General features: G+C 73.5%; 98 protein-coding genes and 1 pseudogene (1 of these 99 only partly in view). 37 read left to right on the top strand and 62 right to left on the bottom strand.

What is annotated here, in order from left to right; all coding sequences use genetic code 11:
* A protein-coding gene (locus AC4MBH_RS17185) for a lamin tail domain-containing metallophosphoesterase family protein (RefSeq protein WP_491796328.1) crosses the window boundary here: on the top strand, positions 1-2,517 show its 3' portion. The gene continues 1,542 nt to the left of window position 1, outside the view; only the last 2,517 of its 4,059 coding nucleotides appear in the window; the start codon falls outside the window, past its left edge; its stop codon occupies positions 2,515-2,517.
* 335 nt (positions 2,518-2,852) lie between these two features.
* On the opposite strand, the gene AC4MBH_RS17180 is transcribed toward AC4MBH_RS17185, so the two are convergent.
* Positions 2,853-4,760, bottom strand: coding sequence for a chorismate-binding protein (locus AC4MBH_RS17180; protein WP_491796326.1), 1,908 nt, complete (start codon positions 4,758-4,760; stop codon positions 2,853-2,855).
* A 440-nt stretch (positions 4,761-5,200) separates the two neighbouring features.
* Between AC4MBH_RS17180 and AC4MBH_RS17175 the strand changes: the two genes are divergently transcribed.
* Entirely contained in the window at positions 5,201-5,713 is a 513-nt protein-coding gene (locus AC4MBH_RS17175; RefSeq protein ID WP_491796324.1) for an NfeD C-terminal domain-containing protein, read from the top strand.
* A gap of 52 nt (positions 5,714-5,765) precedes the next feature.
* Positions 5,766-7,277, top strand: coding sequence for a flotillin family protein (locus tag AC4MBH_RS17170; RefSeq protein ID WP_491796323.1), 1,512 nt, complete (start codon positions 5,766-5,768; stop codon positions 7,275-7,277).
* A gap of 122 nt (positions 7,278-7,399) precedes the next feature.
* Here the strand turns inward: AC4MBH_RS17170 and AC4MBH_RS17165 are convergent, their stop codons facing one another.
* On the bottom strand, positions 7,400-9,583 hold the full coding sequence (locus AC4MBH_RS17165) for a HelD family protein (protein ID WP_491796321.1): 2,184 nt from the start codon (positions 9,581-9,583) through the stop codon (positions 7,400-7,402).
* Between the two features lie 99 nt (positions 9,584-9,682).
* A complete protein-coding gene (locus AC4MBH_RS17160) occupies positions 9,683-10,447 on the bottom strand; it encodes an enoyl-CoA hydratase family protein (RefSeq protein WP_491796319.1) in 765 nt (254 codons plus the stop codon).
* 60 nt (positions 10,448-10,507) lie between these two features.
* Here AC4MBH_RS17160 and AC4MBH_RS17155 point away from each other — a divergent pair, with 60 nt between their 5' ends.
* The 5 genes from AC4MBH_RS17155 to AC4MBH_RS17135 all read left to right on the top strand — a co-directional run bounded on the left by AC4MBH_RS17155 (position 10,508) and on the right by AC4MBH_RS17135 (position 15,431).
* Positions 10,508-12,166, top strand: coding sequence for a molybdopterin-dependent oxidoreductase (locus tag AC4MBH_RS17155; protein WP_491796317.1), 1,659 nt, complete (start codon positions 10,508-10,510; stop codon positions 12,164-12,166).
* A gap of 106 nt (positions 12,167-12,272) precedes the next feature.
* Complete coding sequence (locus tag AC4MBH_RS17150) at positions 12,273-12,986, top strand: fasciclin domain-containing protein (protein WP_491796315.1); 714 nt, start codon at positions 12,273-12,275, stop codon at positions 12,984-12,986.
* Positions 12,987-13,034: 48 nt separating this feature from the next.
* Positions 13,035-13,637: an ECF RNA polymerase sigma factor SigK gene (gene sigK / locus AC4MBH_RS17145; RefSeq protein WP_491796313.1), complete on the top strand. Its 603-nt coding sequence runs from the start codon at positions 13,035-13,037 to the stop codon at positions 13,635-13,637.
* A complete protein-coding gene (locus tag AC4MBH_RS17140; protein ID WP_491796311.1) occupies positions 13,634-14,356 on the top strand; it encodes an anti-sigma factor in 723 nt (240 codons plus the stop codon). Before sigK ends, AC4MBH_RS17140 begins: the two co-directional genes overlap by 4 nt.
* 292 nt (positions 14,357-14,648) lie before the next feature.
* Positions 14,649-15,431 (top strand): tyrosine-protein phosphatase, encoded by a 783-nt coding sequence (locus AC4MBH_RS17135; RefSeq protein WP_491796310.1) that lies wholly within the window; start codon positions 14,649-14,651, stop codon positions 15,429-15,431.
* 52 nt (positions 15,432-15,483) lie between these two features.
* On the opposite strand, the gene AC4MBH_RS17130 is transcribed toward AC4MBH_RS17135, so the two are convergent.
* The 8 genes from AC4MBH_RS17130 to AC4MBH_RS17095 form a co-directional block, all read right to left on the bottom strand.
* Positions 15,484-16,584: a YihY/virulence factor BrkB family protein gene (locus tag AC4MBH_RS17130; RefSeq protein WP_491796308.1), complete on the bottom strand. Its 1,101-nt coding sequence runs from the start codon at positions 16,582-16,584 to the stop codon at positions 15,484-15,486.
* 52 nt (positions 16,585-16,636) lie between these two features.
* Positions 16,637-17,797, bottom strand: a complete 1,161-nt coding sequence (locus tag AC4MBH_RS17125) for an acyl-CoA dehydrogenase family protein (protein ID WP_491796306.1) — start codon at positions 17,795-17,797, stop codon at positions 16,637-16,639.
* Positions 17,794-19,677, bottom strand: a complete 1,884-nt coding sequence (locus AC4MBH_RS17120; RefSeq protein ID WP_491796304.1) for an acetyl/propionyl/methylcrotonyl-CoA carboxylase subunit alpha — start codon at positions 19,675-19,677, stop codon at positions 17,794-17,796. The genes AC4MBH_RS17125 and AC4MBH_RS17120 overlap by 4 nt, the downstream gene beginning before the upstream one ends.
* A gap of 223 nt (positions 19,678-19,900) precedes the next feature.
* Positions 19,901-21,457 (bottom strand): acyl-CoA carboxylase subunit beta, encoded by a 1,557-nt coding sequence (locus tag AC4MBH_RS17115; protein WP_491796500.1) that lies wholly within the window; start codon positions 21,455-21,457, stop codon positions 19,901-19,903.
* Between the two features lie 20 nt (positions 21,458-21,477).
* Positions 21,478-22,596, bottom strand: coding sequence for an acyl-CoA dehydrogenase family protein (locus AC4MBH_RS17110; protein WP_491796302.1), 1,119 nt, complete (start codon positions 22,594-22,596; stop codon positions 21,478-21,480).
* Positions 22,596-24,329, bottom strand: coding sequence for an acyclic terpene utilization AtuA family protein (locus AC4MBH_RS17105; RefSeq protein ID WP_491796300.1), 1,734 nt, complete (start codon positions 24,327-24,329; stop codon positions 22,596-22,598). The genes AC4MBH_RS17110 and AC4MBH_RS17105 overlap by 1 nt, the downstream gene beginning before the upstream one ends.
* The gene (locus AC4MBH_RS17100; protein ID WP_491796298.1) at positions 24,326-25,120 is read right to left on the bottom strand and encodes a TIGR03084 family metal-binding protein; all 795 of its coding nucleotides are present in this window, start codon (positions 25,118-25,120) and stop codon (positions 24,326-24,328) included. The genes AC4MBH_RS17105 and AC4MBH_RS17100 overlap by 4 nt, the downstream gene beginning before the upstream one ends.
* Complete coding sequence (locus AC4MBH_RS17095) at positions 25,117-25,740, bottom strand: TetR/AcrR family transcriptional regulator (protein ID WP_491796296.1); 624 nt, start codon at positions 25,738-25,740, stop codon at positions 25,117-25,119. Before AC4MBH_RS17095 ends, AC4MBH_RS17100 begins: the two co-directional genes overlap by 4 nt.
* An 89-nt stretch (positions 25,741-25,829) precedes the next feature.
* Here AC4MBH_RS17095 and AC4MBH_RS17090 point away from each other — a divergent pair, with 89 nt between their 5' ends.
* Entirely contained in the window at positions 25,830-27,182 is a 1,353-nt protein-coding gene (locus AC4MBH_RS17090; RefSeq protein WP_491796294.1) for a hypothetical protein, read from the top strand.
* 9 nt (positions 27,183-27,191) lie between these two features.
* Here the strand turns inward: AC4MBH_RS17090 and AC4MBH_RS17085 are convergent, their stop codons facing one another.
* The 5 genes from AC4MBH_RS17085 to AC4MBH_RS17065 are packed head-to-tail and all read right to left on the bottom strand — an operon-like array spanning position 27,192 to position 31,967.
* On the bottom strand, positions 27,192-28,064 hold the full coding sequence (locus tag AC4MBH_RS17085; RefSeq protein ID WP_491796292.1) for an FkbM family methyltransferase: 873 nt from the start codon (positions 28,062-28,064) through the stop codon (positions 27,192-27,194).
* Positions 28,065-28,078: 14 nt separating this feature from the next.
* Positions 28,079-28,951: an endonuclease/exonuclease/phosphatase family protein gene (locus AC4MBH_RS17080; protein WP_491796291.1), complete on the bottom strand. Its 873-nt coding sequence runs from the start codon at positions 28,949-28,951 to the stop codon at positions 28,079-28,081.
* A gap of 30 nt (positions 28,952-28,981) precedes the next feature.
* Positions 28,982-29,647: a histidine phosphatase family protein gene (locus AC4MBH_RS17075; RefSeq protein ID WP_491796289.1), complete on the bottom strand. Its 666-nt coding sequence runs from the start codon at positions 29,645-29,647 to the stop codon at positions 28,982-28,984.
* A complete protein-coding gene (locus AC4MBH_RS17070; RefSeq protein WP_491796287.1) occupies positions 29,647-30,726 on the bottom strand; it encodes a phosphotransferase family protein in 1,080 nt (359 codons plus the stop codon). Before AC4MBH_RS17070 ends, AC4MBH_RS17075 begins: the two co-directional genes overlap by 1 nt.
* Entirely contained in the window at positions 30,723-31,967 is a 1,245-nt protein-coding gene (locus tag AC4MBH_RS17065; RefSeq protein ID WP_491796285.1) for an acyl-CoA dehydrogenase family protein, read from the bottom strand. The genes AC4MBH_RS17070 and AC4MBH_RS17065 overlap by 4 nt, the downstream gene beginning before the upstream one ends.
* Positions 31,968-32,003: 36 nt before the next feature.
* On the opposite strand from AC4MBH_RS17065, the gene AC4MBH_RS17060 reads away from it, so the two are divergent.
* Entirely contained in the window at positions 32,004-32,549 is a 546-nt protein-coding gene (locus AC4MBH_RS17060) for a hypothetical protein (RefSeq protein ID WP_491796283.1), read from the top strand.
* A 79-nt stretch (positions 32,550-32,628) separates the two neighbouring features.
* On the opposite strand, the gene AC4MBH_RS17055 is transcribed toward AC4MBH_RS17060, so the two are convergent.
* The 11 genes from AC4MBH_RS17055 to AC4MBH_RS17005 form a co-directional block, all read right to left on the bottom strand.
* Positions 32,629-34,176 carry a hypothetical protein gene (locus AC4MBH_RS17055; protein ID WP_491796281.1) on the bottom strand — a complete coding sequence of 516 codons (1,548 nt, stop codon included), beginning with the start codon at positions 34,174-34,176 and terminating at the stop codon, positions 32,629-32,631.
* Positions 34,151-34,864, bottom strand: a complete 714-nt coding sequence (locus tag AC4MBH_RS17050; protein ID WP_491796280.1) for an ABC transporter ATP-binding protein — start codon at positions 34,862-34,864, stop codon at positions 34,151-34,153. Before AC4MBH_RS17050 ends, AC4MBH_RS17055 begins: the two co-directional genes overlap by 26 nt.
* A 293-nt stretch (positions 34,865-35,157) precedes the next feature.
* Positions 35,158-36,681, bottom strand: coding sequence for a CoA-acylating methylmalonate-semialdehyde dehydrogenase (locus AC4MBH_RS17045; protein WP_491796278.1), 1,524 nt, complete (start codon positions 36,679-36,681; stop codon positions 35,158-35,160).
* Complete coding sequence (locus AC4MBH_RS17040) at positions 36,681-38,033, bottom strand: aspartate aminotransferase family protein (protein WP_491796277.1); 1,353 nt, start codon at positions 38,031-38,033, stop codon at positions 36,681-36,683. The genes AC4MBH_RS17045 and AC4MBH_RS17040 overlap by 1 nt, the downstream gene beginning before the upstream one ends.
* A gap of 142 nt (positions 38,034-38,175) precedes the next feature.
* Entirely contained in the window at positions 38,176-39,333 is a 1,158-nt protein-coding gene (locus AC4MBH_RS17035) for an ABC transporter substrate-binding protein (protein WP_491796275.1), read from the bottom strand.
* A gap of 91 nt (positions 39,334-39,424) precedes the next feature.
* Positions 39,425-40,204 (bottom strand): ABC transporter permease, encoded by a 780-nt coding sequence (locus AC4MBH_RS17030; protein WP_491796273.1) that lies wholly within the window; start codon positions 40,202-40,204, stop codon positions 39,425-39,427.
* Positions 40,201-41,106: an ABC transporter ATP-binding protein gene (locus AC4MBH_RS17025; protein WP_491796271.1), complete on the bottom strand. Its 906-nt coding sequence runs from the start codon at positions 41,104-41,106 to the stop codon at positions 40,201-40,203. Before AC4MBH_RS17025 ends, AC4MBH_RS17030 begins: the two co-directional genes overlap by 4 nt.
* Positions 41,103-42,041, bottom strand: coding sequence for an ABC transporter permease (locus AC4MBH_RS17020; protein WP_491796270.1), 939 nt, complete (start codon positions 42,039-42,041; stop codon positions 41,103-41,105). The genes AC4MBH_RS17025 and AC4MBH_RS17020 overlap by 4 nt, the downstream gene beginning before the upstream one ends.
* Positions 42,042-43,097 (bottom strand): TIGR03842 family LLM class F420-dependent oxidoreductase, encoded by a 1,056-nt coding sequence (locus AC4MBH_RS17015; protein ID WP_491796269.1) that lies wholly within the window; start codon positions 43,095-43,097, stop codon positions 42,042-42,044.
* Positions 43,098-43,129: 32 nt separating this feature from the next.
* Entirely contained in the window at positions 43,130-44,569 is a 1,440-nt protein-coding gene (gene hydA, locus AC4MBH_RS17010; protein ID WP_491796267.1) for a dihydropyrimidinase, read from the bottom strand.
* A 127-nt stretch (positions 44,570-44,696) separates the two neighbouring features.
* Entirely contained in the window at positions 44,697-45,536 is an 840-nt protein-coding gene (locus AC4MBH_RS17005) for a nitrilase-related carbon-nitrogen hydrolase (protein WP_491796499.1), read from the bottom strand.
* A gap of 91 nt (positions 45,537-45,627) precedes the next feature.
* On the opposite strand from AC4MBH_RS17005, the gene AC4MBH_RS17000 reads away from it, so the two are divergent.
* Entirely contained in the window at positions 45,628-46,950 is a 1,323-nt protein-coding gene (locus AC4MBH_RS17000) for an aminotransferase class I/II-fold pyridoxal phosphate-dependent enzyme (RefSeq protein WP_491796265.1), read from the top strand.
* Between the two features lie 67 nt (positions 46,951-47,017).
* On the opposite strand, the gene AC4MBH_RS16995 is transcribed toward AC4MBH_RS17000, so the two are convergent.
* A complete protein-coding gene (locus AC4MBH_RS16995; protein WP_491796263.1) occupies positions 47,018-49,228 on the bottom strand; it encodes a 3-hydroxyacyl-CoA dehydrogenase NAD-binding domain-containing protein in 2,211 nt (736 codons plus the stop codon).
* 110 nt (positions 49,229-49,338) lie between these two features.
* Positions 49,339-50,550: an acetyl-CoA C-acetyltransferase gene (locus AC4MBH_RS16990; RefSeq protein ID WP_491796261.1), complete on the bottom strand. Its 1,212-nt coding sequence runs from the start codon at positions 50,548-50,550 to the stop codon at positions 49,339-49,341.
* A 128-nt stretch (positions 50,551-50,678) separates the two neighbouring features.
* On the opposite strand from AC4MBH_RS16990, the gene AC4MBH_RS16985 reads away from it, so the two are divergent.
* On the top strand, positions 50,679-51,374 hold the full coding sequence (locus AC4MBH_RS16985; protein ID WP_491796259.1) for a MerR family transcriptional regulator: 696 nt from the start codon (positions 50,679-50,681) through the stop codon (positions 51,372-51,374).
* A gap of 94 nt (positions 51,375-51,468) precedes the next feature.
* Here the strand turns inward: AC4MBH_RS16985 and AC4MBH_RS16980 are convergent, their stop codons facing one another.
* The gene (locus AC4MBH_RS16980) at positions 51,469-52,947 is read right to left on the bottom strand and encodes a DEAD/DEAH box helicase (RefSeq protein WP_491796257.1); all 1,479 of its coding nucleotides are present in this window, start codon (positions 52,945-52,947) and stop codon (positions 51,469-51,471) included.
* Between the two features lie 244 nt (positions 52,948-53,191).
* Between AC4MBH_RS16980 and AC4MBH_RS16975 the strand changes: the two genes are divergently transcribed.
* Positions 53,192-54,121: an NAD(P)H-binding protein gene (locus tag AC4MBH_RS16975; RefSeq protein ID WP_491796256.1), complete on the top strand. Its 930-nt coding sequence runs from the start codon at positions 53,192-53,194 to the stop codon at positions 54,119-54,121.
* 20 nt (positions 54,122-54,141) lie between these two features.
* Here AC4MBH_RS16975 and AC4MBH_RS16970 read toward each other — a convergent pair whose 3' ends face one another.
* The 7 genes from AC4MBH_RS16970 to AC4MBH_RS16940 form a co-directional block, all read right to left on the bottom strand.
* Positions 54,142-54,831, bottom strand: a complete 690-nt coding sequence (locus tag AC4MBH_RS16970) for a CPBP family intramembrane glutamic endopeptidase (protein WP_491796254.1) — start codon at positions 54,829-54,831, stop codon at positions 54,142-54,144.
* Positions 54,832-54,930: 99 nt separating this feature from the next.
* Positions 54,931-55,125: a CsbD family protein gene (locus AC4MBH_RS16965; RefSeq protein ID WP_491796252.1), complete on the bottom strand. Its 195-nt coding sequence runs from the start codon at positions 55,123-55,125 to the stop codon at positions 54,931-54,933.
* Positions 55,126-55,212: 87 nt separating this feature from the next.
* Positions 55,213-56,664 carry a flavin-containing monooxygenase gene (locus AC4MBH_RS16960; RefSeq protein WP_491796250.1) on the bottom strand — a complete coding sequence of 484 codons (1,452 nt, stop codon included), beginning with the start codon at positions 56,662-56,664 and terminating at the stop codon, positions 55,213-55,215.
* A gap of 73 nt (positions 56,665-56,737) precedes the next feature.
* The gene (locus tag AC4MBH_RS16955; protein WP_491796249.1) at positions 56,738-57,490 is read right to left on the bottom strand and encodes an amino acid ABC transporter ATP-binding protein; all 753 of its coding nucleotides are present in this window, start codon (positions 57,488-57,490) and stop codon (positions 56,738-56,740) included.
* Positions 57,487-58,368, bottom strand: coding sequence for an amino acid ABC transporter permease (locus AC4MBH_RS16950; RefSeq protein WP_491796247.1), 882 nt, complete (start codon positions 58,366-58,368; stop codon positions 57,487-57,489). Before AC4MBH_RS16950 ends, AC4MBH_RS16955 begins: the two co-directional genes overlap by 4 nt.
* Positions 58,369-58,384: 16 nt before the next feature.
* Entirely contained in the window at positions 58,385-59,263 is an 879-nt protein-coding gene (locus AC4MBH_RS16945; protein ID WP_491796245.1) for an ABC transporter substrate-binding protein, read from the bottom strand.
* A gap of 44 nt (positions 59,264-59,307) precedes the next feature.
* A complete protein-coding gene (locus tag AC4MBH_RS16940) occupies positions 59,308-60,480 on the bottom strand; it encodes a CaiB/BaiF CoA transferase family protein (RefSeq protein ID WP_491796243.1) in 1,173 nt (390 codons plus the stop codon).
* Positions 60,481-60,623: 143 nt separating this feature from the next.
* On the opposite strand from AC4MBH_RS16940, the gene AC4MBH_RS16935 reads away from it, so the two are divergent.
* Positions 60,624-61,784 (top strand): MalY/PatB family protein, encoded by a 1,161-nt coding sequence (locus AC4MBH_RS16935; protein WP_491796241.1) that lies wholly within the window; start codon positions 60,624-60,626, stop codon positions 61,782-61,784.
* Positions 61,785-61,794: 10 nt separating this feature from the next.
* Positions 61,795-63,108, top strand: a complete 1,314-nt coding sequence (locus tag AC4MBH_RS16930) for a UDP-glucose dehydrogenase family protein (RefSeq protein WP_491796240.1) — start codon at positions 61,795-61,797, stop codon at positions 63,106-63,108.
* A 169-nt stretch (positions 63,109-63,277) separates the two neighbouring features.
* Here AC4MBH_RS16930 and AC4MBH_RS16925 read toward each other — a convergent pair whose 3' ends face one another.
* From AC4MBH_RS16925 to AC4MBH_RS16905, 5 genes are read right to left on the bottom strand one after another with little or no spacing between them, the layout of a single operon-like run.
* Complete coding sequence (locus AC4MBH_RS16925; RefSeq protein WP_491796238.1) at positions 63,278-64,822, bottom strand: glycosyltransferase family 2 protein; 1,545 nt, start codon at positions 64,820-64,822, stop codon at positions 63,278-63,280.
* Positions 64,815-65,762 (bottom strand): hypothetical protein, encoded by a 948-nt coding sequence (locus tag AC4MBH_RS16920; protein WP_491796236.1) that lies wholly within the window; start codon positions 65,760-65,762, stop codon positions 64,815-64,817. The genes AC4MBH_RS16925 and AC4MBH_RS16920 overlap by 8 nt, the downstream gene beginning before the upstream one ends.
* Positions 65,762-66,826 carry a sulfotransferase family protein gene (locus AC4MBH_RS16915; protein WP_491796234.1) on the bottom strand — a complete coding sequence of 355 codons (1,065 nt, stop codon included), beginning with the start codon at positions 66,824-66,826 and terminating at the stop codon, positions 65,762-65,764. Before AC4MBH_RS16915 ends, AC4MBH_RS16920 begins: the two co-directional genes overlap by 1 nt.
* A gap of 10 nt (positions 66,827-66,836) precedes the next feature.
* Positions 66,837-68,327: a glycosyltransferase family 2 protein gene (locus tag AC4MBH_RS16910; RefSeq protein WP_491796232.1), complete on the bottom strand. Its 1,491-nt coding sequence runs from the start codon at positions 68,325-68,327 to the stop codon at positions 66,837-66,839.
* Positions 68,324-70,003 (bottom strand): glycosyltransferase family 2 protein, encoded by a 1,680-nt coding sequence (locus AC4MBH_RS16905; RefSeq protein ID WP_491796230.1) that lies wholly within the window; start codon positions 70,001-70,003, stop codon positions 68,324-68,326. The genes AC4MBH_RS16910 and AC4MBH_RS16905 overlap by 4 nt, the downstream gene beginning before the upstream one ends.
* A gap of 18 nt (positions 70,004-70,021) precedes the next feature.
* Between AC4MBH_RS16905 and AC4MBH_RS16900 the strand changes: the two genes are divergently transcribed.
* Genes AC4MBH_RS16900 through AC4MBH_RS16890 form a run of 3 tightly spaced genes read left to right on the top strand, consistent with a single transcriptional unit; the run spans position 70,022 to position 73,235 of the window.
* Positions 70,022-71,821: a glycosyltransferase family protein gene (locus AC4MBH_RS16900; RefSeq protein WP_491796228.1), complete on the top strand. Its 1,800-nt coding sequence runs from the start codon at positions 70,022-70,024 to the stop codon at positions 71,819-71,821.
* Positions 71,818-72,531 (top strand): class I SAM-dependent methyltransferase, encoded by a 714-nt coding sequence (locus AC4MBH_RS16895; RefSeq protein ID WP_491796226.1) that lies wholly within the window; start codon positions 71,818-71,820, stop codon positions 72,529-72,531. Before AC4MBH_RS16900 ends, AC4MBH_RS16895 begins: the two co-directional genes overlap by 4 nt.
* A gap of 14 nt (positions 72,532-72,545) precedes the next feature.
* Positions 72,546-73,235, top strand: coding sequence for a sulfotransferase (locus AC4MBH_RS16890; RefSeq protein ID WP_491796224.1), 690 nt, complete (start codon positions 72,546-72,548; stop codon positions 73,233-73,235).
* On the opposite strand, the gene AC4MBH_RS16885 is transcribed toward AC4MBH_RS16890, so the two are convergent.
* Positions 73,232-74,599: a GH1 family beta-glucosidase gene (locus AC4MBH_RS16885; RefSeq protein WP_491796223.1), complete on the bottom strand. Its 1,368-nt coding sequence runs from the start codon at positions 74,597-74,599 to the stop codon at positions 73,232-73,234. The two genes, AC4MBH_RS16890 and AC4MBH_RS16885, sit on opposite strands and share 4 nt — an antisense overlap.
* A gap of 73 nt (positions 74,600-74,672) precedes the next feature.
* On the opposite strand from AC4MBH_RS16885, the gene AC4MBH_RS16880 reads away from it, so the two are divergent.
* Entirely contained in the window at positions 74,673-75,263 is a 591-nt protein-coding gene (locus AC4MBH_RS16880; protein WP_491796221.1) for a pirin family protein, read from the top strand.
* A 21-nt stretch (positions 75,264-75,284) separates the two neighbouring features.
* Here AC4MBH_RS16880 and AC4MBH_RS16875 read toward each other — a convergent pair whose 3' ends face one another.
* On the bottom strand, positions 75,285-76,202 hold the full coding sequence (locus AC4MBH_RS16875) for a diacylglycerol/lipid kinase family protein (RefSeq protein WP_491796219.1): 918 nt from the start codon (positions 76,200-76,202) through the stop codon (positions 75,285-75,287).
* The gene (locus AC4MBH_RS16870; RefSeq protein ID WP_491796217.1) at positions 76,199-77,782 is read right to left on the bottom strand and encodes an FAD-binding oxidoreductase; all 1,584 of its coding nucleotides are present in this window, start codon (positions 77,780-77,782) and stop codon (positions 76,199-76,201) included. The genes AC4MBH_RS16875 and AC4MBH_RS16870 overlap by 4 nt, the downstream gene beginning before the upstream one ends.
* 17 nt (positions 77,783-77,799) lie before the next feature.
* Here AC4MBH_RS16870 and AC4MBH_RS16865 point away from each other — a divergent pair, with 17 nt between their 5' ends.
* The 5 genes from AC4MBH_RS16865 to AC4MBH_RS16845 all read left to right on the top strand — a co-directional run bounded on the left by AC4MBH_RS16865 (position 77,800) and on the right by AC4MBH_RS16845 (position 82,724).
* Positions 77,800-78,375 (top strand): TetR/AcrR family transcriptional regulator, encoded by a 576-nt coding sequence (locus AC4MBH_RS16865; protein WP_491796216.1) that lies wholly within the window; start codon positions 77,800-77,802, stop codon positions 78,373-78,375.
* Complete coding sequence (locus AC4MBH_RS16860) at positions 78,372-79,925, top strand: glycerol-3-phosphate dehydrogenase/oxidase (RefSeq protein WP_491796214.1); 1,554 nt, start codon at positions 78,372-78,374, stop codon at positions 79,923-79,925. Before AC4MBH_RS16865 ends, AC4MBH_RS16860 begins: the two co-directional genes overlap by 4 nt.
* A 101-nt stretch (positions 79,926-80,026) precedes the next feature.
* A complete protein-coding gene (locus AC4MBH_RS16855) occupies positions 80,027-81,055 on the top strand; it encodes a sigma-70 family RNA polymerase sigma factor (RefSeq protein WP_491796212.1) in 1,029 nt (342 codons plus the stop codon).
* Positions 81,056-81,077: 22 nt separating this feature from the next.
* Positions 81,078-81,632, top strand: coding sequence for a TIGR03086 family metal-binding protein (locus AC4MBH_RS16850; RefSeq protein ID WP_491796211.1), 555 nt, complete (start codon positions 81,078-81,080; stop codon positions 81,630-81,632).
* A gap of 132 nt (positions 81,633-81,764) precedes the next feature.
* Positions 81,765-82,724: a helix-turn-helix transcriptional regulator gene (locus tag AC4MBH_RS16845; protein ID WP_491796209.1), complete on the top strand. Its 960-nt coding sequence runs from the start codon at positions 81,765-81,767 to the stop codon at positions 82,722-82,724.
* Between the two features lie 28 nt (positions 82,725-82,752).
* On the opposite strand, the gene AC4MBH_RS16840 is transcribed toward AC4MBH_RS16845, so the two are convergent.
* From AC4MBH_RS16840 to AC4MBH_RS16805, 8 genes are all read right to left on the bottom strand, one after another.
* Positions 82,753-83,064 carry a DUF1232 domain-containing protein gene (locus tag AC4MBH_RS16840; protein ID WP_491796207.1) on the bottom strand — a complete coding sequence of 104 codons (312 nt, stop codon included), beginning with the start codon at positions 83,062-83,064 and terminating at the stop codon, positions 82,753-82,755.
* A gap of 68 nt (positions 83,065-83,132) precedes the next feature.
* On the bottom strand, positions 83,133-83,735 hold the full coding sequence (locus AC4MBH_RS16835; protein ID WP_491796205.1) for a hypothetical protein: 603 nt from the start codon (positions 83,733-83,735) through the stop codon (positions 83,133-83,135).
* Positions 83,736-83,922: 187 nt separating this feature from the next.
* A complete protein-coding gene (locus tag AC4MBH_RS16830; RefSeq protein ID WP_491796203.1) occupies positions 83,923-84,861 on the bottom strand; it encodes a hypothetical protein in 939 nt (312 codons plus the stop codon).
* Positions 84,862-84,990: 129 nt separating this feature from the next.
* Complete coding sequence (locus tag AC4MBH_RS16825; RefSeq protein WP_491796201.1) at positions 84,991-86,457, bottom strand: NAD-dependent succinate-semialdehyde dehydrogenase; 1,467 nt, start codon at positions 86,455-86,457, stop codon at positions 84,991-84,993.
* 168 nt (positions 86,458-86,625) lie between these two features.
* Entirely contained in the window at positions 86,626-89,385 is a 2,760-nt protein-coding gene (locus tag AC4MBH_RS16820) for an AAA family ATPase (protein ID WP_491796200.1), read from the bottom strand.
* A gap of 72 nt (positions 89,386-89,457) precedes the next feature.
* Positions 89,458-91,365: a penicillin-binding transpeptidase domain-containing protein gene (locus AC4MBH_RS16815; RefSeq protein ID WP_491796199.1), complete on the bottom strand. Its 1,908-nt coding sequence runs from the start codon at positions 91,363-91,365 to the stop codon at positions 89,458-89,460.
* A 32-nt stretch (positions 91,366-91,397) separates the two neighbouring features.
* Positions 91,398-92,225: an SGNH/GDSL hydrolase family protein gene (locus AC4MBH_RS16810; protein ID WP_491796198.1), complete on the bottom strand. Its 828-nt coding sequence runs from the start codon at positions 92,223-92,225 to the stop codon at positions 91,398-91,400.
* A 91-nt stretch (positions 92,226-92,316) separates the two neighbouring features.
* The gene (locus AC4MBH_RS16805) at positions 92,317-92,769 is read right to left on the bottom strand and encodes a MerR family transcriptional regulator (RefSeq protein WP_491796197.1); all 453 of its coding nucleotides are present in this window, start codon (positions 92,767-92,769) and stop codon (positions 92,317-92,319) included.
* Positions 92,770-92,826: 57 nt separating this feature from the next.
* Here AC4MBH_RS16805 and AC4MBH_RS16800 point away from each other — a divergent pair, with 57 nt between their 5' ends.
* Positions 92,827-93,753 (top strand): NAD(P)/FAD-dependent oxidoreductase, encoded by a 927-nt coding sequence (locus AC4MBH_RS16800; RefSeq protein WP_491796195.1) that lies wholly within the window; start codon positions 92,827-92,829, stop codon positions 93,751-93,753.
* A gap of 53 nt (positions 93,754-93,806) precedes the next feature.
* Here AC4MBH_RS16800 and AC4MBH_RS16795 read toward each other — a convergent pair whose 3' ends face one another.
* The 3 genes from AC4MBH_RS16795 to AC4MBH_RS16785 form a co-directional block, all read right to left on the bottom strand.
* On the bottom strand, positions 93,807-95,597 hold the full coding sequence (locus tag AC4MBH_RS16795; RefSeq protein ID WP_491796194.1) for a DEAD/DEAH box helicase: 1,791 nt from the start codon (positions 95,595-95,597) through the stop codon (positions 93,807-93,809).
* A gap of 76 nt (positions 95,598-95,673) precedes the next feature.
* Complete coding sequence (gene glmS, locus AC4MBH_RS16790; protein WP_491796192.1) at positions 95,674-97,497, bottom strand: glutamine--fructose-6-phosphate transaminase (isomerizing); 1,824 nt, start codon at positions 97,495-97,497, stop codon at positions 95,674-95,676.
* 47 nt (positions 97,498-97,544) lie between these two features.
* Complete coding sequence (locus AC4MBH_RS16785; protein ID WP_491796190.1) at positions 97,545-97,808, bottom strand: hypothetical protein; 264 nt, start codon at positions 97,806-97,808, stop codon at positions 97,545-97,547.
* Positions 97,809-98,071: 263 nt separating this feature from the next.
* On the opposite strand from AC4MBH_RS16785, the gene AC4MBH_RS16780 reads away from it, so the two are divergent.
* From AC4MBH_RS16780 to AC4MBH_RS16765, 4 genes are all read left to right on the top strand, one after another.
* Complete coding sequence (locus AC4MBH_RS16780) at positions 98,072-98,203, top strand: hypothetical protein (protein WP_491796189.1); 132 nt, start codon at positions 98,072-98,074, stop codon at positions 98,201-98,203.
* Between the two features lie 136 nt (positions 98,204-98,339).
* Positions 98,340-98,906, top strand: coding sequence for a YceI family protein (locus AC4MBH_RS16775; RefSeq protein ID WP_491796188.1), 567 nt, complete (start codon positions 98,340-98,342; stop codon positions 98,904-98,906).
* 80 nt (positions 98,907-98,986) lie between these two features.
* A complete protein-coding gene (locus AC4MBH_RS16770; protein WP_491796186.1) occupies positions 98,987-99,919 on the top strand; it encodes a GNAT family N-acetyltransferase in 933 nt (310 codons plus the stop codon).
* A gap of 10 nt (positions 99,920-99,929) precedes the next feature.
* Positions 99,930-100,994, top strand: a complete 1,065-nt coding sequence (locus tag AC4MBH_RS16765; RefSeq protein WP_491796184.1) for a serine/threonine-protein kinase — start codon at positions 99,930-99,932, stop codon at positions 100,992-100,994.
* Here AC4MBH_RS16765 and AC4MBH_RS16760 read toward each other — a convergent pair.
* Complete coding sequence (locus AC4MBH_RS16760; RefSeq protein WP_491796183.1) at positions 100,972-102,309, bottom strand: hypothetical protein; 1,338 nt, start codon at positions 102,307-102,309, stop codon at positions 100,972-100,974. The two genes, AC4MBH_RS16765 and AC4MBH_RS16760, sit on opposite strands and share 23 nt — an antisense overlap.
* A gap of 109 nt (positions 102,310-102,418) precedes the next feature.
* On the opposite strand from AC4MBH_RS16760, the gene AC4MBH_RS16755 reads away from it, so the two are divergent.
* Complete coding sequence (locus tag AC4MBH_RS16755; protein ID WP_491796181.1) at positions 102,419-103,954, top strand: lysyl oxidase family protein; 1,536 nt, start codon at positions 102,419-102,421, stop codon at positions 103,952-103,954.
* Positions 103,955-104,063: 109 nt separating this feature from the next.
* Positions 104,064-104,297, top strand: a complete 234-nt coding sequence (locus AC4MBH_RS16750; RefSeq protein ID WP_491796180.1) for a hypothetical protein — start codon at positions 104,064-104,066, stop codon at positions 104,295-104,297.
* On the opposite strand, the gene AC4MBH_RS16745 is transcribed toward AC4MBH_RS16750, so the two are convergent.
* From AC4MBH_RS16745 to AC4MBH_RS16730, 4 genes are all read right to left on the bottom strand, one after another.
* Positions 104,294-104,941, bottom strand: coding sequence for a hypothetical protein (locus AC4MBH_RS16745; protein WP_491796178.1), 648 nt, complete (start codon positions 104,939-104,941; stop codon positions 104,294-104,296). The genes AC4MBH_RS16750 and AC4MBH_RS16745 overlap by 4 nt on opposite strands.
* A gap of 35 nt (positions 104,942-104,976) precedes the next feature.
* Positions 104,977-106,191, bottom strand: coding sequence for an acyl-CoA dehydrogenase family protein (locus AC4MBH_RS16740; RefSeq protein ID WP_491796176.1), 1,215 nt, complete (start codon positions 106,189-106,191; stop codon positions 104,977-104,979).
* 66 nt (positions 106,192-106,257) lie between these two features.
* On the bottom strand, positions 106,258-106,665 hold the full coding sequence (locus tag AC4MBH_RS16735) for a DUF1707 SHOCT-like domain-containing protein (protein ID WP_491796174.1): 408 nt from the start codon (positions 106,663-106,665) through the stop codon (positions 106,258-106,260).
* Positions 106,662-107,378 (bottom strand): PadR family transcriptional regulator, encoded by a 717-nt coding sequence (locus AC4MBH_RS16730; RefSeq protein ID WP_491796172.1) that lies wholly within the window; start codon positions 107,376-107,378, stop codon positions 106,662-106,664. The genes AC4MBH_RS16735 and AC4MBH_RS16730 overlap by 4 nt, the downstream gene beginning before the upstream one ends.
* Before the next feature lie 190 nt (positions 107,379-107,568).
* On the opposite strand from AC4MBH_RS16730, the gene AC4MBH_RS16725 reads away from it, so the two are divergent.
* Both AC4MBH_RS16725 and AC4MBH_RS16720 read left to right on the top strand, forming a co-directional pair.
* Positions 107,569-109,047, top strand: coding sequence for an ATP-binding protein (locus tag AC4MBH_RS16725; protein WP_491796170.1), 1,479 nt, complete (start codon positions 107,569-107,571; stop codon positions 109,045-109,047).
* A gap of 361 nt (positions 109,048-109,408) precedes the next feature.
* The gene (locus AC4MBH_RS16720; protein WP_491796168.1) at positions 109,409-109,840 is read left to right on the top strand and encodes a hypothetical protein; all 432 of its coding nucleotides are present in this window, start codon (positions 109,409-109,411) and stop codon (positions 109,838-109,840) included.
* 466 nt (positions 109,841-110,306) lie between these two features.
* Here AC4MBH_RS16720 and AC4MBH_RS16715 read toward each other — a convergent pair whose 3' ends face one another.
* Entirely contained in the window at positions 110,307-111,125 is an 819-nt protein-coding gene (locus tag AC4MBH_RS16715; RefSeq protein ID WP_491796166.1) for an SHOCT domain-containing protein, read from the bottom strand.
* A 79-nt stretch (positions 111,126-111,204) separates the two neighbouring features.
* Between AC4MBH_RS16715 and AC4MBH_RS16710 the strand changes: the two are divergent.
* From AC4MBH_RS16710 to AC4MBH_RS16695, 4 genes and pseudogenes are all read left to right on the top strand, one after another.
* Positions 111,205-111,402: pseudogene (locus AC4MBH_RS16710) on the top strand (ATP-binding protein); the annotation flags it as partial.
* A gap of 80 nt (positions 111,403-111,482) precedes the next feature.
* On the top strand, positions 111,483-112,349 hold the full coding sequence (locus tag AC4MBH_RS16705; RefSeq protein ID WP_491796164.1) for a hypothetical protein: 867 nt from the start codon (positions 111,483-111,485) through the stop codon (positions 112,347-112,349).
* The gene (locus AC4MBH_RS16700) at positions 112,346-112,696 is read left to right on the top strand and encodes a GntR family transcriptional regulator (RefSeq protein WP_491796163.1); all 351 of its coding nucleotides are present in this window, start codon (positions 112,346-112,348) and stop codon (positions 112,694-112,696) included. Before AC4MBH_RS16705 ends, AC4MBH_RS16700 begins: the two co-directional genes overlap by 4 nt.
* Before the next feature lie 83 nt (positions 112,697-112,779).
* Entirely contained in the window at positions 112,780-114,015 is a 1,236-nt protein-coding gene (locus AC4MBH_RS16695; protein ID WP_491795293.1) for an HNH endonuclease signature motif containing protein, read from the top strand.

Raw genomic sequence — 114,015 nt, 5'->3', positions numbered from 1 at the left:
GGGTCCGAGATCCGCGGGTTCGGCAAGTACGACCGCGGCGAGTCCTACCAGCGCGCCCGCACCACCGGCGACAACGAGGAGGACTTCATGACCACGCCGGGCCGCACGCCCGGCGTCCTCGCCGACGTCGCGTGGGTCGACCCGACCGAGCCGCTCCCGGGCGAGCTCGACCCCGTCTCGCTGCCCGAGGCCACCACCCCCGGCACGCCGGCCCTCGAGCGCCGCACCACCGGCACCGACTACGCCGCCGTCGTCACCACCGACGACGCCGACGGCGGGCAGCTCGACGTCTCGGTGCGCTCGGCGACCGCGGTGCCCACCGACGGCACCCGGCTCTACGTCGGCGCCACCGGCCGCCAGGTCCCCCAGCGGCTGACGATCGTCGGCGAGCGCCGGGTCACCACCGTGCCGGCGCTGACCACCGAGGCGCGCGGGACGGCGTACCCCTTCCAGCGCTACGCCGTCCCGGTCGCGAGCGCCGCCGACCTCGACTTCACCTGGACCGGCACCACCACCGGCCGCAACGACGTGCAGGCCTACGCCTGGGACGGCACCACCTGGGACCTGCTGACCCACGGCACCGCCAGCGCCGACGGCGACCTGGCGCTGGTCGCCCCGGCCACCGCCGCTCACGTCGTCGACGGCGTGCTCAACGTGCTCGTCATCGACGGCCCGCGGGTCGAGGGCGGTGCGGTCGAGGAGATCGGCGTGACCGACCAGCAGTTCCTCGACCCGGCGCAGTACGACTTCATGTTCAACCACATGACCGACACCCAGTTCCTCTCCGAGGGCTTCCGGGAGAGCTACCGCAAGATGGTCAGCTGGACCGTCGCCAACGCCGACGCCCGCAAGATCGCCTACGCCACCAACACCGGCGACATCATCGAGAACTGGATCGGCGGCAACGCCGACGAGGTGCGGGCCCGCAAGGAGTTCGCGGCCGCGAAGAGGATCCAGACGATGCTCAACGACGCCGACGTGCCCAACGGCGTCCTGCCCGGCAACCACGACAACCTGTGGGGCCGCGACAACCGGCTCTACAACGAGTACTTCGGCCCGTCGATGTACGCCGACGAGTCCTGGTGGGGCGACTCGTGGCGGCCGGGCGACAACTCCGCGCACTACGACTTCGTCACCGCCGGCGAGACCGAGTTCCTGATGCTCTCGCTGCCCTACCGCCCCACCCAGGCGCAGATCGACTGGGCGGGCGAGGTCGCGGCGGCGTACCCGCAGCACAACGTGGTCCTGCTGACCCACAGCTACCTCAACACCGCCGGCGACATCGAGAACCGCCTCGGCCGCTACACCGCCCGTGGCGAGGAGCTGTGGACCGACCTGGTCGCGCCCAACGACAACATCTTCCTGGTGCTCGGCGGGCACTACCACGGCGTCGCCACCAAGTACGGCGACCCGGTGACGGGCGAGCAGTCCGACGCGATCGAGCTCAGCAAGGACACCGTCGCGGTGCGCAACGTCGGCGCGGCCGGCCGCACCGTGGTGCAGATGCTCGCCGACTACCAGGGCTACCGCTCCACCCAGCCGCAGCCGCGCGCCGACACCCTCGACCGCGACACCGGCTTCATGCGGCTGCTGCAGATGGACCTCGACGCCGAGCTGATGGCGGTCAACTCCTACTCGCCGCACCTCGGCTCCTACGAGGCCTGGCGCTACGACGAGCCCGGCTTCCGCGGCGACCAGGCGCGCTACACCGCCGGCGACGACGAGTTCGTCGCCAAGATCGACCTGCTCGGCGAGCGGGCGGTCACGACCACGGCGTGGGGCCTGACGACCCGCTCGACCGAGGTCGGCACGGCGACGGTCGCGGCCGGTGCGCCGGCCACGGTGCCGGTGCCGGGCGCCGCCGACGGCGACCTGCTGCACGCGGTGGTGACCGACGCGTCCGGCCACGTCGTGCGCTCCGGGCTGACGACGGTCTCGCTCGCCCCCGAGCCGCAGACGCCGACCACGACGTCGCTCGAGTCGACCCGGACGTCCCAGCGGTACGGCGCCGCCACCGATGACCGGGCCCTGCTGCTGGTCGACGTGACCGGCGGCGCCGGCGAGGTCGAGGTGCGCGCGGGCGACCAGGTGCTGGCCACCGTGCCGGTGACCGACGGCCGGGCGCGCTACCGCCTGCCGGCCACCCTGCCCGTCGGCACCCACCGGCTCACCGCGGTGCTCGTGCCGGAGTCGGAGACGGTCGCCCCGTCGACCTCGGCGCCGGTGACGGTGACCGTGCTCAAGGCGGTGGCCACGACCAGCGCCACGCTGGTCTCGGCCGGCCGCGCCGTGGCGGTCCGCGTGGCCGCACCCGGCGTCGTCCCGACCGGGCGGGTGACGGTGCGGATCACCGGCCCCGGCCGCGACCGGACCGTGACCGGCACGCTGCGCAACGGCACCGCGCGCCTCACCCTGCCGCGCCTGGGCCGCGGTCAGCACCGCCTCGTGGCGTCGTACGCCGGCAGCGCGACGGTCACCGCCGACGCCGCCCCGGCGCTGGTGCTCCGCCGCCGCTGACCACCACCGGTGCGGGCGTCGCGACAGCGGCGCCCGCACCCCCCACGCTGGTCGAGCCCGGGCGAGCGCCAGCGAGCCCGGGTCGAGATCCGGCGAGGTGACCGCCCTGCGGGGGTCTCGACTCGCGGAGACTTCGTCCCCGCGGCTCGACCACCGTCGGTGGTCGGTCGTCGTACGAGGACCACTAGCGTTGACCGCCCGTCGTACGACGGCCCATGACGCTGGTCGAGCCGGGCGAGCGCCAGCGAGCCCGAGTCGAGACCCGGCGAGGTGCGCACCCTGCGGGGGTCCCGACTCGCGGAGACTTCGTCCCCGCGGCTCGACGACCGTCGGCGTCAGTCGTCGAGGAGCAGGTCGCTGACCAGGTCGTGGAGCAGGTCGTAGCCGCGCTCGGTGAGGATCGACTCGGCGTGGAACTGGATGCCGCGGTAGTGCGGGCCCCGCAGGTGGTGCACGTCGCCGGTGGGGCCGTCGGTGTCGACCGTGACCCCCTCGGGCAGCACCTCGCCGTCGCCGACGCGGCCCACGAACGTGTTGTAGAAGCCGACCCGCTCGGTGCGGCCGTCGTAGTCGACCGGTGACTGGGTGCCCTGGAAGACGATGTCCTTGTAGGCCAGCGGGACCCCGAGCCGCTCGCACAGCGCCTGGTGGCCCAGGCACACCGCGAGGAAGGTCTGGCCGCTCTCGAGCAGCTCGTCGACCGCGGCCCGCACCCGCGAGATCTTCAGGTCGTCGGCGTCGCGCGGGTCGCCCGGCCCCGGACCGACGATCACCAGGTCGTGACCGTCGAGGGCGCCGGGCACGTAGTCCTCGTGGCGCACGACCGTCGACGTCAGCCCGAGGACGCCGAGCACGTGGCGCAGCATGTTCACGAAGTCGTCCTCGTTGTCGAGGATCACCACGCTCCGGCCGGCCAGCCGCGGGTCGGGCGTCGCGCCGGCCTGGTCGGTGAGCCAGAACCGGCTCAGCCGCCGGTTGCGGGCGTTGAGGGTGAGCAGCACGTCCTCGTCGTTGACCAGCTCGGCGATGTCGACGTCGGGCACCGGCGCCGGCGGCACCAGCCCGAACGCCGAGAGGATCCCGCCGGCCTTGGCGTGCGTCTCGGCCACCTCGTACGCCGGGTCGGAGTCGCGCACCAGCGTCGCGCCGGCGGTCACGGTGAGCCGTCCGTCGGGCTTGACGTCGGCGGTGCGGATGACGATCGGGCTGTCGACGACCGGCCCGCCCTCGGCGTCGCGGCCGAGGATGGCCAGCGCGGCGCCGTAGTAGCCGCGACCCTCGGTCTCGTACTGCTTGATCAGCCGGCACGCGTTCTCGACGGGGCTGCCGGTCACCGTGGCGGCGTACATCGTGTCGCGCAGGACCTCGCGCGGGTCGCGGTCGGTGCGGCCGGCCAGGAGGTACTCGGTGTGCACCAGGCGGCTCATCGGCTTGAGGAACGGCCCGAGCACCTGCCCGCCCTCGTGGCAGATGTCGCACATCATCTTCAGCTCCTCGTCGACGACCATGAAGAGCTCGTAGATCTCCTTCTCGTCGTGGAGGAAGTCGAGGAGCTGCTGGCGCGCGTCGCCGTCGCCGGGGATCCGGAACGTGCCGGAGATGGGGTTCATCCGGACGTCGCCGCCGTGCACGCTGACGTGCCGCTCGGGGCTGGCGCCGATCAGGTAGCGGTCGCCGGTGAAGAACACGTAGGTCCAGTAGGCGCCGCGCTCACGCTCGAGCAGCCGCCGGAAGACGGTGAGCGCCGTGGCGGCGCCGAAGTCGGCGACGGTGGCGCGGTAGTGCCGGCCCACGACGAGGTTGGCGCCCTCCCCCTGGCCGATCTCGTCCTCGATGATCGAGCCGACGAGCTTGGCGTACTCGTCGTCGTCGGTCTCGAACCCGCCGCGGTCGGCGAACTCGACCGGCACCTCCTCGATCGCCTCGACCACCTCGGCGACCGAGAACTCCCGCTCGGTCTCGATGTCGACGACCACCAGCGGCGTGCCGTCGTCGTGCGCCTCGAACCCGCGCTCGGCCACCTGCCGGAACGGGATCGCGACCAGCCGGTCGGCGATGTGCCCGTCGCTCGGCGCCCCCTCCTCCAGCGGGACGTCGAGGATCGAGGCCACCTCGGTACGCCGCCCCCCGACCAACCCGACCGTGTCCCGCTCCCCGGCCCGCGTGGAGCGCCGGATGATCGCCCACGCCTCGTGCCCCTGGAGCGCGGCGATGGCGTCCCGGGCGGCGAGGGGTTCAGTCATGCGCGCAGCCTAGTTGCGCGTGGTCCTCAGGCTCGCGGTGGTTTCGAGACGGTTGCTAGCGCAACCTCCTCAACCACCGTTGGTGCCAGACGGTGGTCGAGCCGGGCGAGCGCCAGCGAGCCCGAGTCGAGACCCGGCGAGGTGCCCGCCCTGCGGGGGTCTCGACTCGCAGAGACTTCGTCCCCGCGGCTCGACCACCGTCGGTGATCGGCCGTCGTACGACGCCCCCCACGGTGGTCGAGCCGGGCGAGCGCCAGCGAGCCCGAGTCGAGACCCGGCGAGGTGCCCGCCCTGCCGGGCTGTCGATTCGCTCGACCACCGTCGTACGACGCACCGTCGGTGACCCACGCTGGTCGAGGAAGGCCGCGTAGCGGCCTGTCTCGAGACCACCCGGCCGTAAATGGGGCGACGGGACCGGCACCACCGGAGTAACATCGGTCATGGCCCTCTTCCTCGTCCTCGGCGTCGTCGGACTGCTCGTCCTCGCCGTCGCCCTCGTCACGGGTGACCTGCTCGAGGGGGTCCTCGACGGACTGGCCGGCGACTGGTTCTCCACCGAGGTGGTCGGCGCGTTCATCTCCGCGCTCGGGTTCGCCGGCGCGATCGCCGTCCAGGCCGGCGCCTCCGACGGCGTCGCGGTCGGGGTGGGCGTCGGGGCCGGGGTGGTCTTCGGCGCCGGCGCCGCCGCGCTGACCCGGCTCGTCCGGGGCGGCGCCACCGACGACGCCCCAGGGGCCGACGACGTCGTCGGCCGCGACGGCCGGGTGCTCACGGCCGTGCCCGACGCCGGGTTCGGCGCGGTGGAGGTCTGGGTAGGAGGCCACACGTTGCGGTTCAACGCCCGCGCCGACCTGCCGCTCGAACCCGGGACCCGGGTGCACGTCACCGGGGTCCTGTCACCCACCGCCGTCACCGTCTCGCCGACGTGGAGCTCGCTCCCGCCCGGCGGCTGAGCCCTCCCGCACGACCCGCACCACCACCACACCACACCGAAGGAGCCAAACCATGTTCGACTCCGCTCTGGGCCCCGTGATCGGGCTCGTCGTCCTCGTCCTGCTGATCGTGCTGCTGGTCACCAGCCGCTACAAGGTCGCCGGCCCCAACCAGGCCTTCATCATCACCGGGCGCAAGGGCAAGGCCGTGCTCAACCCCGAGACGGGACAGCTGAGCACCGACCTCTCCGGGCAGAAGGTGGTCCTCGGTGGCGGGGTGTTCGTGATCCCGTTCGTGCAGAAGCAGGCGACCCTCGACCTGTCGAGCCGCCGGATCTCGGTGCAGATCCGGGGGGCCGTCTCCGGCCAGGGCATCAAGCTCAACGTCGAGGGCGTCGCCATCGTCAAGGTCGGTGGCAACGCCGACCAGATCCGGCTGGCCGCCCAGCGCTTCCTCAGCCAGCAGCAGGACGTCGAGGCGTTCACCCAGGAGGTGCTCGCCGGCGCGCTGCGCTCGATCGTCGGCGGGCTGACGGTCGAGCAGATCATCCGCGACCGGGCGGCGTTCGCCCAGCGGGTGGCCGACGAGTCCGAGAACTCCCTCACCGGCCAGGGGCTGATCCTCGACACCTTCCAGATCCAGGACGTCACCGACGACGGCAGCTACCTCGCCGACCTCGGCCGCCCCGAGGCGGCCCGGGTCAGCCAGACCGCGCGGATCGCCGAGGCCAACGCGCGCCAGGCCGCCGAGCAGGCCCAGATCGCCGCCGAGCAGGAGATCGCGGTCGCCCAGCGGACGTTGGCGCTCAAGCAGGCCGAGATCAAGGCCGAGACCGACGCGGCGTCGGCGCAGGCCGCGGCGTCCGGCCCGCTGGCCCAGGCCGACCGCGACCAGGCGATCCTCACCGAGCAGGAGAAGGTCGCGGTGCGCCAGGCCTCCCTCACCGAGCGCCAGCTCGAGACCGAGGTCCGCAAGCCCGCCGACGCGGCGCGCTACAAGCTCGAGCAGGAGGCCGAGGCCAACCGCAACGCCGAGATCGCGGGCGCCGAGGCCCGCAAGGCCGCGACGATCGCGGCCGCCCAGGCCAAGGCGGAGGAGGCGCGGCTCAGCGGTGAGGCCGAGAAATCCCGGCGTACGGCGCTCGCCGAGGCCGAGGCGATCGAGGGTGCCCGCCGCGGTGAGGCCGAGAAGGCCCGCCGCGTCGCCGAGGCCGACGCCACCCGGGCCGAGGGCGAGGCGCAGGCCGCCTCGACGCTGGCGATCGGTCAGGCCGAGGCCGAGGCGATGGAGAAGCGGGCCGAGGCGTTCGCGAGCTACAACGACGCCGCGGTGCTGCAGATGCTGATCGAGGTCCTGCCGCAGGTCGCCCGCGAGGTGGCGGCCCCGATGGCCGCGATCGACCAGCTGACCGTCGTCTCCACCGACGGCGCCGGCGCGCTGCCGCGTCAGGTCACCGACAACGTCGTCCAGACGCTGTCGATGCTCAAGACCACGACCGGCCTCGACCTCGACGAGCTGATCAAGCGGGGCGTGGAGGGCACGGCCGCCAAGCTCGCGCCGTCCGACGGCGCGGCTGTGAAGTAGGGACCGCGCACGGGCGTGGTCTCGAGACAGGCGCTAGCGCGCCTTCCTCGACCACCGTCTGTCGACCGACGGTGGTCGAGGAGGTCGGCCACGACCGTCTCGAGACCACGCGGCCGGAGGTGTCAGCTGACCGTCGTCAGCAGCTGGGTGGCGCGGGTGAGGACGACGTAGAGGGTGGAGCGGCCGGTGGCCGACTCGTCCTCGATCTCCTGGGGACGGACCACCACGATGGCGTCGAACTCCAGGCCCTTGGTGTCGAGGCCGGTGAGGACGACGACGCGGTCCTCGCCGGACGGTGAGACCGAGGAGTCGATGGCGGCGCGGGCGCTGGGTGCGTCGGCGGCCAGCTCGGACCACGACGCCAGCCAGGCGTTGACCTCCGAGCGGCGCGCGACCGGGACGACGATCCCCACCGTGCCGCCGACCTGCTCGGCCACGGCCGCCACCTCGGCGCGCACCCCGGCCTCGAGGTCGGTCACCGGGCCGACGACCTTCGGCTCGACGCCCGTGGAGCGGACGGCGGTGGGGAGGTCGGCATCGAGGCCGACCCGCTCGGCGTACGCCGCGGCGAAGGCGTAGATCTCCGCCGAGTTGCGGTAGTTGGTCGAGAGGTGGAAGGCGTGCTGGGCCTTGCCGGCCAACGCCTCGGCGCGGGCGGCGGCGGACTCGGCCGGGACCGGCCACGACGACTGCGCCGGGTCGCCGACGATCGTCCACGAGGCGGTGCGGCCGCGGCGGCCGACCATCCGCCACTGCATCGGCGTGAGGTCCTGGGCCTCGTCGATGAGCACGTGGGCGTAGCCGTCGTCCTCGATCGAGTGGGTGGGCGGCGCCCAGGCGCGGCCGGTCGGGGCGTACTCGCGGTCGGACGCCGTGATCAGCTCCTGGATGTTGACCGCGCCCTCGATGACCGCGTGCGGGTCGTCGCGCTCGTCGTCGGTGCGGGCCGGTACGTCGCCCAGGGCGTAGCGCAGCTCGTCGAGCAGCGGCACGTCCTCGACGGCCAGGTCGTTGGCGCCGCCGGTCCACGACTTGAGCAGCAGCCGCTGCTCCTCGGCGGTCACGACGTCGTCGCCGACCCGGGTCAGCAGCTCGGGGTCGCGCAGCCACGCCAGCACGTCGGGCGCCGTGAGCGGCGGCCACCAGCCGGCCACGAAGTCGAGGAACCCGTCGTCGCCGAGCAGGTCGTCGTCGAACGCCTCGCGACCGCGCTCGCGACCGCGCTCGCTGCGCACCTGGCGCCACAGGGCGTCGAGCAGCGCCCGACCCACCCGTGGCAGCTGCTGGTTGCGGCGTCCCTGCGACATCAGCTGACGGCGCAGCCGGCCGAGCACGCCGCGGTCGAGCACGAGGGTGTTGTCGTACCAGTACTTGCGGAAGCCCTGCGGGCTGCCGGGCGCCTGCTGCCGCGCCGTACGACGCATCAGCTCGGCCATCCGCGCCGAGCCCTTGACGTCGGCGACCGCCGGCTCGTCGTGGCGGGTCGCGCGGACGCCGTCGACCACCTCGCCGAGCGAGCGCAGGGCGACGGCGGTCTCGCCCAGGGAGGGCAGCACCCGCTCGATGTAGCGCATGAAGACCCCGCTGGGCCCGACGACGAGCACGCCGCCGGACTCGTAGCGACGCCGCTCGGTGTAGAGCAGGTAGGCCGCGCGGTGCAGCGCCACGACCGTCTTGCCGACGCCGGGACCGCCGCTGATCGAGGTGACGCCCTTGCTGGGCGCACGGATCGCCTTGTCCTGCTCGGCCTGGATGGTGGCCACGATCGAGTGCATCGTGCGGTCGCGCGCCCGGGACAGCTGGGCCATCAGGGCGCCCTCGCCGAGGATCGGCAGGTCGTCGGTGTTGCCCTCGGCGTCGAGCAGCTCGTCCTCGACGCTGACCACGGCGGTGCCCTGCGAGCGCAGCACGCGGCGGCGTACGACGGACTGCGGCTCGGCCGCCGTCGCCTGGTAGAACACCGCGGCCGCGGGGGCGCGCCAGTCGATCAGCAGGGAGTCACGGTTCTCGTCGCGCAGGCCGATGCGGCCGACGTAGCGGGGTTCGCGGTCGAGCTCGGGCCGCAGGTCGAGCCGACCGAAGACGAGACCCTCGTGGGCGGCGTCGAGCTGGGCGAGGCGCTTGGCGGCCTGGAAGACCATGGCGTCGCGCTCGACGAGGCCACCCTCGTGCCCGAGGCGGCCGCGGTCGTGGCCCTCGCGGGCGAGCTGCTCGGCTGCCCGCCCGGCGTCCTCGAGCTGCCGGTGCACCCGGTCGACGAACGCCTGCTCGCGCTCGATCTCCTGCTCGACGAGCTCTTCTGTCACGCGCGTTCCCTCACTGCCCTCACTGCCCCGTTGAACGGCAGTCGTCCAGTCTACAAAGGGATCGGACCGGAGGGTGATTCCCTGCCGATCAGGCGCGGTTCACCTCTTCCGGCCCAGGAACGCCGCCATCGCCTCGCGGGCGGCGTCGGAGCCGAACAGCCGGGCGGAGAGCTCGGCCATCTCCTCGGCACGGGCGTCGATGCGGTCGAGCAGGTCGCGGGCGAGCAGCGCCTTGGTCTCGCGCAGGCCCTGGGGCGCGCCGGTCGCGAGCTCGGCGCACAGCTCGGCGGCGGCGGCGTCGAGGTCGGCCGCCGGCACGGCGCGGGTGACCAGCCCCATCGGCACCGCCTCGGCGCCGGAGAAGACCGCCCCGCTCAGGCACGTGTACGCCGCGGCCCGCGACGTCAGCCGCGGCAGCACGGTCAGCGAGATCACCGCGGGGGCGAGGCCCAGCTTGACCTCGGTGAGCGCGAACGTCGCCTCCTCGGCGGCGAGCACGATGTCGCACGCCGCGACGATCCCGATGCCGCCGGCCCGCACCGGCCCGCGGACCACGGCCACCACCGGCTTGGACATGGCCACGACGGTGCGCTGGAGCCCCACGATCGCCTGGGTGCCCACCGACATCCCGTCGGCCGAGGCCTCCGACAGGTCGGCTCCGGAGCAGAAGACCCGGTCGGCGGAGGTGACGACCACGACGCGCACGTCGGGGTCGGCCTCGACCCGCTCGAGGCGGTCGGCCAGCTCGGTGACCAGCTGGCGCGAGAGCGCGTTGCGGTTGTGCGGTGAGTCGAGGGTGATGGTGGCGACCGGGCCCGCCACGGAGAGGTGGACGAGCTCGGCTGGGGGTGTGACGTCGGCCATGTCCCGATCCTGCCGCACCCGATCCGCCATCCGCCGGGCGTCCCGCGACGAACACCACCCATGGCACCGAGACCTCTGCACGCGATCGGCCGGTTCGTCCGGTTCGCCTGGCTCCACGCCCTCTTCGGGGTGCTCGCGACCCTGGTCGGCATGGCGGTGGGCCACCTGGTGGCCTCGCTGCTCAACCCCGACTCCTCCCCCGTGCTCGCCGTGGGCTCGGCGATCATCGAGCTCACCCCGCAACCGGTCTCGAGCTGGGCGATCAAGGAGTTCGGCAACGCCGACAAGCCGATCCTGATCGGGTCGGTGTTCGCCGGCGTCCTGGTCCTGGCCGCCGTCGCCGGCGTGATCGCCCGGCGCGTCTTCGCCGTCGGTGCGGCGATCCTGGTCGCGCTGGTCGTCGTCGCCGCCCTCGCGGTGCTGACCCGCCCCGCCGTCGAGGACCTCGACGTCGTGCCCAGCATCGTCACCGCGCTCGCTGCGGTGGCCGCGCTGTGGTGGCTCCACCGCACGGCACTGGGGCTGCCCCTGAACCCCCGCGCCAGGTCGACCGTCGAGGTCGCCAAGGCCGAGGGTGCGGCCACCTCCGACGACGACACGGTGGTCATCGCCCCCGGCGGCGCGACCGCCGTCGGTCACGCCCAGCCCCGGCCCACCCGCCGCGGTGTGCTCGTCGTCTCCGGCGTCCTGACCGCCACCGCGGTCGCGTTCGGCGGCGCCGGCCGCTGGATCACCGGCTTCCGCGCCCGGGCCGAGGACATCACGCTCCCCGCACCGGCCGCCGGCGAGGCCGCCGCCGCCCTGCCCGCCGACCTCAGCAAGGACATCAAGGGGATGACCCCGCTGCGGGTGTCCAACGCCGACTTCTACCGGGTCGACACCCGCCTCGACACCCCCGTCGTGTCCTCCGACGACTGGACGCTCACCATCGACGGCGACGTCGAGAACGCCTTCGAGATCACCTTCGACGAGCTCCTCGAGATGCCGATGGTCGAGCGCGACATCACCCTGACCTGCGTCTCCAACAGTGTCGGCGGCAAATACGTCGGCGGCGCGCGCTGGCTCGGCGTACCCCTCAAGACGCTCATCGACCGGGCCAATCCCGGCGGCGACGTCGACCAGATGCTGGCGACCGACTTCGACGGCATGACGATCAGCACGCCGTACGACCTGCTCACCGACGGCCGCGAGGCGCTGCTGTGCGTCGGGATGAACGGCGAGCAGCTGCCCCGCGAGCACGGGTTCCCCGTGCGGGTGGTGATCCCCGGCCTCTACGGGTTCATCAGCGCCACCAAGTGGGTCACCAAGCTGACCTTCACCACCTACGCCGAGCGTGAGGCCTACTGGACCGAGCGCAAGTGGGACACCAAGGCGCCGATCAAGCCGTCGGCACGCATCGACACGCCGCGCTCCTCGGCCCCGATCAAGCTCGACGACCTCGTCATCGGCGGGGTGGCGTGGGCCCAGAACGACAAGGGCGTCGCCAAGGTCCAGGTGAGCATCGACGGCGGGCAGTGGACCGACGCCAAGACCGGCCCGTCGGTCAACAACGTCTACTGGCGCCAGTGGTACGTCGAGCCGCCCCAGCTCGAGCCCGGCTCCCACAACGTCTCCGCGCGGGTCGTCGACGGCGACGGCGACGTCCAGACCGACGTCCGCGCCAACCCCTTCCCCGGGGGCTCCAGCGGCATCCACACGCTGCTGTTCACCGTGGAGTGACGCGGACCACTCCCACCGCGGCGATCCGCACCCATCCGCACCCATCCGCAGGTCCCGCAGCACCGAACACCACATGTCAGACCCACTACCGGAAGGCACCACCTCCATGAAGCTCCAGACCATCCGCCGCGGCACCGCCGCCGCCGCGGTCCTGACCCTGTCCCTCACGCTCGCCGCCTGCGGCGAGGAGGACGAGCCCAGCAACAGCAGCGGTGGCGACAGCAGCGCCTCGGCCGACACCGAGGAGTCGGCTCCGGCTCCCGAGGACTCCGAGATGCCCACCGAGGACGCGGCGATGACCGAGCCCTTCGGCCCCGCCTGCGGCGACCTGCCCCAGGGCACCGAGCCGGGCTCGCTGGACGCCATGGTCTCCGACCCGGTCGGCACCGCGGCCAGCACCAACCCGCTGCTCACCACCCTGGTCAGCGCCGTCGGCGCCGTCCCCGGCCTGGTCGACACCCTGAACGACGAGTCGGCCACCTACACGGTCTTCGCGCCGGCCAACCCGGCCTTCGACAAGATCCCGCCGGCCGACCTGCAGGGCCTGATCGACGGCGCTGCCGAGGCCAACAGCCCCCTCGCCACGGTGCTCACCCACCACGTGCTGGCCGAGCGCATCGAGCCCGACGCCATCACCGGCACCGAGCTGATGCCGCTGGCCGGCGACCCGCTCACCGTGACCGGCGACCCCGCCGGTGACCCCGACAACGTCGTCGTCACCGACGGCGTCGCCGAGGCCAAGGTGCTGTGCGGTGGCATCCAGACCGCCAACGCCACCGTCTACGTCATCGACACGGTGCTCACGCAGCCGCTCGGCTGACGCAGGGCCCCGTAGACCGACGTTGCACACGCACGGCAAGATCAGCGCATGACCAGGCTGACGCCCGAGCCCGCCGGCACCCCACGTGGGGTGCCGGCGGCCACGGCCGACGTGCTGGCCGACCTGCTCCGGCGCTCCGCCAGGGGTGACCAGCAGGCCTTCGCCGAGCTGTACGACGCCACCTCCTCGCGGGTCTACGGGCTCGCGGTCCGGGTCGTCCGCGACCCGGCCCAGGCCGAGGAGGTCACCCAGGAGGCGTTCCTGGAGGTCTGGAAGACCTCCAGCCGCTTCGACCAGGAGCGCGGCAGCGCGCTCTCGTGGCTGATGACCATCTGCCACCGCAAGGCGGTCGACCGGGTCCGGTCGGCCGAGGCATCCACCCGGCGCGACACGACGTACCACCAGCAGAGCGCCACGATCGACCACGACGTCACCGCCGACGCCGCCCAGGCCTCCATGGAGGCCCAGCGCGTGCGCGGCGCGCTGAAGGGGCTCACCGACGTCCAGCGCGAGGCCATCGAGCTCGCCTACTTCGGTGGTTACACCCACACCGAGGTGGCCGGCATCCTCGACCTCCCCGTCGGCACCGCCAAGACCCGCATCCGAGACGGCCTGATCCGCCTACGCGACAAGATAGGAGTGCAGACATGAGCATGGACATCCACGCACTGTCTGGCGCGTACGCCGTCGACGCCGTCGACGAGTTCGAGCGGGCCCAGTTCGAGCGCCACCTGGCCGGCTGCGACTCCTGCCGCGCCGAGGTCGACTCGTTGCGCGCCACCGCCGGACTGCTCACCGAGACCACCAGCCAGGCACCCCCGGCCCACCTGCGCGAGTCGGTGCTCGCCGGCATCGCCGCCGTGCGTCCCCTGCCGCCGGTCGTGGTCGCCGCAGCCGAGCGGGGGCGGTCGACGCGTCGCCGATTTCCGGCTCTGGTCGCGGCAGCTGTGGCACTGATCGCAGTTGGCGTGGCCGGTTCCACCGTCTGGCACGAGGGCAACGACGACCCCGCGGCCGACTACGCCATCCCGGCCCCGGCCGAGCGCGTCCTCGAGGCGCCCGACGCCGAGACGTACGCCGCCTCGCTCGACGACGGCGCCCGCCTGGAGGTCGTGCACTCGGCCGACCTCGACAGCGCGGTACTGCGTGCCGACGGGCTGCCGGCCCTGCCCGAGGGGCAGGTCTACCAGCTCTGGCTCGACCTGGAGGGTCACATGACCCCGGCCGGGTTCCTCGACGACCCCGACGTGCCCACGGTCCTGCACGGCGACGCCGCGTCGGCCACCACCGCCAACATCACCATCGAGGACGCCGACGGCGCCGAGCAGCCCGACCTCGACAACTTCGTCGGCGCCGTCGAGCTGGCCTGACGCCGACGGCCACGGGCCGCCACCGGCAGCCCGCGAGCGGGGGACGTCCGGCCCGAGCCGGCGTCCTCCCTCGGCCCGGGTGCGCTCCCGGGCTCCGGGACAGCGGGTGGCCCGCGACGTCCGCACGGGTGCGGCGAGCGGGACTCCCTCCCGTGGCGACTCTCCCCAGTGCCGCCGGCGAGCAGCCTAGGGAATCGGGTCGGTCGACCGCCACCGCCCGGCCGGGCTGGTCCGATGTGACTAGTCGGCGTCCCCCGGCGCTGGGGTGGCCCGACCGTCCTACCCTGGCCTGGTGAGTGACGAGGACCGCCTGGGCGACGAGCTCCTCCGACTCGCGTCGGCCGACAACTTCCGTGATGTCACGGGTCCCGGCTACGAGACCGCCGACGGCGTACGGCTGCGATCTGGGGTGTTCTGGCGCTCCAACGAGCTGCAGCTGCTCGGCGAGGACGCCGCCACGCTGTCCTCGCTCGGCATCAGCGCGATCTTCGACCTGCGCAGCGGCCACGAGGTGGAGGCGCACCCCGACGTCGAGGTGCCCGGTGCCACCTGGCAGCACGTCGAGGTCGTCGGCATCCCGCCCGGCGCGGGCGCCGAGCTGCCGGATGCGGCGGCGGCGTACGAGACGATGCTCTCGATCTACCGCCGGTTCGTCACCGACGTCCGGGCGCGCCGGTCCTTCGGGACGCTGCTCGCCTCGATGGCCAGCTCGACGACCCCGCAGCTGTTCCACTGCACCGCCGGCAAGGACCGCACCGGCTGGGCCGCAGCGCTCGTGCTGCGGGTCGCGGGCGTGCCCGACGACGTCGTCGCGGCCGACTACCTGCTCACCAACGAGCGATCGGCCGGCACGCGGGAGAAGTACCTGGGCCTGGTGGCCGCCCACCTCGGCCCCGACAAGGTCCCGACGTTCGAGCCGACCATGGTCGCCGACCTCGCCTACCTGCGCGCCGCCGACGAGCAGGCCGTGGCGTCGTACGGCTCGATCGAGGGCTACCTGCGGCACGGCCTCGGGCTGGGCGACGACCTGCTCGCCGCGCTCCGCGCCCGGTTGGTCACCCCGCCGCCGGGATAGCTCGACTCCTGGTCGACCTCCAGGACGCCCTCGAGGTCGACCAGGAGTCGAGCTATCCCCGGGGGTCGGGTTCGGGGGTGGGTTCGGGGGTGGGTTCGGGGGTGGGTTCGGGCTCTGGTTCCGGCTCGGGGGCGGCGGCGGTCTTCGAGCCGGGCTCGAGGACGATCTCGTGGGTGCCGCCGTCGCGGCCGTCGAAGCGGACCACGACGGTCTCGAAGCCCTTGTGCCGCTGCATCTGGGCGTACATCGCGTAGGCGCGGCGGTCGGCCTCGGTGAGGTCGACGGCGTCGGTGAACGGCGTCAGCAGCGCGCGCGGCCACAGCCGGCGCGCGAGGACGACGTTGACCTCGATGCCGAGGATCGCCATCACCGAGGCGATGTAGATCAGGCCGACCAGCCCCAGGACGAAGGCGAAGGTCTGGTTGAGCGAGGACGCCCCGGTGATCACCTTGGTGACGTAGACCGTGCCGAGCCACTGCAGCACCTGCCAGGACACCGCCACCGTCAGGGCCCCCGGGATCGCGGTGCGCACCCCGTGGCTGCGGGCGGCGGCGACGCGGAACAGGATGGTGAGCACCGCGCCGACGACGATCACCGTGCCGATCTGGACGAGCCAGCCCAGCGTGGAGTCCATCCGGTCGCCGAACGCCTCGGTGTTGCGCCCGACGGCCGAGAAGATCGAGATGCCCACGACGCCGATGCCGGCGAAGATGAGCAGGACCAGGCTGCGCACGCGCGCGAACACGGGGTTGGGCCGGCTGTTGCGCGGGACGGCCCAGACGACCGCCATCAGGTTCTGGATGGCCTGGCCGAGGCCGACGGCGCCGTACAGCGCGGCCAGCCCGCCGACGATCACGGCGCTGGTCGAGCCCTGCAGGCCCTGCGGCCGGCCGAGCTCGTCGCCGACGATCGGGAAGGTCCGCAGGGCCGAGTCGAGCACCTGCTCCTGGAGCTCTGGGTTGCCCTGCAGCAGGAAGCCCAGGATCGAGGAGGCGAGCAGCAGCAGCGGGAAGATCGCGACGAAGGCGTAGTAGGTCACCGCCGCCGCGAGCACGTTGCCCTGGTCGTCGAAGAACTTGTAGACCACCGCGATCGGGAAGCCGAGCACGGTGTGGCGACGCTGGGCGCGGTCAACCCCGCCGACGGCACCCATGCTGTGAGGCTACCGATCACCCCTTCGGTGCCGGGGAGGCGCTGCCCCGGCGTCAGTAGGACTTGGGGAGCCCCAGCGAGTGCATGGCCACGAAGTTGAGGATCATCTCGCGGCTCACCGGCGCGATCCGCGAGACGCGGCTGGCCACCAGCAGCCCCGCCATCCCGTACTCCTGGCTCGCGCCGTTGCCGCCGTGGGTCTGCACGGCGCGGTCGACGACGTCGCAGGCGGCCTCGGCGGCGGCGTACTTGGCCATGTTGGCGGCCGGGCCGGCGGCGGTCTCGTCGCCGGCGTCGTAGAGGGCGGCCGCCTTCTGGGTCATCAGCCGCGCCATCTCGATCTCGATGTGGCTCTGGGCCAGCGGGTGCGCGATGGCCTGGTGGCTGCCGATCGGCACGTCGAAGACCGTGCGCTCCTTGGCGTACGCCGTCGCCTTCTCCAGCGCGTAGCGGGCCATGCCGAGGCTGAACGACGCCGCCATGATCCGCTCGGGGTTGAGCCCGGCGAACAGCTGCACGAGACCACCGTTCTCGTCGCCCACCAGCGCGTCGGCCGGCAGCCGGACGTCGTCGATGAACACCTGGAACTGCTTCTCCGGGGAGACCATCTCGACCGGGATGTGGTGGTAGGTGAGGCCGGGGCTGTCGGTCGGGACGACGAGCAGGACCGGCTTGACCTTGCCGGTCCGGGCGTCCTCGGTGCGGGCGACGACGAGCACGTTGTCGGACTCGTCGACGCCGGAGATCCAGATCTTCTGGCCGCTGAGCACCCAGCTGTCGCCGTCGCGGCGCGCGGTGGTGGTGATGTTGTGGGTGTTGGTGCCGGCGTCGGGCTCGGTGATCGCGAACGCCATCGTGCTGGTGCCGTCGCACAGGCCGGGGAGCCAGCGCCGCTTCTGGTCCTCGGTGCCGTACTTGCTGATCACGGTGCCGCAGATCGCGGGGCTGACGACCATCAGCAGCAGCGGGCAGCCCTGCGCGGCTAGCTCCTCGCAGACCGCGGCGATGTCGCCGATGCCGCCGCCCCCGCCGCCGTACTCCTCGGGGATGTTGATGCCGAGGTAGCCGTGGCGGCCGATCTCGAGCCACAGCTCGGTGGTCTTCTCGCCGGCGCGGGCCTTCTGGGTGAACCACTCGCGGCCGTACTTGCTCGCCATCTTGGCGACCTGGACGCGGAGCTCCTGGCGCTCGTCGGGCTCGGTGAACGTGCTCATTCGTGCTCCTCCACTACGGCGAGGACCTCGCCGGCCGCGACCTGCGACCCGGGGTGTGCCTCGATCTGGGTGACCACGCCGTCGGTCGGCGCGGTCACGGTGTGCTGCATCTTCATCGCCTCGAGCACCAGCACGACCTCGCCCCGGAGCACGCGCTGGCCGGCCTCGACCGCCACCGCGACGACCGTGCCGGGCATCGGCGCGAGCAGGCTGCCGCTCGCCACCGCGTCGGCGGGGTCGACGAACCGGGGGGTGCGCCGCAGGGCGACGTGCCCGCCCGGCCAGTCGACGTCGTACGAACCGGCGGTCCCGGCGACCACCTCGTACGACGTCCGGACGCCGCCGACCTCGAGGGTGACCCGGCTCGGGCCGGCGTCGACGACCGTCACGCCGTCGACGGAGTAGCCGTCGCGGCTGCCGTACCACTCCACGACGGTGCCGTCGTCGAACGCCGTGCGCTGCGGCTGGCTGACGACGTTGCGCCAGGCGACCGGCGCGCCGCGCTGGACGGTGCGGGCCGTGCGAGTCTGCTCGGCGACCGCGATCGCCGCGGCGACGTCGGGGCGGCCGGTGCGCGCGGGTCGCGCGAGCGGCTCGTCGAGGAACGCCGTGCTCACCTCGCCGGCGAGGAACCGCGGGTCGCGCAGCACGGCGACGAGCTGGTCACGGTTGGTGGTGAGGCCGTGGATGCGCGCGCGGCGGAGGACGCCGGCGAGCCGGCGGGCGGCCCCGGCCCGGGTGGGCGCCCAGGCGACGACCTTGGCCAGCATGGCGTCGTAGTGGGTCGAGACCTCGCTGCCGGAGACGAACCCGGTGTCGACCCGGATGCCGTCCTCGACCGGGATCTCGAACGCCGTGAGCCGGCCGCTCTGCGGCTGGTAGCCGGCGTCGGGGTCCTCGGCGTAGAGGCGGACCTCGATGGCGTGGCCGGTGGGCTCGCCGGCCGGGGTGGGGGCCCGCCCCTCCGCCACCGCGAGCTGCTCGGCGACCAGGTCGAGGCCGTGGGTGAGCTCGGTGACCGGGTGCTCGACCTGGAGCCGGGTGTTCATCTCCAGGAACCAGAACCGGTCGGCGGCCTCGTCGTAGAGGAACTCGACGGTGCCGGCGCCGAGGTAGCCGATGGCGGCGGCCGCGGCGCGGGCCGCCTCGTGCAGGGCGGCGCGGGTGGCGTCGGGGAGCCGCGGCGCGGGCGCCTCCTCGACCACCTTCTGGTGGCGCCGCTGCAGCGAGCAGTCGCGCTCGCCGTGGACCTGGACGCCGTCGGGGTGCCCGACGACCTGCACCTCGACGTGCCGGCCACGCTCGACGTACGGCTCGACGAACACGGTGCCGTCGCCGAACGCCGACGCCGCCTCGGCGGTGGCCTTCTCGACCTCGCCCGGCAGGTCGGCCAGGCTCCGGACGATCCGCATGCCGCGGCCACCGCCCCCGGCGCTGGCCTTGACGATGAGCGGGAGGTCGGCCTCGGTCGGCTCGGCGGGTGCCGTCAGGACCGGCACCCCGGCCCGCTCCATCAGCAGCTTGGCCTCGATCTTGGAGCCCATCGCCTCGATGGACTCCGGCGCCGGCCCCACCCAGGTGATCCCGGCGGCCTGGACCGCCCGGGCGAAGTCGGCGTTCTCGGAGAGGAACCCGTAACCCGGGTGGATCGCGTCGGCTCCGGCGCGGGTGGCCGCCTCGATGACGAGGTCGGCGCGCAGGTAGGTCTGCGCCGGGCTGGTGCCGGGCAGGTGCACGGCATGGTCGGCCTCGGCGACGTAGGGCAGCCCGGCGTCGGCGTCGGAGTGGACCGCCACGGTCTCGATCCCGAGGGTGCGGCAGGTGCGGAACACGCGGCTGGCGATCTCGGCCCGGTTGGCGACCAGGAGTCGGGTGATCATCGGTGGGCTCCTGGGTTGCTGTTGCCGCGCGATCGCGCGGGAACGACAGATTTCGTGGGCTCGGAACTGTCAATGCCGTTCGATCGCGCGGGAACGGCAGATCTCACGGGCCCGGAACTGCCAATGCCGTTCGATCGCGCGGGAACGACAGATCTGACGGGCCCGGAACTGTCAATGCCGTTCGATCGCGCGGGAACGACAGGTCGCACCGCTGCTCTCTCGATCACGGCCGGAACACCCCGAACCGGTCGGTGCCGGCGTAGGGCCGGTTCTCGATCACCGAGAGGCAGATGCCGAGCACGGTGCGGGTGTCGCGGGGGTCGATGACGCCGTCGTCGTAGAGCATCCCGGAGAGGAAGTGCGGCAGCGACTGCTCCTCGACCTGGGCCTCGACGAGGTCCTTGATGCCACCGAAGCCCGCGGCGTCGAAGGCCTCGCCCTTGGACTCCGCCGACTGCCGCGCCACGATCTCCAGGACGCCGGCCAGCTGGGCCGGGCCCATCACCGCCGACTTGGCGCTGGGCCAGGTGAAGAGGAAGCGGGGGTCGTAGGCGCGGCCGTTCATGCCGTAGTTGCCGGCGCCGTAGGACGCCCCCATGATCACCGTCAGGTGCGGCACGGTGGAGTTGCTGATCGCGTTGATCATCATCGCGCCGTGCTTGATGATGCCGCCCTGCTCGTAGTCCTTGCCGACCATGTAGCCGGTGGTGTTGTGCAGGAACAGCAGCGGGGTGTCGGTCTGGTTGGCCAGCTGCACGAACTGCGTGGCCTTCTGCGCGTCCTCGCTGAACAGCACCCCCTGGGCGTTGGCGAGGATGCCCACCGGGCGGCCGTGGATGCGACCCCAGCCGGTGACCAGCGAGGTGCCGTAGAGCGGCTTGAACTCGTCGAGGACCGCGCCGTTGGCGGCGGAGACGCCGTCGCAGAGGTGGGCGATCACGGCGCGCGGGTCGAACGGCACCTTGAGGTCGCTCGGGACCAGGTCGAGCAGGTCGTCGGGGTCGACGGCGGGCTCGGCGTACGACGCGGGGGCGGGCTCGGCGGTCGCCTTGCGCCAGTTGAGCCGGGCCACGATCCGGCGTCCGATCCGGATGGCGTCGTGCTCGTCGTCGGCGAGGTGGTCGGCCAGGCCGGAGGTGCGGGCGTGCATCTCGGCTCCGCCGAGCGACTCGTCGTCGGACTCCTCGCCGGTGGCCATCTTGACCAGCGGCGGGCCGCCCAGGAACACCTTGGCGCGCTCCCGGACCATCACGGTGTGGTCGCTCATGCCGGGCACGTAGGCGCCGCCGGCGGTGGAGTTGCCGAAGACCAGCGCGATCGTCGGGACCTTGGCGGCGCTGGAGCGGGTGAGGTCGCGGAACAGCTTGCCGCCGGGGATGAAGATCTCCTTCTGCGTCGGCAGGTCGGCGCCGCCGGACTCGACCAGCGAGATCGTCGGGAGCCCGTTCTCCTCGGCGATCTGGGCGGCCCGGAAGATCTTCTTGACCGTCCAGGGGTTGCTGGCGCCGCCCTTCACCGAGGGGTCGTTGGCGGTGATCATGCACTCCACGCCCTCGACGACACCGATGCCGGTGACCACCGACGCACCGACGGTGAAGTCCGACCCCCAGCCCGCCAACGGCGAGAGCTCGAGGAACGCCGAGCCCTCGTCGACGAGCAGCTCGATCCGCTCGCGCGGCATCAGCTTGCCGCGGTCGTGGTGGCGCTGCACGCTGCGCTCGCCGCCGCCGGCGACCGCCTTGGCGTGCTCGGCGTCGAGCGCGGCGAGCTTGTCGAGCATCGCGGTCCGGTTGTCGGCGCTCACGAGGCGTAGCCCAGCAGCTTGGCGCTCAGGTCGGTGAGCACCTCGGTGGCCCCACCGCCGATCGGGAGGATCCGGGCGTCGCGGTAGTGCCGCTCGACCTCGGTGCCGCGCAGGTAGCCGGCACCGCCGTGCAGCTGGACCGCCTGGTCGCAGACGTACGTCGCGGCGTTGCAGGCGGTCTCCTTGGCCAGGCACACCTCGGCGATCACGCTCTCGCCGGCCACGTGGCGGCGGGCGACCTCCCGGGCGTAGGTGCGGGCCACCTCGACCTGGCGCCGCATCTCGACCAGCTTGTGGCGCACCACCTGGTTGCTGATCAGCGGCCGTCCGAACGTCTCGCGGTCGCGGCAGTACTGCGCGGTCAGCCCGAGCGCGCGCCCCGCGATGCCGTAGGCGTGCACGGCGAGCGCCATCCGCTCGACGACGAACTGCTCGGCGATCTGGTAGAAGCCCTGGCCCTCCTCGCCGACCAGGTTGGCGACCGGGACGCGCACGTCGACGTAGGACAGCTCGGCGGTGTCGGAGCACAGCCAGCCCATCTTGCTCAGGGTCCGGTCGACGGTGAACCCGGGTGTGCCGGCCTCGACCACGAGCAGGCTGATCCCGGCGTGGCCGGGCCCGCCGGTGCGGACCGCGGTGGTCACGAAGTCGGCGCGGGTGCCGCTGGTGATGAAGGTCTTGGCGCCGTTGACGACGTAGTGGTCGCCCTCCCGGACGGCGGTGGTGCGGAGTCCGGCGACGTCGGAGCCGCCGCCGGGCTCGGTGACGGCCAGCGACCCGATCTGCTCGCCGGCGAGGGTCGGCCGCACGAACCGGTCGACGAGGTCGCTGCTGCCCGAGGACACCATGTGGGGCAGGGCGATCCCGTGGGTGAACAGCGCCGACATCAGGCCGGAGGAGGCCCCGGCCCCGAACATGCCTTCCTGCAGGTCGGTCGTGTCGAGCAGGTCGCCGCCCTGGCCGCCGACCTCCTCGGGGAACCCGACGCCGAGCAGCCCCTGCCGGGCCGCGGCGAGGTGGAGCTCGCGCGGCAGGCTGCCCTCGTCCTCCCAGCGGTCGAGGTGGGGCAGGACCTCGCGCCGGGTGAACTCGGCACCGACGTCCTTGATGTCCATCAGAGCAGGCCTTCCTGGATGTGGACGTAGCGGGAGCGCACCCACTCCCCCAGGCCCTTGGCCTGGGGGTCGAAGCGGGTGGAGGCGGCGACGCCCTCGCCGAGGAGGCCGCGGAGGAGCACGTTGACGGCGCCGAGGTGGGGCAGCACGTAGACCTCGACGGCGTCGTCGGGGAGGTCGGCCGCCTCGGGCACGAGCTCGCGCACCTTGCGGGGGGTGATGACCTTGGTCAGCCAGGTGACCCGCTCGGCGTACTTCTCCGAGCCGTCGTGGGCGACCCAGAGCCCGAGGTTGGCGTCGCCGCCCTTGTCGCCCGACCGGGCGTGCACGAACGAGCCGAGCGGCACCCGGCGGGTCACCGAGTCCGGCGGCGCCGGGTAGGGCGAGGGCCGGCGACCGTGGTCGTCGTCGGCCTCGGCGTACGCCGGGGGGTCGGCGACGACCTCGCGCCGACCGTCGGCGTGCACCACGGTCTGGGTGACGGCGGCGCGGTCGACGTAGGCCGGCCGGTAGACGCCGTAGGGCGTCGGGTGCCCGGGCGGCGAGGTCATCGTGAAGCCGGGGTAGGAGCCGAGGGCGAGCTCGACCAGCGGCCCGGTGAAGGCCTTGCCGACCGGGCCGGCCTCGGGGTCCTTGGCGGTCACGCGGAGCAGGCAGGACGCCCCCTCCTCGGTGTCGGCGTCCGCGAGGGGCAGGGCCGTCCGGGTCCAGGTGACCGTCGACGCCGTGAACGCACCGTCGAGCTGGGCGCGGACCCAGTCGGCCTTGGCGTCGATGTCGAGCCCGGTGAGCACCAGCTCCATGGTGTTGCGGAAGCCGCCGAGGGTGTTGATCCCGACCTTGAGCCGCTCGGGCGGCGCCTGGCCGCGCACGCTGCTGACCGCGACCCGGTCGGCCCCGTCCTGGGCCAGGCGGACGGTGTCGAGGTGCGTGGTGACGTCGGGACCGAGGTAGCGGGTCGACTGGATCTCGTAGACCAGCTGGGCGGTGACGGTGTCGACGGTGACCGCGCCGCCGGTGCCGGCGTGCTTGGTCACCACGAACGAGCCGTCCGCCTCGATCTCGGCGATCGGGAACCCGAGCGGACGGCCCCCCAGCGACTCGCGCGGCAGCGTGGTGAACCCCGAGAAGTTGCCGCCGGTGGCCTGGGTGCCGCACTCGAGGACGTGGCCGGCGACGACGGCGCCGGCCAGCTCGTCGTACGCCGTCGCGCCCCAGCCGTGGTGGGCGACGGCCGGCCCGACGACCAGGGAGGCGTCGGTGACCCGGCCGGTCACGACGACGTCGGCGCCCTGGCGCAGGGCGGCCGCGATGCCGAACCCGCCCAGGTAGGCGTTGGCCGTGAGCGCCCCGCTGATCCCGAGCTCCTCGGCGCGGGGGCGGACGTCGTCGCCCTCGACGTGCGCGATCGCCGGGTCGAGGCCGAGGCCACGCGCGACCTCGCGCAGCCGGTCGGCGAGGCCGGCGGGGTTGAGGCCGCCGGCGTTGCTGACGATCCGGACGCGCTGCTCGAGCGCGAGGCCGAGGCAGTCCTCGACCTGGCGGACGAAGGTGCGGGCGTAGCCGAGGCTGGCGTCCTTCATCGTGTCCCTGCCGAGGATGAGCATGGTCAGCTCGGCGAGGTAGTCGCCGGTGAGCACGTCGAGCTCGCCCTGCTCCAGCATCTCGCGCATCGCGGAGAGCCGGTCGCCGTAGAAGCCCGAGCAGTTGCCGACCCGCAGCGGCGCGGTCATGCGGTGGCCTCGCGACCGGCGCCCGAGGGTCCGGCGAAGCACTGGGCGACGTCGAGCCAGGCGTCGGCGCCGGGGCCGCTGGCGACGAGGTCGGTGTCGGCGCGGTGGACGCGCTGGGTGACGAGGCGGCAGAAGTCGAGGGCGGGGCCGGTGACCGACTCCGGCGCCTCGTCGGGCCCCCACGCCCACGTCTCGCCGCTCGGGGCGGTGAGCACCACCCGCACGTCGGCCAGTGGCACCTCGAGGCCGTGGGTGGCGAAGGAGTGGGCGCGGGTGCGGACGCCGAGGTGGGCGACGTGCCGGATCCGGTCGGACGGCTCCAGCGCGCGGCCGAGGGCCTCGTGCACGTCGAGCGAGTGGGCCCAGGTCTCCATGAACCGCGCGGTCGCCATCGACGGCGCCGCCATCGAGGTGCCGAACCACGGCATCTTGCCGCCCTCGGGGACCGCGCGCAGCGCGGCGACCAGCGCGGCGCGGCCGGCGTCCCAGCGGGCCAGGAGGTCGGTCGGCGGGAGGGTCTCGAGGTCGTGGGCCCCGGTGTCGACGAAGCCCGTGGGGTCGGCGGCGGCGGCGCGGGCCAGGGCGCCCCAGGCGGTGGCGTCGAGGTGGGCGGTGGCCGCGGCCGTAGCGGTCTCGTCGGTCCAGAGGAGGTGTGCGACCTGGGTGGCGACGGTCCAACCCGGAGCGGGGGTGGGCGTGGCCCAGCCGGCGGCGTCGAGGCCGGCGACGACGGTGCGCAGCCGGTCGCCCTCGGCGGCGAGGTCGTCGAGGAGGTCGTCGAGGAGGCTCATGCGTCTGCTCCCGTGAGCTGGGTGTCGAGCACGAGGGCCCACTGGTCGAGGATCGCCGTACGGCGTCGCGCGTCGTCGGTGATGGTGGTGGCGAGCCCGAGCCCGCGGACCAGGTCGAGGGTGGCCTGCACGAGCTCGCGCACCCCGGGTCGCGACTCGTCGGCGCCGAGGGCCTCGACGACGAGCCGGTGCGCCTCGCGGCCGACCCGCTGCTCCAGCGGCGCGACTGCGGCGAGCAGGGCGGCGTCGGTGCGCGCCGCGACCCACAGCTCGAGCGCGGCGAAGAAGACCGGGGAGGCGAAGTGGTCGCCGAGCATCTGCAGGACCGCCCTCGTGCGCCGCTCGCCGTCCGGCAGGGTCGCGGCAGCGGCGGCCAGCTCGGCGCCGCGCACCACCGTGAGGTGCTCGACCGCGGCCACCACCAGGTCGTTCTTGCTCGGGAAGTGGTGCAGCTGGGCGCCGCGGCTGACGCCGGCGCGCTCGGAGACGAGCGTGGTCGACGTGCCGGCGAACCCGCGCTCGACCAGGCACTCGACCGTGGCCTCGAGCAGGCGCGCCCGCATCGCCCGGGTGCGCTCCTCCTGGGGCACCCGGCCCGGCGGCGTCGTCGCGGTGGTCACGACGACGACGATGCCGCACCCACCAACAAACAGTCAAGCCTGACTTTATCTGCCGTCAACGCGGCGCCGTGCCCCCGCGTTGTCCTCGCGTGAACCGCTCCTGCGCCCTGCTCCTCGCCGCCACCGTCCTCGTCGTGCCCGGGGGGACCGCCGGTGCGGCGGCCCCGTCGTGCGGCGGGCAGGAAGCGACGGTGGTCGGCCACGGCGAGCGGCACCTGCAGGGCACCCGCGGACCGGACGTGGTCGTCACCGGCGGTGCCCGCAGCGTCGATGCCCGGTCCGGCGACGACGTCGTCTGCGTGACCGGGCCCGTCGGCGCCACGACGTACGTCGACGCCGGGGACGGCGACGACGAGGTGCGCGGCGGTGCGGGCGCCGCCGAGCACCACCTCGGCCGCGGCTCCGACACCTTCGTCGGCGGAGCCGGCGACGAGACCGTCGACGCCGGCGACGGCGGCGACCTGGCCGAGCGCGACGAGCCCGACGTCGTCCGCGCCGGCGCGGGTGACGACGTCGTCGAGTCGGGCGCGCTGTGGGTCGACCTGCGCGACGACCTGGCGCTCGGCACCGGCGACGACACGATGCTCCTCGCCGGCCGGGTCCTCGCACCCGGTGCCCGGCTCGACGGCGGCGCGGGCTCGGACGACCTCGACCTGCGCTGGAGCGACGCCTACCTCGACACCGACACCGGTGACCCCGACGCCGAGCTCGACTGGGTCTTCCGCAACGGCGCGGCGACCGGTGCGGCCACGGCGGGCGGGGTGGAGAAGCTGCGGTGGCACGAGGTCGAGCGCTTCGGCCTGTTCGCCCCCGTCCGGTCCTACGTCTTCGTCGGGGGGCCGGACGACGAGGAGGTCCGCTGGGACAACCTCGCCTCCCGGTCCCTTCCGTCCGTCGCCCTGGGTGGCGGCGACGACGTCCTGCGCGCCTTCGAGGACCCCCGTACCTCCGGGCCCCTCGCCCCGACGGACGGGGTCACCGGCGGGACCGGACGCGACCTGGTCGACCTGCGCCTGTCGTGCTCCACCACCGACGTCGACCTCCGCTCCGACGCCTACCGCTGCGGTCGGTCGGGGCGTGCCCTGACGCTGGCCCTCACGCAGGTCGAGGACGTCGAGCTCACCGGCGGGCGGGTGACGGTGCAGGGCACCCCCCGCGCCGACCGCGTCACCGTGCAGGCCTGCCGGGCGACGGTGCGCGGCGGTCCCGGGGCCGACGTGCTGCGCACCCGCGACCGCGACTCCTACTTCCAGCAGGTCCTCGTCGGCTGCTCGCGGTCGTCGATGGGACCGTTGGTCCTCGCCGGCGACGGAGGCGCCGACGTGCTGCGGGGCTCGCGGCACGACGACCGGCTGCTGGGCGGCGCCGGACGCGACACGGCCCACGGCCGGGCCGGGCGCGACACGTGCCGCGCCGAGGCACGACGGGCCTGCGAGCGGTAGAGCGCCCCGTCAGGTGCGCTCGGCGAGTCCCGCCGGACCGACCATCATCAGGTCGAACTCGATGGCGCGCATCGTCTCGCGGTCGCGGTTGACCAGGTACATCCCGGTTGTCTCGAAGCCCGCGGACTCGTAGAGCGCGAGCTGGTCGGCGAACCGCGGCATGCCGTCGTAGATCGGCACCATCGCGACCTCCGACTGGAGCCCGTAGAGCTCGCGGACCCGGTCGCCGGCGCCGCGGAACGTCTCGACGTCGTAGCCCTGGGTGTCCATCTTGAGGAACGGCCGTGGCGCGTCGAGACCGGTCATCACCTCGTCCCAGACGTCGGCGAGGCGACGGATCCGGATCTCGCGCGTCGTGGTCGCGTCGAGCGCGCCGTGCCACTGCCGACCGAACTCGCTCGCCGGGAGCAGCGAGCTGAGGGTGCCGGGCGACCAGTTGATCTCGGCGGTGCCGTCGGCGTCGCCGAGGGCGCAGGGGACGACGAGCCAGTCCGGGTCGTCGGCCGCCTCGCGCTCGAGCTCGGCGGCCAGGTCGGGGACCGGCTCGAAGGACACGATGCGCCCGCGGTAGCCCTGCCGGCGGGCGTGCTTGGCGAACTGCCCGATGTTGGCGCCGACGTCGAGCACGACGTCGATCCGCAGCTCGCGCAGCAGCCACGCGGTGTGCTGGGCGGCGAGGAAGCTCGCGACCCCGCGCTCGAAGCGTCCCTGCCGGCGGCGCGCCACCCCCGGTTCGAAGACGATGGTGGCCTGCTGCTCGGGCGGCCCGAGGGGTCGGACGCGGCGCTTGACCCCCTCCCGGACGAAGAGCCAGGTGTCGTCGTCGACCCAGCGACGCTGGTAGCCGGGGATCTCGGGGTCTGCGGGGGGCTGGCGCGGCATGACGCACACCGTAGTCAGGGCCGGAACCGCCCGACCGTCGCGACCACGATCGGGTGGTCGGAGACCCGGTCGTCGTAGGGCGAGCCGTCGGAGACGTAGCCGGTGAACTCGACACCGGTCCCCAGGATCCAGTCGATCTGCGGCTCCTCCGGCGGGACGCAGTCGCCCCGGGCGTGGCTGCCGCCGTTGGCCGAGACCATCAGGCCGCCCCGCGTGAGCGGGCAGAACGCCTCCTCCTCGGCGTTGAGGTCACCGAGCAGGAGCACCGCCCGCCCCGCGGCCCGCTCCTCGACCGCCCAGGCCCGCTCGCGGCGGACCGCGTCGGCGCGCCAGCGCGACGCCTCGCCGTAGTTGTCGGCGGGGTTGTGGACGTCGAGCACGCTGACCACCCGCCCGGAGGCCCGGTGCCGCAGCCGCACGACCGGCATCGGCTTGGGCTGGCCTCCGAAGTACGGGATCTCGACGCTCGCGGTCGAGACCAGCGCGAACACCGACCTGCGCCACACGATGGCGTTGTCGGTCTCGCCGGCGTAGCCCCAGGCCCGCCCGAGACGCCGGCGCAGCGCCGCGGACTGGGGCGGCTGCAGCTCCTGCAGCCCCAGGACGTCGGGCCGGTAGCGCTCGACGAGCGCCAGCACACCCGGCAGGCGCTCGCGGGCGGACGGCCAGTCAGCCCGGCCGCCGCTCGGCCGCGTGTGCGTCGCACCGAGGACGTTGAACGTCGCGACGGTCAGCAGCCGGCGCCGCGGCAGGTCGGCGTCGGGCTCGGCCGGGTCCGACACCGCCGGCCGCCCCGGACCGTCGTCGTCCGGGCTGCACGCGGCCAGCAGCGGGATCCCCACGACCAGCGCGGCGACGCCGGTCGCCAGGCTGCGGGACCACCTCACCCGCGACACCGTACGGCGCGGCGGCCGGCCTCAGCGGTAGGTGAGGTGGTCGCCCTCGAGGTGGGGGTGCTCGTTGAAGGTCAGCAGGCGGGCCCCGGTGGAGCCGACGACGAGGCGGGTCACCGAGGAGTTCACCGTCACCGTGTTGTGGCGGGTCCACCGGCGGGCCAGGGCGGCCTGGTCGTCGTCGTCGGGGTCGGCGAGCGCGGCGGCGACCACGCCGATGACGCCGCCGGAGGTGACGACGACGGCCGTCTCGCCGGAGCCGGCGCGCGCGGCCACCCGGTCGAGGGCACGGCGTACCCGGCCCACGAAGGCGGGCCACGACTCGTCGAATTCGCCGTCGCCGGCGGTCCAGCGCCGTGTGGCCTCCTCGAAGATGCGCTGGGCGTCGCGCCCGTCGACCGGCCCCGTCGCCGCCTCGGGGTGGCTGGCGACGATGCCGAGGTGGTCGAACTCGTCCCAGTCGGGGTCGACCGTGGGCTCGAGGGACCAGCCGGCGGCCTCGGCGAGGGCCTCCGTGGTCTCGCGGTGGCGGCGCAACCCGCCCCGCACCAGCGTCGTCGGGACGACGCCGCGCGCGGCCAGCCACGCGCCGAGCAGGCGCCCCTGCTCCCAGCCGGTGGGCGAGAGGACGTCGTAGTCGGCGGCGCCGTAGGACGCCTGGCCGTGACGGACCAGCAGCACGACGCCCATCAGCCGGCGATCAGGCCGCGGCAGCGGGTCTCGAGGTAGCCGACCGCCGGGCCGAGGACGGCGTAGGCCTCGTTGGTGGTCTGGCGGTGCACGTAGCGGTACCAGATCTGCTGGGCGATCACGGCGAGCCGGAACAGCCCGAAGACCTCGTAGAAGAGCCACCCGCCGGCCGGGAGCGCGAGGCCCGACCGCTCGCAGTAGGCCGTCACGACCTGCGCGCGGGTCCACATGCCCGGGGTGGTCGTCGGCTGGCGCCGGAACATCTGGAAGACCTCGTCGTCGCCGGCCTCGACCCAGTAGGCCAGGGCCCCGCCGAGGTCCATCAACGGGTCGCCGACGGTGGCCATCTCCCAGTCGAGCACGGCCCGGACGGCGAGCGTGCGGGGGTCGAGCACGAGGTTGTCGAGGCGGAAGTCGTTGTGGATCATCCGTTGCGCCACGTCGCCGGGCTGCTCGGCGTCGAGCCAGGCGAGCACGTCGGACCAGTCGCCGGTGTCGTCGGTGCGCGCGTCGGCGAACCGCCTCGTCCACCCGCCGACCTGGCGGGCGACGTAGCCGTCGCCGCGGTGGAGCGCCGCGAGGGCCGGCACGGCGTCGACGTCGACGCCGTGCAGCGCGACCAGGGTGTCGACGGCCGCGTCGCACAGGTCGGCGGCCTGGGCGGGGGTCACCGGGAAGCCGAGGTCCTGCCGCGGGACGGCACCCTCGACCTTCTCCATCACGTAGAACTCCGAGCCGATCACCGACGCGTCGGTGCAGAGGCCGACCATCGTCGGCACCTGGGGGAACACCGGCGCCAACGCGGCCTGCACGTCGTGCTCGCGGCCCATGTCGTGGGCACCCCGGGGCTTGGTGCCGCCGGGCGGGCGGCGCAGGATCAGGTCGGGCTGCGCCTGGGGGTCGGCGTACCGCAGCAGGTAGGTGAGGTTGCTGGCGCCGCCGCGGAACTGGCGCACCTCGGCGATCCGCCCACGCCCGGTGCGCTCGTCGATCCACGCCGCGACGGCGTCGACGTCGAAGGCGTCCTCGTCGCGGACGGCGCGGGCCGGGTTGCCGTCGTGCGCGTCGCCGTCGGTCACCGGCGGGCGCCGTACTTGCCGAGCTCGAGGCGCGCGATCACGCCCCGGTGCACCTCGTCGGGGCCGTCGGCGAGCCGCAGGGCGCGGGCCGTCGTCCAGGCGCCGGCGAGCGGGTGGTCGTCGGACAGGCCACCGCCGCCGTGCAGCTGGATGGCCATGTCGATGACCTGCTGGGCGACGTTGGGCGCGGCGACCTTGATCTGCGCGACCTCCGACAGGGCGTTGAGCGGGCCGCCGACGTCGAGCTTCCAGGCGGCGTTGAGCACGAGGAGGCGCACCGAGTCGATCGCGATGCGGGCCTCGGCGATGCGCTCGCGGTTGCCGCCGAGGTTGGCGATCGGCTTGCCGAACGCCGTGCGTTCGAGGGCGCGCTCGCACGCCAGCTCGAGGGCCATCTCCGCCAGGCCGATGAGGCGCATGCAGTGGTGGACGCGGCCCGGGCCGAGCCGGCCCTGCGCGATCGAGAACGCCTCGCCGGGTCCGCCGATGACGTTGGCGAGCGGCACCCGGACGTCGGTGAACGACACCTCCCCGTGGCCGAGCGGCTCGTCCTGGAAGCCCATCGTCGACAGCATCCGCTCGACCTCCACGCCCGGGGTCTCGCGCGGGACCAGCACCATCGAGTGCCGGTGGTGGCGGTCGGCGTCCGGGTCGGTCAGGCCCATGAAGATCATCACGCGGCAGTCGGGGTGGCCGATGCCCGACGTCCACCACTTGCGGCCGTTGACGACCACCTCGTCGCCGTCGACCACGGCGGTCGCGGCCATGTTGGTGGCGTCGGACGACGCCACGTCGGGCTCGGTCATCGCGAACGCGCTGCGGATCCGACCGTCGAGGAGCGGCTCGAGCCACTCGTCCTGCTGGGCCTCGGTGCCGTACTTGAGCAGCACCTCCATGTTGCCGGTGTCGGGCGCGTTGCAGTTGAGCACCAGCGGCGCGATCGCCGACCGGCCGGTCAGCTCGGCGATGGGGGCGTAGTCGACGTTGGAGAGGCCCTCGCCGTACCTGTCGGCGAAGCGTCCGACGTGGCCCTCGGGCAGGAAGAGGCTCCACAGGCCGCGCTCGCGGGCCTTGGTCTTGAGCTCCTCGATGAGCGGGAGCGGCTGCCACGGGTCACCGTCGCGGCGGGCGGCGGCGAGGTCGCGGTGGTAGTCGCGCTCGACCGGCTCGACCTCCTCGGCGAGGAACGCGCGGACGCGGTCGGTGAGGTCGGCGGCTCGGGGCGAGGGTGCGAAGTCCACGTCGTGACCGTAACCGGGCGTGGGAGGATCGTCGCCGTGCGCCTGCTCCTCCTCGCGACGACGGTCGCTGTGCTCGTCCTCGGCGGCTGCAGCGACGACGTCGACCTCGGGCAGGACGACGACCGCGAGCCCGTGCCGGGCGCCGTGCAGACCGGCCTGGCCGCCCTCTACGCCGGCGACGACCCGACCCCCGAGGTCACCGCCGAGAGCGAGTGCTTCGCCACCGCGCTGACCGAGCGGCTCACGCTCGACGAGCTCGTCGACGCCGAGCTGGTCAAGGACGACGGCACGGTCACCGAGGTCGCCCCGATGCTCGAGGTCGACGTCGCCGAGGCGTGGGTCGACGCCGCCGACTCGTGCGCTCCGTTCGTCGAGGTCTCGACGCGTGCGCTCACCGCCCAGACCAAGGGCCGCCTCGACCCGGCGGCCTACCGGGAGTGCCTGACCGGCGCGATCGAGCCCGACCGCATCCGCGCCGCCCTCGTCGCCACCCTCAGCGGCGGCTTCTCCGACGACCCCGCCGTCGACGAGCTGAGCGCAGCCCAGGCCGACTGCGCGACGTCCGCGGTGCCCAGCGACTGACGCTGCGGGGGATAGTTCGTGACGTCATCGACGTCGTGGCGCCCCCGGGACGTCGATGACGTCACGGAGTACCCCCGCGTCAGGCCGCGACCGTCGTGATCACCCGGGCGCGGTCGGCCGGGTCGGCCCAGGCGGCGCGGGTGCGGCGGAGGCGGCGGCCCGACCACAGCAGCATCGGGGCGGCGAGCAGGAACGGGAGCGCCCAGGTGCCCACCTGGGCCCCGACCGAGAACACCAGCCCGGTCAGGGTGGTGGTGAGGGCGAGCCGGGCGGAGTACTGGACCATCGTCGCGGGCGGCGCCGGGGTGGCGCGCGAGGAACGCAGGTCGACGGCGTACGGCCGCTGCGACGACCACCGCATGGCCGCGGCCACCACCTGCACCGTCACCACGGCCAGCGTGGCGCCGAGGGCGGTCAGCTCGGCGGGTGACGGCAGTCCGGCGCGCAGGCTCGCGACCGCGACGGTGAGCAGCGAGGCCGCGAGCAGGAACTCCCCGAGCACGTAGGCGCGGGCGTCGAAGACCGTCGTCGCCGCGACCGGCAGGCTCTCGCGCCACAGGGCGCCACGGCTGTCGAGGCACCAGGCGTTGACGCCGTAGAGCAGCGCGCCGCCGGAGGCGACCAGGCCCGGCAGCACGGTCATCGCCGACCACGGCAGGTCGCCGAGCAGGGCGACCAGCGCCGGGCCGAGCGCCAGCACCACCACGCCGCGCCGCATCGGCACCGCGCGCCACACCGACGACCGGTCGGTGCGGACCATGGTGCCGAGCACCGACCGGGGCATCGAGCGGACCGGGTAGGACCCGCTCTCGACCTTGAGCTCGTCGCGCGGCACCCGGTGCGCCGCGATGTGCGCGGGGACGGCGCCCAGCGCGACCAGGAGCACCAGCGCGACGGCCAGGACCGCCACGGTGACGGCCCAGCGCAGCGTCGGGCCGTCGAGCATCGCCAGGACCAGGTGCAGGGTCGGGACCTGGTCGAAGGCGTCGATGAGGTTGTTGGACAGCTGCAGCCCGAGCGCCACCCCGAACGTGACCACGTTGAGCCCGCGCACCACCGAGATGCCGTGCGGCACCCGGCGGACCCCCTCGAACGACCAGGCGAGCACCTGCGCGAACGCCGTCCCGACCCCGAGCCAGACGAGCACGACCACCTGGGCCGTGGGCAGGGTGCCGGGCCCCACGGCGTACGCCGTCGTGCCGAGCAGCAGCCAGGCCTGGATCATCCAGGCGGTGTTGAGGGGGGCGAGGAGCAGCGCGCCGAGGTGGTCGGTGGTGGGGCTGATCGGCTGGGTCGCGGCGGGGTCGCGGGCGAGCAGCTCGCGGCCGCCTCCCGACGCCGCCGCCGAGACCGCGGCGAGGAGCACGAAGGCGGCCAGGGCCGTGGGCAGCAGGACAACGACGTCGCGGGCCCGGCCGGTGGACTCGCCGGCGCCGGGGGCGAACGCCGGGACGACCGCGACCGCCACCGTCAGCGCCAGGACCCCGAGTCCGACCGCCCGCGCCTTCCGGCTCCGGGCCGCGGAGCGGCGGAAGCGCAGCAGGTGGGCGACGTCGGCGACGGCCCGGACGGCGGCCGCGACGGGCCTGTCGACCGGGACCTCAGTCGAGGAGGCCGCGGTAGGCACGGGCGCCGTCCTCCCCGACCATGTCCGAGGACGGCACGGTGGCGACCCCGGACCCGCCACGCAGCACGCACACCGTGCTGCTGGCCTCGATCGCGAGCTCGCGCAGGTGGGTCGAGACGAGCACGCAGGCGCCGCGGGCGCGGGCGTCGTTGACGACGTCGAGGGTCGCGTCGACGCCGATCGGGTCGACGCCGTCGAAGGGCTCGTCGAGCAGCAGCACGCGCGGCTCGTGCAGCGCCGCGAGCAGCACGCTGAGCCGGCGGCCCATGCCGTGGCTGAAGCCCGCCGTCACCCGGTGGGCGACGTCGCCGAGCTCGAAGCGCTCGAGCAGGTCGCGCGCCCGCGCGTCCCAGTCGGGCAGCCGCCGCAGCCGGGCCGACAGCTGGATGTGCTCCCACGGCGTCGCGCGCGGCACCAGCCCGCCCACGTCGGGGCAGTAGCCGACCGACTGCTTGACCCGCAGCGGTTGCTGGACGACGTCGTGGCCCGCGACCACCACCGACCCGCCGGTGGGCGGCACCACCCCCGCCAGCACCCGCATCGTGGTGGACTTGCCGGCCCCGTTGCGGCCGAGCAGCGCCGTGGACTGCCCGGCGTACGCCGTGAGGTCGACGCCGGCGACCGCCTCGACCTGCCCGAAGCGCACCTGCAGACCGCGCACCTCGACGAGCGGGGCACCCGGGAGCATCCCGCCATCCTCGCCCCACTGACGTGGCCCGGACACTCCCTTCCAACGAAGATGGCCCGCTCGGGTCACGAGGTGTGGCCGAACGGACGTCGGCGACCCACGCTGGTCGAGCCGGGCGAGCGCCAGCGAGCCCGAGTCGAGACCCGGCAAGGATGCCTACCCTGCGGGGGTCTCGACTCGCGGAGACTTCGTCCCCGCGGCTCGACCACCGCCCACGCTGGTCGAGCCGGGCGAGCGCCAGCGAGCCCGAGTCGAGACCCGGCGAGGCGACCGCCCCGCCGGGCCCCGCCTCGTCAGCTGTTCTGCGGGAACCCCAGGTTGAGGCCGCCGTGGCTCTTGCTCGGGTCGAGCCAGCGGGCGGTGACGGCCTTCTCGCGGGTGAAGAAGTCGACGCCGGAGGGTCCGTAGGCCTTGGCGTCGCCGAAGAGCGACGCCTTCCAGCCGCCGAAGGAGTGGTAGGCGACCGGCACCGGGATCGGCACGTTGATGCCGACCATGCCGACCTCGACGTCCTGCTGGAAGCGCCGGGCGGCGCCGCCGTCGTTGGTGAAGATGGCGGTGCCGTTGCCGTAGGGGCTGCCGTTGATCAGCGCCAGCCCCTCGGCGTACGACGCCACCCGCACGACCGAGAGGACCGGGCCGAAGATCTCGTCGGTGTAGACCGTCGAGGTGGTGCCCACGTGGTCGACCAGCGAGGGCCCGAGCCAGAAGCCGTCGGCCGCTCCTCCCTTCGGCTCGACGCCGCGGCCGTCGACGACGACGGTGGCGCCGTCGGTGGTGGCGACGTCGAGGTAGCCGGCGACCTTGTCGCGGTGCTCGCGGGTGATCAGCGGGCCCATGTCGGCGTCGCCGCGACCGTCGCCGGTGACCAGCCGGCCCATCCGGTCGCGGACCTTCTCGACCAGCTCGTCACCGACGGGGTCGACGGCGAGCACGACCGAGATCGCCATGCACCGCTCGCCGGCCGAGCCGAAGCCGGCGTTGACCGCGGCGTCGGCGACCAGGTCGAGGTCGGCGTCGGGCAGCACCAGCATGTGGTTCTTGGCACCGCCCAGGGCCTGGACGCGCTTGCCGGCGGCCGTGCCCTTCTCGTAGACGTAGCGGGCGATCGGGGTGGAGCCGACGAACGAGATCGAGGCGACGTCGGGGTGCTCGAGCAGGGCGTCGACGGCCTCCTTGTCGCCGTGGACGACGTTGAGCACCCCGTCGGGCAGGCCGGCCTCGGTGAGCACCTCGGCGAGCCAGTTGGCCACCGACGGGTCCTTCTCCGACGGCTTGAGCACCACCGTGTTGCCGGTGGCGATCGCGATCGGGAAGAACCACATCGGCACCATCGCCGGGAAGTTGAACGGGCTGATGATCCCGACGACGCCGAGCGGCTCCTTGACGGAGTAGACGTCGACGTCGGTCGAGACGCTCTGGGAGTAGCCGCCCTTGGTCAGGTGGGGCATCGAGCACGCGAACTCGACGACCTCGAGGCCGCGCGCGACCTCACCGGCGGCGTCGCTGAGCACCTTGCCGTGCTCGGAGGTCAGCAGCGCCGCGAGCTCGTCGCGGCGGCCGTGGAGCAGCTCGCGGAACTTGAACATCACGGTCTGGCGCTTGGCGATCGACGAGCGGCCCCAGCCGCCCTGCCCGTCGCTGCCGACGTACGCCGCCCGCGCGGCGGCGACGGCCGCGTCGACGTCGGCGGCGGAGCCGAGCCGCACGTGCTTGGTGACCTCGCCGATCGCCGGGTCGTAGACCGGGCCGGTGCGGTCGGAGTCGCCGGCGGTCAGCGAGCCGCCGATCCAGTGGTCGAGCGTGGGGGTGGCCATCAGGAGATCTCCTTGTCGAGCAGGGTGAGGACGTCGTCGTAGATCGCCAGTGCCTCGGCGACCTCGTCGTCGGTGACGACGCACGGGGGGACGACGTGGATGCGGTTGTCGACGGCGAACGGGACGAGCCCGCGCGCCAGCAGCTCCTTCTTGGCCAGCCCGATGTGGGCCGGCGCCACCGGGGCCCGGGTGGCGCGGTCGGTGACCAGGTCGAGCGCCCAGAAGACGCCGAGCCCGCGCACCTCGCCGACGACGGGGTGCTTCTCGGCGAGCTCGCGGAGACCGGGTCCGATCACGTCGACGCCGACCCGCTGGGCGTTGGCGACGATGCCCTCGGACTCCATCGCGTCGAGCGCCGCGACGATCGAGGCGGCGGCGAGCGGGTGGCCGGAGTAGGTGAGACCGCCGGGGAAGACGGTCTCGTCGAAGTCGGCGGCGATCTCGTCGCTCATCACGACGCCGCCGACCGGCACGTAGCCGGAGTTGACGCCCTTGGCGAAGGTGATCAGGTCGGGCCCGCGGCCCGCCAGCTCGGGGAAGGCGTCGAACGCGAACCACTCCCCCGCGCGCCCGAACCCCGCCATCACCTCGTCGAGGATCATCACGATGCCGTGGGTGTCGCACAGCTCGCGGACGCCGGCGAGGTAGCCCGGCGGCGGGACCAGCACGCCCGCCGTACCGGGGATCGTCTCGAGCAGCACGGCCGCCACCGACGCCGGCCCCTCGCACTCGATCACGCGCCGCAGGTGCCGCAGCGCCCGCTCGGCCTCCTCCTCGGGGGTCGTCGCCCAGAACTCGCTGCGGTAGAGGTACGGCCCGAAGACGTGCACGTGGGCACGGGCGAACTCGTTGGGCACCCGCCGCCAGTCGCCCGTCGCGACCACGGCCGCGCCGGTGTTGCCGTGGTAGCTGCGGTAGGTCGAGACCACCTTGTCGCGGCGGGTGTGCAGGCGGGCCATCCGGATCGCGTTCTCGTTGGCGTCGGCGCCGCCGTTGGTGAAGAACACCTTGTCCATCCCGTCGGGGGCCCGCCCGGTGATCCGCCGGGCGGCCTCGCCGCGGTGCAGGTTGGCCGTCGACGGCGCGATCGTGGCCAGCCGCCCCGCCTGCTCCTGGATCGCCGCGACCACCGCCGGGTGCTGGTGGCCGATGTTGACGTTGACCAGCTGGCTGGAGAAGTCGAGGTAGCGGTTGCCGGCGTGGTCCCACACCCGGGAGCCGAGGCCTCCCGCGACCACCAGCGGGTCGAGCGCGGCCTGCGCCGACCACGAGTGGAACACGTGGGTCTTGTCGAGCCGCTTGGTCTCGGCGTCGAGGTCGAGCCCCGTCGCCTGGTCGGTCGCCGTCGTCATCGTCGGTCTCCTCGTTGGAAAGGTTGTCTGTCTGCTGCGGGGGTTTCGACTCGCTGATCGCGCCCTCGCAAGCTCGGTCGCGGCGCTCGCTCAACCGGCTCGGGTCGCCCCGGGCCTCGTTCCTCGGCCCGGGGCGCCTCCCTCAGCTTCCGCCCTCGGTGAGCTCGACCTCGATCGGCTCGAACTCGGCGCCGGTGGTGTCCACCTCGTCGCCGAGCTCCTCGATGGCCTGCTCGATGTAGGTGTTGTCGTACGCCGTCTCCGGCGGTGCGGCGGTGATCAGGTTCTGCCCCTGCTCGTTGACCGCGGCCATCGCACCCTCGACGGTCTGGTCCCAGGCCGCCTGGTCGATGACGCCGATGCCGTTCTCGGCCGGCCAGATGAGCTTGTTGGTCTCGTTGGCCATCCACAGCTCGTGGCTCGGTCCCCAGCTGGAGCCGGCGGCGAGGGTGATCTCCGCGGCCTGCTCGACGTTGTCGCGGGCGTAGGCCCAGCCCTTGATGACGGCCTTGAGGAACTTCACGGTCCGGGCGGCGTACGCCTCGTCCTCCAGGCACGCGGCGTCGGCCCAGATCGCGTCCTGCAGCATCGCGCCCTCGGTGTCCTCGTAGGAGATCACGTTGAAGTCCTCGGGCTGGTAGAGCTCACCGGTGTCGGGGTTGGGCGTCTCGAGCAGCTGGGCGAACTCGTTGTAGGTCATCGCCTGGGCCGCGTCGATGTCGCCCTGCAGGAAGGCGTTCATGTTGAAGTCCTGGGTGACGATCTCGACCGACTCGGCGTCGAGGCCCTCGGCGGCCATCGCGGCGAAGATCTCCCACTCGTTGCCGAACCCCCACGAGCCGATCCGCTTGCCCTCGAAGTCGGCCACCGACTCGATGCCCGAGTCGGCCATGGAGACCTGGAGGGTGCCGGAGCGCTGGAAGACCTGGGCGACGTTGGTGAGGTTGGCCCCCTGCTCGATGGAGCCGAGCACCTTGGGCACCCAGGCGATCGCGTAGTCGGCGTCGCCGTTGGCCAGGGCGTCCTGCGGGACGATGTCGCCGCCGGACTCGACGATCTCGACCTCGAGGCCCTCCTCCTCGAAGAAGCCCTGGTCGGCGGCGGCGAAGTAGCCGGCGAACTGGGCCTGCGGCAGCCACTGCAGCTGCAGGGTGACCTGGTCGCCGGTGTTGCAGTCGCCGCCCCCGCCGCCACCGCTGTCGTCGCCGCCGCCGTCGTCGCCGCCGCAGGCGGCGAGGGTGGTGGCGGTGAGGGCGAGGGTGGCGCCGACCGCGAGCCGTCGGCGCAATGACTTCATCATGGGAGTTCCTTTCGGCGGTGCTGGGCGGGGACGCTCGCCTCGCGACGGTGCGGGGACGGACGGTGGGGTGCGGGGACCTGCACGGAACGCCTCATCGGGCGCTCCCGGTCGGTAGTCGGTGCTGCACGAGGCGTTCGAGCAGCACGGTGACGACGTAGGCGACCAGCCCGAGCACGATGGCCGCCATCACGTAGGCCCAGGCGCGGGCGTAGGCGCTGGTGGCGGCGCTGGTGGAGATGAAGCTGCCGAGGCCGCCCCGGGGACCCCCGAAGTACTCCGCGACGAGCGCGGAGATGACCGCGAGCGAGCTCGCGACCCGGATGCCGGTGAGCACGAACGGCGCCGCCGACGGGAGGGTGAGCGAGCGGAACGTCTGCCACGCGGAGGCGGAGTAGGAGTGCATCAGGTCGCGGTGCAGCGGCGTCGTCTGGCGCAGGCCGCGGACGGTGTTGACGTAGACCGGCACGAACGCCGCGATGGCCGCGACGGCCCGGCGGCCGTACTCGCTGTCGGCGCCGTACATCGAGTTGAGCACCGGGGCCAGCGCCACGATCGGCACCACGGCGAGCGAGGCCACGACGAAGGCGAGCATGCCGTCGACGACCCGCGCCCAGACCGCGAGCGCGGCGAGCAGGATCCCGAGCAGGGTGCCGAAGACCAGGCCGATCGCGGCGTTGGTGCCGGTGACCCAGAACGCCTCGCGGACCGAGTCGAGGTTGTCCTGGAGCTCGGTCCAGATCTCGTTGGGTCCCGGCAGCAGGTACGGCGAGACCTCGACCACCGAGACCAGGAACTGCCACACGGCCAGCCCGATCACGCCCACCACGACGGGGGCGACGATCCGGCCGGCACGCTCGGTGGTGGGGGTCACCGCTCCTCCGCGCCGCTCGAGGCGACCGGGGCTCCGTGCAGCGCCTCGCGCACCTCGGTCACCTTGGTGAAGAACGCAGGGTCCTCGCGCAGCCGCTGGTCGCGGACGACGTCGCGCCCGATGCCGGTGACGACCTCGTCGGTGATCCGTCCCGGCCGTGCCGACATCACCAGCACCCGGTCGGCGAGGAAGACGGCCTCGGGGATGGAGTGGGTGACGAAGACGACCGCGGCGCCGGTCTCGACCGAGATCCGGGCCAGCTCGGCCTGCATCCGCTCGCGGGTCATCTCGTCGAGGGCGCCGAAGGGCTCGTCCATGAGCAGCAGCCGCGGCCGCTCGGCGAGCGAGCGCGCGATCGCGACCCGCTGCTGCATGCCGCCCGAGAGCTGGTCGGGACGCGACTTGGCGAAGTCGGACAGGCCGACCATGTCGACCAGCTCGGCCACCCGCTGCTTGCGCTCGCTGCGGGACGCCCCGTGCAGCTCGAGCGGGAGCGCGATGTTGCTGGCCACGGAGCGCCAGGGCAGCAGCCCCGCCTGCTGGAAGGCGATGCCGTAGTCCTGGTCGACGCGGGCCTTGGCCGCGGCCTTGCCGTAGACCTCGAGCGTGCCGCTGCTCGGCTTCTCGAGGTCGGCGACCAGCCGCATCAGCGTCGACTTGCCGCAGCCCGACGGGCCGATGAGGGCGACGAACTCGCCAGCGGCGACGGTCAGGTCGACGTCGGCCAGCGCGGTGACCTGGGTCTTGCGCGACCCGAAGGTCTTGGTCACACCGACGGCGCGGACCGCGGGCGGGCTGCCGAACGCCTCGGTGGGGGTCGGGTCGCCCGCGTGGGCCGGGGCGGGCTTGTCGAGGTGCACGTGGTCCTTCGGGTGGGGTTCGGTGGTGCGGTCGGTGGTCACGAGGCCTCCCCGCGTCGGTAGTTGCGCAGCAGCAGCCCGAGCAGGGCGATGAAACCGCCCGCCACCAGCCCGAGCACGACGGCCCCGAAGATCGGCGCCCAGGCCTTCTCGGGGTCGCCCGAGGCCTGCCCGGCGTAGGTGACGAGCATCCGGCCGATGCCGTCGGGGTAGACGATCGACACCTCGGCGACGACGGTGCCGACGACCGCGCCGGCGGCGCCGAGCCGCAGCGCCGGGAGCAGGTAGGGGACGGCGGCCGGGAGCCGCACCCGGCGCAGCGTGGCCCACCAGCCGGCGTCGTAGGTGTGCATCAGCTCGGTGTGGATCCGGTCGGAGGCCTGCAGGCCGCGCAACGCGCCCACCGCCACCGGGAAGAAGGCGAGGTAGCTGGCGATCACGGCCACCGACATCCACGGCGGCCACTCCCAGCCGCCGATCTCGATGCGGGAGCCCCAGCTGCGCACCATCGGCGCGAACGCGATCAGGGGCACGGTCTGGCTGAGCACGATCCACGGCAGCAGCCCCCACTCGGCCAGCCGGAGCCGCGCCATCAGCAGGGCGAGCAGCAGGCCGATGACCGTGCCGGCCAGCCACCCGGCGGCGGCGACCTTGAGCGAGACCAGGACGGCGTCGCCCACCACCTGCCACAGCGGCTCGGCGCCGCGCATGCTGGTGACCGGCTCGCCCAGGCGCTGGGCCATGTCCCACACGTGCGGCATGGCGAGGTCGGTGGTACGCGGCAGCACCCGGTTGTCGCCGACGACGACGCCGTTCTCGGGAGCGAGGGCCTTGTAGGCCTCCCACGCCCCGGCCACCGCGACCAGGCCGAGGACGCCGAGCACCGCCGAGCGGAGCACCGGCCAGGCGCCGGCGCCCAGGCGCGAGCGGGCGCTGACCAGCCCGGGGGCGGCGGTGGTCTGTGCGACGGCGGACATTCAGGCCTTCGCGGTGACGTGGTCGCGGAGGCGGGGCATGACCGACTCGCCGTAGAGGCGCATCGTCTCCTCCTTGTTGTCGTGCTGGAGGTAGACCGCGAACTGGTCGACGCCGATGGCCTTGAGCTCCTCGAGCTTGGCGACGTGGTCCTCGACGCCGCCGAGGATGCAGAAGCGGTCGACGATCTCGTCGGGCACGAAGTCGACGTGGTCGTTGTCGGCCTTGCCGTGGGAGTTGTAGTCGTAGCCCTCGCGGCCCTTGATGTAGTCGGTCAGGGCCTGCGGCACGTCGCCGGAGTCGCCGTACTTGGCGACGATGTCGGCGACGTGGTTGCCGACCATGCCCCCGAACCAGCGGCACTGCTCGCGCATGTGCTGCAGGTCGTCGCCGACGTACGCCGGGGCGGCCACGCAGAACGTGATCGCGTCGGGGTCGCGGCCGGCGTCGGCGGCGGCCTTGCGGACCGCGCCGATCATCCAGCGCGCGATGTCGACGTCGGCGAGCTGGAGGATGAAGCCGTCACCGACCTCGCCGGTGGTCTTCAGCGCCAGCGGGCCGTACGCCGCCACCCACACCTCGAGCTCGGAGGTGCGCGCCCACGGGAACTGGAGGGTGGTGCCGTTGACCTCGACCGGCCGGCAGTTGGCGAGCTCACGGATCACGTGGGTCGCCTCGCGGACGTCCTTGAGCGTGGTCGGCTTGCCGTTGAGCACCCGGACCGCCGAGTCGCCGCGACCGATCCCGCAGACCGTGCGGTTGCCGTACATCTCGTTGAGGGTGGCGAAGACCGACGCGGTGACCGTCCAGTCGCGGGTGGCCGGGTTGGTGACCATCGGCCCCACGACCACGCGCCGGGTCTCGGCGAGGATGGCGGAGTAGATGACGTAGGGCTCCTGCCACAGCAGGTGGGAGTCAAAGGTCCACACGTAGTCGAACCCGTGCTCCTCGGCCTGCTTGGCCAGGCCGACGGTGCGCCAGGCGGGTGGGTTGGTCTGCAGCACGACGCCGAAGTCCACGAGGGTTCCTTCCACACGGTGGTCGAGGAGGCCGGTCACGGCCGTCTCGAGACCACATCGGGTCAACAGGGTCAGGTGAGGTACTGGGTCAGGCCGCGCTTGAGGTAGTGCCCGTGGCCGGCCCGTCCGTGGAACGCGCCGTCGCTCACCAGCACCGACCCCCGGGAGACGACGACGTCGACGTGGCCGTCGATCTCGTAGCCCTCCCAGGCCGAGTGGTCCATGTTCATGTGGTGCGTCTTGCCGACCCCGATGGACGTGTGGCCGGCGGGGTCGTAGACCACCAGGTCGGCGTCGGCGCCGGGCGCGATGACGCCCTTGGTGCCGTAGAGGCCGAACATCCGCGCCGGGGTGGTCGACGTCAGCTCGACCCAGCGCTCGAGGGTGATCTCGCCGGTCACCACGCCCTGGTAGAGCAGGTCCATCCGGTGCTCGATCGAGCCGATCCCGTTGGGGATGGCCCGGAAGTCGCCGCGGCCGAGCTCCTTCTGGTCCTTCATGCAGAACGGGCAGTGGTCGGTCGAGACCATCTGCAGGTCGTTGGTGCGCAACCCCTGCCACATGGCGTCCTGGTGGCCCTCGGCGCGTGAGCGCAGCGGCGTCGAGCAGACCCACTTGGCGCCCTCGAACTCGCCCCAGGTCGGGTCGCCGGTGGCGCCGAGCTGCTCCTCGAGCGAGAGGTAGAGGTACTGGGGGCAGGTCTCGCCGAACACGTTCTGCCCGCGGTCGCGGGCCGCGGCCAGCTGCTCGACGGCCTGCTTGGCGCTCACGTGGACGACGTACAGCGGTGAGCCGGTGAGGTCGGCCAGCATGATCGCGCGGTGGGTGGCCTCCTCCTCCATCTGCCAGGCCCGGGCGACGCCGTGGAAGTACGGCGTGGTCTTGCCCTGGTCGTAGAGCTGCTGGGCGAGGACGTCGATCGCGGGACCGTTCTCGGCGTGCATCATCGTCATCAGCCCCAGCTCGGCGGCCTTCTGCATCGCCCGCAGGATCTGGGCGTCGTCGGAGTAGAAGACCCCGGGGTAGGCCATGAACAGCTTGTAGCTGCTGATGCCCTCGTCGAGCAGCGTCTCCATCGCCTTGAGCGACTGCTCGTCGACGCCGCCGATGATCTGGTGGAAGCCGTAGTCGACGGCGCAGTTGCCGCGGGCCTTCTCGTGCCACGCCTCGAGCCCGGTCTCCACGGCCTCACCGGTCTTCTGCACCGCGAAGTCGATGATCGACGTCGTCCCGCCCCACGCCGCCGCGATCGTGCCGGTCTCGAAGGTGTCGCTGGCCTCGGTGCCGCCGAACGGCAGCTGCATGTGGGTGTGGGCGTCGATGCCACCCGGGACGACGTACTTGCCCGTCGCGTCGACGACCGTGTCGACCGACGCCGCCAGGTCGGTGCCGAGCAGCGTGGAGCCCGGCGCCAGCACCGCGACGATCTTCTCGCCGTCGACGAGGACGTCGGCCTGGGTGCGGCCGGTGGAGCTGACGACGGTGCCGCCGGTGATCAGCAGGGTGCTCATGCGATGGTCCTCTCCCCCACGGTGGTCGAGGAGGTTGCGCTAGCAACCGTCTCGAGGCCACCCGACCGTGCGAACCGGTGGTCTCGAGACGGTCGTGACCGACCTCCTCGACCAGCGTCGGTGGCGCTCATGCCTGGGCGATCGTGGCGTAGGAGTCGGGCCGGCGGTCGCGGTAGAACTGCCAGTCGTCGCGCATCTGCTGGACCAGGTCGAGGTCGAGGTCGCGGACGATCAGCTCCTCCTTCTCGCTCGACCCGAGCTCGCCGACGTGGTTGCCACGCGGGTCGATGACCTGGCTGGTGCCGTAGAACTCCACCGCGTCGGCGCCGTACTCGTTGTCCTCCAGGCCGACCCGGTTGGGCTGCAGCACGAAGTAGCCGTTGGCCACGGCCGCGCACGGACCCTCGACCTCCCAGAGCCGGTTGGAAAGCCCGGGCTTGGTGGCGTTGGGGTTGAAGACCATGTGGGCGCCGCCCAGGCCGAGCTCGCGCCAGCCCTCCGGGAAGTGCCGGTCGTAGCAGATGTAGACCCCGACCCGGCCGACCGCGGTCTCGAAGACCGGGTAGCCGAGGTTGCCGGGGCGGAAGTAGAACTTCTCGAAGAACTTCTCCAGCTGCGGGATGTGGTTCTTGCGGTACTTGCCGAGGATCGTGCCGTCGGCGTCGACCACGACCGCGGTGTTGTAGTAGACGCCGGTCTGCTCCTCCTCGTAGATCGGCAGCACGTGCACCATGCCGAGCTCCTTGGCCAGGGCCGCGAAGCGCTGCACGGTGGGGCCGTCGGCCGGCTCGGCGTAGCGGTAGTACTTCTGGTCCTGGGTGATCCCGAAGTAGGGCCCGTAGAACAGCTCCTGGAAGCACATCACCTGCGCGCCCTGGGCGGCCGCGTCGCGGGAGAACTGCTCGTGCTTGTCGAGCATCGACTCCTTGTCACCGGTCCAGGTGGTCTGGCTGATGGCGGCCTTCACGATCGTCAACGGGTCCTCCTCGGGGGCGTCGTAACTGTTATCGTGGGAGGTGAACATTTCGCCCTGATGACGCCCGTGTCAAGGACCTCGTGTGAATCTGGCCACACTCGACGACCGGACGCCCCGGGGGATCGCCGCTGCCGTCGGACGCGCCGTCCGCTCCGGCGAGCTGGCCGCCGGCGACCGGCTGCCGACCGTGCGCGACGTCGCCGCCGAGCTCGGCGTCTCGCCGGCGACGGTCAGCGCGGCCTGGTCAGCGCTGCGCCGGGCCGGCCTCGTCGAGGCCCGCGGGCGGGCCGGCACCTTCGTGCTCGAGCCGCCCTCCCCCCGGCTGAGCCCGCGGGTCGCGGGGCTCCGCGGGGCAGCCGACGACGGCGTACGCCTCGACCTGTCGCGGGGCACCCCCGACCCCGACCTGCTGCCCGACCTGGGGCCCGCGCTGCGCCGCGTCTCCGAGCGCGCGACGACGCCCGGCTACCAGGAGCAGCCGGTGGTGCCGGCCCTGCACGCCGAGCTCGTGGCCACCTGGCCGCACCCGGCCGAGACCATCACGGTGGTCGACGGGGCCACCGACGCCGTGGCCCGCGTGCTCGAGCAGGTGGTCTCCTACGGCGACCGCGTCGTGCTGGAGACGCCGGGCTTCCCGCCGTTCTTCGACCTCGTCGAGGCGCTCGGCGCCGAGGTGGTGCCGGTCGAGCTCGACGGCTCCGGCGTGCGGCCCGAGTCGATGCGTCGCGCGCTGGCCGCCGCCCCCGCCGCGGTGGTGCTCCAGCCGCGCGCCCACAACCCCACCGGGGTGTCGACGACGCCGGCGCGGGCCGAGTCGTTGGCACGGGTGCTGCGACGCGCGGCCGTCACCCCGTGGGTCGTCGAGGACGACCACTCCGGCGCCATCAGCACCGCCCCCGACGTGACGCTCGGCCGCTGGCTGCCCGACCGGGTCGTGCACGTGCGCTCGTTCTCCAAGACGCACGGTCCCGACCTGCGCGTGGCCGCCCTCGGCGGCCCGGCGGCGCTGGTCGACGGCCTCGTCGCCCGCCGGATGCTCGGCCCCGCCTGGACGTCGCGGATGATCCAGACGATCGTGCTCGACCTGCTCACCACCTCGCGGTCGATGGACGAGGTCGCCGAGGCGCGCCGGCAGTACTTCGGCCGTCAGTCGGCACTGGTCGCCGCGCTCGCCGCGCACGGCGTCGACCTGCCGACCCCCGACGGCATCAACCTGTGGCTCCCGGTGCACGACGAGCGGGCCGCCGTCCTCCACCTGGTCGCCGCCGGCATCCGGATCGCCGCCGGCACGCCGTTCCTCGCCTCGGGTTCGTCCGGCCAGTTCGTGCGGGTGACGTCGGGCCTGGTGCGGCCCGAGGACGCCGACGACGTCGCCGTGGCGCTGGCCGCGGCGGCGCGACGCTGACCCGACGGCACCGGCCCGGCCCCTCTGGTGAGGGACCGGGCCGGTGCGTGGTCGTGACGACCAGGGGTCAGGCGGGGAACGAGCCGCCCGAGGCGGCCAGGTCGCGCAGCCACGGGGTGGGCGTGAAGCGCTCGCCGTAGGTCGCGGCCAGCTCGTCGGCGCGCGCGACGAACGCCGTCAGGCCGATCTCGCCGTCGACGCCCTGGTAGCCGGTCATGAACTGCGCGGCACCACCGGTCATCGGCGGGAAGCCGATGCCCATGATCGAGCCGATGTTGGCCGCGGCGGCCGACTCGATCACGCCCTCCTCGAAGCACTTGGCGGTCTCGAGGGCCTCGGCGAACAGCATCCGGTCCTTCATGTCCTGGATCGGGATCTGCTGCTCCGCGGGCGGGAACAGCTCGGCCAGTCCGGGCCAGATGGTGGTGCGCCGGCCGTCCTCGTAGTCGTAGAACCCGGCGCCACGCAGGCGACCGGCGCGGCCGGCCTCGAGCATCCGGTCGACGACCGCGGTGCCGGGGTGCTCGACGTACGCCGACCCGTCGCGCTCGGCGGCCTCGCGGGTGGCCTTGGCGATCTTGGCCATCAGCTCGAGGTTGAGCTCGTCGGAGAGCTGCAGCACCGGGGCCGGGTAGCCGGCCTGGTTGGTGGCGCGCTCGATGCTCCACGGGTGGGTGCCCTCGGCGAGCATCGCCATGCCCTCGTTGACCATGAAGCCGATGACGCGCGAGGTGTAGAAGCCGCGGCTGTCGTTGACGACGATCGGGGTCTTCTTGATCTGCTGCACGACGTCGTAGGCCTTGGACAGCGCCACGTCGGAGGTCTTCTCGCCCTTGATGATCTCGACGAGCGGCATCTTGTCGACGGGGCTGAAGAAGTGCAGGCCGATGAAGTCGGCCGGGCGGTCGACGCCCTCGGCGAGCTCGGTGATCGGCAGGGTGCTGGTGTTGGAGCACAGCAGCGCGTCGGGGTTGACGTGCTCGGCGATCTCGGCGAACACCTTGTGCTTGAGCGAGGGGTCCTCGAAGACGGCCTCGATCACCAGGTCGCAGCCGGCCAGCGCGGCGGGGTCGGAGGTGGGGGTGATCCGCGCGAGCAGCTCGTCGGACTTCTCCTGGGTGAGCTTGCCGCGGCTGACGGCCTTCTCGTTGAGCTTCTCCGAGTAGGCCTTGCCCTGGGCGGCGTTCTCCTCCGAGACGTCCTTGAGCACGACCTCCATGCCGGCGCGGGCGCAGGAGTAGGCGATGCCGGCGCCCATCATGCCGGCGCCGAGGACGCCGACCTTGGTGGCCTTCCACGGCTCGATGCCCTGGGGGCGCAGCTTGCCGGAGTTGATCGCCTGCAGGTCGAAGAAGAACGCCTGGATCATGTTCTTCGAGCCCTGGTTGACGACCAGGTTGGTCAGGTAGCGGCTCTCGATGCGCGAGGCGGTGTCGAAGTCGCGGCTGGCGCCCTCGACGGCGGCGCTGAGGATCGCGCGAGCGGCGGGGTAGACCGCGCCCTTGGTCTGCTTGCGCAGCAGCGCCGGGAACGCCGGCAGGAACGCCGCCAGCGCGGGGCTCTTGGGCGATCCGCCGGGCATCTTGTAGCCCTTGACGTCCCACGGGTTCTGCGAGGCCTCGGGGTTGGCCTTGATCCACGCCTTGGCGGCCGGGACCAGCTCGTCGCGGGTGGCGACGACCTCGTCGACCAGGCCCTGCTTCAGCGCGTCGGCCGGCTTGAACTGCTTGCCCTCCAGGAGCACGGTCATCAGGCCGTCCTGCAGGCCGAACTTGCGCACGATCCGGGTCACGCCGCCACCACCGGGCAGCAGGCCGAGGCTCACCTCGGGCAGGCCGACGACGGCCTTGGGGTCGTCGACGACGATCCGGTGGTTGGTGGCGAGCGTGATCTCGTAGCCGCCGCCGAGGGCCGCGCCGTTGATGGCGGCCACGACTGGCTTGGGCAGCTTCTCCAGGCGGCGCAGGGCCGCCTTGACCCGCTCGGCGAGGGCGAAGACGTCGGCGGCGTCGTCGGGCGTCGCCTCGACCATGTTGCGGAGGTCGCCGCCGGCGAAGAAGGTCTTCTTGGCGCTGGCGACGACGACGCCGGTCACGGCGTCCTCGTCGGCGGCCAGCTCGTCGTACAGCCGCTCGACGGCCGCGGCCATCGAGTCGATGTAGAGGTGGTTCATCGTGTTGGCCGACTGGTGCGGGTCGTCCAGGGTCAGGGTGACGATGCCGTCGGCGTCCTTGTCGTAGCGGACGGCGGTCTGGGTCTCGGGTGCGGTGGCGCTCATGTGGTGGGTGGTTCCTGTCTCGGGCTCAGGTCAGTGGCTCGGGTCGGCGGGCACGCTGCGGGGTCTCGACGCGGGCTCGCTGACGCTCGCCCGGCTCGACCACCGTCGGGTCAGACGATCTCGACGATGGTCGCGATGCCCATGCCGCCGCCGACGCAGAGCGTGGCGAGTCCGCGCTTCTGGTCGCGGCGGACCAGCTCGTCGATGAGCGTGCCGAGGATCATCGCGCCGGTGGCGCCGAGGGGGTGGCCCATGGCGATGGCGCCGCCGTTGACGTTGGTGATCTCGTCGGTGATGCCCATGTCGCGCATGAAACGCATCGCGACGGCGGCGAACGCCTCGTTGATCTCGAACAGGTCGATGTCCTTGGTCTCCAGCCCGGCCTTGGCCAGCGCCTTGCGGGCGGCGGGGGCGGGACCAGTGAGCATGATCGTCGGGTCGGCGCCGCTGACGGCCATCGAGACGATGCGCGCGCGGGGGGTCAGGCCGAGCTCGCGGCCGATCTCCTCGGTGCCGATCGCCATCAGCGCGGCCCCGTCGACGATGCCGGAGGAGTTGCCGGCGTGGTGGACGTGGTCGATCTTCTCGATCCAGTGGTACTTCTCCAGCGCGACGTCGTCGAAGCCGGCGTCCTGGCCGATCTGGGCGAAGCTCGGCTTGAGGCCGGCCAGGCCCTCGACGCTGGTGTCGGGGCGGATCGTCTCGTCGTGGTCGAGCACGGTCAGGCCGCTGAGGTCGCGCACCGGGACGACCGAGTCGGCGAAGTAGCCGTTGGCCCACGCCTTGGCGGCCCGGTGGTGCGACTCGGCGGCGTAGGTGTCGACGTCCTCGCGGCTCCAGCCCTCGATGGTGGCGATCAGGTCGGCGCCGATCCCCTGCGGGACGAAGCCGGTGGTGAGCGCGGTGGCCGGGTCCTGCGCCCACGCGCCGCCGTCGGAGCCCATCGGCACGTTGGACATCGACTCGACGCCGCCCGCGAGGATCAGGTCCTCCATGCCACCGCGGATGCGGCCGGCGGCCTGGTTGACGGCCTCGAGGCCGGAGGCGCAGAAGCGGTTGAGCTGCACGCCGGCGACCGTCTCGGGGTAGCCGGCGGTCAGCGCGGCGGTCTTGGCGATGTCGCCACCCTGCTCGCCGACGGGCGTGACGACACCGAGGACGACGTCGTCGACCCGGTGCGGGTCGAGGCCGGGGTTGCGGGTGCGGACCTCCTCGAGGAGGCCGACGATGAGGTCGACGGGCTTGACCTCGTGGAGCGAGCCCGCGGCCTTGCCCTTGCCGCGCGGGGTGCGCAGGTGGTCGTACACGAATGCTTCTGCCATGACCGTCCTTGGTGTCTCGTGGTGTGGTGCGGTGTGTCCCGGTTGCGTGGACACGATTGTGACACCAATACTGTCACTATCGTCAAGGTGCGACCGTGCCGGACGCCGGGTGAGAGGAGTCACGTCCCGTGGGTGAGGTGAGCGACCTGCTGACCCTCGACGAGCTCTGCTCGCGGGTGGGTCTGTCGGTGCGCAACGTCCGCTTCTACACCACCCGCGGGCTCGTCCCGCCGCCCATCCGGCGCGGCCGCTCGGGCTACTACACCGCCCAGCACGTGGCGCGCCTGGAGCTGGTGCAGGAGCTGCAGGCCCACGGCTTCACGCTGTCCGCGATCGAGCGGTACGTCGCCGCGCTCCCCGACGACGCCGAGCCCGAGGACATCGCGCTCGCGCGCACGATGCTCGCGCCCTGGCAGGCCGACCTGCCGGTCGACATGGAGCGCGACGAGCTCGAGCAGCGGGCCGGCCGCGCGCTGTCGGAGGAGGACGTCGCGACGCTGGTCGCGCTCGGCGTCGTACGACGACGGGGCGAGCGGTTCCTGGTCGCGCGCACCCAGCTCGGCCTGGGGTTGCGGCTGCTCGACCTCGGCTTCCCGCGCGAGGTCGCCGAGGCGGCCCGTGCGGTCTACCACGACCACGGCCGGCAGATGGCCGAGGAGCTCTACCGGGTGATCGTCGAGCAGCTCGCGCCGCGCTACGGCGCCGACGACTCCGAGCGGTTCCAGGAGGTCATGGAGCGGCTCAAGCCGCTCTCGGTCGGCGGGCTCGTCACGGCGTACGAGAACGCCGTCGCCAAGGCCGCTCGCGGCGCCACCCGGCCCTGACACCACGCTGACCCGTCGTACATGTGCGACGGGTCAGCGTGAAAACGACGTCGACCCGTCGTACATGTACGACGGGTCGGCGTGGGGGAGTGGGTCAGCGGCGGCCGGAGAAGCCGGCGGCGGAGTGGCTGCCGCCCGACGACGACGGCGCGCCGGCACCGGTACGACGGCGTCCGCCACCGCGCGAGCCGGAGCCCGAGGCGGCCGGCTTGGCGCCACCGCCACGCGACGACGACTGCTTGGGCGCACCGCCCGGGCGACCGCCGCCGGAGCGACCGCCACCACCGGAACGACCGCGACCGCCACCGCCGCCACCGCCGCCGGAGCGCTGCGGGCGCTCGTCGGGGGTGACGACCTCGTAGCCGCCGGGCACCAGCACCCGCTCGCCGGGGGCGAGCACGGTGAGCACCGGGTGGGAGGAGCCGGACATCTTGGTGAGCGTCGGGTGGATGCCGGCGGCCCGGGTGAGCTGGCGCACGTCGCGCACCTGGTCGTCGGTCATCAGGGTGACGACGGTGCCGGCGGCGCCGGCGCGGGCGGTGCGGCCCGAGCGGTGCAGGTAGGCCTTGTGCTCGGTGGGCGGGTCGGCGTGGATGACGAGCGCGACGTCGTCGACGTGGATGCCGCGGGCCGCGATGTCGGTAGCGACCAGGGTGGTGGCCTTGCCGGAGTGGAACGCCTCCATGTTGCGGGTGCGGGCGTTCTGGCTCAGGTTGCCGTGCAGGTCGACGGCCGTGACGCCACTCTTGTTGAGCTGGCGGGCCAGGGCCTTGGCGCCGTGCTTGGTGCGGGTGAAGACCACGGTGCGGCCGGGGGCCGAGGTGAGGTCGACCAGGACCTGGACGCGGTGCTCACGGGCGAGGTGCAGCACGTGGTGGTCCATCTTGGCGACCGGCGACTGCGCCGAGTCGGCCTCGTGGACGACCGGCTGGTTGAGGAACTTCTTGACCAGCACGTCGATGGCGCCGTCGAGCGTGGCCGAGAACAGCAGGCGCTGGCCCGAGCGGGGCGTGGCGTCGAGCAGGCGGCGTACGGCGGGCAGGAAGCCGAGGTCGGCCATGTGGTCGGCCTCGTCGAGGATGGTGACCTCGACGGAGCCGAGCGAGCAGTGGCCCTGCTGGATCAGGTCCTCGAGCCGGCCGGGGCAGGCCAGCACGATGTCGACGCCGCGCCGCAGGCCGGCGACCTGCGGGTTCTGGCCGACGCCGCCGAAGATGGTCTGCGTGGTCAGGCCGGTCGCCTGCGCCAGGGGGATCAGGGCCTCCTGGATCTGGCCGACGAGCTCACGGGTCGGGGCCAGGATCAGCGCGCGCGGCTTGCCGGCGGCGGGGCGCTTGCCCGACTGCACGAGGCGGGTCACGAGCGGGAGCAGGAAGGCGTAGGTCTTGCCGGAGCCGGTGCGGCCGCGGCCGAGCACGTCGCGCCCGGCCATCGAGTCGGGCAGCGTCGCGGCCTGGATCGGGGTGGGGACGGTGATGCCCTTCGCGGTCAGGATCGAGACGAGCTCGTCCGGCACGAAGAGGTCGGAGAAGGAAGGAACAGAAGGAGCAGTAGTCACAGAGAAGTCACTCACGTTGGTGTGTCTCACCAAGCTGTCCCGCCGGCGGCGGGAGGAGTAGCGGGTGCCTCACGAGGAGGGGCGCGGGCGGAGGCCTGCGCGGGAGCCCGAGGCAAGACTGGACGGGCTGCTGTGGACAACTGTACCGATCCGGGCGGCGATCCCCCGCATCGTGGGACGTGCCGCCGCTCACACGGGGACCGGGCAATGCCGCCGTCGGGGTGAGCGCCAGGTCCTCGCGGCTCCCTAGGCTGGGCGGATGCGTGTACTGGTGACCGGCGCCACCGGCTTCGTCGGCCGCCGCCTGACCCCCGTCCTGGTCGAGCGCGGTCTCGAGGTGCGCGCGATGACGCGCCACCCCGACGACTACGACGGTCCCGGTGACGGGGTGTACGGCGACGTGGAGGACGTCGAGGCGCTGCGCCAGGCCCTCGACGGCGTCGAGGTCGCGGTCTACATGGTGCACTCCCTCGACGACGACGACTTCGAGCGCAAGGACGCCGAGGCGGCCGAGACGTTCGGCCGTGTCGCGGCCGAGTGTGGGGTGCGGCAGGTCGTCTACCTCGGCGGCCTCGGGGCCGAGGACGACGAGCTGTCCCCCCATCTGCGCTCGCGACGGGAGGTCGAGACCCGCCTCGGGAAGGGCGGGGTGCCGGTGACCGTGCTGCGCGCCGCGATCGTGGTCGGAGCGGGCGGGATCTCCTGGGAGCTCACCCGACAGCTGGTCAAGAACCTGCCGGCGATGGTGGTGCCCAAGTGGGTCAACACCAAGACGCAGCCGATCGCCATCGACGACGTCGTGCGCTACCTCGACGGCGTCATCGGCAACGAAGAGGCCTTCGGCAGGGTCCTGGAGATCGGCGGGCCGGAGCAGCTGACCTACCTCGAGATGATGCAGCAGGCCGCGCAGGTGATCCTGGGCCGGCGGCTGCCGATCGTCACGGTGCCGCTGCTGACGCCGTCGCTGTCGTCGCACTGGATCGCGCTGGTCACCGACGTCGACACCACGACGGCCAAGAACCTCATCGACTCGATGGCCACCGAGGTCGTCGTCACCGACGACTCGGCGCGCGACCTCGTGCCGGGCGAGACGCTGTCGTACGTCGAGGCCGTGCGCCGCGCGGTCGAGGAGTCGGGCGGAACCGACAAGTCCGGCAAGTCCTCGGCGGCCTCGCGCGCCAAGCGCTGAGCGAGGCCCTCGATCGGGGCTCAGACCCCGAAGATCGCCGGCAGTGCGAACAGCATGGCCAGCGACCACGTGCAGTGGGTGATGATCGGCGCCAGGATCCCGCCGGACGCGCGGCGCTGCAGTCCGACCAGGACGCCGAGCAGCACGGCCGCGAAGGCCAGCATCACGTTGCCGGTGGCGGCCGTGGCGATCGTGTAGGCGATCGTCGTCCAGAGCACCGGGTGGCGCGGGATGGCGGCGTACGCGGCCCCCCGGAAGAACAGCTCCTCGGCGACGCCGTTGACGGCGGTCACCACGACGAGCACCGGGAGGTACCCCTCGCTGGCGAACCCCAGGACGTTGCGGATCTGCTCGGCCAGCGGGTCGATCTCGCGCACCACCAGCGCGCCGGCGGCGAAGACGCCGGCCAGCACCGCGCCGATGAGGAGGGGTTGGAGCACCGGCCGCGCCGGCACGTCCTTCACCGTGATCCGGCCGAGGTGGATCGGTCCGCTCGCGAACGCGCCCACGGTCCAGACCCCGGCGAGGAGCAGCGACGTCAGCACGAACGCGGTGCTGCCCTGCTCGAGCCGGAGGAGCACGCCGAGCACGACCGCGCCGATCACCACGAACGCGGCGGTCACCAGCTGGCGTCGACGCAGCTGCTGCGGCGTCATCTTCTGGTCGCGGGGGACGACGTCCCACAGCGACCGCTGCACCCACTGCCTCACGCTCTGCCCCTCAGCACGTCCGCACCCCAGCACTCACCCCTCGCGCGCACGGCGGCGGCGAGGGGTGGGGCGTCACTCGTTGGTCGGTGGAACAGGTGACTACTTGGTCAGGCCGTCCTTGACGTCCTTGGCGGCGTCCTTGACCTTGTCGGCGCCCTGCTTGACCTTGGCCTCGGACTGGTCGCCCTTGCCCTCGGACTCGAGCTTGTCGTCGCCCGTCAGCTTGCCGGCGCCCTCCTTGAGCTTGCCGCCCAGCTCGTCGGACTTGTGGTCGATCTTGTCATCGGTACCCATGACCCCACTGCACCACGGGCCGCCTGACGGGGCCTCACCCCTCAGGACCGGGCATCCGTGGGACGGGTCACAGCGCTCGCGGCGAGGTCAGGCGAACGCCAGCACCCCGTCGTCGATCGTGCCGCGGCGGATGGTGCGCACGTCGACGTAGTAGTTCTGCTTCAACGCCCAGGGCGCCCGGTCGCCCTGACGGGGCAGCCCGTCGAGGGCGCGCTGGACGTAGCCGGACGCCAGGTCCATGAACGGCCGCTCGCCGACGGTCTCGTCCTTGACCGGGACGACCGACCGCTTGCCGTGCTCGTCCATGTGCGCCAGGAGGCGGACGACGTAGTCGCCGACCAGGTCGGCCTTGAGCGTCCACGAGGCGTTGGTGTAGCCGATGGTGAAGACGAAGTTGGGGATGCCGCTGACCATCAGGCCCTTGTAGGTCATGGTCTCGCTGGGCCGGAACGGCTCGCCGTCGACGGTGACGTCGATGCCGCCGAACAGCTTGAGCTTCAGGCCGGTGGCGCTGACGATGATGTCGGCGGCGAGCTCGCGGCCCGAGGCGAGCCGGATGCCGGTCTCGGTGAACGTCTCGATCCGGTCGGTCACGATGTCGGCCCGGCCCGAGCGCAGCGCGCGGAACAGGTCGGAGTTGGGCACGACGCAGAGCCGCTGGTCCCACACGTCGTACGGCGGCTGGAAGTGCTCGTCGTAGGACATCCCCTCAGGCAGCTGCCGCTCGGTGAAGCGGCGCACGAGCTTCTTCGACACCGCGGGCACGCGCTGCGCGAGCTGGTAGTTGGCGACGAGCTTGGCGATGTTGGCGGCGCGGACGACCGGGTAGCTGACCTTGGTCGGCAGGCGGCGCAGCGCGACCGCGAGCGGGTCCTTGCTCGGCTGCGGGAGGATGTACGTCGGCGTCCGCTGCAGCATCGTGACCGAGCCGGCGGTGGGCGCCATCGACGGCACCAGGGTGACGGCGGTGGCGCCGGAGCCGATGACGACGACGTCCTTGCCGGCGTAGTCGAGGTCCTCGGGCCAGAACTGCGGGTGGACGACCTGGCCGCCGGCCGCCTCGAACTCCTCGCGCCCGGGGAAGACGGGCGCGTGCCCGGTCTCGTAGTCGTAGTAGCCGGTGGCGCCCCACAGGAAGCCCGCCGTCATGGTGAGCTCGGCGCCGTCGTGGTCGATCGTGACCGTCCACCGCGCGGCCTCGCTGTCCCAGCTCGCGGCCGTCACCCGGTAGCGGTAGCGGATGAGCTTGTCGACGCCGTACTCCTCGGCGACGGTGCGCAGGTAGTCGAGGATCAGGCCGCCGTCGGCGAGCGCGGTGTCGCTCGGCCACGGGCGCCACTGGTAGCCGAAGGTGAACATGTCGGAGTCGGACCGGATGCCGGGGTAGCGGAACAGGTCCCACGTGCCGCCGCTGGCCTCGCGCCCCTCGAGCAGCGCGACCGTGCGGTCGGGGTGGCCGGTCTTCAGCTGGCACGCGGCTCCGATGCCGCTCAGGCCGGCGCCGACGATGAGGACGTCGACGTGCTCAGGGGTGCTCATGCTCCTACCGTAGATCCTTATTGACGGATGTTCAACAGGAGTCCGGAGGGAACCGGGTGAGATGGCTCGCCGTTCAGGACGGCGGCAGCACCCGGCGCAGGAAGGTGCGGGTGCGCTCCTCGCGGGGCTCGGTGAAGATCTGCTCGGGGGTGCCCTGCTCGAGGATCCGGCCCTCGTGGAGGAAGCAGACCTCGGTGGCCACCTCGCGGGCGAAACCCATCTCGTGGGTGGCCAGCACCATCGTCGTGCCCTCCTCGGCGAGCCGGCGGACGATGGTCAGCACCTCGCCGACCAGCTCGGGGTCGAGCGCCGCGGTGATCTCGTCGAGCAGGAGCAGGCGGGGGCGCGTGCACAGCGCCCGCACCAGGGCGACGCGCTGCTGCTGGCCACCGGAGAGGCGGTCGGGGTGCTTGTCGACGTGCGCGTCGAGCCCGAACTCGCCGAGCAGGGCCCGCGCCCGCTCCTCGGCGTCCGCCCGGCTGAGACCGTGCACCTGCCGGGGCGCGAGGGTGCAGTTGTCGAGCACGGACAGGTGCGGGAAGAGGTTGTAGGCCTGGAAGACCATCCCGACGTGCCGGCGCACCTTGCGGGGGTCGACCCGGGGGTCGGAGATCTCGCGACCCTCGAACCGGATGACGCCGTCGTCGATCTGCTCGAGCAGGTCGAGGCAGCGCAGCAGGGTCGACTTGCCCGAGCCCGACGAGCCGATCAGGCAGATGACGTCGTGCGGGCGCACCGTGAGCGAGACGTCGTCGAGGACGATGCGGTCGCCGTAGGCCTTGCGCAGCCCCTCGACCTCCAGGAGGGGTGCCTCGCCCCCGCTCACCGGGCACCCGCCTGCTCGCGGCGCAGCGACCGGCGGCCGAGCCAGTCGGTGAACCGGGCCAGGGGGATCGTCACGGCCACGAAGAAGACCGCCACGACGACGTACGGCGTGTAGTTGAAGTTGTAGGCGGCGTAGTCGCGCGCGGCGTAGACGGCGTCGAAGACCGCGACGGAGGAGACCAGCGCGGTGTCCTTCTGCAGCGACACGAAGTCGTTGAGCAGCGGCGGCGCGACCCGGCGCACGGCCTGGGGCACCACCACGTGGCGCATCGTCTGGCCGCGGCTCAGCGCGAGTGCCTCGGCGCTCGCGACCTGGGAGGGGTGGATGGAGTCGATGCCGGCGCGGTAGACCTCGGCGACGTAGGCGCCGTAGGAGAGCACCAGCGCGACCCCGGCCCAGACGTAGCCGCTGGTCGGCATCCCCTGCAGCTGCAGTGCGGGCATCCCGTAGCCGAGCATCAGGACCAGCAGGATGGTCGGGATGCCGCGGAAGAGGTCCACGTAGACCACGGCGAGGAGGCGGAGCGGCGCGAGCAGCGGGGTCCGGGCCGTGCGGGCCAGCGCCACGAGCAGGCCGAGCACGAGGATGACGGCCTCGCACACCAGGAACAGCCGCACGTTGAGCCAGAAGCCGTCCCGGATCGCCGGGAACGCGTCGCGGGCGTGGCCGGCGTCGAAGAAGGTCGCCGTGAACCGGTCCCAGCCGGGCGAGGTGATCAGCACGATCGCGAGCACGCCGAGGACGACGAGGACCGCCGCCGAGGCGACCAGCAGCGAGACGGTGCGCTGGGTGCGACGCACGCGCCGTCGCTCGAGCTCGCGGGCGCTCGGCGTCCAACCCGGCGGGCCGCCGCCCGTCGGGGACTTGTGGTCTCTCACGCGTCGTCGATGACGGTCAGGACAGCTCGGGGACGTCGACGACGTCGGAGAGCCACTGCTGCTCGAGCTCGTCGAGGGTGCCGTCCTCGCGGAGCGTCGTGATCGCCTGGTCGACGCACGGCAGCAGGTCGCTGCCCTTCTCCAGGAGCAGGCCAAACTCCTCCTGGTCGCCGGTCTCCGGCTGGAACTGGCCGACGATCGTGCTCCCCTCGATCTCGACCGCGCTGATGTAGAACGCCGTGGGCAGGTCGGCGAGGATCGCGTCGACCTGGCCGTTCTCGAGCGCCTGCTTGGCCGCGTTGGTGTCCTCGAACACCAGCGGCTCGCTGCCCGGGTCGATGACGTCACGGATCGCGGTGAGCGACGTCGTCCCGGTCTGGGCGCCGAGGTCGTAGTCGGCGAGCTCGGCGATGCTGGTCACGTCGGCGATGGGCGAGCCCTCGAGCGTGACGACGGCCTGGGCGGCGGAGTAGTAGCCCTGCGAGAAGTCGACGACCTCGGCCCGCTCCGGCGTGATCGAGATCTGGTTGATGTCGAAGTCGAACTGCTTCTCACCGGGCGCGTAGGAGGAGTTGAACGGCACCGTCACCCAGCTGACCTGGTCCTCGGCGAACCCGAGCTCGTCGGCCACGGCGTAGGCCACGGCCGACTCGAAGCCCTCGCCGTTGGTCGGGTCGTCGCCGACGAACCACGGCTCGAACGCCGGCGAGTCGGTGCCGATCGTGAGCTGGCCCGGGGACTTCAGGGCGAGCGACTCGGGGGCGCACGCCTCGGCGTCGGGGGTGCTGCCGCTGGAGGAGTCCTGGGCGTCGGGCTCGTCGTCCTCGACCGGCGCGCAGGCGAGGACGCCGAGCAGGACGGGCAGGGTCACGAGCGCGGTACGACGACGGTGCATGAGCCCGATCGTAGAGCCGTGACGCAGGCCACGAGGCCGCGCGGTCAGGCCTGGACGGCGACCCCGCGCTCGAGCAGGCCGTCGACGTCGGCGACGCCCCAGGCCGTCAGCGCGGCGCGCGTGTGCTCGCCGGGCCCCGGCGGCGGCCAGGACAGCGAGGCCTCGGTGCGCGAGAACCGGGGCGCCGGCACCGGCTGGGTCATCCCGTCCTTCTCGACGAACGTGCCGCGGGCGACCAGGTGCGGGTGCTCCACCGCCTCGCTGATCGGCACGATCCCGGCGACGCAGGCGTCGGTGCCCTCGAAGACCTCGATCCACTCGGCCTGCGTCCGCGAGGCGAACTGCTCGGTCAGGACGGCGCGCATCTCGTCGTACCGGTCGAGGTCGGCCTGCCCGGGGCAGGTCTCCTCGACCCCGAGCGTGGTGACGAGGGCGTCGAAGAACTGGGGCTCGAGGGACCCGACGCTCATGTGCTTGCCGTCGGAGGTCTCGTAGACGTCGTAGAACGGGACGCCGCCGTCGAGCAGGTTGGCGGCGCGCTCCTCGGTGTAGCCGCCGCTGTTGGCGAAGGCGTTGGTCATCGCGTTGAGGTGGGCGGTGCCGTCGACGATCGCGGCGTCCACCACCTGGCCCTGCCCGGACACCTTCGACTCGAGCAGCGCGGCCAGGATCCCGATGACGAGGTACGTCGACCCACCGCCGAAGTCGCCCACCAGGTTGGCCGGGAAGTGCGGCCGGGCCTTGTCCTGGCCGAGGCCGAACAGCGCGCCGGTGATGGCGATGTAGTTCATGTCGTGCCCGGCCGACTGGGCGAGCGGGCCCGTCTGGCCCCAGCCGGTCATCCGGCCGTAGACCAGGCGGGGGTTGACCGCGTGGCAGTCGTCGGGACCGAGGCCGAGGCGCTCGGTGACGCCCGGTCGCATCCCCTCCACGAGCACGTCGGCGTCGCGGACCAGCGCCAGGACGACGTCGCGGGCCTCGGGGTTCTTCAGGTCGAGGGCGACGCTGGGCCGGCCGCGGTTGAGCAGCATCGTCGTCCCGCCGGCCAGCGCCTGCCCGCCCGGCCGCTCCACCCGGATCACGTCGGCGCCGAGGTCGGCCAGGATCATGCACGCGTGCGGGCCCGGCCCGATGCCCGCGATCTCGACGACCCGCACGCCGCGCAGCGGCCCGGTGCCCCGACCCAGCTCGACGGTGGCCTCTGCCTGCTCGCTCATGGCGGCGATCCTGCCACGACGTTGCCAGTCTTGCTGTCACGGTCCGCCGGGATACTTCGTGACGTCATCAACGTCGGACCGGCCTCGGCACGTCGATCACGTCACGGAGTATCCCGGCGCGGCCCCGGCACTACGGTCGAGGGATGAGCGCGGTGATCCGGGACCTGACCGACGAGGAGGCGCGGGCGGCGCTGGTGTGCAAGTGGGGCGAGGTCGAGCCCGACGTGCTGCCGGCGTGGGTGGCCGAGATGGACTACGCCGTCGCGCCGGTCGTCACCGAGGCGCTGCACCGGGCGGTGGCAGCCGGGATGACGGGCTACCCGCGCTTCGGCGCCGGCGGCGCGCTCGGGGCGGCGTACGCCGGGTTCTCGGCGCGCCAGTTCGGCGACGAGGTCGACCCGGAGAAGGTGGTCGCCACCGTCGACGTCACGGCCGGGGTGCGGCTCGTGCTCGACGTGCTGGCCCCGCCGGGAGGGCTGGTGTTCCCGGTGCCGGGCTACAGCCCGCAGCTCGCGATGGCGATGATCGCCGGCCGCGAGCGCCACGACCTCCTCCTCGACCCCGACGCCGAGCGCGCCGACCTCGACCTCGACCAGCTCGAGCGGCACTTCGCCGACGGCGCCCGGGTGCTGCTGCTGACCCAGCCGCACAACCCGTGGGGCCGGGTGTTCACCCGTGCCGAGCTCGAGGGCGTGCGCGACGTGGTGCTGCGGCACGGCGGGTTCGTGGTCTCCGACGAGATCCACGCGCCGCTGACCCTCGACGGCCGCGAGCACGTCTCCTACCTCTCGGTCGAGGGGACGGCGGAGCACGCGGTGGCGGTGGTGGCGGCGTCCAAGGCGTTCAACATCGCCGGTCTCAAGTGCGCGCAGCTGGTCACCGCGTCCGACCGCCTGCACCGGGCCCTCGTCGAGGTGCCGATGGCGCGCAACGACTCGTGGTCGGTGCTGGGCGTGGAGGGGTCGATCGCGGCGTACGAGCACGGCGACGAGTGGCTCGTCGCACTGCGGGTCCGCCTCGCGGCGCAGCGCGACCTGCTGGTCACGCTGCTGGCCGAGCACCTGCCCGCGGCGCGGCTGCGCCCGGTCGAGGGCACCTACCTGGCCTGGGTCGACCTGCGCGCCTACGGCCACGACGACCCGGCGGCGGTCGCGCTCGAGCGCGGACGGGTGCGGCTGGCCGCCGGCCAGGACTACCAGCCCGGCCTGACCGGCCACCTGCGGCTCAACTTCGCCACCAGCGCCACCCGACTGACCGAGATCGTTCACCGCCTCGCCTCCGCGCTGACCACCTCGCCCGCCTAGGGTGGCGCCCGTGCGGATCACCGTCATCGGGTGCGGCTACCTCGGCGCCACCCACGCCGCGTCCATGGCCGAGCTCGGCCACGAGGTGCTCGGCGTCGAGGTCGACGCCGACAAGCTGGCGCGGCTGCAGGCCGGCACCACGCCCTTCTACGAGCCCGGCCTCGACGAGCTGCTGGGCAAGCACGTCGCGTCGGGCCGGCTGCGCTTCACCGGCTCCTACGAGGAGGTCGGCGCCTTCGCCGACCTGCACTTCGTGTGCGTCGGCACGCCCCAGCTGGCCTCGAGCCTCGGCGCCGACACCTCCTACGTCGAGTCGGCCATCCGCTCGCTGGCGCCGCACGTGACCGGGCCGGCGTACGTCGTGGGCAAGTCGACGGTGCCCGTCGGCACCGCGGCCCGGATGGCGGCCCTGCTCGCCGACCTCTCCCCCGCCGGCGCCGACGCCGAGCTGGTGTGGAACCCGGAGTTCCTGCGCGAGGGGTACGCCGTCAAGGACACCCTCGAGCCCGACCGGATCGTGCTGGGCGTCGCGTCCGAGCGCGCCGAGGTGGCGCTGCGCGAGTTCTACGCGCCGATGGCCGAGGCCGGCACACCGTTCGTGGTCACCGACTACGCCACCGCCGAGCTGGTCAAGGTCTCCGCCAACGCGTTCCTGGCCACCAAGATCTCCTTCATCAACGCGGTCGGCGAGGTCTGCGACGCCGCCGGCGCCGACGTCGTCGCCCTGGCCGACGCGATCGGCCACGACACCCGCATCGGACGCCGGTTCCTCAACGCCGGCATCGGGTTCGGCGGCGGCTGCCTGCCCAAGGACATCCGCGCCTTCGTGCACCGTGCCGGCGAGCTCGGCGTCGAGGACGCGATGTCGTTCCTGCGCCAGGTCGACGACATCAACCGCCGCCAGCGCGACCGGGTCACCCAGATCGCCAAGGCCATGGTCGGCGGCGTCGTCACCGGCACCCGGATCGGTGTCTGGGGCGCGGCGTTCAAGCCCCACTCCGACGACGTCCGCGACTCCCCCGCCCTCGACATCGCCGGCCGCCTGCACCTGCGCGGCGCCGACGTCGTCGTCTACGACCCCAAGGCCGCGCACACCGCCGCCGCCCGCTTCCCGACCCTGACGTACGCCGACTCCGCCGTCGAGGCCGCCCGCGACGCCGAGCTGCTGCTCCACCTCACCGAGTGGCCGGAGTTCCGCGAGGTCTCCCCCGACGAGGTCGGGTCGGTGATGGCCTCGCGCCGCCTGGTCGACGGCCGCAACGTGCTCGACCTCCCCGCCTGGCGCTCCGCCGGGTTCGAGGCGCGAGGCCTCGGCCGGAGCTAGGAGACCGCTCGAGCCCGCGAGGTGCGGTCTCCGGCGGCCGGGCACGGGACCGGTCCGGGACGAGCGGTGGTTTCGAGACGGCCGTGGCCGGCCTCCTCAACCACCGTGGGGACCACCCGCAGGCGGGCCTCCTCGACCACCGTGAGGACCACCCGCAGGTCGGGGCCCCTCAACCACCACGGGGGGACCAGCGCGGGTCGGCCTCCAGCAGCCGGCTCGGACGGAACCCCTCCCAGGTCGCGACGGTGCGGGCGGGGTCGAGGAGGTAGTCGAGGTCGACCTGCCAGGTGTGGCCGGTGGGGTTGCGGCGCAGGACGTAGCCGAGGCCGTGGGTGCGGTAGACCGCGGCGCCCAGCTGCTGCAGGGCGTCGATGAGCTGGGCGTCGACCCACTTGCGGACCGCGCGGAACCCGCCGGCCTCGCGCAGCGCGGTGCGGTCGACCAGCATCGTGCCGCCGGCGACGAACTGGGCGTAGACCTCGACCGGGTGGCCGCGCTTGACGGTGAGGTCGCGCTCGGCGAGGTAGTGCAGCTCGGCCGGCATTCCGACGAGCTCGGCACCCGACCACGCCCGCGCGCGCAGCAGGTCGGAGACGACGTCGGGGGCGTACCAGTCGTCGTCGTCCATCTTGAGCACGACGTCGCCACCGGCGGCGCGCGACGCCGCCTGCAGGACGTCGCCGAACAGCGTGGTGCTGCGGTGCGGCAGCACCTGCACGGCGATGTCGTGACCGACGGCGTCCTGCACGCGGGCGGCGTCGGCCTCGAACCCGTGCGGCGCCAGCACCAGCTCGAGCCTCTCGACGCCGCGTTGCCGGGCCACCTGGGCGAGAGCGAAGTCGAGCATGTCCTCGCGGCGGGTCGCGAGCAGGATGCTGACGCTCGGGTGCCCCGCGACCGGTACGCCGACCCGCCGGCCGACCTCGGAACGCCAGGCCAGCGTGGAGAAACGGTCGAACGCCGCCCGCCGCAGCAGCACCGAGTGCTCCTCGCGGGCGACCGGGTCGGTGCCGTCGAGCGGAGCGGTGATCGCGTCGCGGAGCGGTGCTCCCAGAGCGTCGGGAGCGCGGTCGGCGACCACCGGCACGCCGGCCAGCGAGAGGGCGGCAGCCGCACGGGTCGAGGCGTCGTCCCAGGTCGTCACGCGGACGGCGACGACCGACCGCAGCCCGGCCACGACGTCGGGGGTGATCGCCGGCAGGGTGGCGACGTCGACCTCCGGCCCGTCGGCGTACGGCGTGAAGCCGATGGGGTTGAGGACCCGCTCGTCGAGCGGGCCGATGCCCCCGGGTCCCGGGGCGAGGGTCGTGACGTCGGCGGGGACGGCGCTGTCGGGCTCGGTGGAGCCGCCGACCCGCAGCCCGCGGTCGCCGTGGCGGTCGCCCCAGACGGACTGGCGGCCCACCTCGGCGAGCACCTCGGCGACGTCGACGTGGGCGGCGAACCGGAGCACCGTCCACCAGCCACCCCCCGCGCGGCGGGAGCGGACGCCGACCAGCGCGGGCCACTCGGGCCGCGGCACGAGCGTCACGGCGCCGGTGCCGCCGTGGACCCCGATCACGGGCGAGCGCACGCCCGCCGGCCAGCCCCCGTCGCGGGGCGCGCCGACCACGGCGACGCGCGGGTGGCGTCCCGGTGCGGTGTCGGGGGCCAGGAGCAGCGAGTCGTCGCCGCGGTCGAGGAACCGCCGCACGGGCGGGGGGAGCTCAGACATCGAAGCGGGCTGCGCGGCGCACCAGCGGCCGCTCGCGCTCGCGCAGCCAGGTGGTCAGGACGTGGTCGACGACGTGGACGCCGGCGGGCGCCTCGATGCGGTGCAGCCCCTCGACGCGTTCGGCCGTGCCCGTGCGGATCGCGCGGTCGACCTCCTGCTCGCGCCGCTTGCGCTGCACCCGCGAGGGCGGGAAGCCGCCCGACTGCTCGTCCACGGGACTCCAGTGCGCCAGCTCGTCGGCGTCGAGCCACTTCAGCTCGACGCACATCCCCTCGGGTGCCACGATCCGCTCCGAGCTCGTCGGGAACTCCCGCACCTCCCACTCGAACGCCTTGACGAAGGTGAAGTCGGGGCCCATCGGGTAGATCCACGGCTCGAGGAAGCGCGAGCCGAGGTCGATCCAGGCGAGCGACTCGTCGACGACCACGAGCGGGTGCCGCGGCACGGCGACGACCGCACCGGACCCCTCGAGCTGCCACGAGAGGTCGCGCAGCACGCCGACGCCATCGGGCGTGAGCGCCATGTCGCCGTCCCACTTCATCGAGTAGGTGGTGCGCACGTGGGCGAAGGACCAGTTGTAGAAGTGGGTCAGGGAGTGCACGGAGTCGGGGCGGGTGGCGAGGTGCTCCGACCCGGCCCGGCTCACCTGCCAGGGGTACGACGTGCCGGTGTAGCGCTCGCTCGCCCCGGCCTCCGCGGCGAGCCGGGCGGCGACCTCGGCCGTGCCGTCGGTCGAGCCGTTGTCGACGAGCACGACGTGGTCGACGGCGTCGAGCATCGACGGCAGCACCCACGGCAGGTTGCGGGCCTCGTCCTTGACCCGGAACACGCAGGTCAGGCCCGGCCGGACGGTCGCGGACGGGTCGTCGGAGTTCCACGACCACCGGACGTCGTAGGCCGGATCCCCCTCCCGGCAGGGGATGTCGGCTCCCCGGGACATCAGCGCGCGCGCCCGATCGCCTTGCGGACGACGCTGCGTGCCTTGGGCGGCACCATCGCGCGGACGCGGTGGGGCACCCGGTCGGCGCCGCGCTTGACCACCGCGTTGACGGGCTCGGGCAGCGTGGCCAGCCCGGCCCGGTGGGCCGCGAGGGTGGTGGAGTGGGCGATGGCCTCGGCCTCGGCGTACATCTCGGTGTAGGCGGCGCGCAGCTCGTCGAGCCGCTCGTGCACGTCGGCGACGTCGCCCTCGGGCTCGGCCAGCCGGTCGAGCTGCTCCCAGCTCTCCTGGGCGAGCCCACGCAGCCGCGGCGGCACCGCGATGTCGTCCCAGGTGGCCTGCACGCGTCGCAGGCTCGGGTCGATGAAGGCGTGCACGGCGCGCACGTGGTTGGCGTTGGCCTCCTGCAGGGACGTCAGGTCGAAGCGGCGGCCGATGTCGAACAGCGGCACGGTCCAGTCGTCGAGCAGGTCGGCGTAGCGCACGAACGTGCGGGTGGAGCCACGGGTGGCGCGCTCGGTGTGCAGCATCATGTTGACCCAGGCCGCGGTGCGCTGGACCTCGCCGGCCGCGCTCGCACCGCCACCCGCGCCGGGGTAGTAGCGCTGCTTGCTGCCGACGACCTCGGCCGGCGGCCGGAGCATCGTGACGTACGCCGGGTCGGCGTCGCACCGCAGCGCCGCCGAGCGCCACAGGCCGACGAACCAGGCCAGGCGCGGGTCCTTGACCACGAGCTCGGGACCGCCGGTGACCAGCTGCTCCTCGAGCCAGAGGAAGAGCCGCTCGCGCAGCGGCTCGAACCCGGCCAGCTTGCCGGCCTCGAACCACGCCGAGGGGCGCGCGTCGGAGACCTGCACGTGGCAGCGCTGGAGCAGCTCGGCGTGGAAGTCGACGACCCACTGCGGCTCGCCGAAGCCCTTGGGGTTGGTGTCGTCGGCCGCGACCTCCGGCTGCGGGACGTGCATCCCGAGGGTGCGCAGCGCGCCGGCCATCGTGCTGGTGCCGCTGCGGCCGGACCCGACGACGAACACCACGCGGCGCTTGATCGGCTCCGGCTGCTCCACGGGCGCCACGTTAGCGACCCTCCCAGGCCTTCTCGACGCGCGCCCAGGCCTCGTCGCTGTCGACGGGCGGGCCGCCGGTGCGCGGGTAGTGCCGGGGCCGCACCCGGTCGCTCGGGCCGAAGCCGGCGCGCGTGCCCCGGAGCCGCTGCGCGCCGGCGACCTCGGCGACGACGTCGTCGAGGTCCTCACCGGGCCCGGCGACCCGCCGGGCCCGCGCGTAGGCCGCGGCACGCTCGACCCGGACCTGGGTGCCGTCGTCGAGGTCGACGAGGCGGAGGCCGTCGTGGGTGTGCTCAAGGTGGAGCAGCAGCTTCTCCAGCGCCGGCCGCCGCGGGGCGTACGCAGGGCCCGGGAGGACGACGCGGAAGGCCGCCCGGGACCGGGCACCGGGGACCTCGCCGACGAGGTCGACGCGCGGGTCGGCGGCGTACGTCGTGTGGACGACGCGGGTGTCGAGGCTCGCGTCGTCGAGCACGGCGGCGCGCCCGTCGTGCAGCTCCGACCAGTCGCCGACCAGGGTGACGGTGAGGTCGTGCAACGTGCTCGCGAGCACGGCGTCGACCGTGGCCGTCACCGCGGCGGCGGCGTGGCCGCGGGTGTCGAGGACGACCTCGAGGTAGGGCTCGCGGTAGCTGCGGCCGGGGTGGCGCTTGGCACGCAGCACCGGCGCGCGGTCGGCGAGGAACGGGTCGTTGTAGGCGTTGACCTGGTCGCGCCGCGACATCACGTGGGTGTGGCCGAGGTGCCAGCTGCGGGCCTCGGCGTCGGGCACGAACACCGCCCCCACGGCGCCGAGCCGGGCGCCGAGCGCGATGTCCTCGCCGAGGCGCAGGTCGGGGTCCATGCCGCCGGACTCGAGGTAGAGGTCGCGCCGGACCGACGCGGTCGCGCCGGTGTGGGTGCGCAACGCGTTCCAGCCGGCCTCGCGGAGCCGGTCGGTGCGGCCGTAGACCTCCTCGACCCAGGCGTGGGGCTGCCGGTCCAGGCCGGCGAAGAGGGCGGCGACGCCGTCGCGGGCGACGGTGTCGCGGACCTCGGCGGGGGTCAGCGCGAGCACCGGCGCCGGGTCGACGAACCACTTGTCGCCCAGCACGACCGCGTGGTCGAGGAGGTGGTGCCACCGCGCCTGGGCCTCCACCTCGTGCCGCTCGGCGAGCATGTCGGCGTCGTACCAGTGCAGGACGTCGCCGTCGGCGGCCAGCGCGCCGGTGTGGCAGGCGTTGGCCCGGCCCCAGCCGTCCTCGACCCGGACCACCCGCGTGCGCTCGGGGCGCACCTCGGGCAGCACCAGCCCGCCGGGACCGTCGTCGGCGACGACGACCTCGAGCAGGTGGTCGGGGTAGGTCTGGGCGGCGAGGCCGGCGAGCACCGACGGCAGCAGCCGCTGCGCGTCGTACGCCGGGATCACCACGCTCATCGCCAGCGTCGGCGTCCACGCGTCGAGGTCGGGCGGCGCGAGGCGCTGCCACTCGTTGCGGCGGACTCGGGGCTGGTCGCTCATCCGCGCCCGCCCGGCGGCAGGTCGAGGAGGGCGCTCGGGCGGAACCCGTCCCAGCGCGCGGTGAGGCTCTCGGGGCGGAGGAAGTAGTCGAGGCCGGGGTCCCAGGTGTGCCCGGTGGTGCTGCGCCGGAGCAGGTAGCCGAGGCCGTGGGTGCGGTAGACGCTGCCGCCGGCGCGGCGGACCTGGTCGAGGACGTGGGCGTCGACGAACCGCGGCGCGGGCCGCCAGCCACCGAGCTCGCGCAGCAGGGCGCGGTCGATCATCATCGTGCCGCCGGCGACGACGGTGCCGTAGTTCTCGCTGGGGCCGCGGCGGCGGACGGTCGTGTCGACCTGCTCGAGGTAGACCAGCTCGGCCGGCATCCCGACCACCTCGGCGCCGCTGTAGCGGCGGGCCAGGAGGAGGTCGGTCACGACGTCGGGCCCGTACCAGTCGTCGTCGTCCATCTTGAGGACCACGTCGCCGGAGGCGGCGTCGGTGGCCAGCCGGAGCAGCTGGCCGAAGGAGGTGTCGGTGGTCGCGGTCACGATGGTCGCGGTGAACCCGCCCAGCTCGGAGGCGGCGTCCACCAGGTCCCGATCGGGGGTGTGTCCGTGGGCGGCGAGCACCAGCTCGACCTCGGCGCCGGGGAGCGTCCGGCGCTGGCGCGCGACCTGGGCCAGGGCGTGGCGGAGCAGGTCGGGGCGCCGGGTGGGGAGCAGGACGCTGACGGTGGGGTGGGTGGCGGCCCGCACCCGGGCGGTGGCGGCCAGCCCGGCGCGGGCGGCGACGACCGAGTGGTGCGTGAGCGCGACCCGCCGCTGGCGCACCGACAGCTCCTCGCGGCGTAGCGGGTCACCCAGCACGTCGTCGAGGGACACCTCGTCGTCGGGGCTCGGCAACCAGGCCGGCCGGTCGTCGGCGAGGAGCGGGATGCCGCTCATCGCCAGGCCGGCGACCAGACCGTGGTCGGCCCCTGGCGCCAGCCGCACGCCCTGGGCGTCGCGGAGGTCACGCACCAGGCGCGGGCTGAGCCGCGTGTGCGGGGGCAGGTCGACGACGGGACGGTCCCACTCGCGGCGGAACCCGACCGGGCTGTAGACCGCCTCGTCGACCGGGTCGGGGAGCTCGTCCGCGGCGACCGAGACCGGAGCCCGACCGGTGCACTCGCTGACCACCGGCGGCTGCGGGGGGTCGACCACGACGTCGGGCGGGTGCTTGGTGGCGGGGTCGTCGAACGGCTGCCGGGCGCGCGCCACGCGCAGCCCGCCGTGGCCGTCGGGTACGGCGCGCCCGGCCGCGCGGGCCAGCGCTCGCAGCACCGGGAGGGCGTCGACGCGGTCGGCGAACTCCAGCCGGGTCCAGCCGACCCGGGCGTCCACGTCGGTCAGCGCCGGCCACGACGGGTCGGGGCGCGGGGTCAGCGCCCGGTCGTGCCCGGTGAGCACCACCGCCACCACCCGGGCCCAGCCGACCACGCCGAGGCGGGGCACGACGCGGCGCCGCAGGTCCTCGGCGTCCTCGGCCACCACGACGACGGTGCGGAAGTGGCCCTCGGGCTTGTCGGCGGCGACGTCGATCACCGTGACGTCGTCGGGCACGGGTGCCAGGTCGAGACGGCTCACGACCAGCGCCGGCAGCCGGGCGTCCTCGAGGGCCGCCGCCACGGTGCCGGCGACCTCGACTGCGGTGGGCATGCGCCTACGGTAGGGCCCGTGCTGAGCCACGAGGACGCCGCGGCGCTGGTGCTGGGCAGCCGCCTCCTCGACGAGGAGTGGTACGCCGGCCTCACCGGCAAGGCGTTCGGCTCGCGGGCCGAGGCGGTCGCGCACTGGGTCGCCGGTCCCGGTGACGACAGCCCGCACCCGCTCTTCGAGCCGGTGTGGCTCTACCCGGGCGGCCGGTGGCGCCGGCACGCACCCGACCCGCTGTCGTTCTACCTCTCCCGCGACGACCGACCGCGGCGCAGCCCGCACCCGCGCTACCCGCTGGCGCAGCTCGGCCCGCTCGAGGACTGGCTGGTCGACCACGACCCGGCGGAGCTGCTGCCCGAGCCGGTGCCGCGCGAGGACGACGCCGACCCCGTCGTGCGCCCGGCCACGCGCGACCTCGACGAGCTGGTCCGCTGGGTGCGCCACCTGGTCCGGACCGCCCCCGACGCGCTCGTCGACGTCACCGGGGCCTTCGAGCCCGACGACGCCCGCTACCGCGTCCTGGAGTCCGTGGCCGCCGACCTGCCCCAGGTGCACGTCGAGGGCTGGCTGATGACGTGGGGTGGGGTCGAGGTCACCGTCGACGCCGGCGTGCGACCGCCGGCATGGCCGTGGCTCGAGCCGCTCCTCGCCGTCCTCGACCGGCCGGGCGTGACCGCGGTGCAGCCGGTGCTGGTCGGCGACGACCACACGCTCACGGCGCCGGCGCTGCTCGGCCACCCCGTCTCGGCGCTCGACCGGCTCGACGGCGCCCGGCTGGTCGACCGCTTCCCCGGCGTGGAGGCGCGCCGCGACGAGCCGGAGGGCACCGACGAGGTGCGGGTGCTCACGTCGTCGGTCTGGCTGCCCGGCCCCGAGCACGAGTCGGCCGCGCTGGACACCGAGGCCCGCCGAACAACGGGCCTGCGCTGGGCGATCGACATCGCCGCGGGCGCGGCCCCCATCGGCCGCCGGTGGGGCGACTGGCACTTCGCCCGCTCGCTCGCCGACGCGCTGGAGCGCCTCGGTCAGTGGGTCGAGGTCGACCACCCCGAGACCCGTGGCCGCCCGACGCGGTCGGGGACCGACGTGGTGCTCACCCTGCGCGGGCTGGAGCGGGTCGCGCCGCAGCCCGGCGCGGTCAACCTGCTCTGGGTGATCAGCCACCCCGACGACGTCACCGCCGCCGAGCTCGCCGAGTTCGACGTCGTCTACGCCGCCGGCACGGCGTGGGCCGAGCGGCACGGCGTCGTCCCGCTGCTGCAGTGCACCGACACCACCCGCTTCCACCCCGACGTCACCGTGGCGGACTCCGGGGCCGACGGCCCCGGCGCGCTGTTCGTCGGCAACGCCCGCGGTGGCCCCCGACCGGTGGTGACCGCGGCCCGGGAGGCGGGGGTGCCCGTCACCGTGATCGGCACCGGCTGGGCCGAGCACGGCGTCGCGGTGGCGGCCGACCGGATCGCCAACGCCGACCTGCCCGCGTCCTACGCGGGCGCGGGCGTCGTCCTCACCGACCACCACGCCGACATGGCGGCCGAGGGCTTCGTCGCCAACCGGGTCTTCGACGTGCTCGCCGTCGGCGGCCGGCTGCTGACCGACCCGGTCGCCGGGCTGGCCGGGACGATCGGCGCCGAGGTCCCGACCTGGCGGACGCCGGCCGACGTCGCCCGCCTCGCCGTCGCGCCGTACGACGCCTGGCCCGGCGCCGCGGAGCGCCGCGCCCTCGCCGAGCGCGTCGTCGCCGAGCACTCCTTCGACGCCCGCGCCGCCACGCTCCTGGCCGCGGCCCGGGCCCGCCTGGACCTAGACTCCCCCGCGTGAACGCCCCGCAGCAGCCCGAGATCGTCCCCGACCCGAGCATCCCGCTGCCGCCGTACGAGCTGCGGATGGGCGGGCGGCACTTCAAGAAGGACGCCGACTTCGTCGCCGCCGGCGTGCGCGACGTCAAGGTGCTGCGCCAGCGCGCCGGCCTCGGCCGCCGCAAGCGGGTGCTCGACTGGGGCTGCGGCGCCGGCCGCCTGGCGATCGGGATCAAGCACCTGCTCGGCCACGTCGAGGACTACCACGGTGTCGACATCCAGCCGAGCCTGCTCGGCTGGGCCAAGGACAACCTCACCGACGAGCACACGCGGTTCACCCTCGTCGACGCCCACAACGCCCGCTACAACCCCGACGGCACCCCGTCGTTCGAGATCCCCGCCGACGACGGCAGCGTCGACGTGCTCTACGCCTACTCGGTGTTCAGCCACATGCTCACCTCCGACGTCGCCGGCTACAGCGCCACGATCGCGCGCGTCCTCGCGCCGGAGGGCCGGGCGTGGCTGACGGCGTTCGTCGAGGAGGACGTGCCCGACTGCGTCGAGAACCCCACCGACTACCTCAAGCTCGAGTGGTCCGGCGCGCTCCACTGCGTGCGCTACGACCGCCGGTTCTTCGAGGCGACGCTGTGGGACGCCGGCCTGGCCGTCGACGAGTTCGTCCACGGGCGCGAGACCGACGGCCAGTCGATGTACGTCCTGCGCCGGCGCTGACGGCGCTGACCGCGATGACCGACGGCGGCCGCCCGGGCGCGGACGACCTGTCCTACCTGTTCGTCGTCACCTACGGCCGTTCCGGCTCCACCCTGGTCAGCGGCCTGCTCAACGCGATCCCCGGCTACCTGATCCGCGGCGAGAACGCCGACGCGCTGCGGCACCTGCACGCCTTCCACACCACGCTGCTGGAGGAGAAGGCCAAGCGCACCGGCACCCGGTCGCGCACGCACCCCCACTACGGGATCGGCGACGTCCCGCAGCGCAAGCTGGTCGCGCGCACCCGCGAGCTCGTGCTCGACACGGTGCTGCGGCCCAAGCCCGGCACGCGCGTCGTCGGGTTCAAGGAGATCCGCTGGTGGCGCAGCGACCTCGAGGAGTACGTCGCGTGGCTGCGCGAGGTCTTCCCCGGCGCGCGGTTCGTGGTCAACACCCGCGACCACGAGGCGGTGCTGCGCAGCGCGTGGTGGGCCCGCGGTGAGGCCGAGCACAACGCCGCCCACCTCGCCGACGTCGAGCGGCGCATCCTGGCCGTGGCCGCCGGGCTCGGGGAGGCGGCGTACCGGGTGCACTACGACGACTACGTCGCCGAGCCGACGGTGCTGCGCGGTCTCTACGACTGGCTGGGCGAGCCGTGGGACGAGGCGGCGGTGCGGGCGACCCTGGCCGTGCGGCACTCGGTCACGCCGACCCGGCCGAGCTAGCCGACCGAGCGGGTCTGCCCCGCGATCACCGCGGCGTACCACTCGAAGGACCGCTTGGGCGTGCGCTCGAGGGTCTCGAAGTCGACGTGCACCAGGCCGTAGCGCTGGGCGAGGCCCTGCTCGAACTCGAAGCCGTCGAGCAGCGACCAGGCGTAGAAGCCGCGGACGTCGACGCCGCGCTCGCACGCGGTGGCCACCGCGCGCAGGTGGGCGTCGAGGTAGTCGATGCGGTCCTGGTCGTCGACGACGCCGTGCTCGTCGGGACCGACGCCGTACGACGCCCCCGACTCGGTGATCACGATGGGCGGCAGCGCCGCGCGGAACCGGGCCCGGAAGGTGATCAGCCACTCGCGCAGGGCGTCGGGGACGACCGTCCAGCCGCGGTCGGTGCGGGGGTAGCCGAGCATCTCGAAGACCTCGAACGGGAGGTCGGAGTCCTGCGCCGCGGCCGCGATCCGGATCGGGCTGTAGTAGTTGACGCCGTAGAAGTCGAGCGGCGCGCGGATGACGGCGAGGTCGCCCGGCCGCACCAGGTCCTCCACCAGCGGCGCGAGGTCGACGGGGTAGCGGCCGAGCAGCATCGGCTCCAGGAACAGCCCGTTCCACAGCGAGTCGAACAGCTTCGCGGCGCCGACGTCGGCCGGCTCCTCGCTCCCGGGCCAGATCGGCGCGTGGTTGTTGGCGCAGCCGACCTCGCGGGCACCGACCGACCGCAGCGCCGCCGCACCGTGGCCGTGGGCCAGCAGCAGCTGGTGGCAGGCGTGCAGGCAGTCGAAGAGCAGCCGGTAGCCGGGCGCCTGGGTGCCGAGGCCGTAGCCGAGCAGGGCCGCGGTGTTGGGCTCGTTGACCGGCACCCAGCGGTGGACGCGGTCGGCGAGGCGCTCGCCGACGACGGCGGCGTACTCGCCGAACGCGACGGCGGTGGCGGGGTTCAGCCAGCCGCCGTCGTCCTCGAGCGCCTGGGGCAGGTCGTGGTGGTAGAGCGTCACCATCGGGTCGATGCCGGCGTCGAGCAGCCGGTCGACCAGGCGGTCGTAGAAGTCGAGCCCCGCGGCGTTGACCGCACCCCGGCCCGCGGGCACGACCCGGGACCAGGAGATCGAGAACCGGTAGCCGCCGACGCCGAGCTGCTCGAGCAGCGCGACGTCCTCGGCCGCGCGGTGGTAGTGGTCGGCGGCAACGGCGCCGCTCGCGCCGTCGGTGATCCGACCGGGCTGGGCGGCGAAGGTGTCCCAGATGCTCGGGCCCCGGCCGTCGACCGCGACGGCCCCCTCGACCTGGTAGGCCGCGGTGGCAGCACCGAGCAGGAAACCGGGCGGCAACGCCGGAGGGGCGGCCTGGGATCCGGCGTGCGAGGACGACACCTGCACAATGATGCCCGTGAGCAGCGAGATCCGCCGGGGAACTGACCGTCTGGTCGAACGTGAGCCCGGGCGCATGACGCGGCACTCGCTCGCGTTCGGGGCCGAGTACGACGCCGACAACCTGCGGTTCGGGCCGATGGTCTGCCACGACGACCACCTGCTCGCCGACGGGCGCGGCTTCGACACCCACCGCCACAGCGGCCTGGTGATCGTCACCTACGTCGTCAGCGGCGCGCTCGCCCACACCGGCCCGACCGGGTCCCACACCGTGCCGGCCGGTTCGCTGGCGGTGCTGCGCACCGGCGCCGGCGTCGAGCACAGCGAGGTGGCCGCGGCGCCGCAGACCCGGTTCGTGCAGGTGTGGCTCGCCGACGACGAGCCGCCGGCCGCGCCGTCGTACGACGTGAGCGACGGGGGCCCCGACGGCACCGAGCTCGAGCCGCTCCCGGGCGCCCGGCTCGCGCTGCTGCGCCTCGGCGACGGCGAGACCACCACCATCGCCGCCGCGCCGCGCGTCCACCTCTACGTCGCCCGCGGCGCCCTGCTCCGCTCGTCGCTGGCCGAGCCCCTGCACGAGGGCGACGCCTTCCGCTTCGTCGACGAGCCCGCCCACGACGTCACCGCCGGCGTGCCGTCCGAGCTGCTGGTCTGGTCGTTCGCCTGACCCCGCCGGGATACCGTTTCGTCAGCCGATGACCGCGAGGGCGGCGGGCAGCACCTCGACCACGGCGGGCTCGTCGCCCAGGGCGGGGAGGACGCCGAGCGGCTCGCCGTCGCCGCCGACGGGGACGGGCTGGCGGGCGTCGGCGGTGAGCTCGACGCGCTTGCCGGTCAGCACGGTGACCTGGGGCAGGGCGACGTGGGCGCCGTCGTAGACCCGGGGCAGCGAGCGCACCAGCGCCAGCTTGGACGCGGCCTCGATGACGACGACGTCGAGCAGGCCGTCGTCGACGACGGCGGCGGGAGCGATCTTCATGCCCTTGCCGTAGTAGGCGGAGTTGGCGACGACCACGCTGGCGGCGGCGTACTCCCGCGGGTCGCCGTCGACCGTGACCCGAAGACTGGCGGGCTGGTAGGTGGCGATGGCGCGGACGGCGGCGTAGGGGTACTGCAGCTGCTTGGGCAGCCGGTGGGCGCGGTCGACCATCTCGCCGGCGCGGGCGTCGATGCCGCAGTAGACCGATCCGGCCACCCGGCGCGGCGGGGCGCCGGGCGCGGTCCACGAGACCAGGTCGACCCGGCGCACCTCCCCCGAGAGCAGCATCGTCGCCTGGGCCTGCGGCCCGGCGTCGGCGTCGGGGAGGCCGAGCATCCGGGCGAAGTCGTTGCCGCGGCCGGCCGGGATCACCGCCAGCGTGCCGCCGGCGGCGGAGACCGGCCCGGCCAGCGACGAGAGCATCCCGTCGCCGCCGACGGAGACGACGACGTCGCCGCGCGCGACCGCGGCGTCGACGAGCCCCACCATCGCCCGGGGGCCTGGTGAGTAGGTGACGTCGACGGTGGCGCCGGCCTCGCGCAGCAGCCGCGCGACGGGGACGACGGCGCCGGGAGCGGCACCGCCACCCGAGGTGGGGTTGACCAGGAAGGTGAACGACCGGGTCATGCCGGCACCAGGACGCCGGGGTTGAGGATGCCCGTCGGGTCGAGGTCGGCCTTGACCGCCCGGAGCACCGAGGCGCCCAGCTCGCCGATCTCGCGGGTCAGCCACGGCCGGTGGTCGGTGCCGACGGCGTGGTGGTGGGTGATGGTCGCGCCGGCGGCGGTCATCGCGTCGCTCGCGGCGGCCTTGGCGGCCGCCCACCGGGCGAGCACGTCGGACCCGCCCCGGGCCGCCACCGTGAAGTAGAGCGAGCAGCCCGTCTCGTAGACGTGGGAGACGTGGCACAGCACCATCGCCCCCTCTCCGAGCGAGGCGGTCAGCGCGTCCTTGACGTCGGAGTAGACCCGCGCGCGGTTGCTCCACCAGGTCGCGGTCTCCAGCGTCTCGACGAGCACGCCGACGTCGAGCATCGAGTCGCGCAGGTACGGCGCGTCGAAGCGGCCGTGCGCCCAGGCCTCGCCCGGCTCGGTGCCGAGCGGGGCGCCGTCCAGGCCGGTGAGCACCGCGGTCACCGCGGCCCGCCGCGCCTCGACGGTCGCCGTGTCGCCCTCGTGGCCGACGATCATCAGGCACCCGGGCTCGGACGCGCCGATCGCGTCGGGACGAGCGAGGTTGATCGCCGTCTCGGTCTCGTCGGAGAGCCGCAGCACGGTCGGCTGCAGCCCCGACTGCACGAGCGTGCGCATCGCGTCGGCACCGGCCGCGAACGACGGCCAGCGCCAGCCCTCGTAGACCTTGGTCGTGGGCAGTCGGCGCACCCGCACGGTCACCTCGGTGATCACCCCGAACGCGCCCTCGGAGCCGAGGACCAGCTGGCGCAGGTCGGGCCCGGCCGCCGTGGCCGGAGCGCTGCCCAGCCGCCACTCGCCCCGCGGGGTCGCCACCCGCAGCGCGACGACGAGGGCGTCGAAGCGGCCGTAGCCGGCGCTGCTCTGCCCGCTGGAGCGGGTCGCGGCGAAGCCGCCAATGGTGGCGTACTCGAACGACTGCGGGAAGTGGCCCAGGGTCAGTCCCTCCGCGGCCAGCAGCGCCTCGGCCGCGGGTCCACGCAGGCCGGGCTCGAGGGTCGCGGTCATCGACTCGTGGTCGACGGCGACCAGCCGCGCGAGCCGCGCCAGGTCGAGGGAGACCAGGCCGGCGTAGCCCTCGCGACGGGCGACCAGCCCGCCGGTGACCGAGGTCCCGCCGCCGAACGGGACGACCGCGACGTGGTGCTCGACAGCCCAGGAGAGGACGGCGGCGACGTCGTCGTGCGACCCGGGCCGGACGACGACGTCGGGGGCGTCGGCGAGGTCGCCCGCGCGGGCGCGGAGCAGGTCGGGGGTCGACTTGCCGCGGGTGCGCAGGCGGCGCGCGGCGTCGTCGGTGAGCACGTGCTCGGCGCCGAGGGCCGACCGGAGGGGCTCGAGGAGCGCGTCGGCCAGACCGGACGCCGGGACCGCCGGGTCGTCGGCCGCGGGGGTCTCGACCAGGGGTCCGAAGGCCAGCTCGACGAGGTCGCGCGCCGGCCCGGCCAGCGCCGCGGCCCGGGCGGGGTCGCCCCACCGCTGGGGGTGCATCTCGGACGGGAGGGTTCGGGTCACGTGTTACAGTGTGACACATGACGTCACTTCGTCACAACGAGTTCACGGCCGAGCCACGGGACGCCTACCTCGACGCCGCCCGGGCCTGCCTGCTCGACGTCGGGTGGCGGCGTACGACGCTCACCGAGGTGGCCCGCCGCGCCGGCGTCTCGCGGATGACGATCTACCGCACCTGGGCCGACATGCCCACGCTCCTGGGCGACCTGATGACGCGCGAGTGGGCGACGATGATCGCGGCCACCGCCGGCGCCGGGGGGCTGGTCGAGCGGATGGTGGCGATGGTCCGCGCGCTGCGCGCCAACGAGCTGTTCGTGCGCATCGTCGAGGTCGACCCCGAGCTGGTCCTCCCCTACCTGCTGGCCCGGCGCGGCCGCTCGCAGGACCTGGTGCTCGCGGTCGCCACCGAGGCGATCGTGGCCGGCCAGGCCGACGGCTCGGTGCGCCCGGGCAACCCGGCGGCGATCGCCCGCGCGCTGGTGCTCGCCACCCACGGGTTCGTGCTGTCGGCGCACACGATGGTCGACGACGACGTGAGCGAGGCCGACCTCGACGACGAGCTGGCCCTGGTCCTGACCCGGGTGCTGGCCCCGTGACCGGCACCGACACGGGCACCAGCACCATGGCCGGCACCCGGATCACGCCCGGCCTGGCCGGCGTCCCGACCGAGGTCGACGTCGTGGTCGTCGGCCTCGGCGTGACCGGTGCCGGCGTCGCGCTCGACGCCGTCGCCCGCGGGCTGTCGGTGCTCGCCGTCGACGCCCACGACCTGGCGTTCGGCACCTCGCGCTGGTCGTCCAAGCTGGTCCACGGCGGCCTGCGCTACCTCGCCAGCGGCCAGGTCGGCATCGCCCACGAGAGCGCGGTCGAGCGCGGCGTGCTGATGCAGGTCACCGCCCCGCACCTGACCCGCGCGATGCCCTACGTGCTCCCGTTCACCTCGGCCACGTCGAGGGGCTCGCGCGTCCTGACGTCCGCCGGCCTCCGGGGCGCCGACCTGCTCAAGTGGGGGGCGCACACCTCCTCCGACGTCCTCCCGGGGCCGCGGCGGATCTCCGCCACCGAGATGCGGGAGCTCGCGCCCGGCCTGCGCACCGCCGGGCTGCGCGGCGGCATCCTGTCGTGGGACGGCCAGCTCGAGGACGACGCGCGCCTGGTCACCACCATCGCCCGCACGGCCGCGGCCCGAGGCGCGCACGTGCGCACCCACGCCCGGGTGCTCTCGGCGACCGGCACGAGCGCGCGGCTGCGCGACGAGCTGACCGGCGCGTCGGTCGAGGTCCGGACGCGGGCGGTCGTCAACGCGACCGGCGTGTGGGCCGGCGACCTGGTCGACGAGGTCGAGCTCCGTCCCAGCCGCGGCACCCACCTGGTGCTGCGCGCCGAGACCCTGCCGGGGCTGCGCACCGCGGTCTTCGCGCCGGTGCCCGAGGGACGCAACCGCTACGTGATGGTCCTCCCCCAGCCCGACGGCACCCTCTACGTCGGGCTCACCGACGAGCCGGTCGAGGGTGCGGTGCCCGACGTGCCGACGCCGTCCGAACCCGAGATCGGGTTCCTGCTCGACGTCGTGGCCGCGTCGTTCGACCGCCCCCTCCACCGCACCGACGTGGTCGGCGCCTACGCCGGCCTGCGCCCGCTGCTGCACACCTCCGACGGCTCCACCGCCGACCTGTCGCGCCGCCACGCGGTGCTGACCAGCCACACCGGCGTGACGACGGTCGTGGGCGGCAAGCTCACGACCTACCGCCGGATGGCCCAGGACGCCCTCGACGCCGTCGGTCTCGGGGGTCCGTGCGTGACCGCCACGCTGCCGCTGCTCGGCGCCGCCCCCCGCGCCGAGCTCGCGGCGCTCGAGCAGCCGCGACGGCTGGTCCGTCGCTTCGGCACCGACGCCGAGCTGGTCCTCGCCACCGCCCGCGAGGTGACCGGCCTCCCCGACGACGAGCTGCTCGAGCCGGTCGCCGACGGCATCCCCGTGACGCTCGCCGAGCTGGTCTTCGGGGTGACCCACGAGGGCGCCCACGACGCCGCCGACCTGCTCGACCGGCGTACCCGCGTCGGCCTCGTGCCGGCCGACCGCGACCGCGCCCTCCCCGCCGCCGAGCGCGCCCTGGCGCTGGTCGCCGCGGCCCAGCCGGGATAGTCCCGCCCCACCCCCACCGGCCCCAGTGCACCGACCCCGATGAGTTCCGGGGTCGACCCGGGTCGGTACTCGCGGCAGACTGACGAGCGGCGGGAGCAGCCATGACCATCACGCACGACGGGACGGCGATGACGGACACCGAGGGAGTGACCGGGCAGGTCACCGAGGGAGCCACCGAGCTCGACGACTTCGACGGGCTCACGGCGCGCTACCAGCGCGAGCTGATGGCGCACTGCTACCGGATGAGCGGGTCGGTGCACGAGGCGGAGGACCTGGTGCAGGAGACGTTCCTGCGGGCGTGGAAGGCGAGCGCGACGTTCCAGGGCCGCAGCTCGGTGCGCACCTGGCTCTACCGGATCGCCACCAACGTGTGCCTGACCAACCTCGAGGGCAAGCCCCGGCGGCCGCTGCCGGCCGGGCTCGGCACCAGCGACCAGATGGCCGGCGACGCGCTCGAGGAGAACCACGAGATCGCCTGGCTCGAGCCGGTGCCCGACGCCGCCGTCGTGGTCGCCGAGCGCGACACGCTGCGGCTCGCGTTCGTCGCCGCGCTGCAGCACCTCCCGGCCCGCCAGCGCGCGGTGCTGGTGCTGCGCGACGTGCTCCGGTGGAGCGCGAAGGAGACGGCCGAGACCCTCGGGACCAGCGTCGCCGCCGTCAACTCCGCCCTGCAGCGCGCCCACGCGCAGCTCGGCGAGCGGGCGCTGACCGAGGACACCGTGGTCGAGGACCTCGACGAGCGCCAGCAGGCCCTGCTCGAGCGCTACCTGGAGGCGTTCTGGGCCAAGGACATCGACACGATCGTCGGGCTGCTCAAGCACGACGCCACGTGGGACATGCCGCCGTTCACCAACTGGTACCGCGGCGCGCAGAACATCGGCGAGCTGATCGGCACCAAGTGCCCCGGCGGCATCGCGGACATGCCGATGATCCGCACGGTCGCCAACGGCCAGCCGGCGTTCGGCCTCTACATGCGGATGCCCGACGGCCACTTCGAGCCGTTCCACCTCCAGGTGCTCCACCTCGACGGCGACAAGGTCCGGCACGTGACGGCGTTCTTCGAGCGACGGCTCTTCACGACGTTCGGGCTGCCCGCCCGGCTGCCGGCCGACTACGTCCCGACCACCTGACCCGCCGGCCCGGACGACCACCATGTCCCGCCCCGTGCCCGGGGTCGAGCTCCTCGAGCGCGCGCTGGCCTACACCGGCGGTGCGCTCGTCGACGTCCGCCCGACCCACCTGCGCAGGCCCACCCCCTGCGCCGGCTGGGACCTCGACCAGCTGCTCGACCACATGGACGACGCCCTCGACGCCTTCACCGACGGCGCCGACGGCGCGATCGACGCCCGCCCGCCACGCCGGCCCCTCGACGTCCGGGTCGCCACGCTGCAGACCAAGGCCTGCGGGCTGCTGGGCGCCTGGTGCGCGCCGGGTACGCCGTCAGTCGTGCGGGTCGGCGGGGTCCCGGTGCCGACGGAGGTGGTCGTCGGCGCGGCCGCGCTGGAGATCGCCGTCCACGGGTGGGACGTCGGCCGGGCCACCGGACGCGGCACCCCCGTGCCCGAGTCCCTGGCCCGCGAGCTGCGGACGGTCGCCGACGCCCTGGTCGACGGCGTCGGCCGCGGCGACCAGTTCGCCGCGCCGCTCCCGGCACCGGTCGGCGCCGACGCCTCCGACGCGCTCCTCGCGTTCCTGGGAAGGCTCTGAGCTGTCGGGTCTGATCTGTCGGCTGGACGGGCCGGATTGCGTCCGCCAGCCGACGGGTGCCTGACTGGTCCACCTGGTCATGATTCTCGCGTTCGACAGACGCGGGAGCGGCCCGCTTCCTAGTCTTCGGCCATGGTCGCTGCCCCACCCCACTCACCCGAGGAGACCCTCGACGCCCGGCTCGACGAGGCGCGCGAGCTGGTCCGGGCCGGCCGCGTGCGGGCCGCGCTGACCCTCCTGCAGGCCCTGCGCCAGGTGCCCGGCGACCACCACCGCACGACCACCGCGCTGCTCGTCGAGTGCCACCTCGCGCAGGGTGACCTCGGCGCCGCCCTCGCCCTCGGCGACACCCTCGCCCGGGCCGGCGACCTCGCCGCCGTCCACCACGCCCGCGCCGAGCTCGCCTCCGCCGTCGGCGACCCCGAGCTCGCCGAGCAGCGGTTCCGGGCCGCCGGCGCAGCAGCCGACGCCGACGACCTCGCGCTGCCGTGGCGCGCCGGTGCCGCGCTCGCGCTGCTGCGCCTGGGCCGACGCGCCGAGGCGCTCACGCTGGCGCGCACCCAGCACGCCCTCGCCGAGGCCGCCGGCACGTCGTACGACGTCGCGCTGGCGCTGCGCGTGCTCGCCACCACCGACCCGACGGGCGACGCCGACTCCCAGCGCGGTCCCCGACTGCGCGAGGCCCTGCGACTGCTGGGCGACGACGACGGCCAGCGCCTGCGGGCCCAGGTCCAGACCGACCTCGCCGGGCTCCTGCTGCTCGACGGGCACCACGACGAGGCGCTCACGCTGCTCCGCGCGGCCGAGCTGTACGCCGGCCGCGAGGACCTCTGGCCGCTGCAGAGCCGGGTCCGGCGCCTGCTCGACCGGATGGGCGAGACCCCGCGGCGCGCGGAGTCCGAGGCGCTGGCGGTGCTCACCAACGCCGAGCGGCGCGTCGCGCTGCTGGCACTCGAGGGCCTGACCAACCGGCAGATCGCCGAGCAGCTGATGGTCTCGGTCAAGGCGGTCGAGGGCCACCTGTCCAAGGTCTACCGCAAGCTCGGCCTCGCGTCGCGGACCGCGCTCCTGGCGTCGTTCGGCCCGCGCTGACACCTGCGGCGGGACCCGCCACGGCGCGTCACCGCGGGGGCGGGGTACGCCGCCCGACCCCGGCCTCGCGCAGCATCGCGCGGGCCCGGACGAGCTTGTAGACCCAGACCGCCACGACCGCGACCACGCCGGCGTCGTCGACCAGGCCGAGCGGCCCGAGCAGCACCTCCGGGACCACGTCGACCGGGCTGGCGACGTAGACCAGCGCACCCACCATCGCGACGACGCCGCGCGGCGGCACCCGGTAGCGCCACATCACGAACGCGACCACCGCGACGCCCAGGAGGACGGCGACGCCGAGGACGACGAGCACGCCGGTGAGCAGGTCGCTGACGTCCACGTCCCGATCCTCTCAGGCCGGAGACCGGCGACCCGCCGCGCACGGTCGCGCGGCGGGCCGGGGCCGGGTCACCCGACGGTGACGGCCGGGCGGTTGTCCGTGCGGCCGTAGACCGGGCGCCCGGAGTTGTCGACGGCGCGGATGTCACCGTCGGCGACGTTGTCGCGGATCCGGATCGCCTCGGGGTCGCGGTGACGGACGCCCGGGTCGCGGTCGTACGGCAGGTTGCGGCTGACCTGGATGCTGCCGCCGGCGTTGTTGTGGAACAGGCTGATCCGGCCGTCGTTGCCGGTGACCTGGATGCTGTTGCCGGTGGTCATCCAGCAGATGACCACGTTGTGCGAGCCCGTCACCGAGATGTTGTTGCCGACCGTGGGGTCGAGCCGGCAGCCGGCGTTGCCGATGACGACGTTGCGCGTCGCGCCGCGCACCTTGAGGTTGCGCCGGACCGTGGTGTCGAGGACCTTCACGGTGCGGGGGTTGCGGGCCACGAACGTGCCGGTGACCTCGGAGTCCCGCAGGACGCAGGTGTCCCCGGGACGGACCCGGACGTGCTTGACGGTGATGCCCCGGTAGACGCCGTCACACTCGAGGACGGCGCGGCTCTGGCCCGCCGCAGCCGCCGTCGCAGGGGTGGGCGCAGCCGCCGTGAGCGTCACCGCGGCGATCACCGGGAGGATGACGGAAAGAGCCAGACGGGTCGTACGCAGATGCATTGGAGCCTCCGTGGGGGGATGCGCCCGAGAAGTCCCCGCTCGGGGACCCGACCGGGACAACCGGACAGTCCCCGCCGGGTTACGCGCCAGCGACACGGAACTTGCGCATCTCACCCGTCCGGGCGAGAAACCGGCCCGGCGCTCAGTAGCGGTGGAACCACGCCGCCAGGTCGGTGACGCCCGGGCAGGTGAGGTTCATGTCGCGGGAGTCCTCGACCCACTGCCCGAGCACGGCCTCCCCGCCCTGGATCACCCACGCGTCGCCACACCGCTCCAGCGCCTCCGCCGACGACGTCTGGCCGGCGGCGCGCCACTCGGGCACGCCGAGCTCGAGGTCGCCCACCACCTCGGTCCACAGCAGCGGGGTGGAGTAGACGCCGATCCGGTAGCCGGCGTCCTGGTAGCCGCGGGCGATGCCCGAGACCACCGCCGCGTTGGCCGAGACGTCGTCGCTCCACTCGAACGACGGCACCGGCTCGACGTCGATCCACACCACCGGCGTCTCGAGCCCGGCCGCCTCCATCGAGCCCACGTTGAACGCGGCCTGCTGGTAGCCGGTGTTGGCGAGCGCCCCGAGCTCGGTCGACCCGTCGTACGGCCCGTCCGCGCCGTGCTCGGCGATCCGCGCCGCCTCGGGGTAGCTGGCCACGCTGTACGCCGAGATCAGCGCGCCGCGCTCCCGCACGTAGGAGACCTGGTCGGCCAGGCAGGGGTTGGGGTAGAACCCGGGGCCGTTGGTGAGGCCGAGGATGACGTAGCGCGCCTCGGCGACCGGGAGCGGCTGGCCCGACGACCGCTTCTGCGGGATGCCCATCCCCGGCGGGCACTGGGGCCAGCCCATGTCGGCGCCGAGCACCGGCCCGTCCTCCACCTCGATGCCCTCGACCAGGTCGGCCAGCGGGTCCCGGGTCACCGACGGCGGTGGCGGCGCGCCCTCGGTGGGCTCCGGCGTCGTCACCTCGGCCGGTGCGGTCGACGTGTCGGAACCGGTCGGGCTGGTCGAGGTGGTCGGGCCGGCCGACGGCTCGGACGACGCACACCCGGCGACCGCGAGCAGCGCCACCGCGGCCATCCACCTCATGGGCGACAGGCTACGGAGCAGTCGGCTGGCGGGCGGTATTTCTTGCGGCCGGTGTCGGCCGCGGCGATGGGTCACACGCCACCCCAGGAGCGGCCGACGCCGGACGCAATCCGCCCGTCCAGACGACAATCAGATCGGGATGGCGACGTACGTGGTCTCCAGGTACTCCTCGATGCCCTCGAACCCACCCTCGCGCCCGAACCCGCTCGCCTTCATGCCGCCGAACGGCGCGGCCGGGTTGGACACCAGGCCGGTGTTGACGCCGACCATGCCGAACTCCAGCGCCTCGGCGACCTTGATGGTGCGGGCGAGGTCGCGGGTGAAGACGTAGGAGGCGAGACCGTACTCGGTGTCGTTGGCCGCGGCGACGGCCTCCTCGTCGGTGGTGAACGTGGTGATCGGGGCGACGGGGCCGAAGATCTCCTCGGCGTTGATCGCCGAGTCGGCGGGGACGTCGACCAGCACCGTGGGCGGGTAGAAGTAGCCGGGACCGTCGGGCGCGGCGCCGCCGACCAGCACCCGGGCGCCGTCGTGGACGGCGTCGGTGACCAGCTGGGAGACCGACTCGACGGCGTGGGCGTCGATCAGGGGGCCGACGTCGACGCCGTCGTCCTGGCCGCGACCGACGGTGAGCGCACCCATCCGTTCGGCGAGCCGGCGGCCGAACTCCTCGGCGACGTCGGCGTGCACGAGGAACCGGTTGGCCGAGGTGCAGGCCTCGCCCATGTTGCGCATCTTGGCGATCATGGCGCCGTCGACGGCGGCGTCGAGGTCGGCGTCGGCGAAGACCACGAACGGCGCGTTGCCGCCGAGCTCCATGCTCACCCGCTGGAGGTGGTCGGCGCTCTGCCGCACCAGCACCCGGCCGATCCCCGTCGAGCCGGTGAAGGACACCTTGCGCAACCGGTCGTCGTCCTGGAGCGTCTCGCTCAGCTCGGCCGCGCGCGACGTGGTGACCACGTTGAGCACCCCCGGCGGCAGCCCGGCCTCCTCGAGGACCGCGGCCAGCGCGAGCATGGTCAGCGGCGTCTGGGCCGCCGGCTTGACCACCATGGTGCAGCCGGCGGCGACGGCCGGACCGATCTTGCGGGTGCCCATCGCGAGCGGGAAGTTCCACGGGGTGACGAACAGGCAGGGCCCGACGGGCTTGCGGATGGTGAGCAGTCGCGACCCGCCCGCGGGGTTGTGCATCCAGCGGCCGTGGATGCGCACGGCCTCCTCGGCGTACCAGCGGAAGAACTCCGAGCCGTAGCCGACCTCGCCCTCGGCCTCGGCGACCGGCTTGCCCATCTCCAGGCTCATCAGCAGCGCCAGGTCGCCGGAGCGGTCCTGGAGCAGCTGCCAGGCGCGACGCAGCACCTCGCCGCGCTCGCGCGGAGCCGTGGCGGCCCAGTCGGCCTGGGCGGCGACCGCGGCGTCGAGCGCCTCGACCGCCTCGCCGGGCGACGCGTCGGCGACGCTGGTCAGCACGGAGCCGTCGGCGGGGTCGACGACGTCGAGCCGGCGGCCGTCGTCGGCCTCGCGCCAGGTGCCGTCGATGTAGAGGTTGCGGTGCTCGGGCGGCAGGAGGTCGTCGAGGCGGTCCGATCCGGTCATGTCTGCAGCCAACCATCCCCCGGCAAAAGTTCCATCGAAAGAGGGGACATCGTGTCGGCGCCCGGCGTATGGTGGTCTCGTCGTCCTTCGGAGGGAGCACCAAGGAGACGACAAGAACCCCTCGCCGACCCCATGCGGCGGGGGGTTCGCTCCTTTTTCCGACGGCCTCTAGTCGGTCGGCGGGGTCCCCAGCAGCGTCGCGAGCTGCGTGCGCGAGCGCAGGTCGAGCTTGCGGTAGACCCGCGTGAGGGTGGCCTCGACGGTCTTGACGCTGACGTAGGTGCGCTCGGCGATCTCGCGGTTGCTGGCACCGGCGGCGACCGCCCGGGCGATCCGGGCCTCGGTGTCGGTGAGCCGCTCGAGCCGCGGGTCGCCGACGACGGGGGCGCGGTCGGGGGCCAGCTCGGCGTGCACCTGGGCGGCCCAGGCGTCGGCGTGCAGGTCCACGAACAGGGCGTGGGCCTCCTGCAGCGACGTCCGGGCGGCGGCGACCCGGCGGCGACGGCGGGCGAGGTGGGCACGGGTCACGAGCACCCGGCCGACGTCGATGCGCAGCCCGAGCGCGCCCGAGACCTCGGCGGCGCGGTCGAGCACGTGCTCGGCGCCCGCGAGGTCGCCCCGCGCGATCAGCAGCTCGCCCTCGGCGCGGTCGAGCTGGGCGCTGACCCCGGCCGTGCCGCCGTGGACCTCGTGGCGCGCGAGCTCGTGCCGCGCCTCGGCGAGCACCTGGCCGGCCGCGTCGATGCGGCCCAGGGCGGTGTACGCCGCGACCAGGTCGGCGTGCCACCGGTTGACCGTGGGGTCGCCGAAGCCGCCGGCCCGCTCGATGTCGCGCACCCGCGACAGGGCGTCGCGGGCACCCTGGGCCTCACCGGTGCGCAGCAGTGCCTGGCCGAGCAGGATCAGGTGCCGCTGCCGGTAGCGGACGTCGCCACGCTGCCCGGCGGCCTCGGCGCCGCGCAGGGCGAGGGTCCGGGCCCGGGCGAGGTCGCCGGAGACCAGCTCGGCGACGGCGGTGATGAACCAGCCGGAGTAGGCCTCGAGGTCGAACTGCTCGCCGATCCGGGAGGCGCGGGCGGCGTACTCGACGGCCTCGCGGCACCGGCCGGTGCGCGCAGCGACCTCGACCAGGCAGCGCAGCACGTGGACGTGGTCGGTCCCGGCGCCGCGCTCGACGCGAGCGAGCATCGCGAGGTTGGCCGACCACGCGTCGTCGAGGCGGTCGTCGTAGAAGGCGAAGCGGGCGGCCATGTACTCCGGCGAGGTGTGCACGAACCCCGTGGGGGTCGGGCCGGCGAGCTCGACCGCACGGTCGATCGAGGCCTGGTGGTCGGCGCCGGTCCACCGCTGCGCGACGGCGAGCGTGGTGAGCCCCAGCGCCAGCTCGTCGTGGTCGCCGTGCCGCTCGAGCAGCCCGACCGCCCGCTCGCAGGCGCGGTGGGCGGCGTGCGGTCGGGCCTCCATCAACGCGATCCGGGCCCGCTGGAGCAGCACCTTGGCGACCAGGAGGTCGTCGTCACCGGCGTCGGCCAGGGCGGCGCTGAGCACCTCGTCGAGGAGGGTCACGCCGTGGCCGGCGAGCTCGGGGATCGCCAGCCGCACCCGCACGGCCTGCGCGGGCGTGGTGCTCGACTGCAGGACGTCGGCCAGCGCCCGCTGCACCAGGTCGACGTGGTTGCCCGGCGCGGCCGTCTCGATCGCCGTGACCAGCCACTCGACGCGCTCGGCGGCGAGCGCGAACGGCGCCCGGTCGGCGGCGAGGAGGTAGAGCTCGGCGGCGATCTCGCGACCTCCGACCGTGGCGGCGTCGTGCGCGGCGCGACCGAGCTCGGCGGCGAGGCCGGCGTCGGGGCGCGGGTCGGCCAGGGCGAGGTGGCGCAGCCGTTGCGCCGCGGTGGGGGCCGCCTCGGCGAGCCCCTGGTGCAGGGCGGCCCGCGCCGTGGCCGGGAACGACTCGACGATGACCTCGCGCAGCACCGAGGGCGTGAACCGCACCGCCGACCCGGCCCGCGCCAGCAGGCCCGACCGCACCGCCCGGCGTACGTCGTCCTCGGCGGCGAGCCGGCCCGCACGCTCGAGGTCGCGCACCGTCGGCCGGTGCAGCAGCGCCGCGTGCAGGAGCGTCTCGCGCACCTCGGGCGGCTGGGCGCGGAACCGGTCGCGCAGCACCTGCTCGATGCTGCTGGGCAGCGGGACCGGCCCGCCCAGCACCACCGGCCGCTCGCCGATCAGGCCCGCCAGGGCCAGCGCCGCCGAGGGGATGCCGCCGGACTCGACGTGCACCCGCTGCGCGACGTCGGGCGTGAGTCCGTGGCGGCACAGCAGCTCGAGCATGTCGACCGGGTCGAGGGGCGGCACGTCGAGGTGGTGGAGGCCGGTCACGTCGACCGTCGGCTCGTGCGCCCCGGCTGTCTCGGCCCGCTCCGGCGCGTCGCGCTCGCCGACGGTGGCCAGCAGGGCGACCCGGCCGCCCAGCCGTCGCCGCGCGTAGCCCACGATCGCCGAGGACTCGGCGTCGAGCCACTGCACGTCGTCGAGGAGCAGCAGCACCGGCCGCCGCGCCGACCACCGGTCGAGCAGGGCGTGGAAGGCGGCGGCCAGGTCGGAGCGGCGCTCGTGGGTGGCGTCGAGGCCGACCAGCCCGGAGGCGACCACCTCGCGCACGTCGTCGGGCATCTGCGCGACCAGCACCTCGGGGCACTGGGCGAGCAGGTCGCGCAGCGCGGCGAACGGCAGCGCGGTCTCGTCGGGGGCCCCGGTCGCCCGCAGCACCTCCGCCCCGTGCCGGCGGCGGGCGGCGTCCTCGACGACGTCGAGCAGCGCGCTCTTGCCGACGCCGGTGGGCCCGTGCAGGGCGACCGACTCCCCCCGCTCGAGGAGGTCGCGGACCTCCCGGAGCAGCGCCGAGCGCCCGACGACCCGAGTCATGAGCCTCAGGTTAGGTCCGCGCGGGTGGCCGCCGACAACCTCCCGAGGAGCGAGGTCGCGGCTCGACCAGGGTCAGCCGGCCGCGCGCAGGAAGCCCTCGAGGATCGGCCCCGCCGTGCTGGAGCCGCTGGCGCCGTCCTGCACGAACACGGCGACGGCGAGGTCACCCTGGGCGCCGATCATCCACGCGTGGGTGCGGATCTCGCCGTCGGCGTCGTACTCGGCGGTGCCGGTCTTGGCGATCACCTCCGGGCCCGGGAGGGTGGCGAGCGCGCGGCCGCTGCCGTCGGTGACGACCGAGCGGAGCAGGGACCGCAGCTGGTCGGCCTCGGACGGGGTCAGCGGCGCCGCCTCGGTGGGCACCGAGACCTCCACGCCCGTGAGCAGCCGCGGCACGACGGTCTGGCCGGCCTGGACGGAGGCGGCGACGGTGGCCATCGCCATCGGCGAGGCCAGGACCGTGCCCTGCCCGATCATGTCGGCCGCCTCACCGGTCTCGTCGGTCGGCGGCGGCACCTGGCCGAAGTACGCCGGGAAGCCGAGGTCGTGGTCGATGCCGAGGCCGAGCGAGGCGGCGGCCGCCGCGAGGTCGCCGCGGCGCAGGCGGGTGCGCTCGGCGATGAAGGCGGTGTTGCAGGAGTTGGCCACGGCCGTGCGGAACGGGATGGTCCCGGTGCCGCCGGCGGGGTAGTCGTCGTAGTTCTCGAAGTCGCGGCCGTCGACGTCGATCGTCGTGGTGCAGTCGACGGGGGCGTCGGGGCCCAGGCCGCGGCGCAGCAGCGCGAGGCTGCTGACGCTCTTGAACGTCGACCCCGGCGCGTACTGCCCGAACGTCGCGAGGTTCTGCCCGTCGTTGCCGGGGCCGTTGGCGGCGGCGAGGATCGCGCCGTCGCTGGGCCGGACGGCCACCAGCGCGCTCGGCGGCCCGACGTCGGACAGCAGCGCCTCCGCCTCGGACTGCAACCGCTCGTCGAGGGTGACCTGGAGGTCGCGGCCTCCCGTGCCGCCGGAGCGGAAGATCTCGCGCTCCTTGCCGTCGGTGCCGACGGCGTTGACCACGACCCCCGGGGTGCCCTGCAGCTGCTCGTCGTAGCGGGCCTGCAGGCCCGAGAGCCCGGCGGTGTCGCCGGCCTCGTAGCGGTCGGGGTCGTCCTCGATCATCTCGGCGGTGACCTGGCCGACGGTGCCAAGGATCGGGGCGGCGAAGTCGCGGGTGGGCGCGAGCGGCACCTCCTCGGCGACCAGCCTCGCTCCCGGGATCGCCTCGTAGCCGTCGAGCACGGCCTGGGGCAGATCGGCCTGGCGGAACGTGATCGCCTCGACGAACGCCTTGTCGCCGGCCGCCTCGACCTGGGCGACGTAGGGGTCGACGTCGACGTCGACGAGCCGGGCCACCTCGGCCGCCGACCGGCCCGCCCGGGCCGGTGGCACCGAGGCCCGGTCGATGCCGACCCGGACGACGGGGCGCTCGGTGACCAGCGCGATCCCGTCGGCGCCCACGATGTCGCCCCGCGACGCGCCGACCGGCGAGACGTCGAGGACGGAGTTGGCGTTGAGGCTGGGCTCGACGACCTCGTGGCCCCACTCCACCTGCCACTCGTCGTCGACGCGCTCGAGCGCGGCCTGGGAGTCGTAGACCCAGGCCTCGCCCTCGGCGTCGCCGCTCAGCGGCCACTCCCAGCCCAGCGTGGCGGTGGCCGTGTCGCCGTCCTCCTCGACGTCGCCGAGCTCGATCGTCGGGGTCAGGTCGCCCATCCCCTCGACCACCCCGGCGAGGTCCTCGGTGGCGTCGGCCCCGGTGGTCTCGGTGAACGGCAGCTCGGCCAGGTCGCCGCTGCGCAGGCCCTCCACCAGCGCGGCGGCCGTGCCACCGGCACTGTCGCCGACGTCGCCGGGGTCGGGCTCGTCGTCGCCGCTGCAGGCCACCAGCGTGGTGACCAGCAGCAGGACGCTCGGTGCGGCGAGGAGGGGGCGGCGCATGCCGACGGTTCTACCAGGGCCCTGGACGCCCCTCAGCGGAGCAGGCCGCTCACCAGCGGCGCGAAGCCCGAGGCGTGCCCGGCCTTGTTGGGGTGGTAGCTCTCGCTGATCGGGTGGGACAGACCGTTGAGCCACTCGGGGTCGTCGCACACCGCGTGCCCGGTGAACCGACGGGTCGGGTCGGCGAAGGCGAACCCCCGCGCCGAGGCCGCGGCGGACAGGCGGGCGTTGAGCTGGTCGGCGGTGGCGTTGAGCCGCCGCTGCTCGGCCGGGGAGAACCAGGTGCCGGCGTTGCAGTCCTCGCCCATGAACAGCCGCGGGTAGCCGACCACCACGACCTCGGCCTGCGGCGAGCGCGCGCGGATCTTGCGGTAGAGCGCGGTGAGCCGGCCCGGGAGCGTGCCCTTGATGAAGGCCTGGGCGTCGTCGATCGCGCCGGCGCAGTCGCCGGCCCAGAACGGCGTCGCGCACTCGGTGAGCACGGCGGTGAACCCGGCGTCGTTGCCGCCGACCGAGATCGTCACGTAGTCGGTGCCGCTCCTCAGGGCCGCGAGCTGGTTCTTGGTGACGGTGGGGATGCGGGCGCCCGAGCACGCCCGGAAGTCCAGCGCGTAGCCGCGCTGGGCGGCGACCAGGCGCGGGTAGGCCGAGCCCGACCGCTTGCAGGAGTCGTCGGCGTAGGTGCGGGTGCCGAGGCCGGAGGCGTAGGAGTCGCCGAGCGCGACGTACGTCGGCGGGGCGGCGTGGGCGGGTGCGGCGCCGACCGCGACCAGCGCAGGGGCGAGGGTGGCGGCGAGCGCCGCGACGGTGAGAGCGAGACGACGGACGAGCACCACGACCTCCGAGAGTGGGCCGGCCACCGGGTGTGACCTGGGCCTCACTCAAGCACCGACCGCCGACGCCGGGTAGGGGTCGGGCCCGGCCTGTGGAGGAGCCGCGGGGTGGGTCGCGTCAGTGGTGCACGGGCTTGCGACGCCCGGTCGCGGGGAGGGCCTGGACGATGGTCGACGGGTTGCCCTCGATCAGGTCCTGGACGCCCTTGCGGAAGCCGGGGCAGTTGGCGACGTCGTGGGCCCGGCACTGCAGGGCGTGCAGGGTCATCTCCCGGCTGCGCCGCATCTCCTCCATCCGCCGGTCGAGGGCGGCGACGTGGGCCTCGAGCACCAGGTGCCGCTCGGGCGCGTCGGCGTCGAGGAGCACCTGGATCTGCTCCAACGACATCCCGGCGGCCTGGCTGCGCAGGATCACCGCGACCCGCACCAGCTCGTCGCGGCCGAAGCGGCGACGGCCGCCGGAGTCGCGCCGAGGGGACAGCAGGCCGACGTCCTCCCAGTGGCGGAGCACGTGGGTGGCGAGCCCGAACTGGGCGGCCAGCTCGCCGATCGCGAGATCACTTGACTTCATGTCAACATGAACTCACATCCTGGTTGTTGAGACAAGTTCCCAACAACAGGAGGCACGATGAACGAGTACGACGTGGTGGTGGTCGGCGGGGGTCCCGCGGGCCTGCAGGCGGCACTGACCCTGGGACGGATGCACCGGAGCGTGCTGGTGCTCGACGCCGGTGGCTACCGCAACGACCCCGCTGACCTGATGCACAACTTCCTCACCCACGACGGGCGGCCCCCGGCCGAGCTGCGCGCCCTCGCCCGCGACGAGCTGGCGACGTACGACACCGTGGAGGTGCGCGACGTGGGTGCCACCTCGGTGGTGCCCGACGGGGCCGGCTTCTCGGTCGGCACCGACGCCGGCCCGGTCTCGACCCGGCTGGTGGTGCTGGCCACCGGCGTGCGCGACACCCTGCCCGACAAGCCCGGGCTGGCGGCGCTGTTCGGCACCGTCGCCGCGCACTGCCCGTTCTGCCACGGCCACGAGTACGCCGGCACGCCCGTCGGCGTCCTCGGCAGCCACCCGCACGTCGGCCGGATCGCGGCGATGCTCACCCCGATCGCCTCGGAGGTCGTGGTGCTCGCCGACGGCGGCGAGATCGACGACGACAACGCGGCGCAGCTGCGCTCGATCGGCGCCTCGGTGCGGGCCGAGCCGGTCTCCGGCTTCTGCCCGGGATCGCTCGGCGCGGTCGTCTCCTTCGCCTCCGGGCCCGACCTCGAGCTCGGCGGCGTGATGGTCGGGACGACGTTCGCGCAGACCGCGCCGTTCGCCGCCGACCTCGGGCTCGCCCTGCTGCCGTCGGGGTGCGTCGAGGTCGACGTGATGGGCCGGACCTCGCTGCCCGGCGTGTACGCCGCCGGCGACCTCGCCCACACCGCCGCCACCCCGATGCCGCTCAGCTCGGTGCTCGTCGCCGCGGCGGCCGGCCAGATGGCAGCCGTCGGGTGCGTCGGCGACCTGCTGGCCCTCGACCACGCCGTCGCGGTGCCGGTCTGAACCGTCCGGCGGGTGAGGTGCGAGCGCAGCGAGCCTCCAAGCCCCGGGCGGCGTCAGTCGCCGCTGGTCTTCTTGTGCCGCGGCTTCTTATCCCGGGCCGGCGGGCCGTCGGTGGCGGCCGGGCGCGGGGGGCGCGAGCCACGGGGACCCTGGTCCTCGGTGAGCTCGATGAGCTTGCCGCTGATCCGGGTGTTCTCGAGCTTCTTCCACACCTCCGGCGGCAGGTCGGCCGGCAGCTCGACGACGGAGAAGTCGGGCTGGATCTTGATCGCGCCGAAGTCGCCGCGCGAGAGCCCGCCCTCGTTGGCGATGGCGCCGACGATCTGGCGGGGCTCGACCTTGTGGCGCTTGCCGACCTGGATCTTGTAGGCCTTCATCGGCTTGCCGGTGTCGTGCCGCTGACGCCGCTCGCCGCGGTCGAAGCGGTCGTTGCCCTCGAAGCGGCCGCCGCGGTCGGGCCGGTCGGGCCGGTCGCCCCGCTCGGGACGCGAGGTCCGCTCGGCGGCGGGGTCGAGCAGCAGCGGGGTGTCGCCCTGGGCCACGATCGCCAGCGCGGCGGCGACGTCGAGCTCGGGCACGTCGCGGTGCGCGACGTAGTGGCTCACGATGTCGCGGAACGCCGCCACCCGGTCGGCCTGGGACAGCGCCGCGGTGATCGCGTCGTCGAAGCGGGCCAGCCGGGTCGCGTTGATCTCCTCGACGCCGGGCAGCCGCATCTCGGTGAGCGGCTGGCGGGTGGCCTTCTCGATGTGCTTGAGCAGGTAGCGCTCGCGGGGGGTGACGAACGAGATCGCGTCGCCGGAGCGACCGGCCCGGCCGGTGCGGCCGATGCGGTGCACGTAGGACTCGGTGTCGGTGGGGATGTCGTAGTTGACGACGTGGCTGATCCGCTCGACGTCGAGGCCGCGGGCGGCCACGTCGGTGGCGACGAGGATGTCGAGCTTGCCCGACTTGAGCTGGTTGACGGTGCGCTCGCGCTGCACCTGCGCGACGTCGCCGTTGATCGCCGCCGCGGAGAACCCGCGGGCCCGGAGCTTCTCGGCGAGCAGCTCGGTCTCGTTCTTGGTGCGGACGAAGACGATCATCCCCTCGAAGTTCTCGACCTCGAGGATGCGGGTGAGCGCGTCGACCTTCTGCGGGTAGCTGCAGATCAGGTAGCGCTGGGTGGTGTTGGCCGACGTCGTCGTCTTGTTCTTGACCGTGATCTCGACGGGGTCGGTGAGGTACTTCTTCGACAGCCGCCGGATCTGGGCCGGCATCGTGGCGCTGAACAGCGCGACCTGCTTGCTGTCGGGGGTGTCGGCGAGGATCGTCTCGACGTCCTCGGCGAAGCCCATGTTGAGCATCTCGTCGGCCTCGTCGAGCACCAGGAACCGCAGCTCCGACAGGTCGAGCGTGCCCTTGTCGAGGTGGTCCATGATCCGGCCGGGGGTGCCGACGACGATGTGGACGCCGCGCCGCAGCGCGCTCAGCTGGATGCCGTAGGCCTGACCGCCGTAGACGGGCAGCACGTGCACGCCCTTGGTGCCGGCGGCGTACTTCTGGAAGGCCTCGCACACCTGCAGCGCGAGCTCGCGGGTCGGCGCCAGCACCAGCGCCTGCACCGACTTCTGCCGCACGTCGAGCTGGTCGAGGATCGGCAGCGCGAACGCCGCGGTCTTGCCGGTGCCGGTCTGGGCGAGCCCGACGACGTCGCGGCCCTGCAGCAGGGTGGGGATGGTCTCGGCCTGGATCGCCGACGGGCTCTCGTAGCCCACGTCCTTGAGGGCCTTGAGGACGGCGTCGCCGAGCCCGAGGTCGGCAAAGGTGGGGGGCGCCTCGGTGGGCTCGCTCTGGTCGTTCACCCGACAACGGTAGTGGCTGTGGGTTGTACCACTCGATTCGTGAGCGCGGTGCGCTGGGTCACCTGCCCCAGATCGCTCACTCCACCGTCACCGACTTGGCCAGGTTGCGCGGCTTGTCGACGTCGAGGCCGAGGTGGGTGGCGGCGTGGAAGGCGAGCAGCTGCAGCGGGATCGTCAGCAGGATCGGGTCGAGCTCGCGCTCCGAGCGGGGTACGTCGACCCGCCGGCACCGCACGTCACCGAGGTCGACGTCGGCGTGGGTCACCACCACCAGCGGCCCGCCCCGCGCCGAGATCTCGTGCAGCGCTGCGACGTTGCGGTCGGTCAGCTCGTCGTGCGGCACCACCGCGACCGTCGGCACCGCCGGCGAGATCAGCGCGAGCGGGCCGTGCTTGAGCTCGGAGGTCTGGTAGGCCTCGGCGTGCCGGTAGGTGATCTCCTTGAACTTCTGCGCCCCCTCGCGGGCCACCGGGAACCCGCGCACGCGGCCGACGAAGAACAGGCTCTCGGCCGCGGCGAGGTCCTGGGCCACCTCGACCAGGTCGTCGCTCAGTGCCAGCACCTCGGCCACCTGGTCCGGCAGCGCCTGCAGTCCGGCGACGATGCGCCTGCCGTCGGAGATCGACAGGTCGCGCACCCGGCCCAGCTGCAGGGCGAGCAACGAGAACGCCAGGAACATCGTGGTCAGCGCCTTGGTCGAGGCCACCGCGACCTCGGGGCCGGCGTGCAGGTAGATGCCGCCGTCGACCTCGCGGGCGATCGCGCTGCCCACGACGTTGACCAGGCCGACGACCCGGCCGCCCTTGCGGCGGACCTCCTGGACCGCGAGCAGGGTGTCGATGGTCTCGCCCGACTGGCTCACCGCGACGTAGAGGGTGTCGGGCTCGATCACCGGGTCGCGGTAGCGGAACTCGCTGGCGGCCTCGGCGTCGGCCGGGATCCGCGCCAGCTCCTCGATCATCGAGGCGCCCATCTGGCCGACGTAGTAGGCCGACCCGCAGCCGAGGACCTTGACCCGCCGGATCGCGCGGGTCTCGCGGGCGTCCATGTTGAGCCCACCGAGGTGGGCGGTGCCGAACCGCTCGTCGAGCCGACCCCGCAGCACCCGCTCGGCCGCGGCCGGCTGCTCGGCCATCTCGCGCAGCATGTGGCCCCCGCCGTCGGGGGGCAGCGCGTACGCCGCCGGGTCGACGTCGAGCTCGGTCACCGGGCGCTGCGCCCGGCTGAGGTCGGCGCGGTAGGTCGTGAACCCGCCTGCGGTGACGGTGGCGATCTCGCCGTCCTCGAGGTGGGCGACCGTGGTCGTGTAGCGGACCAGGGCCGCGAGGTCGGAGGCGACGTACATCTCCTTCTCACCGACGCCGATGATCAGCGGGCTGCCGTTGCGGGCCACCACGATCCGGTCGGGGAAGTCGGCGTGCAGCACCGCGAGGCCGTAGGTCCCGTCGATGCGCGCGAGGGCGGAGGCGACCTTCTCCTCCAGGGTCGCGGCCTCGGAGCGCCCCACGAGGTGGGCGACGACCTCGGTGTCGGTGTCGGAGACGAGGTCGACGCCGGCGTCGGCCAGCTCGGCGCGCAGCGCCGCGGCGTTGTCGATGATGCCGTTGTGCACGACGGCGACGTCGCCCTTGCCGTCGAGGTGGGGGTGGGCGTTGGCGTCGGTCGCGGGGCCGTGCGTCGCCCAGCGGGTGTGGCCGATGCCGACCCGGCCCGCGAACCGCTTGGGCAGCGCGTCCTGCAGGTCGCGGACCCGCCCCGCCCGCTTGGCGACCTTGACGCCCGACGGCGCGATCACCGCGACGCCGGCCGAGTCGTAGCCACGGTGCTCGAGCCGGGTCAGGCCCTCGAGCAGCAGCGGGGCGGCCTGCTGGGCGCCGATGTAGCCGACGATTCCGCACATGGGAGGGGTCCTGTTCCTGGTTCTTCGGGGGTCGGGGTCGGGGGTGGTCAGCCGTAGACGAGCCGGCGCAGCTGGCGCTCGCTGAGCGTCGGTGCCGCCACCACCCGGGAGCCGAGCTCGTCGGCGATCCGGGCGAAGATCTCGGGGTTGCGGGCGCCGAAGGTCCTCAGCTCGGCGTGCCGCCGCCGGACGTAGGCCTCGACCGGTTCGGTGTGGAACGCGACGACGTCCTCGATCACCCGCGCGGCCTCCGCCGGGGCGAGTCCGGTGCTCGCCACCACGTGGGTGACGAGCGACGGATCGGCGGCCATGGGAGCAATCGTGGGTCGATTCCGGCGTTCTCGCAACTTCCTGCCCGATATCGGGCAGGAATCGCGGTTCAACAGCGGGGGCGACCCGTCTGATGGGTGCAGCCCGGCCAGCGGGGGCCGGGACGGGGAGTGGAGCGTCGAGGACCCCCAGGGCCTCCCTCACCCCCACGGGTGGGGGGTGGGAGGCAGAATCGGCAAGGAACTAGCGGTCTGGGTGGGGATGAGGTACCTTTGATGAACAGAAGGTGAACAGGAGGTGTCCCATGATCGACAACCGTCGTTCCCAGCTCGAGATGCGCTGGATCCCGATGACCGACGAGACCGGACGCGTGCGCATGGAGATGGTCTGGTTCGCTCCCAGCGAGCCCGCGACCACCATGACCCAGGCCGCCTGACTCGTCGGTCCCTCACGGCGGCCGCTCCCACCGGGAGCGGCCGTCGTGAACTTTTTGGTGCACGGGGAATGGAAACGGACCACGGTCCGTTACGCCGCCTGACAGTCCCACCACCCCCGTCCTCCAGGAGCACGCCATGACCGAGTTCGACGCCGCCACCACCGCCATCGCCGACATCACCGGCGACTACACCATCGACCCCGCCCACAGCCGCCTCGGCTTCACCGCCCGCCACGCGATGGTGACCAAGGTCCGCGGCCAGTTCCACGACTTCACCGGCACCGCCCGCGTCGACACCGCCAACCCGGCCGCGTCCCGCGTCGACCTCGCCATCGAGGCCTCCAGCGTCAGCACCGGCAACGCCGACCGCGACGGCCACCTGCAGAGCAACGACTTCTTCGGTGCGGCCGACCACCCGCAGATCACCTTCGTCTCCACCGACGTCCGCCGCGAGGGCTCGACCTGGACCATCACCGGCGACCTGACCATCAAGGGCACCACCAAGTCGGTCTCCATCGACTTCGACGAGGTCGGCTCTGCCCAGGACCCGTTCGGCAACACCCGCGTCGGCTTCGAGGGCAGCGTCACCGTCCGTCGCAGCGACTGGGGCCTCAGCTTCAACGCCGCGCTCGAGACCGGCGGCGTGCTCGTCTCGGAGAAGGTCACCCTCGACTTCGACATCTCCGCGATCAAGAACGCCTGACCTCCCCGCTCTCCCACGTCCGACGGACCGCGCCCGAAATGGGTCGCGGTCCGTCGCCGTCTGCTGCCACGATCCGAGCCGTGCCCGACGTACCTCTCCCGGCCGGCCTGACCGCCCGACCCCTGCAGCCCGACGACGCGACGGCCGTCTTCGAGACCATGCACGCCCAGGAGGTCGCCGACGTCGGTCGTGGGGAGATCGAGGAGGCGGACATCGTCGGCGACTGGCAGCGCCCCAGCTTCGACGTGCCGACCAGCACCGTGGGCGTCTTCGACGGCGACCTGATGGTCGGGTACGCCGAGTTCGCCGCGCCCGACCGCGGCGACGCGGCCGTGCTGCCCGACCACCGGGGTCGCGGCATCGGCACCTGGCTGGCCGCCTGGATGCGGGAGCTGGCCCGCTCGCGCGGCGCGTCGGTCGTCGGGATGCCGGTGCCCGAGGGCTCGGCCGGTGACCGGCTGCTCGCGGCGGCCGGCTACCACGTGCGCTGGACGTCGTGGGTGCTCAAGCTCCCGGCCGGCGCCACCATCGCCGAACGCCCGCTCCCCGAGGGCTACGTCGTCCGCGCGGCCGACCCGGCCGAGCACCCCGCCGTGCACACCGTGCTGGAGGACGCGTTCCTCGAGTGGTCGGTCCGCGACCGCGAGACCTTCGCCGACTTCACGGCCACCGTCCTCGAGCGGCCGGGCTTCGAGCCGTGGCAGCTGCGCGTCGTGGCCGACGACACCGGTGCCGTCGTGGCGGCCGCCGTCGTCCAGGTCTACGACGGCGACGACGGCACCGAGGCCTTCATCGCCCGGCTCGCCACCCGGCGCGACCTGCGCGGCCGCGGGCTCGCCCAGGCGCTGATGGTCGACACCTTCGCCGTCGCCCGCGAGCACGGCGCCGAGGTGTGCGGCCTCTCCACCGACAGCCGCACCGGCGCACTCGGCCTCTACGAGCGGGTCGGCATGACGGTCACCTCCACCTGGGTCAACCGGGCGATCGACCTGACCGGGGCGGCCGCGCCCTAGTCTCGAGCCCATGGGTGAGGTGTTCGCGGGCCGCTACGAGCTGCTCGACCCCTTCGCCACCGGCGGCATGGGCGCGATCTGGCGGGTGCTCGACCGCGAGGACGGCCAGGTCAAGGCCGCCAAGATCCTGCGGCAGTCCGACGCCGCCTCGCTGCTGCGGTTCGTGCGCGAGCAGTCGATGCGCATCGACCACACGCACGTGGTGACGCCGCTGTCGTGGGCCGGTGTCGACGACCGGGTGCTGTTCACGATGCCGCTGGTGCGCGGCGGGTCGGTGGCCGACCTGCTGCGCGACCGCGGCGGACTGCCCGTGCGGTGGGTCGCCCTGCTCACCGACCAGCTGCTGCAGGCGCTCGAGGCCGTGCACGGCGCGGGCATCGTGCACCGCGACGTCAAGCCCGGCAACCTGCTCCTCGAGCCGACCGGGGCCGGGCGGCCGCACCTGCGGCTGACCGACTTCGGCATCGCCGCCCCCGTCGACGAGCCCCGGATGACGCGCGGCTCCGTCGCCATCGGCACCCCCGGCTACATGCCGCCCGAGCAGTGGGTCGGCGCCGACCCCGACCCGCGCGCCGACGTGTACGCCGTCGGCCGGGTGGCGCTGGGCATGCTGCTGGGCCGCCACCCCGACGACGAGGACCTCGACGCGCACCGGACCGGCGAGCCAGCCCGCGACCTGCTGCTCGACGTCGTCGCGCGCGCCACGCAGCACGACGCCGCCGACCGGCCCGCCGACGCCACGGCGCTGCGCGCCGAGCTCGCCGCGACCGGCCTGCTCCGGCTCCCACCGGCGCCCGGCGAGTCCGTGGTGGTGCCCGACCGGTTCGCCGGTCCCGACGTCGCGACCGTGGCGGGGGGATCCACCGCCCCGCACCCGGCGCCCACCTCGGCGGCGCTGCCCACCCAGGCGCCCGGCGGCGGCAGCACCGCCGTCCTCGGCGCACAGCGCACCGTCGCGTTCGGCCAGGGACCCCACCCCGCCGCAGGCCGACGCCCGTCGGCGCTGCCGGGGATCCTGCTGGTGCTGCTCGGCGTGCTCGGCCTCGTGGTCGCTAGCTGGTTGCTGCTCGGCTGACCCGGCCGCGCCGGCGCAGCAGCACCACCCCCGCCAGCAGCGACAGCAGGCTCGCGCCGCCCACGACCAGGCCGGCCGTCCGCCGCGCACCGTCGCTGTTGCCGTCGGCGCCAGGGACGCGCGGGGTGCCGGAGATGTCGGCGGAGAACACGTCCTCGTCCACGAGGTACGGCGTCGCCGGGTCGTAGCCCTCGGAAGCGGCGCTGTCGTCCGGCGCGGTCACGATGCCGGGGAACTGCGGGGCCCCAGCCCGGTCACCGACGACCTCGGCGGTGAGCTCGATCGGGACCTCGACCGGCTCGCGATCCACCGCGGGCGAGACCGCGACCGAGACCCAGTAGTCGCCCGGTGCGGTCACGACGCCGTCGTCGAAGCGGTTGCGGTAGGCGACCGGTCGGGTGCCGTCGAACAGCATGGCGGCCTCCTCGGCGTAGGACCCGGAGTCGACGGCCTCGGCGTGACCGGTGTCGAAGGAGTTGCGCAGGGGGTCGAAGAGGGAGAGGTCGAGCGACGGCGAGGAGCCCTCGATCTCGCCCTCGCGCGGCGGCACGTCGACCCGCACGGCCAGGGCCTGGCCCCAGTCGAGCCGTACGCGGTAGAGGCGCTCGGCGCCCTCGGGCACCGCGTCCGAGACCGTGACCCCGGACTCGAGGTCGGGCGCGTCGTCGAACGAGGCCGCACCCGTCAGCGGCCGGGGATCGGTGGGCTCGGGGATGCCCACCACGGCCGTCTCCTGGGGCTCCGGCAGCGCCTCCTCGGTCCCCCGGATCGGGGCCTGCTCGACCACCCGGATCGCCACCGGCAGGTCGCCGGTGACCTCGACCGTCTCCGACCTGCTCACATCGACGGTGAGCACGGCGGCCTTGACGCACGGGTCGTTGCGGTCGTCGATGGTGCTTGCCCTGACGGTCACCGATGCACCGAAGGCCGCCGACGGCAGCGTCGAGCGCTGGCTGACCGGGTCGGAGCCGCACGGGTATCCGTCATCGGTCTCGACCGTGAGCTCCACACCGTCCCCCGACTCCTCCGGCGAGGTGGCGACCAGCCCGATGAGCACGGTGCTGTCCTTGAGGGTGCGGCGGTAGTCGAAGCGGTGCACGTTGGCTTCGGCCGCTCCCGGCTCGGTCAACGTGTCGGCCCACAGCCCGGCCGTGAGTCGCGTCGGGTCACTCGGGTCGGTGCTCACCTCGACGCGGGTGCCGCCCAGGTCGACCGCGTCCGGAGCACCGGGCGTCGACGCACCTGCACCGGCCGCGGCGGCCGCGAGGACCAGCACCACCACCGGCAGACCGCGCCACGCCGCCCCTCTGACCACCGTCGGACCTTAGCGCCGCCCACGAATCTTCCGCCGATGGGCAACCAAACCGCGCCGCGGTGCGTCACTCTCGTGACACCCACGCTCTTCGACAGAGAGAAGCACCCCCATGCAGCACACCCGTCGACTCGCGCTGGCCGCGGCCGTCGCCACCCTCGCGCCGCTCGCGGCCGTCGCCGGTCCGGCGCCGGTACAGGCGGCCGCTCCCGCGCAGGCCCGCGCCGCCGACCCGGCCGGTCCCACGATCTGGGCGCCCGCCGCCGTGCAGGGCCTCCTCTACGGCAAGCGCACCCTCGCCTCGGTGCCCCTCGACGTGCGGCTGGTGGCCGGCGACCAGCCGATCGAGCTGTGGTCGACGCGGGCGTCGTACGACGAGCCGATCAAGACCGTGGTGCGCACCGCCGAGGGCGACGTGCCGCTGCCCGCCAGCGTGATGCAGACCTTCGACGGGATCACCGGGCTCGTGCGGGCCACCGTCACCGACGTCCGCACCGGCAAGGTGGTCAAGACGCGCTCGCGCAACGGCTGCCTCAACGGCTCGGCCCAGCGGGCCCGGCCCGAGGCGCCGGCGCGGTCGCCGTACCCGTCGTCCTGCTACAGCAGCCCCTACAGCCTCGGCTCGGTGCAGGGCGTGCAGGCCGGTTGGTCCAACGGGTTGATCGACTACGGCTCCGCCCTGCGGCTGCCGAAGGGTCGGTACTCGATCGAGGTCGCGCTCCGCCCGGTCATCGCCCGCGCGCTGGGGCTGTCCCCCGCCCAGGCGTCCCGGACGATCAGGGCGACGGTCAAGCGCGAGCCGCACGACCACGACGACCACGAGCACGGCGGTGGCGGCGGCGGCGAGCCCGGTCACGCGCACCGCGGCGGCGCCTTGCGCCCGGCCGGCACCACCGGCCCCACCGGACGCCGGCTCGACCCGCGCGCCGAGGTCGACGGCCCCGTGCCCAACCTGCGCTCGCTGCCGGCCTGGGGCATCGACGTCGCGCGCAACGGCAACTACCTGCGCTTCTCCGCCACCGTCTGGAACGCCGGCAACAGCCCGCTGGTCGTCGACGGCTTCGTGTCCGACACCGAGGACCGGATGGACGCCTACCAGTACTTCTTCGACGGTGAGGGCAACCAGACCGGCTACCAGCCGGTGGGCTCGTTCGAGTTCGACCGCAAGCCGACCCACCAGCACTGGCACTTCCGCGACTTCGCCCGCTACTCGCTGCTGCGCGCCGACCAGACGACGGCGGTGCACTCGCGCAAGGAGGCGTTCTGCCTGGCCAACACCGACGCGGTCGACCTCACGGTGCCCGACGCCGACTGGAACCCCGAGAACACCGACCTGTCGACCGACTGCGGCTACGACGACTCGTTGTCCCTGCGCCAGGTGCTCGCTGCCGGCTGGGGCGACACCTACGCGCAGTTCCGCGCCGGCCAGTCCTTCGACCTGCGCGGCCTGCCCAACGGCGTCTACTACATCGCCACGGTCGCCAACCCGCGCAAGCGGCTGATCGAGTCCTCGACCGACGACAACACCTCGCTGCGCAAGGTGGTCATCGGCGGCAAGCCCGGTGCCCGCACCGTGCGCGTGCCCCGGCTCGGCCTCGTCGTCGAGCCGTCGTACGACGACGACCGCGAGCCGCAGCCGGCGCACTGACCGCTCGCCCCGGCACCACCCGCTCCATCCGCTCCACCCTCTCCCGCATGTCGACCCGTCGCCTCGAGGCGACGGGTCGACGTGCGGGTGGCCGCACTACGGTGGAGGCATGAGCGAGCCGGGACCCGAGTCCGACGACGACCGCGTGACCCGACGGGCCGAGCTGCTCGACGAGGAGGCCACGGCCGGCAGCGACGACCCGGAGGCGCAGGCCGCGGCGATCCTGGCCGAGTCCGACGCCCGCGTCGAGGACCCCGAGGGCACCCGTGCCGCCTCGGAGCAGACGCCCGACGACCCCGACGGCGGGCTGGGCTCGCAGGCCCAGGGCCGCGCCGGCGACTAGGTCGCCGGGCCCACCAGCGGCACCGACGCGTCGAGCTCGACGGTCGTCACCACGTCGGTGACCGACGGTCGCTCCGGAGTGGAGGAGAACCCGAACCGCGGCGGCGGCGACACCGGCGCGAGCGCGCCGAGGTCGGCACCCTCGAAGCTGCCGGAGGCCCGCACGAGGTGCCGGTTGCCGGTGGCGCCGTACCACTCGCGACGGTCGCCGGTCTCGCCGCGCGTGCGGACGCCGTCGAGCACCCGGCGGGCCACCGGGTCGGTCAGCGCGCACCACCAGGGCGCCTCCGCGACCGCCCGCGGCACGAGCCCGAGCAGCCGGCCCAGGAAGGTCGGGCCGCCGAAGGTCACGTCGAGCTCGAGCGAGGCGCCGCGCACCTGCCACCCGTGTGCCAGCGCCGTCACCGCGAACGGCTCCACCCGGATCTCGTCGAAGTCGTACGTCGCCGCGACGAACCGCGCGACGTCGGGGTGGGGCGCCAGCAGCAGCCGGTGCCCGTCGGGCCGCTCCACCATGGCGTCGGCGAACGAGCCGAGCGGGCTCTCGACCCACCGGCCCACCACGACGCGGGTGCCCTCGGTGGTGCCGATCCCGGCGATCTGGCCGCGGAACCGGAGGCGGCGTCGGCTCGGGTCAGCGGTCATGTCCCACACCTAGCACGGCTCGGCCGCGCGGCGGCTCACCGGATGGGTGCCCCCGAGACGGTGCGGGCGATCACGAGGCGCTGGATCTCCGAGGTGCCCTCGAAGATCGTGAAGATCTTGGCGTCGCGGGCCCAGCGCTCGACCGGGTACTCGCGCGTGTAGCCGTTGCCGCCGAGCACCTGCATCGCCTGGCCGGTGACCTTGACGGCCGTCTCGGCCGCCATCAGCTTCGACATCGACCCCTCGGCCGCGTCGAACGACTTGCCCTGGCTGGCCATCCACGCGGCGCGGTGCACGAGCAGCCGGCTCGCGTCGATCGAGACCGCCATGTCGGCGAGCATGAACGCCACGCCCTGGTTCTCGATGATGGCCTTGCCGAACTGCTCACGGGTCTTGGCGTAGTCGAGCGCCACCTCGTACGCCGCCCGCGCGATGCCGACCGCCATCGCGCCGACCGCGGGGCGGGTGCGCTCGAACGTCGCCATGCTGGCGTTGCCCTTGGCGCTGGCACCCTCGCGGGCCCGGGCGAGCCGGGCGTCGAGCTTGTCCTTGCCGCCGAGCAGGCAGCGGCCGGGCACCCGCACGTTGTCGAGGACGACCTCGGCGGTGTGGCTGGCGCGGATGCCGTGCTTGTGGAACTTCTGGCCCTGGCTGAGCCCCTTGGTGCCGGGCGGGATCACGAAGCTGGCCTGACCGCGGGTGCGCAGGTCGGGGTCGACGACCGCGGTCACGACGTGCACGTCGGCGATGCCGCCGTTGGTGGCCCAGGTCTTGGTGCCGTTGACGACCCACTCGTCGGTGGCCTCGTCGTACCGCGCGCGGGTGCGCATCGCGCCGACGTCGCTGCCGGCGTCGGGCTCGGAGGAGCAGAACGCGCCGAGCTTGAGGTCGCCGGGGCTGCCGAACATCTCCGGCACCCACTCGAGCACCTGCTCCTGGGTGCCGTTGCTGCTCACGCCGGCCGCGGCGAGCGCGGTGCCGACGATGGCCAGGCCGATGCCGGCGTCACCCCAGCACAGCTCCTCCATCGACACCGGGATGCCGAGGCCGGTGGGGTCGAAGCCCTGGGTGGCGAAGAAGTCCATCGAGTAGATGCCGGCCTTGGCGGCCTCCTCGACGACCGGCCAGGGGAACTCCTCCTTCTCGTCCCACTCCGACGCGGCCGGGCGGATGACGTCGGAGGCGAAGCCGTGCAGCCACGCCTTCAGCTCGAGGTGGTCTTCGGTCAGGTCGAACGACGGCGTGGACACGTGTCGAGGATAGGACGCGACGCCCGCTCGGAGGACAGGTGTTCACCGACGGGCGTCAGCCCGACGTCAGCCGGTCGGCACCGTCGACGTCGTCCGGCGCCGCGTCGTGTGGCGCGCGCGGCTGAACAGGCCGCAGCCGAGGAAGAAGATGCCGATCCAGAACGGCAGGTGCGTGAGCACCGACAGCACGACCAGCACGACCACCAGCGGCACGAACGGCACCGGGCGCCAGCCCGACCGGGCCCCGATGCCCTTCGCCAGCCTGCCCGTCGGGTACGTCGACCGGTACGTCGGCTGCTGCGTCGGCAGGTCGTGGAAGACGAGGTCGAGGTCGGCGCGGGTGCGGGCCGTCCAGATGGCGTCGAGGCGCTCGGCGTGCTCCTCGGTCGACAGCCGGCCCAGGGCGTAGTGCTCCCCCAGGTCGGTCGCGGCCCGGTCGCGCTCGGCGTCCCCGACCCGCAGCTCGCCGCTCATGACTCGTCGTCCACGTCGGAGCCGGCGGCCTCCGGGCCGTCGGCGAGCACGCCGTAGAGCCGGCGGCGGGTGTCGGCCAGGATCTCGACCGCGGCCCGGCGCTGCGTCTCGGAGCCCTGGGTGATGATCTGCCACACGGCCGGCATCACCTGGCCGATCTCGCTCTTGAGGTCGGCGTGCTCGGACTTCTCGGCGTCGGTCCCGGCGGCGCGCTCGAACGGCGCCCACACGGCGGCCAGCTCGTCGCCGTGCTCGTCGACGTAGGCGTTGCCGGCCTCCGTGAGGCTCAGGCTGCGGCGACCGCGCTCGTCGTCGGTGTCGACCAGGCCCTCGTCCTGCAGCTGCTGGATCGTGGGGTAGACCGAGCCGGGACTCGGGCGCCAGCCGCCGTCGCTGCGCTCGGCGATCTGCTGGATCACCTGGTAGCCGTTGACCGGCTCGTCGGCGCGGGCCGCGCTGGCCAGCACGTCGAGGATGGCGTGCCGCACGTCGCCGCGGCGTACCCGCGGGCCGCGTCCGCGCTCGGGCTGACCCATGCCGAACAGCCCGGCGACCCACGGCGGCGGACCGCCCATCGGCCCTCCGGGCCGGTCGAACGGCCCGCCCCACCCCGGTCCGCCCCAGCCGTGGCCACGGCGTCCGCCGCCGTGGGCCTGCCAGGGGTTGTTCTCGGGCCCTCCGACCCACTGCCTGCTGCGTCCTCGGTGTCCCATCGCGGGACCTCCTTCGTCTCGGGCTATCGCGACTCTCGTCGGTTACATCACGATATATCGTGACTGTACGTCTTGTTCGTTGACGGGACAAGAGCCGCGGCACTGCCGGACTCGGGAATCCGGCTTCGGCCATGCCCGCCGCCGTCGCGGCCTACCGTGGCCGGTGACCGGGATGACGGAGGGATGCCGGATGAGGGTTCTCGACAGCGCGGAGCTGTGGCGGCTCACGATGCAGCACTCCCCCATCGGCATGGCCCTGGTCGACCTCGACGGGCGACTCTTCATGGTGAACCAGGCGCTCACGGACATGCTCGGCTACGACGCCGACGACTTCGCGGAACGGAGCTTCCAGGAGTTCACCGTGCCCGAGGACCTCGACGCCGACCTCGCGCTGTTCCACAAGGCGCTGGACGGCGAGATCGACTCCTACCGGTTGCGCAAGCGCTACCTGCACACCGACGGGCACGTCGTGTGGGGCGACCTCTCCGTCGCGCTGGTCCGCGGGCCCGACCGCAGCCCCCTGTACTTCATCTCCCAGGTCCTCGACGTCACCGAGCAGCGGGGCTACGAGGAGCAGCTCGAGTCGGCCCGGGCGGAGATCGAGCGCGAGCACCAGACCCTCGAGGCGGTCTTCGACACCGTCAACGTCGGGATCCTGCTGATCGACGACGACGGCCGCTACTCGCGGATGAACCGGCGGCACCGCGAGACGATGTCCCTGCCCTTCCCGGACGGCCACCACGGCATGGCCGGCCAGTCCGGCTACGTCTTCCACCTCGACGGTCAGTCCCTGATGACCAAGGAGGAGATGCCGTCCTACCGCGCCGCGAGCGGCGAGGAGTTCGACGACTACGCCTACTGGGTCGGCAGCGACCCCCAGGCCCGCGCGGCCTTCTCGACGTCCGCGCGGCAGGTGCGCGGCCCGCGCGGTGAGCGGCTGGGAGCGGTGATCGCCTACCAGGAGATCACCGACCTGATGCGCGCCATGCAGGTCAAGGACGAGTTCGTCTCCTCGGTCTCCCACGAGCTGCGCACCCCGCTCACCGCCGTGCTCGGCTACCTCGAGCTGCTGTGCGACGGCGACGAGAGCCCGCCCGAGCTGGTCGCGCAGCTGCGCGTCGTCCAGCGCAACGCACTGCGGCTCAAGGACCTGCTCACCGACCTGCTGTTCATGGGCCAGGCCCAGGAGGGCGGCCTCTGGCTGCGGCGTACGTCGACCGACCTGGCGGCGACCGTGCACGAGGCCGTCGACGCGGCGCGCCCCTTCGCCGACCGCCGCCGGGTGACCCTCGACGTCGACGTCCCCGACCACGTGCTCGCCGTGGTCGACGAGCAGCGCATCCGCCAGGTCGTCGACAACCTGGTGTCCAACGCCGTGAAGTACAGCCCCGCCGACGGCACCGCCCACGTCCGCCTGCACTCCCGCGGCGACGCGACCGTGCTCGAGGTGAGCAACACCGGCGTCGGCATCAACCCCGACGAGCTCGACCACGTCTTCACCCGCTTCTTCCGGGGCGAGCAGGCGATGTCCCAGCAGATCTCCGGCACCGGCCTCGGCCTCGCCATCGTCGAGTCCATTGTCACCGCCCACGGCGGCGCGGTGACCGTCGAGAGCGAGGGCGGGCAGGAGACCACCTTCCGGGTCACGTTGCCCCGGCCGAGCGGCTGAGTCCCCGCGTGGGCCGCTTGGCTGGGGGCTCGGCTCAGTTGACCAGGCGTCCGTGCATCGAGTCCCCGAAGGTCCCATCGGGACGACGCCAGATCGTCGCGATGCCGATGGACTCCGCCCCTCGAACTGGTCGGCTACATCAACCGGCTTACGGATGAACTGGGAGGCAAGTCCTGAACGCGCTTCGGAGTGCTCACGTGCAAACCTTCCGCGGACTTCTCCGACCCGCCGCTCCGGTCCCCTGGCAAGGGTCGCAGTTGCCCTTCGACTATCCCGATTCCGATTGGGACGAGCCGCCGCCGACTCGGTCTGGCAATCACGAGAGTTCTGCGGCATCGTCGTGAGCTGCTGGCGCGACGCCATGGAACCCTTCCATCAGTTCCTCGCCGACCATGAGATGGCGTACATCAATATCGCCACCACTCGAGCCGTCGCGGAGTTCTGCGGCCCGGAATCGGTGAACTGGGCCGGCGTTCGACGGACGCTTCTCGACCAGGACAGGGTCATCCTTCCCGGTCGGACCGCGCGAGAGGTCGTAGGAGGCGGCTGGGACGACCTCCACGAAACTGTCCGCGGGAACCTCGAGGGAGCCGAGCAGCTGCCGGCGATACTTCACGCGGGATGGGCGTTCATCGTGTGCTCAGACTGGTGGGGCATGCCCGGCTACGCCGATCAGGTCGCCGGACTGGTCGATACAGGCCGCGTGACCCGTTGGCAGGGATCCAGCGAGGAGTTCGGTCAGGTGTTGCTTCCGACCCACTCCGAGTGCCGCTCGAGGCGTGGGAGCAGATAGTCGGGGGAAACGGCATGAGCTGGCTCGACCGGGAGTGACGATCCGCCCTTCGCTGTAGGCGTAGCGCGATTGACTCTGGTGACGGCCCACCGGGACGGGGCGGGCCGAGCTCCGAAGCGGCGGTCTTGTAGCCCAAGCTGCGAGCAGTGCCCCCGGCGGAGAGCTGTACCCCTAGTTGGAGCAGCCACTAGTTGGCACCTCCGAGGCCCGGTTCGATCACCGCCTTCCGGCGGCACCTTGCCTCGTGCTGCTGAAGGCCCCAGCGGAGTCGCCGATGCCTGGCACCTCGGGCAACAACCTCACTGCGATAGCGTGCCGGGACGTAAGTGGACCGCGGCGCAGTCGCGCATGACACGCTTACCCAGTTGCACGCCCCGGCGCTCCCCGCTCGCACTCGAGCCACTCCCGGCGGAGGACGCCGACCTGCCCGACACCTCGACCTGCGCCAGACACAGCGTGAAGTGCGCTACATGCGACTGAGGATCTCAGCCTTCTTCGCCGAGAACTCGTCCTCGGTGAGGATTCCGGCGTCGCGGAGCGCGCCGAGCTCTTTGAGTTGCGAGATCGGGTCCATCGTCGGCTGCTGGACCACCTCGACGTCAACCGCCTCGTCGCGGTGTTCGGCCGGTGCGGGCAGGGCCGATGGTGCGGCCACAAACAGGCCGGCCGCAGGCGTGACACCCATCGGCATGCCCGGTGGCGCAGGCGGGACGAAGCCACCCGGCGGCATCCCTCCATAAGCGATCTCTTGGCGAGTCGTGTTGGTGGCCTGGTGGCGGGCTCCGTCGATCTGGATGCTCCGGTGCGCCCTGGTCAGCTGCGCCGCTCGGAATGTCTCTGTGATGATCCGTTGCGCGCTGGGCCCGTCCGGGACGTCATCGAGGCCCACCGGTGGCCCACCGGTCCGGTGCACGACCACGGTGTAGACACCGCGTGCCTTCTGGGTCATGGACTGTTTGACGTCGACGTTGTAGACGTCGGACATGTGCACCTGCTGGGCAGCAGTCTTCAGCGTGCCCTTCTCGAAGTGCAGATACTCGGCGTCCATCCGGTAGCGACCGGTCGTGATGCCGCCGACCCCCTTGCCGACCGCGGACCAGATGGTGCCCTCGGGAACGTCCATCTCGTTGGACGTGAACCTCCCGGCGGCGCCCTTCATGGTGGCGCCTCTTCCACCGCCCGAACCACTGGATGGCCGGAACTGCTCCGTCCAGGCTGAACCGTCCCAGTACCGCTGACCCTCGCCATTCGGGTACCACCCAGGCAACGCCTGCTGCTCGTCCATGAGCGATTGTAGGCACGGATGCTGAGTCGAGACCTGGGTTTCGAACGAGCGCCTCTGGGCCTGGGGCGGCACGGACCGAGCGGTGTACGACCGGGTTTTCACCCGGTTCTTCCCGGGCGAGCAGGCGATGTCCGAGCAGATCTCCGGCACCGGCCTCGGCCTCGGCCTCGGCATCGTCGACTCCATCGTCACCGCCCACGGTGGTCCGGTGACCGTCGAGAGCGAGGGCGGGAAGGAGACCACATTCCGGGTCACGTTGCCCCGGCCGAGCGGCTGAGTCCCCGTCTGAGTGGCGTTCCCTCGTTTTGTAGCGATACATTTGCGTCATCGGTTGGCACAAATGTGGGGAGAAGCGGTATGCGACTCGTGGTCCTGGCAGCCGGCCTCCTGGTGATCGGCAGCGTCTTCACCTACGCCTATCTGCGAAGCAGCAGGCGGGGCGCAGACGCCGAGCTGCAGGCGTTCGCGGCGACCGTCGGCGCCCCCCTGACGGCCGACGTGCGGCGATGGCTGGCTCCGCAGCTCGCCCGGCGCAGCCACTACCCGGTCCTGGGGGGCATGTGGGGTCTGACGGCCGCGAACATCCCCCTGACGAGCGAATGGCACGAGGTGCCCTGGTACTGGTTCGCCATCGCCGTCGGCTCCGGGATCGGTACGGCGGCAGGCGCACTGGTGGCCGGGTACCGCACCGTCCCGCTGGTCGACGGCTCCGTGCGCACGGTCGATCCCGTCCGGCGTCGGGTGCGGGAGTACTACGACCGCTCACGACTGCGGACGCTGCGACTGGCCGTCGTCGTCGGTGTGGCGGCGCTGGCGCTGGCGGGCGCGATCGCGGCGTCGGGCGACACGGCGTCGGCACGGCGAGCGCTGCTGGGCTGCAGCCTCGCGGTGCTCCTGGTCGCTGCTCACTACTGGGTCGCCGCGACGGTGATCTCCCGACCGATGGTGGCGAGCACGACCGACGGCCTGCTGTGGCAGCGAGCGCTGCTGGCCAAGACGGTGGAGCAAATGCCCCTCAGCGCCTTCCTGGTGGGCGGGTTCAGCGCCGCCGTCGCCGTGTTCGCGACCGTGGTCGACCACCGCGACCTGCCCCTGCCGGTCCTGCTGGCCGGCGCGTGCTTCACCGTCCTGGCGGTCGCGTCCGCAGCGGTCGTGCTCGTGGACGGCTGGCGGGACGGGCACTGGTCGCCGGTGCCCGCCCCCAGCGAACGCACCGCACCGTGAACATCAACGTGGACACCGCGTCCAGCGTGCCGCCGTACGAGCAGCTGCGAACGCAGATCGCGTCGATGGTCGCCGAGGGCACCCTCCCCGCCGGGACGCGGCTCGCCACCGTCCGCCAGATGGCGTCCGACCTCGGCCTCGCCCCGAACACCGTGGCCCGGGCCTACCGCGAGCTCGACGCCGACGGCGTCATCGACACCCACGGGCGGCGTGGGACCTTCGTCCGCTCCACGCGCACGCCGAGCCCCGCCCTCGGCCGCCTGGTGGCCGAGTACGTCGGCAACGCCCGCGCCGCCGGCCTCACCCGCGCCGAGGCGGTCAGGCTGGTCGAGGAGTGGTGGAGCTAGCTCCGCGACGAGTTGTCCACAACCCCTGTGGTTGAGCGGGAAACCCGCCGCAAACTGTCGGTGGTCGGTGCTGGAATAGTCTCATGGCCGAGCACACCGACACCCCCCGATCGGGACACCCGATCGAGGCGTTCCTGTGCTCGGTGCTCGACGACCTCCAGGCCCTGGCCGAGGTCCCGGCCTGGTCCATGGACCCGGTCACCACCACCCGCGTCGTCGGACTCGCCGCCCGGGTCGCCGCCGGCATCGCCGAGGTCGAGGCCCGCACCATCGGCCACGCCGAGGTCCTCGACCTCCCCGGCACAGCCCAGTGCCGCGACCTACGACGGTGGCTGCAGCAGACCACCGGCGTCACCCGCCGCACCGCTGCCGCGAAGACCAGGTTGGCGGGAGCGCTCGCCGGCCTGGAGCCGACCCGCGCCGCGACCGCCCGCGGTCAGATCCACGCCGAGCAGGCCCACGCCATCGCCGACCACCTCACCCGCCTCGACGACGACCACGTCCCCGCCGCCGACCGGGCCCGCGCCGAGGCGTTCCTCCTCGACCACGCCACCACCGGCGGCATCGACGCCGACGACCTCGCCCGGCTCGGCCACGCCATCGCCGAACGTCTCGACCCCGACGGCGCCGATCAACGCGAAGCCCGCGCCCTCGAGGCCCAGGAAGCCCGCGCCCGGAAGAAGACCCGCCTCACCATGGTCGACGCCGGCGACGGCCTGACCCACGGCCGGTTCACGCTGCCCACCCACGTCGCGGAGATGTTCCGCAAGCAGCTCCACGCCCTCGCCGCCCCCAAGCACGTCCGCGCCCACCACGGCCCCGGCACCTACGACTGGCAGACACCCTCAGCCGACAGGCTCGGTCAGGCGTTCACCGAGTGGATCGAGACCTACCACCCAGACCAGCTCCCCCAGATCGGCGGACTCTCCGCGACCGTCATCGCCGTCGGGGACCACGACATCCTCACCGGCAAGGTCGAGGCCGCCGCCCTGGACACCGGCACCAAGATCTCCCACACCGAGTACCTACGTCTGGCCTGCGGGGCCGGTGTCATCCCCGCCTGGATGAACGCCACCGGCGAAGTGCTCGCCCTGGGCCGCAAGCACCGCTTCCACACCACCGCCCAACGCCTCGCCGCCATCGTCGAACAACGCCACTGCCAACACCCCGGCTGCGACACCCCCGGCTACCTCTGCCACACCCACCACCGGGTCCCGTGGCAGGACGGCGGCACCACCGACCTCCGCAACACCCAGCTCCTCTGCCCCTACCACCACACCCGCACCCACCAACCCGGCACGCACCCCATGCGAACGTGA

The sequence above is a fragment of the Nocardioides sp. WJ219 genome, assembly GCF_058559815.1.
Note: the sequence above shows the minus strand (reverse complement) of the source record. Positions and strands in the feature narration are given on the sequence as shown.

What these genes read in the sequence shown, in the direction of transcription:
- AC4MBH_RS17180 (WP_491796326.1), bottom strand. Translation starts at nt 4,760, where the DNA reads ATGACTGAACCCCTCGCCGCCCGGGACGCCATCGCCGCGCTCCAGGGG.
- AC4MBH_RS17175 (WP_491796324.1), top strand. Translation starts at nt 5,201, where the DNA reads ATGGCCCTCTTCCTCGTCCTCGGCGTCGTCGGACTGCTCGTCCTCGCC.
- AC4MBH_RS17170 (WP_491796323.1), top strand. Translation starts at nt 5,766, where the DNA reads ATGTTCGACTCCGCTCTGGGCCCCGTGATCGGGCTCGTCGTCCTCGTC.
- AC4MBH_RS17160 (WP_491796319.1), bottom strand. Translation starts at nt 10,447, where the DNA reads ATGGCCGACGTCACACCCCCAGCCGAGCTCGTCCACCTCTCCGTGGCG.
- AC4MBH_RS17155 (WP_491796317.1), top strand. Translation starts at nt 10,508, where the DNA reads ATGGCACCGAGACCTCTGCACGCGATCGGCCGGTTCGTCCGGTTCGCC.
- AC4MBH_RS17150 (WP_491796315.1), top strand. Translation starts at nt 12,273, where the DNA reads ATGAAGCTCCAGACCATCCGCCGCGGCACCGCCGCCGCCGCGGTCCTG.
- sigK (WP_491796313.1), top strand. Translation starts at nt 13,035, where the DNA reads ATGACCAGGCTGACGCCCGAGCCCGCCGGCACCCCACGTGGGGTGCCG.
- AC4MBH_RS17140 (WP_491796311.1), top strand. Translation starts at nt 13,634, where the DNA reads ATGAGCATGGACATCCACGCACTGTCTGGCGCGTACGCCGTCGACGCC.
- AC4MBH_RS17130 (WP_491796308.1), bottom strand. Translation starts at nt 16,584, where the DNA reads ATGGGTGCCGTCGGCGGGGTTGACCGCGCCCAGCGTCGCCACACCGTG.
- AC4MBH_RS17125 (WP_491796306.1), bottom strand. Translation starts at nt 17,797, where the DNA reads ATGAGCACGTTCACCGAGCCCGACGAGCGCCAGGAGCTCCGCGTCCAG.
- AC4MBH_RS17120 (WP_491796304.1), bottom strand. Translation starts at nt 19,677, where the DNA reads ATGATCACCCGACTCCTGGTCGCCAACCGGGCCGAGATCGCCAGCCGC.
- AC4MBH_RS17115 (WP_491796500.1), bottom strand. Translation starts at nt 21,457, where the DNA reads ATGCTCGACAAGCTCGCCGCGCTCGACGCCGAGCACGCCAAGGCGGTC.
- AC4MBH_RS17110 (WP_491796302.1), bottom strand. Translation starts at nt 22,596, where the DNA reads ATGGACATCAAGGACGTCGGTGCCGAGTTCACCCGGCGCGAGGTCCTG.
- AC4MBH_RS17105 (WP_491796300.1), bottom strand. Translation starts at nt 24,329, where the DNA reads ATGACCGCGCCGCTGCGGGTCGGCAACTGCTCGGGCTTCTACGGCGAC.
- AC4MBH_RS17100 (WP_491796298.1), bottom strand. Translation starts at nt 25,120, where the DNA reads ATGAGCCTCCTCGACGACCTCCTCGACGACCTCGCCGCCGAGGGCGAC.
- AC4MBH_RS17085 (WP_491796292.1), bottom strand. Translation starts at nt 28,064, where the DNA reads ATGCCGCGCCAGCCCCCCGCAGACCCCGAGATCCCCGGCTACCAGCGT.
- AC4MBH_RS17075 (WP_491796289.1), bottom strand. Translation starts at nt 29,647, where the DNA reads ATGGGCGTCGTGCTGCTGGTCCGTCACGGCCAGGCGTCCTACGGCGCC.
- AC4MBH_RS17050 (WP_491796280.1), bottom strand. Translation starts at nt 34,864, where the DNA reads ATGCTCCCGGGTGCCCCGCTCGTCGAGGTGCGCGGTCTGCAGGTGCGC.
- AC4MBH_RS17045 (WP_491796278.1), bottom strand. Translation starts at nt 36,681, where the DNA reads ATGGCCACCCCCACGCTCGACCACTGGATCGGCGGCTCGCTGACCGCC.
- AC4MBH_RS17040 (WP_491796277.1), bottom strand. Translation starts at nt 38,033, where the DNA reads ATGACGACGGCGACCGACCAGGCGACGGGGCTCGACCTCGACGCCGAG.
- AC4MBH_RS17035 (WP_491796275.1), bottom strand. Translation starts at nt 39,333, where the DNA reads ATGATGAAGTCATTGCGCCGACGGCTCGCGGTCGGCGCCACCCTCGCC.
- AC4MBH_RS17020 (WP_491796270.1), bottom strand. Translation starts at nt 42,041, where the DNA reads ATGTCCGCCGTCGCACAGACCACCGCCGCCCCCGGGCTGGTCAGCGCC.
- hydA (WP_491796267.1), bottom strand. Translation starts at nt 44,569, where the DNA reads ATGAGCACCCTGCTGATCACCGGCGGCACCGTCGTCAGCTCCACCGGC.
- AC4MBH_RS16995 (WP_491796263.1), bottom strand. Translation starts at nt 49,228, where the DNA reads ATGAGCGCCACCGCACCCGAGACCCAGACCGCCGTCCGCTACGACAAG.
- AC4MBH_RS16990 (WP_491796261.1), bottom strand. Translation starts at nt 50,550, where the DNA reads ATGGCAGAAGCATTCGTGTACGACCACCTGCGCACCCCGCGCGGCAAG.
- AC4MBH_RS16975 (WP_491796256.1), top strand. Translation starts at nt 53,192, where the DNA reads ATGCGTGTACTGGTGACCGGCGCCACCGGCTTCGTCGGCCGCCGCCTG.
- AC4MBH_RS16965 (WP_491796252.1), bottom strand. Translation starts at nt 55,125, where the DNA reads ATGGGTACCGATGACAAGATCGACCACAAGTCCGACGAGCTGGGCGGC.
- AC4MBH_RS16960 (WP_491796250.1), bottom strand. Translation starts at nt 56,664, where the DNA reads ATGAGCACCCCTGAGCACGTCGACGTCCTCATCGTCGGCGCCGGCCTG.
- AC4MBH_RS16945 (WP_491796245.1), bottom strand. Translation starts at nt 59,263, where the DNA reads ATGCACCGTCGTCGTACCGCGCTCGTGACCCTGCCCGTCCTGCTCGGC.
- AC4MBH_RS16940 (WP_491796243.1), bottom strand. Translation starts at nt 60,480, where the DNA reads ATGAGCGAGCAGGCAGAGGCCACCGTCGAGCTGGGTCGGGGCACCGGG.
- AC4MBH_RS16935 (WP_491796241.1), top strand. Translation starts at nt 60,624, where the DNA reads ATGAGCGCGGTGATCCGGGACCTGACCGACGAGGAGGCGCGGGCGGCG.
- AC4MBH_RS16925 (WP_491796238.1), bottom strand. Translation starts at nt 64,822, where the DNA reads ATGTCTGAGCTCCCCCCGCCCGTGCGGCGGTTCCTCGACCGCGGCGAC.
- AC4MBH_RS16920 (WP_491796236.1), bottom strand. Translation starts at nt 65,762, where the DNA reads ATGTCCCGGGGAGCCGACATCCCCTGCCGGGAGGGGGATCCGGCCTAC.
- AC4MBH_RS16910 (WP_491796232.1), bottom strand. Translation starts at nt 68,327, where the DNA reads ATGAGCGACCAGCCCCGAGTCCGCCGCAACGAGTGGCAGCGCCTCGCG.
- AC4MBH_RS16905 (WP_491796230.1), bottom strand. Translation starts at nt 70,003, where the DNA reads ATGCCCACCGCAGTCGAGGTCGCCGGCACCGTGGCGGCGGCCCTCGAG.
- AC4MBH_RS16890 (WP_491796224.1), top strand. Translation starts at nt 72,546, where the DNA reads ATGACCGACGGCGGCCGCCCGGGCGCGGACGACCTGTCCTACCTGTTC.
- AC4MBH_RS16880 (WP_491796221.1), top strand. Translation starts at nt 74,673, where the DNA reads ATGACGCGGCACTCGCTCGCGTTCGGGGCCGAGTACGACGCCGACAAC.
- AC4MBH_RS16875 (WP_491796219.1), bottom strand. Translation starts at nt 76,202, where the DNA reads ATGACCCGGTCGTTCACCTTCCTGGTCAACCCCACCTCGGGTGGCGGT.
- AC4MBH_RS16865 (WP_491796216.1), top strand. Translation starts at nt 77,800, where the DNA reads ATGACGTCACTTCGTCACAACGAGTTCACGGCCGAGCCACGGGACGCC.
- AC4MBH_RS16855 (WP_491796212.1), top strand. Translation starts at nt 80,027, where the DNA reads ATGACCATCACGCACGACGGGACGGCGATGACGGACACCGAGGGAGTG.
- AC4MBH_RS16850 (WP_491796211.1), top strand. Translation starts at nt 81,078, where the DNA reads ATGTCCCGCCCCGTGCCCGGGGTCGAGCTCCTCGAGCGCGCGCTGGCC.
- AC4MBH_RS16845 (WP_491796209.1), top strand. Translation starts at nt 81,765, where the DNA reads ATGGTCGCTGCCCCACCCCACTCACCCGAGGAGACCCTCGACGCCCGG.
- AC4MBH_RS16830 (WP_491796203.1), bottom strand. Translation starts at nt 84,861, where the DNA reads ATGAGGTGGATGGCCGCGGTGGCGCTGCTCGCGGTCGCCGGGTGTGCG.
- AC4MBH_RS16825 (WP_491796201.1), bottom strand. Translation starts at nt 86,457, where the DNA reads ATGACCGGATCGGACCGCCTCGACGACCTCCTGCCGCCCGAGCACCGC.
- AC4MBH_RS16820 (WP_491796200.1), bottom strand. Translation starts at nt 89,385, where the DNA reads ATGACTCGGGTCGTCGGGCGCTCGGCGCTGCTCCGGGAGGTCCGCGAC.
- AC4MBH_RS16815 (WP_491796199.1), bottom strand. Translation starts at nt 91,365, where the DNA reads ATGCGCCGCCCCCTCCTCGCCGCACCGAGCGTCCTGCTGCTGGTCACC.
- AC4MBH_RS16805 (WP_491796197.1), bottom strand. Translation starts at nt 92,769, where the DNA reads ATGAAGTCAAGTGATCTCGCGATCGGCGAGCTGGCCGCCCAGTTCGGG.
- AC4MBH_RS16800 (WP_491796195.1), top strand. Translation starts at nt 92,827, where the DNA reads ATGAACGAGTACGACGTGGTGGTGGTCGGCGGGGGTCCCGCGGGCCTG.
- glmS (WP_491796192.1), bottom strand. Translation starts at nt 97,497, where the DNA reads ATGTGCGGAATCGTCGGCTACATCGGCGCCCAGCAGGCCGCCCCGCTG.
- AC4MBH_RS16785 (WP_491796190.1), bottom strand. Translation starts at nt 97,808, where the DNA reads ATGGCCGCCGATCCGTCGCTCGTCACCCACGTGGTGGCGAGCACCGGA.
- AC4MBH_RS16780 (WP_491796189.1), top strand. Translation starts at nt 98,072, where the DNA reads ATGATCGACAACCGTCGTTCCCAGCTCGAGATGCGCTGGATCCCGATG.
- AC4MBH_RS16775 (WP_491796188.1), top strand. Translation starts at nt 98,340, where the DNA reads ATGACCGAGTTCGACGCCGCCACCACCGCCATCGCCGACATCACCGGC.
- AC4MBH_RS16765 (WP_491796184.1), top strand. Translation starts at nt 99,930, where the DNA reads ATGGGTGAGGTGTTCGCGGGCCGCTACGAGCTGCTCGACCCCTTCGCC.
- AC4MBH_RS16755 (WP_491796181.1), top strand. Translation starts at nt 102,419, where the DNA reads ATGCAGCACACCCGTCGACTCGCGCTGGCCGCGGCCGTCGCCACCCTC.
- AC4MBH_RS16750 (WP_491796180.1), top strand. Translation starts at nt 104,064, where the DNA reads ATGAGCGAGCCGGGACCCGAGTCCGACGACGACCGCGTGACCCGACGG.
- AC4MBH_RS16745 (WP_491796178.1), bottom strand. Translation starts at nt 104,941, where the DNA reads ATGACCGCTGACCCGAGCCGACGCCGCCTCCGGTTCCGCGGCCAGATC.
- AC4MBH_RS16735 (WP_491796174.1), bottom strand. Translation starts at nt 106,665, where the DNA reads ATGAGCGGCGAGCTGCGGGTCGGGGACGCCGAGCGCGACCGGGCCGCG.
- AC4MBH_RS16730 (WP_491796172.1), bottom strand. Translation starts at nt 107,378, where the DNA reads ATGGGACACCGAGGACGCAGCAGGCAGTGGGTCGGAGGGCCCGAGAAC.
- AC4MBH_RS16725 (WP_491796170.1), top strand. Translation starts at nt 107,569, where the DNA reads ATGAGGGTTCTCGACAGCGCGGAGCTGTGGCGGCTCACGATGCAGCAC.
- AC4MBH_RS16720 (WP_491796168.1), top strand. Translation starts at nt 109,409, where the DNA reads ATGGAACCCTTCCATCAGTTCCTCGCCGACCATGAGATGGCGTACATC.
- AC4MBH_RS16715 (WP_491796166.1), bottom strand. Translation starts at nt 111,125, where the DNA reads ATGGACGAGCAGCAGGCGTTGCCTGGGTGGTACCCGAATGGCGAGGGT.
- AC4MBH_RS16705 (WP_491796164.1), top strand. Translation starts at nt 111,483, where the DNA reads ATGCGACTCGTGGTCCTGGCAGCCGGCCTCCTGGTGATCGGCAGCGTC.
- AC4MBH_RS16695 (WP_491795293.1), top strand. Translation starts at nt 112,780, where the DNA reads ATGGCCGAGCACACCGACACCCCCCGATCGGGACACCCGATCGAGGCG.